Below are 115,343 nucleotides of genomic sequence, written 5' to 3'. Positions count from 1 at the left end.
CTGCGCGGGCTGGCCGACGACGGCACCACCGTGGTGCTGACCACGCACGTCCTCGCCGATCTGCCGCGCGGTGACCAGGTGGTCTTCCTGTCGGCCGACGGCGAGGTGGCGTACACGGGGGAACCGGACGGCCTGTGCAAGGCGTTCGGCGTCGGCAGCGCCGAGGAGGTGTACGGGGCGGTGGCCGACGGCGCGCGGGCGCCGGGCACCGGTGACATCCCCGGGCAGGCCGACGGCCCGGCGCCCGCCGGGCCCGCCGGGCAGGCCGGGACCGCCGGGGCCGCGGCGCGGGCCCGGACCGCCGTGGCCGCCGGGAAGGCGTCGCGCGTCGGCGCCGTGCGCCAGTGGATGCTGCTCACCCGGCGCGGCACCGCCCTGCTGGTGCACAACCGGCTCTCCGTCGCCGTTCTCGCGGGCTCCCCCGTCATGATCGTGGCGATGTTCGCGGTGCTCTTCCGCGCCGACGCGTTCGACCCGGCGTCCCCGGACCCCGGCTCCACCGCGATGATCATGTTCTGGATCGCCTTCGGCGCCTTCTTCTTCGGGCTGACGTACGGCCTGCTCCAGATCTGCACCGAACTGCCCGTCCTGCGCCGCGAATGGCTCGCCGGGCTGCGGATCGGCCCGTACGTCGCCTCCAAACTCACCACCATGCTCCCCGTGCTGACCCTCGCCGTCGCGCTGCTGCTGGCCGTGCTGCGCGCGCTGGACCGGCTGCCCCCGGCGGGCTGGGACACGTACGCCTCGCTCTTCGCCACCGGCGTGCTGGCCTCCGCCGCCGCCCTCGCGCTCGGGCTGCTCGCCTCGGCGGCGGTGTCGGAGCCGGGGCAGGCGACGCTGATGCTGCCGCTGCTGTGCTTCCCGCAGGTGCTGTTCTCGGGGGCGTTCGTGCCGGTGCCGCGGATGACCGCGGGCGGCGAGGCGATCAGTTGGGCGATGACCAACCGCTGGGCGTTCGAGGCGCTGGGCAGCGGGGTGGGCCTGGAGTCGCTGTGGCGTACGGGCGCCTCGCCGCTGGGGCCGCCGCTGCTGGCGTCGTACGGGAAGTCGTTCGGGCATCCGGCGGCCCGCGGGTGGGTGATCCTGGCGGGCTTCGCGGTGCTGTTCCTGGGGCTGACGTGGTGGGTCTTGGTGCGCAAGTGCCGGGACGGCGCGGTGCGGAGCCGGCAGGGGCGCTAGCGCGGGCCGGGGTCCGGGGCCCGCGGGGCGTCAGCAGCCGTGCCGCGGCGCGAGGCCCGCCACGTCGGGCACCCGGTCCCGGTAGGTCTGCGCCACGTACGACAGAAACGTTTCGACATCCCCGGGCTGCGACGCCACGCCCAGCGAGATGCGCACCGCGCCCGCCGAGGGCAGGTGGAGCATTTTCAGATAGTCCTCCAGCGACCCGAGCCGACGGCGGGCCGCCCGGTGCAGCCGGCGCAGCGGCAGTTCGAAGGCCGCCTCGCCGGCTCCCGGGTTGCAGAAGCAGCCGGTGCGCAGCGAGATGCCGTACGCGGCGCTGTCGCGGATGATGACGCGCTCGTCGACGACGCCGCCGTCGGCGCCGAGAACGTTCAGCGCGACCGTGCCGCCGCGCGGCGTGCCGGTACGGTCCGGCCCGTACACCCGGACCAGCGGCGAGCCGTTGCTGTGCCGCAGCGTCCGCAGCCCGGCCAGCAGTTGGCCCGTCAGCGCCTCCACGTGGTCGTGGACGCGGTCGATGCCGATGCGCTCGATCCAGGCGAGCCCGGCGGTGACGTCCGGTATGGCGAGGAAGTTGACGGTCCCGTCCTCGAACGCGGCCTCGTCGTCGGCGAGGACGTGCCACTGCGCCTGCGCGCTGACCGCGTAGATCGTGCCGCCGGCGAACCAGGGGCGCCGCAGCCTGGCGAGCGCGGCGCGGCGGGCGACGAGGGCGCCGATGCCGGTGGGGTGGCCGAAGACCTTGTACCAGCTCACGACGGTGAAGTCCGGGTGGTGGCGGCCGAGGTCCAGGGCGTTGGTCGGGACGTAGGCCGCCGCGTCGAGCACGACGTCGTAGCCCTGCGCCTGGGCGGTGGCGATCCAGTCCAGCGAGTGCTGTACGCCGGTGAAGTTGCTCTGCGCCGGATACGCCAGCAGCCCGCGGGAGCCGTCGCGGTCGTGGCCGCGCCCTCGCCCGAGCCCGTGCATGTGCACGTGCGCGCGGCCGCCGGGCCGCCGGGCGCGTACGGACAGCGCGTCGTGCATCCGGTCCTCGTCGATCGCCAGGTCCGGGGTGCGCAGCGGGACGTACTCGACGGCCGCGCCGCGCGCCCGGGCGTACTCCCGCAGGCCGTTGACCGAGTTGTGGTTGTCGAGCGAGAGGACGAGCCTGCTGCCGCGCCCGAGCGGGTACGCCTCGCCGATCAGGCGCAGCGCGCCCGTCGCGTTGGGCGTGAAGATCACGGCGTACTCGGCGGGATCGGCGTTGAAGTACCGCAGCACCGCCTCGCGGGCCTCGGCGAGCCGGTCGCCGGAGGCGCGGGACGCGGGGCTCTCGGAGTGCGGGTTGCCGTACAGGCCGCCGGTGATGCGCCGCGCACTGCCCGCGACCAGGGAGCGCGGCGGGAGGCCGGCTCCGGTGTGGTCGAGATAGGTGTGTCCGCCCTCGTCCAGATAGCCGAACTCGCGTTCTCGCAGCTCGGCGAAGAGGTCGGGAGCTTCCGCCGCTCGCTCGCGTACGTGCCCGGTGGTGTGTGCCCTTCCCATGGGACCCCTCCGCATGAAATCCGCCAAAGGTAGCCATACCAGGATGACACCGACCGCCCCCGAGGACCCCCGTCAACGCGGCCGAGGATCCGTACCACATCCGTTCATGGGCGTTCACTCACCCCGAACCCGCGCCTCCCGGCCCCTAATCCGGTGGCGCCGCGCCCGTGCGGCTCACTAGCGTCGCGGCCGTGATGCACCAAGATCCGCTGGCCTACGTGGTGGGCCTGGAGGGCGTTGCCCTGCTGCGGTCGTTCACCGGCGAGCACGACCGCGCGTTCGTCGCCGCGCGGCTCGGCGAGATCCGGCGGCTGCTCGACGACGAGTCGCTGGCGGGGGCCGGCGTCGACGTCGCCCGGGTGTCCACGGTCGAGGGCTACCGGATCTGGTCGGAGTCGTACGACGGGCCCAACTCGGCGTTCGACATCGACGAACCGCTCGTCCGGGAGATCCTCGGCCCGCTGCCCGCGGGCGTCGCCCTGGACGCCGCCTGCGGCACCGGGCGGATGACGGCGCTGCTGGCGGAGCACGGCCACCGCACCATCGGCGTCGACAGCTCGCCGGACATGCTCGCGCGGGCCCGGAAGCGGGTCCCGGCGGGCGAGTTCCGCCCCGGCGCGCTGGACCGGCTGCCGGTGGCGGACGACGCCGTGGACGTGGTGGTCTGCTCGCTCGCCCTGACGCACGTACCCGATCTGGGTCCGGCGCTGGCGGAGTTCGCCCGCGTGCTGCGCCCGGGCGGCCACCTCGTGACGTCGGACCTCCACCCGGAGCGGGTGGCGCTCGGGTCGGTACCGGCGGTGCGCCTCGCGGACGGCAGCCCGGCGCGGGTGGAGACGTACCGGCACACGGTCGGGGACTACGTACGCGCCGCGCTGGCGGCGGGGTTCGAGGTGCTGCGCTGCGAGGAGCCGGGGATGCCGGCCGCCGCGGACGACCCGGCGCCGGCTCCGGCGGCGGATCCCGCCGGGGCGCCTGCGACCGGACCGGGGCCGTGGGAGGCGTGGCCGTGGTCCCTGATGGAGCTGGTCCCCCGCGCCGCGGCGGCGGCCGGCGCGGGTCTGCCGGCGGAGGTCGTCTGGCACTTCCGCCTGACCGGGCCGGGCCGGGCCACCGCGTAGACGCGGGCCGCCCGTTGAGCGGTCCGCGGCGGAACCGTCCGGGGACGGCGGCGAGTTCCGGCGTACGGGACGGGGTTCCCGCCCGCGCGGCCGGCGGAGCCGGTCGTACCCGATGCCTATCGCACGAGTCACCCGCCCGACCCGCCGCCGCCCGGGCGGGAGCCGCGCCGGCCGTGCCGTGGCGCGCATAGGGTGGCGAACATGGATCCAGCAGACTTCTACACCGGAATCGTCGCGGAGCTGTACGGACCGCTGAAGTCCGTCACCCAGGACCCCGAGCCGTACGCCGCGTTCATCGAGCAGGCCGGCACCCCCGCGCTGGAGCTGGGCTGCGGCGACGGCGAGCCGCTGCTCGAACTGCGCCGCCGGGGGCTGGACGTGGACGGCGTCGACTCCTCCTCGGACATGCTGGACCGGCTGCGCCGGCGGGCCGCCGAGGAGGGGCTGCCCGTCGCCGTGTTCCACCAGCGCATGGAGGCGCTGGACCTGCCCCGGCGGTACGCGGCCGTCTACCTCGCCGGGCCGACGTTCAACCTGCTGCCCGACGACGCCACCGCGCTGGCCGCGCTGCGCGCCATCCGCGCCCACCTCGCCGAGGGCGCCACCGTCCTGATCCCGCTGCACCTGCCCTCCCCCACGCCGGCCGCGGACGTCGGCCGGGCCCGTACCGCCACCGCACCGGACGGCGCCGAACTGCGGGTCCGCGTCGTCGCCGAGAACCGCGACGAGCACACCCGCACCCAGACGACGCTGCTGCGCTACGAGCGCTACCACCCCTCGGGCAGCAGCATCACCGAACGCCCGTGGGTGCTGCACTGGTACACCCGCGACGGCTTCGAGACCCTCGCGGCCGTCGCCGGGCTGGACGTCGCCGAGGTCACCGACCCCGCGGGCCGGCCCGCGCCGCGCGACGCCGGCCACCTGCACGTACGGCTGCGCCCCGGCCGCTGACCCCGCGCCCGTCCGCGACGACGCCGCCGGTAGGGGTCGGGGCTAGGCTTCGGCCGACCGACAGGGAGGGCGCGATGGCCGAGACGACGACGCTGGCCGACATACTGGCCGAGCTGGACACGCTGGCGGACCCGAAGACGCGCGCGGTGAACGAGAAGCACGGCGACGACCACGGCGTGAACCTCGGCAGGCTGCGCGCGCTCGCCAAGCGGCTGAAGACGCAGCAGCCGCTCGCCGGCGAGCTGTGGCGGACCGGCGACTCCGCGGCGCGGCTGCTCGCGCTGCTGGTCTGCCGCCCCAGGGCGTACGAGCGGGACGAGCTGGACGCCATGCTGCGCGAGGCGCGTACGCCCAAGGTGCACGACTGGCTCGTGAACTACGTGGTGAAGAAGAGCCCGCACGTCGAGGAGCTGCGGGTGGCCTGGACCGCCGACGCCGACCCGGTGGTGGCGAGCGCCGGCTGGGCGCTGACGGCCGACCGCGTGGTGAAGAAGCCCGAGGGCCTGGACCTGGCGGGGCTGCTCGACACGGTCGAGGCAAAGATGGCGGACGCCCCGGACCGGCTCCAGTGGGCGATGAACACCTGCCTCGCCCACATCGGCATCGAGCACCCGGAGCACCGCGCCCGCGCCCTCGCCATCGGGGAGCGCCTTCAGGTGCTGAAGGACTATCCGACGCCCCCGGGCTGTACGTCCCCGTTCGCGCCCGTCTGGATCGCCGAGATGGTCCGCCGCCGGGGCGGCGATCGGGCGGTCTGAGCGGCGGGTACGCGCCATGCACCCAAACGGGCGTATCGTGTGAAAGGGGGATGCTTCGGACTCTTCCAGGAGAGGAGGCAGCAACCATGTCGTATCCGCAACGCACCACGGACATGACTTCGCACCCCGACGCGGGCGAGATGCGAGAGCGATTCGATCGCACGGCGGCCGGGGGTGGTGTGGTTGCCCTCGAAGGACTGATCCTGCTCGCCGGCTTGTTTGCCGCGATTTCGCCCTGGGTCGTGCACTTCACGGGGAACACCAACCTTGCCGTCAGCAACCTGATCGTCGGCATCACCATCGGCCTGATCGGCCTCGGACTGGCGCTCGCCCCGGAGCGGACGTCGGGCCTGGCCTGGCTGGCCGTGCCCCTCGGCGCCTGGCTGGTGATCTCCCCATGGGTGGTCACCACCGCGAACACCGCACCCAACGGCGCCATCTGGAGCAACTGCATTGTCGGCGGCGCCACGGCCCTGCTGGGGTTGCTCGCCATGGGGATGACCGTGGCTTTCCGGCAGAAGAAGGCAAAAGCAAGGAAGTAGGACCGGACACGGTCAGGCCTACGGCACGGTCCGGTGCCGGGTCGGCCCGGGGTGAACCCGGGCGCGGCCCGGCATCAGGCGCGTGCCGTGCGCCGCCGGGTGGGGGCAACCCCCGGTCCGGTACGCCCACCAGCCCCATCGTCCCCCGCCGCGGCCTGCCGCAGGCTCGTCCCGTACGGGAACGGGCGAGACGAGAGCGCGGGTGGACCGGGTGAGGCGTGTACGGCAGGTGCTGGTGACGGCGGCGACGGCCCTGGCGGTGGTGGCCGGGTCGGCCGCGGCCGTTCCGGCGGGGGGCGGCGGCGGGGCGACCGGGCCCGACCGGCTCCAGGAGCGGCTGGACGACATCGTGGCCGAGGGCGCGGTGGGCGCCCTCATCGAGGTGCGCGACGGGCGGCGCGTGTGGCGGGGCACCAGCGGCGTCGCCCAGCGGGACACGCAGCGGGCGGTCCCGGCCCGCGGGCGGCGCTTCCGGGTCGGCAGCATCACGAAGACGTTCGTCGCCACCGTCGTCCTCCAACTCGCCGACGAGGGCCGGCTGCGGCTGGACGACCCGGTCGAGGCGTGGCTGCCGGGCGCCGTCCCGGACGGCGGGCGCATCACCGTACGGCACCTGCTGGGCCACACCAGCGGCCTCTACGACTACAAGCGCACGCTGACCGTGCCGCCGGACCCGGCGTTCCTCGACTACCGCGCGCGGACCTGGACCCCCGAGGAGCAGATCGCGCGCGCCCTCGCCCACCCGCCGACCTCGACGCCGCCGGGCACGGCCTACGCCTACTCCAACACCGGCTACCTGCTGCTCGGCCAGATCATCGAGGAGGCCACGGGGCGCCCGTACGCCAAGGAGATCAAGCGCCGGATCATCCGGCCGCTGCACCTGCACGCCACCTCGCTGCCGGGCACGTACCCGCGCATCCGCGGGGCGCATCCGCGCGGCTACGTCCCGATCGAGCGGGACGGCGGCGGGACCCGGCTGGTCGACTTCACGGAGACGAACCCGACGCTCTTCGGCGCGGGCGGCGAGATGGTCTCCACGGCCCGCGACCTCGACCGGTTCTTCGCCGCGCTGCTCGGCGGGCGGCTGCTCCCGGACCGGCTGCTGGCGGAGATGCGGACGCCGTCGGCCGAGGGGCGGCAGTACGGGCTGGGGCTGGCCTGGAAGGACACCGACTGCGGGACCAGGATCTACGGCAACGACGGTGACGCCATGACGTACCAGAGCTGGTCGTTCACCACGGCGGACCTGCGCCGCCACGTCACCGTCGCGATCACCCCCGACCACAGCGCCGACCTCGACGACTCCGTGGACGACCTGCTGGACGAGGCCGTCTGCGGCTGACGCACCCCGGCGGCGGCCGGCGCCAGCGCGCTCAGGCGCGCGGGGGCCGGTCGCCGTCGGTCGCCGTCATCAGCGCGCGCAGCCCGTTGCGCAGCATCTCGCTGTCGGCGTCCTTGAACAGCGCGCGCTGCACGATGAACCCCTGGGCGAGCGCCATGAGCGTACGCACCACGTGGTCGGTGGGGACGTCCGCGCGCAGCAGGCCGGCCTCCTGGTACGTCACCACGACGCCGCCCCACGTCTCGCGCATCCGCTCGTAGCCGGTGTTCAGCGTGACGGCCAGTGCCTCGCTGCGCAGCGTCTCGCTCCAGACCTGCACGATCAGCTCGGCGAACGCACCCGGCCGCTCGGCGCCCGCGCGGCGCGCCTGCTCGTCGAGCGCGCGGCTCAGCACGCCGGCGACCACCTCGTCGAGAGGGCGCAGCGGCGCGTCCCGGGTGGCGGATTCGAAAGCCTCCCGCATCCACTCGAACGCCTCCTCCGCGACGGCCGTGATCAGCTCGTCCTTGCCGCGGAAGTAGCGGTAGACGGCGCCGGAGGACAGGCCGGTCTCCTGGAAGACGTCCTGCATGGACGTGGCGTGGAACCCGTTGCGGGTGAAGCAGCGCCGGGCGCCGTCCAGGATCTGCCGGCGCCGGGCGTCCAGGTGGGCCTGGGATACGCGAGCCATGCCCGCAACCGTAAAACGAACGTTCCTTCCTTGACAAGCCCGAGCGCCGGGCGCAGAGTGAGTCTCGTAAAACGAACGATCCTTCTCTTTACGATCGAGGCTCCCGATGTCCTCCACCCGCAGCATGCTCGCGGTCGTCGTCCTGGTCCCGGCCCTGATCGCCCTCGCCCTCTGGGCCTTCGTCTGGCCCAACGCCCGGCTCGCACCGCGCGACCTGCCCCTCGGCGTCGCCGGCCCCGCCCAGGCCACCGCCCCGCTCAAGGCGCAGCTCGCCGAGCGCGACGGCGCCTTCGAGGTGCACGCGTACCCGGACGCGGCCGCCGCGCGCACCGCCGTCCGGGAGCGCGAGGTCTACGGTGCCGTCGTCGCCACCCCGCGCGGCCCCGAGCTGCTGGTCGCCTCCGCGGCCGGGCCCAGCGTGGCGCAACTGCTCACCGAGGCCGTCGGCGAGCAGGCGGGCGGGGCGGGGCGGCCCGTGCCCACCGAGGACGTGGTCCCGCTGCCGGCCGCGGATCCGCGCGGCGCGGCGCTCAACTCCAGCATCCTGCCGCTGGCGCTGGCCGGCATCGTGGTCGGCGCCCTGGTCACCATGCTGGGCCTGCGCGGCGGTCGCGCGGTCCTCGCCGTGGCCGGCGCGTCCGCGGCGGTCGGTCTGGTCGGCGCCGCGGTCGCGGACACCTGGCTCGACGCGCTGGCCGGCGGCTGGTGGGCGGAGGCCGGCGCGCTCGGGCTGACGGTGCTGGCGGGCGGCGCGGCGGTCGCGGGTCTCGCCGCGGTGCTCGGGCGGGCCGGGATGGGGCTGGGCAGCCTGCTGGTGATGCTGCTCGGCAACCCGTTCTCCGGCGTCCCCTCGGCCCCCGAGATGCTGCCGGAGCCGGTGGGGGCGCTCGGCCAGTGGCTGCCGCCGGGCGCGGGCGGGTCGCTGATCCGCTCCGTCGCCTACTTCGACGGCAACGGCGGCGCGGGGCCGCTGGCGGTCCTCGCCGGCTGGGCCCTCGTCGGCCTGACGCTGCTGGCGCTCGGCCCGCTGCTCGAACGCCGCCGCCCGGCCGCCGCGGCGGCCGAACCGCGGACGCAGGAGCGCGTCGCGGTCTAGCGCCGCCCCCGCTCGGTCCGCGCGGTTCCGCCGAGTCCGCGCTGCTCCCCGCGCGAGCCCGCGCGGTCCCGCCCGACAGGCGGACCGCGCGGGCTCGTTGACGTGTACGCGATGTGTTCATACGCTCCACGCGTCGGCCCGGGCCGCGCCCGCGACATGTGCTTTTCCCGGGCGCGCACCCGTCCGCCGCCCCCCACAACTCCGTACCGTCACCCCGGGAGTTGCATGTGAAGAGACGCCACGCGGCCGCCTGGGCCGCCTCCGTACTCGCCGCCACCCTCGCGGCCACCGGCGCGCTCACCGGCCCCGCCACCGCGGCGCCGGACGCCACCGCGACCGCCCCCCAGGCCCGTACCGCCACCGCCACGGCCACCGACCCCGTCACCCACGAGGAGAACGACCGCGTCCCCGAGGGCGCGGTCTGGACCCAGCACTACTTCCCCTCCGCCGACGACTCCGGCACCGAGCTGCACGCCGACGTGCTCCTGCCCGAAGGGCTGGAGAAGGGCGAAGAGGTGCCCGTCATCCTGTCCGTCGGGCCGTACTTCGCCCACGCCGGCGCGACGGGCGACGAGGGCTGGTCGCACACCGGGCCCTCCGCCCGCTTCCAGGACTTCACCGAAGGCGCCGACGTCTTCGCCGAGGGCTACGCCTTCGTCATGGTCGACCTGCGCGGCTTCGGCGGCTCCACCGGCTGCCTCGACTGGGCCGGGCCGGGCGAGCAGGCCGACGTCGAGGCCGCGATCGACTGGGCCGCGAGCCGGTCGTGGTCGACGGGCGCGGTGGGCCTGTACGGCAAGTCGTACGACGCCGTGACCGGGCTGATCGGCAACAACCTGGACCAGCGGGCCCTGAAGGCCGTCGTGGCCCAGGAGCCGGTCTGGGACATGTACCAGTACATCTACTCCAACGGCGTCCCCCGCCCCAACGTGACCGGCACCGCGGGCGCGTACAACTCCATCGCCACCATCCCCCCGATGGCCGACGACGACCCCCGCTACGCGGCCAACGCCCGCTGGGAGGAGACCCATCCGGAGTGCCTGACGGAGAACTCCGCCGGCTACCGGATCTCCGACCAGCGCAGCAGGCACTGGAAGGCCCGCGACCTGGCGCGGCAGGCCAAGGGCAGCGACACGCCCCTCTTCGTCACGCAGGGCTTCATCGAGCCCAACACCAAACCGGAGGAGATGGAGGAGTACCTGCGCAACCACCGCGGCCCCGAGCGCGGTTGGCTCGGCCAGTGGGACCACGTCCGCGGCGGCGACCGCGTGCCGGACGGCCGGCTGGCGATGGGCCGGGAGGGCTGGTACGACGAGACGCTCTCGTTCTTCGACCAGTACCTGAAGGGCGAGAAGCCGACCGTCCGCTACCCGAAGTACGCCATGGAGGACAACAGCGGCGACTGGCGCGCGCAGAGCACCTGGCCGGTCGTCGAGCGGCGCGCGGACATCCCGCTGGGCGGCGGCTCCTACGTCGACGACGGCGGCGCCTCGGCCCGCGCCGGCCTCGCGGCCCCGGGCCGCGCCGCGCCCGGCGGGCCCGCGCAGCCGTCGGGCAAGTGGGACATGGAGAACGCGCCCGCCCTGGAGCCGGCGGCCCCCGGGGGACTGGCGGCCGAGGCCGCCGAGCGGCAGCGGGCCGGCGAGGTCACGTCGAGCTTCTTCGTCTGGTCCGAGCCGCTCAAGCGCGACGTGCGCGTCACCGGCACGCCGCGGGTCTCGCTCTCCGCGAAGGGCGCGGGCAACGTCATGCTCAAGCTGTACGACGTCGCCCCCGACGGCAGCGCCGTGATGTTCGACGAGCAGGTCTCGCTGCTCCAGCGGGGCCGGTTCACCGTCGATCTGAAGGCGACCGACTGGCGGCTGGCGGCCGGGCACGTGCTGGCCGCGGAGATCGGCACCATCCAGACCGGCTCCTGGCGGGACACCCCGTCCGGCGAGACGATCGAGGTCCGTGGCGCCACGCTGAACCTCGCCCTGGACGGCCCCGCCGACGACGTGCCGACGGGCGGCGAGCGCTCGCCGTACCTGGACGCGTACCTCGGCCAGTACACGGTGGACCTGCCCGCGGGCCCGCCGTCGTTCACCGTCCCCGGCGTCAAGCGCCGCTGACCGAACGCCGATCAGGCACCGATTCGCACGTCCCGCCGCCCGGGAGCCGCAGCCGGCTCCCGGGCGGCGCACGTGGTCAGGGGCGCGTACGGGCACGTGGGGGGCGCGTTCGACCGCGGGGCCCGGGCCCGGCCGAGGAGACCGTTTCTGACGGACTATCGTGTACGCCATGTCCGTGCCCGAGCTCATCCGCATCGTCTCGCGCGACTCCCCCATGGCCCTCGCCCAGGTCGGGCGCGTCCGCGCCGAGCTGGCCGCGCTGCACCCCGGCATCCGCACCGAGGTCGTCCCCGTGAAGACCACCGGCGACAAGTGGCTGGGCGACCTGTCGCAGGTCGACGGCAAGGGCGCGTTCACCAAGGAGGTCGACGCGGCGCTGGTCACCGGCCGGGCGGACCTCGCGGTGCACTGCGTCAAGGACGTGCCCGCGGACCGGCCGCTGCCGGCCGGGACGACGTTCGCCGCGTTCCTGCGGCGCGACGACATCCGCGACGCGCTGATCCACCCCGGCGGGCTGGGCCTCGACGACCTGCCCGCGGGCACCCGCGTCGGCACGTCCTCGGTACGCCGCATCGCGCAGCTCTCCGCCTCGCACCCGCAACTGGAGTGCGTGCCGTTCCGCGGCAACGCGAACCGCCGGCTGGCCAAGCTGTACGCCGGCGAGGTCGACGCGCTGCTGCTGGCGGTGGCCGGTCTGGAGCGCATCGACCGCACCGACGTCATCACCGAGGTGCTGCCGGTGGAGACGATGTGCCCGCCGCTGGGCGCCGGGATCCTCGCGCTCCAGTGCCGCGAGGACGACACGGCGACCATCGACGTCGTCAGCGACCTGAACCACCCGGAGACGTACCGCGAGGCCATGGCGGAGCGGATGTTCCTGCACGTGCTCCAGGGGCACTGCAACAGCCCCATCGCCGGCTTCGCCACCGCCGCGCCCGACGAACTGTGGTTGCGCGGCCGGGTGTTCAGCCCGGACGGCAAGACCGTGCTCGACGCCCGCGAGTCGGCCGGCCGGCTCACCCCGCCGGACCTCGGCACGTCGGTCGCGCTGGCGCTGCTGCGGCAGGGCGCGCGCGAGCTGATCGACGGCATCGCGCACTGACCCGGGCGGGGGTCTCGTAGGCCGAGGTCTCACAGGCGGGGCTCGCGGGCAGGGGGCTCACGGGCGGGGCTCACAGGGCGGGGGCTCACAGGCCGACGTCCGGCGCCCGGTACTCCGGCGGCCTGCGTACGCCGGTCGCCCGCTCGTAGGCGTACGCCAGCCGCAGCAGCGTCGGTTCGCTCCACGCCGTCCCCATGAACGTCAGCCCGACCGGCAGTCCGAACGCGAACCCCGCCGGCACGCTCACCGCCGGGTATCCGGCGAGCGCCGCGGGCGTGGAGGAGCCGCCGCCGTAGCTGTCCCCGCGGATCAGGTCGATCTTGGCCGGCGGCCCGCTGGTCGGCATCACGAGCGCGTCCAGGCGGTGCCGGCGCAGCACCGCGTCGATCCCCTCCGCACGCGACAGCCGGTGGTTGACCGCCAGCGCCTCCCGGTACTCGGCCTCGCCGTACTCCAGCCGGTGCACGGTCTCCAGCCCGTCCTGGCGGACGTAGCGCAGCTCGCGGTCGGCGTGCTCGCGGTTGAACGCGATCAGCTCGGCGAGACCGCGCGGGTGGTCGCCGGCGGACGCGGCCAGATAGGCGTTGATCTCGCGCTTGAACTCGTAGACCTGCACGACGACCTGGCCCGGCAGGTCCTCAAGCTGCCCGGCGGTGGGGATGTCGGCCGGGTCGACCACCGTGGCGCCGGCCGCGCGCAGCACCTCCAGGGCCTTCTCCGCGATCTCGTCGGCGTGGTGGCTGTAGCCGAAGTAGACCTCGCGCGCCACGCCGATCCGCGCGCCGCGCAGCCCGTCGGGGTCCAGGAAGCGGGTGTAGTCGCGGTGGTGGTGGCCGCGGCCTGCCTCGGTCGCGGGGTCGCGCGCATCGACGCCGGCGAGGGTGCCGAGCATGATCGCGGCATCCCGTACGGTACGCGCCATCGGACCGACGCTGTCCTGGCTCGGCACCCCGGGGATCATGCCGCCGCGGCCGACGAGCCCCACGGTCGGCTTGACGCCGACGAGGCAGTTGGCCGACGACGGGTCGAGGATCGAGCCGTTCGTCTCGGTGCCGATGCCGGCGACGCACAGGTTCGCCGCCACGGCGGCGCCCGTGCCGGAGCTGGACTCGTTGGGCGAGCGGTCCAGCTTGTACGGGTTGGCGGTCTGCCCGCCGCGGGCGCTCCAGCCGGCGTGGTGGGTCAGCGACATGCCGCCGGCCCACTCGCTGAGGTTGGTCTTGCCCAGGACGACGGCGCCGGCGGCGCGCAGCCGGGCCGCGACGGTGGAGTCCGCCCGGGCCCGCAGGCTCTCCAGGGCGAGCGACCCGGCGGTGGTGTGCATCCGGTCGGCGGTCTCCAGCAGGTCCTTCAGCAGCACCGGCATGCCGTGCAGCGGCCCGCGGGGCCGCCGTTCTGCGTCCAGCTTCCGCGCCTCGCGCAGCGCGTCGGGGTTGACCTCGATGACCGAGCGGAGGAGGGGGTCGACGCGCTCGATCCGCGCCAGGTAGTGGCGGGTGAGCCGGACGGCGTCGAGCCTGCCTTCGGCCATGCGGCGGCGCAGCCCGGCGATGTCCAGCTCGTCGAACTCGTCCGGCGCGTCGGGGACTTCGGCGCGGGTACGGGCGCGGGCGGCCGGGGCCGCGCCGAGGACGGGCGCGGCGGCAGCGGCGGGGCCGAGGGCGAGCAGGGAGCGGCGCGAGGGGCGCGGCGCGGGAGTTCTCATGTGCCGGAACGCTAGGCGCGCGGCGCCGCCGGCTCCCTCCGGCTGCCACCCCGGTGGCCCCGGGCGCCAACCCCCGTCCGTACCGGGGGGTAGCCGCAGTCGGGGGGCCGGCACGTACGCGAGGCGAGGCGCGCGTGGGGCGGAAGTCGGCCACGATACAGGGCTGTTTTCGCCACAAGCGGGCCCTTCCGGCCGGGCGGGCCGCGCCGTCACGCCCGTTCAGGGCGCGGGCGGTCGCCGTGGAAACGGGCCGAACCGGGCACGATCCGCCGTGTGCCACGCGCCTGCCCCGCCCCCGTACGGCGGTAGCTTGCGAAGGGACCAGTCGGGTTGACTGCGCGACCGTTTCCGTATCAGTGAGGTGAGTTCGCGTGCTTTCCATTGGGATCGTAACGACTGACCGCCGGCACCTGTCGCACGTGCTCGGGCTCGCGCTCGACAGATTCCATATCGACATCGTGCTCAGCAGCACCGTGGTGGCGGACGCCGCCTCGCGGCCCGAGGCCGGCCGGGTGGACGTCTGGCTGGCGCGCCCGGCCGCGGCCACCGGCGAGTCCGTACGGGAGTTCCGGCGGCTGCTGCCGCCGCGGGGGGCCGCCGACCACGGGGCGGGCTCCGACGGCGGCGCCGGGGGTGGGGACGGCGCCGGGGGCGTCGGGCGGCCCCGGCCGCTGGCCGTCGTCTGCGGCGGCGAGGAGAGCCAGGTGGCGCAGGCGCTGGCGCTGGGCGCGTCGGCGGTGATGCTGCCGGACGACTCGGTGTTCGACACGGCGGCCGGCCTGTACGCGGCGGCCTCCCGGGACCTGTTCGTCTCGCCGCGGCTGCTGCGCCGGGTGTCGCGGCGGCTGAGCGACGTGCTCAGCGGGCCGCTGACCGTCGGCGTGGACGTGCTGACCGAGCGGGAGCAGCGGGTGCTGAGCCTGATGTCCGCGGGCATGTCCAACGGGGCCATCGCCCGCTCGCTGTGCATCAGCCCCGCGACGGTGTCCACGCACGTGGGGCACATCCTGCGCAAGCTCGGCGCGGGGAACCGTACCCAGGCCGTGATCGCCGCCCTCCAGCAGTCGCTGATCGCGCACCCGGCGCACCGCGCCTGAGACGGGGCGCGGTACGCCGGGTGCGAAGGCGGTCCCGTACGGCCGTCAGGTACCGCCGGTCACGTACGACCGCCCGCGGCCGTCACGTGCGGCGCTCCGGTGGCAGGGCGTGGAAGTCGGAGGCGAAGAGCGTGCGCGGCTCCTCCTCCTCGTCGAAGCCGCCGGAGGACACCACGAGGAACTGCACCTGCCGGGAGCCCGGCGGGTGCGGGCAGTGGTGCGTGACGAAGGTGAGCAGCGCCAGGTAGGGGATGGTCAGCTGGAGTACTTCGATGCGCTTCTCGTCCAGCGCGAGCTGCGTCAGCTCCGAGACGGTGTCGGGCAGCAGCTTCTCCACCCGCCGCCCGGGGTGCCAGAGCATGTGCCGGAGCGTGCGCCGCTCCAGCATCGGGTACTCGGACCACTCCGTGGTGCCGCCGTCCGCCAGCCGCTCGCGCTTGAGGACGTGGATGTCGGAGCGGCCGGGGTTGGGCGCGAAGAACGTGGTGACGGGGATCGCCGTGTTGATGGGGTCGATGCGGGTGAGGAACTTCGGGGTCTTGCGGAACTGCTTGGCCGCGGTGAGCCCCAGCCAGGAGGCGAGGACCCCGTAGAGCCCGTAGCGGGCGGCGGTGTGCGGGAGGGCGGTGGAGGCGGTCATGTGCGGTCTCCTCGGGCGCTGTCGGCGGCCGGCTTCTTCGTTTCGGTCTGCGCCGTCCCGGCCTTCGTCGCGGGCTTCGGGGGTACGTCGCGGGCGGCGCCCTGCGCCGCGCGGGTACGCGCCCACTCCACGGCCCGTACGACGTGCGCCGCGTGCGCCTCGTCCAGCACCAGCGATTCGTGCCCGGCCTCCTCGACGACGTCGTGCCGCGACACCGTCGACAGCAGCGCCAACTCCCGCTGGAACTCGGCGTGCAGCGGGTCGCTGCGCACCGTCTCGCCCGCGGTCACGACCGCGACCGGCGTGTCCGTCGCGGGCAGCGGCTGCCGCGCGTCCGGGCACCAGGTGCGCTGCGACTCGGCGAGTTCCTCGCGCGCCGTACGCCACAGCCGCGGCCGGCGCACGATCCGCGCCGTGGCCTCCCCCAGCGGCGCCGGGAGCCCGCTCATCTGCTGCGGGCGGGAGGAGTAGCGCAGCAGGCCGAACGCCGCCTGGAGCCCGGTCGTCGTCATGCGCTGCCGGATCCAGGGCAGTGCCTCGCGCTGCCGCGGGGAGCGGACGAACTGCTCGGGGTGGGTGGCGTCGACGAACACCAGGCCGCCGACGAGTTCGGGGTGGCGGCGGGCGAAGGTGCGGATCAGCAGGCCGCCGATGGAGTGGCCGACGAGGACGTACGGGGGCCCCAGCCCGAGCGTGCGCAGGGTCTCCGCGAGGACGTCGGCGGCCTCGTCGGGGCGCTGCGGGCGGTCGGCGGCGTCGCTCCAGCCGATGCCGGGCCGGTCGTACGCGGCGCTGGGCGTCCGCGGGTCCAGGCCGCGCTGCACCCAGCCCCACTGGGTGGCGGGGGCGGCGAGGCCGTTCTCGAAGACGACGGAGGGGCCGTCGGCGGCGGAGTTGCGGGGCATCACGTGGACGGTCCGGCCGGCGACGGTGAGGAGTTCGCCGGGTGCGTCGCGGCGCAGCCGGGCGTCGCGGACCCGGTTCGCCTGCCGTACGGCGGCGCCGGCCAGCAGCGCCGCCCCGGTGCCCGCGGCGGCGACGGCGGCGCCGCGGGGGGTGGCGGCGGCGCGGAGCAGCCGGCGGGCGGTGGCGGCGGTGGCCGCGTACGACGTCGGGGAGGCGGCGTTGGCGGCGGGGACGTTGGCGGCGGTGCGGGCGCGCGGGCCGAGGGAGCGGGAGACGTGGGCGAGTGCCGGGTAGGTGGAGCAGTAGGACCACACGAAGCGGTTGAGCCCCATGAAGCGCGCGTTGCCGAGGTGGAACGCCGTGCCCGCGGCCAGGATCCCGCGCGCCACCGGCCGCGGCGCCACCAGCACCAGCGGGAACGCCATCTCGCCGAGGATCGTCGCCCACGCCACCGACTTCGCCAGCCACGGCCGGTCGCGTACGGCCCGGAAGAACAGCGGGTCGCCGAAGGTGCTCGTACGGAAGATCTCCGGGATCGCCGTGCCGTCGCGCCACACCGGGGAGATCAGCTTGGCCGCGCCCGAGGTGAAGTACGCCATGCAGACCTGCGCGGCGAGGAAGCGCACCAGCATCTCGCGGGCCCGCGGGTCGTGGCCGAACGCCTTCTCGGCGGCGGAGACCGCGTAGTTGAGGAACGTCAGGTGGTCCGAGCCGTCGAGGCCGAAGCCGCCCATCCGGGTGTGCAGGCCGTGCGCGGTGCCGCACATGGTCGCGGCCAGCACCCCGCGCTGTGCGCGGGTGGCGCCGGGCAGCACCAGGCCGAGGCCGGTCAGGGCGCGGGTCTGCACCAGGCCGACGATGCCGGGGTAGCCGAAGACCTTCTCCAGCCGCTCCTCGCCGACGCGGCGCCACCACATCGGGGCGCGCAGCCGCATCACGGGCCAGGCGAACAGCCCGTCGTCGGCGAGGGTGTCGGCGGTGGCGAGCTGCTCGACGGCGCCGATGGTGGCGCCGACCGAGGTCAGCAGCTCCAGCTTGCGGAACACGGTGTCGATGTCGTCCCGGCCGCCGTAGAACCGGTCGGCGAACCGGCCCGCCGGGAGGCGGGCGGACGCGGCGGAGGACGGGACCGGGAACGGCGCGGGGGGTGGGGGGCCGGCGGGTGTCATGGGGCGGGGTCTCCCTTCGGACGGGGCGGCAGTGCGCTCCCGGGCGGCGGCGAGGTGCCGTCCGCCCGGGAGCGCCGTGGCCGGCCGGACGCCGGGTGGTACCGAGGTGCGGGCGGTGCCGGACGTCAGGCCGTGCGGCGGCGGAGGTGCGGGCCGGCCGTCAGACCATGCCCGGGTGGCCGCCGGTGAGCTGGTCGACCGAACGGCCCCGCAGCGCGGCGCCGTCGGGGGCGTCGGGCGAGGTGCCGTCGTGGAAGCCGAACGCCGTGGCGAAGGCCGTGGCCGGGCCGAGCGCGCAGCCGACCGCCCCGGCGACCGTCAGCGCGATCAGCGGGGTGAAGAGCACCGGGACGACGCGGTCGGTCGGGGCGACGAAGTGCTCGTCGTGGGCCGCCGCGTTCTTCTGTGCCCACACGGCGATGCGCGAGTCCTCCGTCGTGGGGGGCTGAAGGGCCATGGTCATGACCTCATCCTTTCGTCGGGAGGTTCCGAAGCTAGGTCCGCCGGCGGGGCGCGGCATCCGGCCAATGCACCGTCTTGGCGGCGGGTACGGAGGAGTTCTGAGGATTGACGCCGCGCGCGTCTTCGGTTACGGGCGGGGGTTTCGCGCGCCGGGCGGCGTTTGTCAATCCCCCGTAGCCCGCTTGTGTGCGGGGGTCCCTCCGGCGAACTGCGGATGTGCGGACGCGGCGGGCGGTTCTACGTTCCGGGACACGAGGACGCCGAGCGGAAGGGCCGGAACATGAGCGAGGCGACGCACGACGGGGGCGGGGAGCGTACGCGCGAGCAGGAGGGGCAGCGGCCGGCCGGGGCCGACCGCGGCGACGCGGGACCGGAGGCCGGGGAGAGCGGCGGACAGGGGGCTGGGCAGGGAGCCGGACAGGGGGCTGGGCAGGAGGCCGAGGAGGCTGCCGCCGTGCGGGCCGCGACCGGCACCCTCGTCTACGGCTTCGCGCTCTCCCGGATCACCGGCGCCTTCGTCCGCCTCGGCATCCCCGACGCGCTCGCCGGCACCGCGCTGCCGGCCGACCGCCTGGCACACGCCACCGGCGCCCACGAGCCGTCCCTGCGTCGCCTGCTGCGCGCCGCGGCGGCACTGGGCCTGCTGACCGTACGGCCCGGCGGACGCTACGAACTGACGCTGCTCGGCGAGCTGTTCCGCGACGACCCCCGGCTGCGCCGGCTGGCGGAGCTGTACGGCGACCCGGCCGTGTGGCGGGCGTACGGTGCGCTGGAGGACGCGGTACGCGACGGCGGCTCGGCGTTCGAGCACGCGCACGGCGTCGGGCTCTTCGCGGCGCTGGAGACGGACCCGCCGCTGGCGGGGCGGTTCAACGAGGCGATGGGCTCGGTGACGGCGGCGCAGACCGAGCCGGTGGTGTCGGGCTTCGACTTCGGCGGTGTCGGCCACCTCGTGGACGTCGGCGGCGGCGACGGCACGCTGCTGGCCGCGCTGCTGCGCGCGTACCCGCGGATGCGCGGCACCCTGCTGGAGCGTCCCGCGGCCCTGGCCGCCGCGCCCCGCGTGCTGCGGGCGGCGGGGGTGGCGCAGCGGTGCGCGCTGGTGGAGGGCGACTTCTTCACCGCGGTCCCGGCGGGCGCCGGCGGCCCTGCCGACGTCTGTCTGCTGAAGAACATCCTGCACAACTTCGGCGACGACGACTGCGTGCGCGTGCTCCGCGCCTGCCGTGCGGCGCTGCGCCCCGGCGGTCGGGTGCTGGTGCCCGCGCTGGTCCTGCCGGAGGCGGGGGGCGGGGCCGGTACCCGGGCGGACGCGGAGGTGGCGATGGCGCTCAGCGACGTGGAGATGATGGTGCTGACGGCCGGGCGGGAGCGCACCCTCGCCGAGTACCGCGCGCTCTTCGCCCACGCGGGGCTGGCGCTGCCGCCGGAGCTGCCCCCGGTTTTGCCCGGGCTGCCCCATCACCACATGCTGGAGGGGACGAGCGTGTACGCGGACGACACGGAGGAGGCGCGGGATGCTGCTGCTGTACGACGGTGACTGCGGCTTCTGCTCCGGGTGGGCCGACTTCGGGCGGCGGCGCTTCGCGCCGGAGGTGCGATTCGTGCCGTGGCAGTCGGTGGACGTCGCGGCGTACGGGGTGCCGGAGGAGCGGCTGCTGCGCGAGGTGGTGCTGGTCGGGGAGGCGGACACGGGGACGGGGGCGGGGCCCGGGGCCGGTGGCCAGGCCCCGCCCGCCGGCCCTCCGCCCCCCGGCAGCCCGCCCCCCGGCGGGCCCATGGCCATCGCCGGCGCCCTCCGCACCGGCAACCGCGCCGGCCGGCTCGTCGGCCGCGCCCTCGCCGCCGGGCCCGTACGCGGCCCCGCGGCCGCCGTCTACCGCCTCGTCTCCCGCAACCGCTACCGCCTGCGCTTCCCGCTCCTGCCCGCCCGCTCCGGCGCGAGCTGCGGCACCACGCCGCCGTAACCGAGGGCCTACCCCAGGGCCGCACCCAGGCTATTCAACCGAACGGTTGACGAGAGCCGGAACCCACGCTAGCGTTTATTCAACCAAACAGTTGAGAACGCGAGGTGACCAACGGTGCCCGAGCCCGACGAGCGGCTGTCGCTGGTGTTCTCCGCGCTGGCGGACCCGACCCGGCGCGACATCGTGGCCCGTCTCACCGCCGGCGACGCCACCGTCAACGAGCTGGCCGAGCCGTACGACGTCAGCGTGCAGGCCGTCTCCAAGCACATCCGCGTCCTTGAGGACGCGGGGCTGGTCAGCCGCAGCCGGGACGCCCAGCGGCGGCCCTGCCATCTGGAAGCGGAGGTCTTCGACCTCATGACCAAGTGGATCGAGCGCTACCGGCGCGCGGCGGAGGACCGCTACCGCCGCCTGGACGCCGTCCTGGAGCGGATGGACGCCCAGGACGGCCCGCCGGTGACGAACACCAGAACAGAGGAAGCATCATGAGCACCACGCACACCGGCCACCGCAACGAGACCGGGATCACCGTCGACCCGGCGCTCCCCACCATCGTGATCACCCGGGAGTTCGAGGCCCCGCCCGAGCGCGTGTTCCGCGCGCACACCGACCCCGACCTGGTCTCCCAGTGGCTCGGCCCGCGCGGGCTGACCATGAAGATCGAGCGGTACGACGCCCGCACCGACGGCTCGTACCGCTACGTCCACAGCGACGACGCGGGCAACGAGTACGGCTTCCACGGCGTGTTCCACGAGGTGCGTCCCACCGAGCGCATCGTCCAGACCTTCACCTACGAGGGCATGCCCGACAGCGTGAGCCTGGAGACCGCCGTCTTCGAGGACCTCGGCGGGCGCACCCGGCTGACGAGCACGTCGCTGCTGGACTCCCTCGAATCCCGCGACGGGATGATCGCCAGCGGCGCGGAGACCGGCATCCGCGAGGGCTACGAGCGGCTCGACGACCTGCTCGACGGCACGCAGGCGGCGGCCGAACACCGCCGGATCGCCGCCGACTTCACCGAGCGGGTACGCGGCGTCCCCGCCGGCGCGTGGGACAACCCGGCGCCGTGCGAGGGGTGGGTCGCGCGCGACGTCGTACGGCACCTCGTCGAGTGGTTCCCGGAGTTCCTGAAGGCGGGCACCGGCATCGAGCTGCCGAAGGGCCCGTCGGCCGACGACGACCCGGTGGCCGCCTGGCAGGTCCACAACGACGCCGTGCAGTCCATGCTGGACGACCCGGCCACGGCGGGGAAGACGCTGTCGCACCCGCAGATCGGCGACCTGCCGCTGGCCCTGGCCGTCGACCGCTTCTACACCGGCGACGTCTTCATGCACACGTGGGACCTGGCCCGGGCCACCGGCCAGGACGAGCATCTGGATCCGGCCAAGTGCTCCGCCCTGCTGGCGGGGATGCTGCCGATGGACGAGGTGCTGCGCGGCAGCGGCCACTACGGGCCGCGCGTGGAGGTCTCGGAGAGCGCCGACGTGCAGACCCAACTGCTGGCGTTCATCGGCCGCACGCCCTGAACCGGGCGCCCCGCCACCGGCTCCGCTCCTGTCCCTGCCGCGCCGCCCGTGACAGGGACAGGACCGTGTGCGGAGCGTAGGCGCTGGTGAGCCGCCCGAGGAGGATCGTGCCACAGATTTGGCCGACGCTTGACGGTCGCTTGGCCCTACGCCCGCCGCCCCCGGCTGTGGTCGCGGTGACGCTCCCCGCGGCGGGCCCGGTGGCGGCGGCCCCGCGGCGCCGTGATCGGATGGCGCCATGCCCCCCGAATCCCGCGCCCGGCTCGCCGCCTTCGGCGACGAGCTGGTCGCCATCCACCGCGGGCTCCGCGCCGAACTGGCCCGGCTGCGCGCGGAAACCGACGACTACCTGGCCGGCGGCGCCCGGCCCCGCGCGCTCAAGGCCCACTGCCTCGCCTTCTGCGCCGCGCTGACCCGGCACCACACCGGCGAGGACCGCGGCGCCTTCCCCGCGCTCGCCGCGCGCTACCCCGACCTGCGGCCGCTGATCGCGAAGATGGAGGAGGACCACGCCCTGGTGAGCGGACTCCTCCAGAGCCTGGAGGGGGTCCTCGACGGCGTGCCCGCCGACCCGGACGAGCGGGACGCGGCGCGCGTACGGGGCGAGTTGGAGGGGCTGAGCGCGATCGTGGAGTCGCACTTCGGCTTCGAGGAGCGGACGATCGTCGCGGCCCTCAACGCGCTCCCGGCGGAGGCCGGGAGCACAGAAGACCTGCTGGGCCTGCCCGGCACGGAGACGGCGGGCCCGTAGCGGTGGGGGCGGGGCCGGGGCCCGGGAGGCCCGGGGCTGGACCCGGGGCGGGGAGCCCGGGGCCGATGCACCGGGGCCGGGGGCCGGGAGGTCCGGCGGCAGGGGTCAAGCTGCGCGGAAGGCCGCGGCGGCGTCCATCGACTCGATGCCGTACGTGACCGTCCCGACCGGTGTGCCGCCGGCGACCTCGTGGATACGGGCCGCCGCATCGGCGCCGAAGCCGCCGAACAGCTCGATGAGTCCCACCTTCTCCTCCTGCACCACCCGCTCCGCCGCCGCCAGGTCCGGCACGGCCACCCCGCGGAAGCTGAAACCGCCGGGCCGCCGGATCACCAGCCGGTCCCGCCGCGGGTCCGCACCCGGCAGCAGCATCAGGAACAGCTCCGACTGGTCCTGGCCCGCGAGGAACGTCAGGTGGAAGCGGGAGATGGCGGCCAGCGACTCGCTGCCGTAGCCGATCGCCCCGACCGGCGCCCGGTCCCCGACCTCGGCGATCACCTTCGCCGCCCCCAGCGGGCCGAACCCGCCGCACAGCTCGACCAGACCGGCCCCCTCCGCCACCAGGTTCGCGACGACGGGCGCCGCCTCGTGCTCGTCCGGCACGGCGACCAGCGTCACGCGCCGCCCGCCGGACTCGAAGACGGTCCGGGTCCCCTGGGGGTCGGCGTCCGGCTGGGGGAAGATCACGACCGACTCGGACATGGTGTCGCTCCTTGGTGTCTGCGGGCGGGGCGCGGTCCGCGCCCCCGTTTCCGGTACGACGACGACGCTACGGAGCCGCGCTGACGGTCCACTGACCGTCCGCTTACGATCGCCGGATGCGCTTCGGTGTGCTGGGACCACTCGCCGTCTGGACCGACACGGGGCAGGACGTCGCCGTGCCGGGCGCCAAGGTGCGCACGCTGCTGGCGGACCTGCTGGTGCACCACGGGCGGGCGGTGTCCGCGCGGACGCTCATCGAGGACCTGTGGGAGGGCGCCCCGCCCGCGGGGGCCACGGGGGCGCTCCAGTCGAAGGTCGCCCAGTTGCGCCGGGCGCTGGAACAGGCCGAGCCGGGCGGCCGGGCCCTGGTGGAGCGGGCGCCGCACGGCTACCGCCTGCGGGCGGAGCCGGCGGACGTGGACGCGGCGCGGTTCGCGGAGCTGGCGGCGGCGGGGCGGCACGGGGAGGCGCTGGCGCTGTGGCGGGGGCCGGCATTTGCGGGGTTCGCGGAGGCGCCGTTCGCGCGGGCGGCGGCGGAAGGGCTGGAGGAGCGGCGGGTCACGGCGTTCGAGGGGCTGGCGGAGGAGCGCGTCGGGCGCGGGGAGCACGCGGCGCTGGCGGACGAGCTGTCGGCGATGCTGGCGGCGCACCCGCTGCGCGAGCGGCTGCACGCGGTACGGATCCGGGGGCTGTACCTCGACGGCCGGCAGGCGGAGGCGTTGGCGGCGTACCGGGAGATCAGGGACCGGCTGGCGGCGGAGCTGGGGGTGGACCCGGGGCGGGAGCTGGCCGCGGTGCACGAGGCGGTGCTGCGGCAGGACCCGGCGCTGGAGGGGGACGGCGGGGAGGGGTCCGCCGGAGGGCGGAAGGAGTCCGCCGGGCTCGCCGCGCCTGCCGGCCCCGTGCCCTACGGCGACCCTGTCCCGTACGCCGGACTGACCGCCCTCGTCGGGCGGGACGACGCAGTCGCGGAGGTCCGCACGCTGCTCCGCTCCCACCGGCTCGTCACGCTGACCGGCCCCGCCGGGGTCGGCAAGACGCGGCTGGCGCTGGAGGTGGCGGCAGCCGCGGAGGGCGGCGCGCGGGTGGTGGAGCTGGCGGGTGTCGACGCCGCCGGGGCCCGGCGGGACCCCGCGCTGCTGGCGGAGCGGATCGCGGCGGCCCTCGGCGTACGGGGCGACCTCGGCCGGGCGCTCGGCACCCGGCGCCTGCTGCTCGTCCTCGACACCGTCGAGCACCTGGCCGTGCCGGCGGCCCGGCTGGTCGTGGCGCTGCTGGGCGCGGCCCCCGGGCTACGGGTCCTGGCCACCGGCCGCGAGCCGCTGGCCGTACCCGGCGAGCGGCAGTGGCCCGTCGCGCCGCTGCCGGCGGAGGCGGCGGTACGGCTCTTCCGCGAGCGGGTCGCGGACGCGGTGCCCGGGTTCGTGGGCGACGACGCGGAGATCGCGGCCGTCTGCGAGCGCCTCGACGGGCTGCCGCTGGCGATCGAGCTGGCGGCGGCGCGGGTGCGCACGCTGGGTCTGCGCGAGGTCGCCGCCCGGCTCGACGACCGCTTCCGCCTCCTGGGCGCGGGCGCGCGGACGCTGCGCGCGGCGTTCGACTGGAGCTGGGAGCTGCTGGCCGACGACGAACGGGCGGTGCTGCGGCGACTGTCGGTGTGCGCGGGCGGGTTCGACCTCTCGGCGGCGGAGGCGGTGGTCGCGGGGCCGGTGACCGCCGGGCCAAAGGTCGCGCGGCCGGAGGTCGCGCGGCCGGTCGCGCGCGGGGACGTGGCGGGGACGGTGGCGGCGCTGGCGGACCGTTCGCTGATCACGGTGGACGCCGCGACGGGCCGGTTCGGGCTGCTGGAGAGCGTGGCGGCGTACGCGCGCGAGCGGCTGGCGGAGGCCGACGAGTCGGCGACGTACGCGGCCCGCCACGCCCGGCACTTCACGCACCTCGCGGAGCAGGCGGACGACCGGCTCCGCGGCCCGGAGCAACAGGAGTGGCTACGCCGCCTGGACACGGAGACGGCGAACCTGCGGGCGGCGCTGGCGGGTTGCGTGGAACGGGGCGACGGCGAGGCGGCGCTGCGCCTGTGCGGGGCGCTGGGCTGGTACTGGTTCCTGCGAGGCCGCTACCGGGAGGCCCACCGCGCGTTCGACACCGCGCTGAGTGCGGCGGGCCCGGGTGATCCAGGTGACCAGGCAGCCCGAGGTGCCACGGCGGGCCCGGGCGCTCCGGCGGGCCCGGGCGCTCCGGCGGGTCCGGGTGGCGCCGCGGGTCCGGGTGGCGCCGCGGGTCCGGGTGGCGCCGCGGGTCCGGACACCCGGCGCGCCCACCGTCCCCGACCGGGCGGCGACGACGCGCCGGCAGGGCCGGCCGGGGCGGGGGCCCTCGGCTTCTCGGAGCACCCGGCCGGCCCCGGTCTGGGGGACCGTCCCCACTCGGCGGAGTCGGACGCCGCGGCCGTGGGCGGGGGTCGTCCCGCGTCGGGCGACCGCGCGGGTGCGGGCCGCGTCGGCGGCTCCTCCGACTCCCCCGGCCCTCAGCCCTCGGGCTCCGACCGGGTCGGGGCCCTCGTGTGGAGGGCCGCGCTCGAAGCGTGGGAGCGCATGGCCGGCGGCGGGCACCTCGGTGCGCCGCCCCCGGGGAGTACCCCCCGGCAGCGGTGGCTGCTCGGGTTCGCCCGGGCCGACGGCGGGGATCTGCCCGCCGCCGTGCGCGTCGTGGATGGGGCACTCGCCGACTTCCGGCGGCTCGGGGACCGTTGGGGGACCGCCGCCGCGCTCGGGGTGCTCGGCTGGGAGTCGCTGCGGCTCGGCGACCCCGGCCGCGCCCGCCGCGAGGGCGAGGAAGCGCTGACGCTCTTCCGGGAGGCCGGCGACCGCTGGGGGCAGGCGCACGCGCTGCGGCTGCTCGGCGTGCTCGCGGAGGTCGGCGGCGACTACGACCGGGCCGACCGGCTCCACCGGGAGGGGCTGGCCGCCGCCGAGGCGCTGGAGCTGTGGCCCGTCGTGGTGGAGGAGTTCTCCCAGCTCGGCCGGCTCGCCGCGCTCGCCGGGGCTTACGCCCGCGCCGACGCCCACTACGAGCGCGCCCTGCACGTCGCCCGCGAGCGCGGCTTCCACCACGGCGTCGTCCACGCCCGCGTCGGCCTCGGGGCGTCCGCGCGCCGGCAGGGCCGGCTCGACGCCGCCGAGGAGCATCTGCGCGCCGCCGAGCAGGCCCACCGCGCCGACGGCTACCGCTCCGGCCTCGCCTACGTCCTGGCCGAACTCGGCTTCGTCGCCGAGCAGCGCGGCGACGAAACCCGGGCCCGCGCCCGCCACGGCGAGAGCCTGGAGCTGGCCCGCGCCGCGTCGGACCCGCGGGCCGTAGCGCTGGCGACCGAGGGGCTGGCCGGCGCGGCGTCGCTGGCGGGCGACGCCGGCGAGGCGGCCCGGCTGCTCGCGGAGGCGGCCCGGATCCGCCCGCTGCCGCCCGCGGAGCGGGCCGACGTCGACCGGATCGCCGCCCGCATCGCCGCCACCCCCGGCCCGTAGGACGTCCGTATCCGCCTCGCGGCGCCCGCGCCCCGGCCCGTAGGACACCCGCCTCGCCACCCGCGCCGCCCGCGCCCGGGGCCCACCGCCGACCCGCGTGCCGCGACCGGCGCACAATGGTTCCGTGTCAATCTCCCAGCCGGCGGCCGTCATCCGCCCCGCCGCACCCCAGGACATGGCGGCCATCGCCGAGATATACGCCTACTACGTCACCGACACCGTGATCACCTTCGAGGAGACCCCGCCGCCGCCCGCGTTCTGGCAGCAGCGGCTGCGGGACCTGGCCGACCGCGGCCTGCCGTTCCTCGTCGCCGACGCGGCCGGGAGCGTCGCCGGCTACGCCTACGCCGCGCCCTGGCGGCCCAAGCCGGCCTACCGGCACACCGTCGAGAACTCCATCTACCTCGCGCCCGGCCGGACCGGGCAGGGCATCGGCGGCGCGCTGCTGGCGGCGTTGGTCGACCGGTGCGCGCGGACGGACGTGCGGCAGATCATGGCGGTGATCGCCGACACCGGCGACGACACCTCGCCGGGGCTGCACAGGCGGTACGGGTTCAAGGAGGTGGGCCGGCTGTCGGAGGTGGGGTTCAAGCACGGGAAGTGGCTCGACACGGTCCTGATGCAGCGCACCCTTCCGCCCTCGGCGCCCGCCGGGTAGGACCCGCGCACCGGAACCGGCCGGGCGGGTCCCGGTCGGCCGGTTCCGGCCCCGGCGGCCGGTCGCCTCACACCCGCCCGGGTGCCCCGATCGTCGCCCACACCGCGAACCCCGCCCCCGACGGCTCCGTGCCCCACGCCTCGCTGACCGCCGCGACCAGCCCCAGGCCGCGCCCGCACTCGTCCTCCGGCCCGGCGACGGTAGGGATCGGGACCCCGTACGCCCCGCCCTGGTCCCGTACCTCCAGCCGCACCCCCGGGGGCCGCAGCGCCAGCCGGCAGACGATCCGGCTGCCGCTCGCGTGCAGCACGGCGTTGGTCACCAGCTCGGAGATCACCAACTGCGCCGCCCCGCACACGTCGTCGCACAACCGCCAGCGGCCGAGCAGCCGCCGGACGTGTGCCCGCGCCTCGGCCACCGAGGCGGCCCTGGCCGGGAGTTCGAAGCTCTCGCCGGACGCGGCGACGTCGAAGTCGGCCGCGGCGCCGAGCGCGCTGTGGGATGAGGGGGCCATGGGCCGGGGTGCCTTCCGTACGTCCGTCGAGGGGGGCCACGGCGTCCGAACCGCCCCGGAGCTTGGCACGTGGGCGGATGTCGGCCGTGTGAACGGCGTCACGCGCCAACTATGCGTGGGCCGCGCACAGATCGCAAGCGCTGTTTTGCAGTCTGCAACATCGGGAATGCATAGCGCTGCGAGCGATCCCACCGGCGTGACACACTGCGCTCCGGCAAACCCACCGACAACGCCCCGAGTTGGTCCCGGAGGTAGAGATCCATGGCGCGAGCGGGCGGCGAGGCGGGCCCGACAGCCATATCCGGACAGTCGGCCCCCACGGCCGGCCAGATCGTACTCGGCCGACGCCTCCAGAACCTGCGCGAGAACGCCGGGTTCACGCCGGAGCAGGCCGCCAGGGCGCTGCGCGTCAACGCGACGAGCGTCCGGCGGATGGAAAAGGCCGAGGTCGGCCTGAAGTACGCCTCCGTGGAGAAGCTGCTGCGCACCTACGGGCTGCCACCGCGGGACATCGAGTGCTTTCTCGACCTCGTCGAGGAGGCCAACAAGCCGGGCTGGTGGCACCGGTTCCGCGACGTGCTGCCGGAACAGTTCGGGCTGTACGTGAGCCTGGAGTCGGCCGCCACCCTCATCCGCGCGTACGAGCCCCACTGCGTGCCCGGACTCCTCCAGACCGAGGACTACGCCCGCGCCCTGCTCTCCGCCGGCCACCTGCCGCTGGCCGCCGAGGAGCGCGAGCGCCGCGTCGCCCTGCGCATGCGGCGACAGGGGCTGCTCATACGCGAGCCGAAGCCGCTGCGGCTGTGGGCCGTCGTCGACGAGGCGGCGCTGCGCCGCACCGTGGGCGGGCCGCGGACGATGCGCGCGCAGCTCGACCGGCTGGTGGAGGCCGCCCGGATGCCGAACGTCACCCTTCAGGTGCTCCCGTTCGACACCGGCCCGCACCCGGCCATGTACGGGCCGCTGCACCTGCTCCGCTTCCCCGCCGTCGAGCTGGGCGACTTCGGCTACAGCGAGAGCATGACCGGTCCCGCGTACGTGGAGGACACCGCGCTGGTGTCCCAGTGCCTGGAAGCCCTCAACCGGATATCCACGCAGGCGCCGCCGGCACATCAGACCGAGAACATCATCGCCAACATCCGGAAGGAAGTATGAGGATGACGCACATGGACGGCTCGAACGACTCCCGCCCCACCGGCGTACCGACCGGGGACCAGGTGTACAACGGCATGCCCGCGCGCGACCTCGGCACCGAGGGCTGGGACAAACCGTGGAGCGGCCCCAACGGCGACGCCTGCGTCGAGGCGAAGCGGCTCCCGGACGGCCGCGTCGCGCTGCGCCAGAGCACCGCGGACGAGGGCCCCGCGCTGGTCTACACCGCGGAGGAGATGCGGGCGTTCATCGCCGGCATCAAGAACGGGGACGCGGACTTCCTGCTCTCCTGAGCATGCGCCCCGGCCGCCGCCCCACGCGCGTCCCCTACACCGGCGCCCCCCGCCGCCGAGCGCCGGCACGACCGAAACGGACAGACCACGTGACCGACGAGACCCACGGCCCGCCCCACGTCGACAAGACCCGGGCCCATCCCGCCCGCATCTACGACTACATCCTGGGCGGGCACGACAACTACGAGGTGGACCACGCCGCCGCCCGGCAGGTGCTCTCCGTCTGGCCCCAGGCCCGTACCGCCGCCCGCGTCAACCGTGCCTTCATGAGCCGCGCGACGCGCTGGCTGGCCGCCGAGGCGGGCATCGACCAGTTCCTCGACATCGGCACCGGAATACCGACGGAGCCGAACCTCCACCAGGTCGCGCAGGAAGCCAACCCGGCCGCGCGGGTCGTCTACACCGACAACGACCCGCTGGTGCTGCGCTACGCCGAGGCCCTGATGACGAGCACGCCGCAGGGCCGCACCGCGTACCTGCACGCGGACGTCACCGCGCCGCACACGATCCTGGAGGCCGCCGAGTTACGCGGCACCCTCGATCTCGACCGGCCGATCGCGCTCTCCTGCAACGCGCTCTTCCACTTCATCCCGGACCGCGAGGCGCCTCACGAGATCATGGAGACGCTGGTCAAGCCGCTGGCGCCGGGCAGTTTCCTGGCCCTGTCGCACGGCACCCCCGACTTCGATCCCGTGCACATCGGGCGGGTGCAGGACATCTACCACGGGCAGGGCATCCCGCTGACCACGCGCGCGAAGGACTCGATAGAACCCTTCTTCGCCGGACTTGAGCTGGTCACGCCGGGTCTGGTCGCGCCGCACCGCTGGAAGCCGCAGGGGGATCCGCCGACCGACGCCGAGGCGGCGGCGCTGGACGCTGAGGTGTCCCAGTACGCGGCGGTGGCCCGCAAGGTGTAGCGCCCCGGGGTACGGGCGTTGCCGGAGGCGGCGGGGGCGGCGGGCTCAGGAGTCCGGCCGCACCTCGTCGTACGGGCCGAGGAAGGCGAACTTCCCGCCGCGCGCCCGGTAGAGGAAGAGGGATCCCGCGGGCTCCAGCCGGTGCGTCCCGTCCTGCGCGAAGCGCAGGGTCTTCGCCACACCGCGGTACGTGTCCCGGGTCAGCTCCCGCGCGAGCGCCCCGCGGTCGGGACCGGCGTCCGCCGCGGCCTTCCGGAGCCGGGCGATCGCGGCGCCGACCAGGCCCACCGCGTCGTACGCCTCGGGCGCCCAGCGCGGCGGCGCCGCGTCGTACGCGCCGCGGTAGGCGGCGGCGAAGTCGCGCGCGGCGGCGGGGTCGCTGAACGGGGCGCCGCACGACCAGCCTTCGGCCGCCGCCGCACCGGCCGCCGCCAGGAACGCCGGTCCCAGCGTGTGCCGCATGCCGCCGCGCGGGCCGGTGAAGTCCGCGGCGGCCAGCGCGCGGGCGCACCGGGCGGCGCGGTCCGGGGAGGTGCCGGCGTAGACGACGGCGCGGGCGCGGGCGGCGAGCGCGGCGTCGACTGCGCCGTCGATGCCGTCGATGCCGTCGTCCGCGTCGTGGACGGTGACGGTGCCGCCGCCCGGCGGGTTGTCGACGAAGGCGCGGGCGAAGTCCCAGGCGGCGCGGCCCTCGTCGCGGACGACGGCGGTGCGGTCGGCGGGGCGGACGTCGGCCAGGTAGTGCAGGAGCGCGGCGGGCAGCAGCTCCTCGGGCGCCCGGGTGACGCACAGGGCACCCGCGTCGGCCTGCGGTACCCCGGCGCCGTCGACGCCGACGAGCACGGCGCCGAGCCGGGCCTCGCGGTAGACGCCCGCGGCGGCCGCGGCGCAGGCGGCGGCGGTGGGTCCGAGGACGGCACGTACGGCTGCGTCGTCCGCGAACCGGCGGGCGACCCGGGCGGCGCGCTCCGCGCTGCCGCCGTCGTCGGCCACGTCCAGGGCGAGGCGGAAGCCGGCGTCGGCGCGGGCGTTGTGCCGGTCGACGGCCAGCCGGGCCGCGCGCTCGTGGGCGCGCCCGGTGTCCTTCCCGGGGCCGCTGAGGTCGGCGTGCAGCCCGAGGGTGTGCACGGGCGGTCCGGAGCCCCCGCCACCGCCGCGGGCGACGGCGTACGCGAGGAGCCCGCCCCCCGTCGCGAGCACCGCGGCGGCGGAGCCGGCGGCCAGGAACCGGCGGCGCGAGGGCGCGGGGAAGGGCGCGGGCGCGGTCCGGGTGGTGACGTCGGGCGGGCCGGACCCGGCGGCGCCGGGGTCGCGGAGGGGGGCGGGGATGTCGAGCGCCCGGGCGGAGCGCTCCGCGACGATCCGCACCACGGCGGAGGGCAGCCACCCCGTGGGGTCCACCACGGTGTCCCCGGCGTGCCCCGCCTCGGGTGGCCCGGCCGGCGCCGCGGCGTCCGCGGGCCGGGCCCCGGCCCCCTTCTCCCCCGGCCCCGGCCCCTCCACCGCCGCCTCCAGCCCTGCCGCCAGTTCCGCCGCGGTCGGCCGCCCCTGGGGGGTCTTGCTCAGGCACCGCTCCACCCACCCGCGCAGCGCCCCCTGCGGCACGGCGGACAGGTCCGGGTCCTCGTGGACCGTGCGGAAGACCACCGCCGCCGGGTTGCCCGTGCCGAAGGGGCGGCGGGCCGAGGCGGCGTAGGCCAGGACGCAGCCGAGGGCGAAGACGTCGGCCGCCGGGCCGACGTCGCCCGCGCCGGTGCGGGCCTGTTCCGGGGCGAGGTAGCCGGGGGTGCCGATGACGACGTCGCTCTCGGTCAGCGCCGTGGCGCCCGCCGTGCGGGCGATGCCGAAGTCGATGAGCCGGGGGCCGTCGAGTGTCAGCAGTACGTTGCCGGGCTTGACGTCCCGGTGGACGAGCCCGGCGTGGTGGACGTCCGCGAGCGTGGCGGCCAGGTACGCGCCGAGCTGCCCGACCGCCGGCTCCGGCAGCGGCCCGTAGCCGTCCACCGTCTCCGTCAGCGTCGGCCCCGGCACGAACTCCGTGGCCAGCCACGGCTCCCGGGCCTCCGCGTCCGCGGCGACGACCGGCACCAGCCAGCGCCCCCGCAGCCGGCCCGCCGCCGCCACCTCGCGGCGGAAGCGGGCCCGGAAGCCCGGGTCGGCGGCGTGCTCCGCGCGGATGACCTTCAGCGCGACCAGCGCACCGCCCGGCGTGCGGGCGAGGTGGACCACGCCCATGCCGCCGGCGCCGAGCCGTGCCAGCAGGCGGTGGCCGCCGATGTCCTCGGGGTCGTCGGGGGTCAGCGCGCGCACGGCGAGGGCCCCCTCACTCGCCCACGTCGGCGGGGCCGGCGTAGCCGAAGCGGCCGTCCGCGACGCGGTAGCGGAACGTCTCGACGCCCTGGAGGTAGCCGTCCTGGAACTCGTAGTCCCTGACCAGCCCGCGGTACGTGTCCTTCGTCAGCAGCTCGAACAGCCGCCCCCGCGCGGGCCGTTCCCCGCCCCGGACCGACTCGGTGAGGCGGTCGAGCACCATCCGCGTCACGTCGTACGCCTCGGCCGCCCAGCGCCCGGGGGCCCGCCCGTAGCGCTTGCGGAACGCGGCGGCGAACTCCGCGACCGGCTTCGCCCCGGGGTCGATGTACGGTGCGTACACCTCCCAGCCGTCCGCCACCGCGCCCGCCCGCGCCGTGAACTCCGGCCCGGCGGCGGGGTAGCCGAGGATCCGTACGCCCGTGAAGCCGCGCGCGGCGAGCGTACGGGCCAGGTCGGCGCCGCGCCGCGGGGAGCCGGCGTAGTAGACGGCGCCGGGCTCGCGGTCCAGCAGGTCGGCGACGACGGCGGCGGGCGAGGCCGCGCTCCGCGGCACCACCCGCGGGTACACCTCGATCTCCACCAGCCCGAGGGTCCGGTACGCCAGATGGCCTTCCTCCCACGCGAACTCGCCCGCCGCCCGGTCGATCACCATGCCGACCCGGCGCACGCCCTCGGCCTGGAGCATCAGCGCGACGGGCAGGCTGGTGGTGCCGTAGGTCGGCACGGTCTGGAGGAGGGAGCGGCGCGAGGCGGTGCCGTACGCGCCCTGCGCGGAGGAGACCGTGAGCTGCGGGACGCGCCGCTCGTCGTAGCCGGTCAGGGCCGCACCGGTGGTCTTGTCGCCGGTGGAGCCGATGACGGCCAGGACGTCGCGGTCGGCCGCCAGCCGCCGCGCGGCGCGCTCGGCGGCGGCGGGGTCGCCGCGGTCGTCGGCCACGGCGAGGTCCAGCTCGAAGGGCCGGCGCGCGCGGGCGTTGAACTGCTCGACGGCCAGCCGCGTGCCGCGCTCCTGCGCCCGCCCGGCCGCGCGCTGCGGCCCGCTCAGGTCGGCCTGTACGCCGAGGGCCCACCGGCGTGCGGCCGGGCCGGATCCCCCGTCGTCCCGCAGGCCGGCCCAGAGCGCCGCGCCGCCGCCCGCCGCGAGCAGCGCCGCGCCGCCGGCGCCGAGGGCGAGGAAGCGGCGCCGGCCGGTGGGCGCCGGGGCCGGCTCGGGTGTTCCGGCCGCGGTGGCGTCGATGTCCGGCAGCGCCAGCATCGCGGCGGAGCGGTCGGCGATCAGCCGTACGACGTCGTCCGGCAGCCACTCCGCGGTGCCTTCGGGCGCGTCCTCGACCAGGGCCTCGTCGAGTTCGGTGGCACTCGGGCGGGCGGCCGGGTCCCTGGCGAGGCAGCGGGCCACCACGTCCCGTACGCCGTCGGGGACGCCGGACAGGTCCGGCTCGTCGTGCACCGTGCGGTACAGCAGTGCGTCCACGGCGCCGGTGCCGAACGGCGGGCGTCCGGTGACGGCGTACGCCAGCACGCAGCCCAGCGCGAACACGTCCGCGGCCGGGCCGACTTCGCGGCCCTGCGCCTGCTCGGGCGCGAGGAACCCGGGGGTGCCGACCACGGCGTCCGGCGAGGTGAGCGCGGTCTCCTCCGGGGAGCGGGCGATGCCGAAGTCGATGAGCCGCGGGCCGTCCACGGCGAGCAGCACGTTGCCGGGCTTGACGTCGCGGTGGACGAGCCCGGCCGCGTGCACGGCGGCGAGCGCCCGCGCGAGGGTCTTGCCGAGGATCCGGGTGCCGCGCTCCGGCAGCGGGCCGCACACGGCGACGGCCTCGGCGAGCGCCGGGCCGGGCACGAACGCCGTGGCCAGCCACGGGGCTTCGGCCTCCGCGTCGGCGCCGGTGACGGGGACGGCCCACGGACTGCGCACCCGCCGGGCGGCGGCGACCTCGCGGCGGAACCGGGCCCGGAAGTCCTCCTCGGCGGCGTACTCCGGCCGGATCACCTTCACCGCGGCCAGCTCGCCGCCGTCGGCGCGGCCGAGGTAGACGACGCCCATGCCGCCGGCGCCGAGCCGCGCCAGGAGGCGGTGGCCGCCGATCCGTACCGGGTCCGAGGGCGTGAGCTGCTCCGTCACCGGCCGTTCCCCTCGGTCCCGTTGCGCTGCGCCCGGTCGCCCTGCGGGTCCTCGTCCGCGCTCTTGCCCTGCGCACCCCCGCCGCCGTCACCGCCGCCGTCGTGCCCGAGGGCTCCCTTCACCCGCTGGAGCATCCGGACGCCCGCCTCCCGCCCGATGTCCTGGGCCTCCGTGCTGTCGTAGCCGCGCCCGGCGCGGACCGAGACCGAGACGGTGACCGGGCCGAGCCGCATCTGCATCCAGGCGTACGGGGTCGCCGCCGTGCCCGCGCCGCGGTACTCGCCGCTCTCGCGCAGCACGTCGTCGGCGTAGAGGTTCTCGGAGTCGCCGTAGTAGGAGGCGGAGGAGATCAGGTCGGTGAGCCGTTCGCCGGTGCCGAGCTGCTGCTCGGGGCAGCGGAGCATCTCCTCCAGCATCCCGGCGTTCTCCCAGTCGGCCTGCTCGGCCGTGCCGTGCACGGTGACGACGGCGACCAGCCGGGCGGTGTCCTTCCCGGCGGCGGGCGGGACCTCGAAGTGCCGGGAGAGCGTGGCGAGTACGTCGTCGGGCAGCGGCTCCTGCCGCCAGACGCAGTCGGTGCCGAGGACCGACCAGCGGGCGGGGTCGCTCTCGTACGGCGTGGCGCGCACCGCGTCCGGGCCGAAGAGCGCGGGGTCGGCGATGACGTCGCCGATCAGCGCCCGCGCGCCGGCGCGGTCCCTGGGCGCCCTGGCGGGGTCGGCGTCGAGCGCGGAGGTCGGCGCCGGGCTCGGGCCGCCCTTCGTGTCCGGTCCGCCCGGCGGGCCGGACACACCGCCGCCGGACGGGCCGTCGTCGCCGCCCGTGCAGCCCGCGAGGGCGAGCACGGCGGCGAGCAGCACGGATCCGGCGTACCCCACAGGCCGTCGTCGCACGAGTCTCCCCACCCCTGACCTGACGCAGCTCTCCCCGTCCCCCGGTAGCGGATCGTACGGGGCCGGTCGACACGGTGTCAGCACAGGTGCGTACGGATCACGTAACACCCCGTGAACGAGGGAGTCGGAGGGAAGACGCGCGGGCGGAAGGCGGGGCGGGCCGCCTTCCGCCGCGGTCGTCAGCCGGTGGCGAGCCGGCGGGTCACCTGGACGCGGGACTGGCAGCCCAGCTTGCGCATCACCTTGCGCAGGTGGTTCACCACGGTCCACTCGGCGATGCCGAGCCGGCGGGCGATGACGCGGTTCGTCAGCCCCTCGGACACCAGCAGCGCGACCTCCAGCTCCCGCTTGGTGAGGATGTCGGCGACGTCCGTGGGCACCTCGGACCCGGCCACCGGCCGGGCGTCCTCGGCCGGCATCAGCCGCATCGCGGCCTCCCACGTCATCTCGGCACCGGAGCGCCACGCCCACATGTAGTCGTCGGCGGTCAGCTCCTGGCTGGCGGTGGCGAGGATCGCGGTGGTCAGCTCGGTCAGCGGGCGCGGGCGCGCGAGGCCCTGGCGCCGGCGCAGCCGGTTGGCCAGGCCCAGGGTCGCCGTGAGCAGCCGCCAGTCGGTGATACGGCGCCACTTGTACAGCGCGATCGCCAGCAGCTCCAGGCACTCGGGCCGCTCCGCGGCGTCCGCCAGCCCGCCGAGCTGCTCCGCGGCGTCCGCGAACAGGGCGCGCGCCTCCGCCGAGTCCTGCTCCAGCAGCCGCACGGAGGCCAGGACGTAGCGGGCGGTGACCGCGCCGCCGAAGTCCTCGCGGCCCAGCTCCGCCGCCAGCGCGGTACGGGCCAGTTCGTCGGCGCGGGCGAGGTTGCCCGCCTCGCGCAGCACCACGGCCAGCCGGCGGGTGAGGTACCGGCCGCCGCCGGCTGCCGGGTCGCCGGTGCCACCGGTGCGGGCGGGCAGGGCCGTGACGGCCAGGCCCTCCTCGAACCGGCGGCGGGCACGTACCAGATCCCCGACGGCGTACGCCTCGTCGCCGAGCAGCCCCAGGCAGCGCACCACGCCGGCGTCGTCGTGGACGGCGCGGTAGGCGTCCCGGGCCTGGGCGAGGAAGCCGCGGGCCGCGCCGGAGCCCAGCCGCATCGCCAGCTCCCCGGCGGCCTCCAGCGTACGGGCGTGCAGCCGCGCGTCCTCGACGCCGGCCCGCAGCGCCTCCTCGGTCAGCCGCAGGCACTGCCGGGTCTGCGCGGTGCCGGTGGACTGTTCGCGCAGCGCGCCCGCGAGCACCGCCATGGAGCGGCCGTCGCCGGCCTCGCGCCAGTAGGCGAACGCCGCGAGCAGGTCCGCCCGGGTCTCCGGTCCGAACGCGGGCCGCCGGCCGGTGCCGGTGGCGCCCGGCTCGGCCGCGGGGCGCGCGGCGGCGAGCGTGCGGAAGTACTCGCCGTGGGCCCGGCGCAGCGTCTCGTGGGCGGGCAGCAGGGCCAGCGAGCGGGCCGCGGCCTGCCGGAAGCAACTGGGGATGCTGAGGCTCAGCTCGCCGTCGGGCCGCTCGTCGGGGATGAGCACGCTGGCGTCGATGAGCCGTTCCATGGTCCGGTAGCCGGTGGCGTCGAAGCCGGCGAGCACGCCGGCGGCGGCGCGGGTGGTGAACGGGCCCTCGAAGACGGCGAGCTGGTCGAGCAGCAGGCGCTCGTCGGCGCGCAGCCGGGCGAAGACCCAGGCGACCATGTCGGAGATGCCGGAGTGCCGGGAGTACGGGTGCCGGTCGATGCGCTGGAGGTCGCCGGTGCCGCGCTCGTAGCGTTCCAGGATCAGGTCCGGCTCGGCCAGCTTGACCTGCGCGGCGGCCAGTTCGATGGCGAACGGCAGGCCGCCGACGAGCCGGCAGAGTGCCAGCACGTGGCGGTAGTTCTCCGCGGTCAGCTTGAACTCGGGCCGTACCGACCGGGCGCACTGTACGAACAGCTCCACGGCCGGAATCCGCGCGACGGCCGGCAGGTCGGCCTCGGCGCTGTGCCCCGTCGGGAGCGGCCGGAGCCGTACGACCCGCTCGCCGTACAGCCCGAGCCGAGCGGTTCCGACGGTGACGATCCGCACCTGCGGGCAGCTCCGCCGGAACTCGGCGAGCAGTGGGGACAGCTCATCGGCGACGTCCTCGTAGTGGTCGAAGAGCACGGTGTGCCGCCCCGGCCCGAGGAGTTCCAGCGCCGAGCGGGCCGGGGTCGCGCCCTCGTGGAACTGCTCCTTGAGCCGGCGCAGCATCAGCGTGCCCGCGGCGGCGTCCGCGACCCGGCCGAAGTCGAACACCTCGACGGTGCCGTCCGGGCCCGACCCGAAGCGGCGGAAGTACTCCATGACGAGCCGGCTCTTGCCCACCCCGGCCGGGCCGGTGACGGTCACCAGACCGGCCTCGGGCGCGGACAGCACGGTGGCGAGGCGGTCGAGGTCGCGGGTGCGGCCGATCAGCGACGTGGGCGTGGCACCCATGTAACCGGCCGGGCTGGCGCCGCGTCCGACTAACAGGTCGTCCTGGCCGGACGCGTCCTCGTGCTCCTTGGCTGCGACTACGGCGCCGGCGCTCATGGCGTCGCTGCGCGGAAGGTGCCGTAAGCGACCGCCGACCGCGTACCCGTCGAGACGACCGCCCGATTGCCATCAGGGCTCACTGCATTCCCTCCGCCGAAAACCTGTCCCGCTCCCCCGTGCCACGGTCGGCTCGTCCCTTACCGGGCGAAGATCAGCGTGGTGGGCGAGGGCGTGGGCTGGAACGTGATCTCCTCGTAGCCGGTCTTGGTGAGCCAGCCGTGGTAGTCGGCCCGCCGCCAGGTGCTGCCGTGCCTGCTCTTCAGGAGCATCTCGGCGGCGAACTGGAGCGCGAACTGCGGGCCGCTGCGGTCGTCGTCGACGACGTAGTCGGAGACGACCAGGGTGCCGCCGGGCTTGAGCGCCTTCCGCACCTTGGCGAAGAGGGCCATGTTGTCCTCGGGGCCCTCCTGGTGCGCGATGTTGGAGTACACCACGTAGTCGTACGCGGCCTCCCCCAGCTCGGTGGTGTGCAGGTCGCCGGCGATGTAGTCGACGCGGTCGCCGACGCCGCGCTCGGCGAGCAGCCGGCGGGCGATGTCGTTGATCGGCGACCAGTCGAGCTGCGTCGAGCGGGCGGCGGGGTTGAGGTCCAGCCAGGTGCCGGAGTAGATGCCGGAGCCGCCGCCGATGTCGAGGATGGAGACCTCCCCGGCGTCGGCGAGCTTCAGCGCGTCGGCGGCGACCTCGGCCACCGCGACGGACTGCGCGGCCAGCGCCTGGACCAGCGCCTCCCAGTGCGGGTTGTCGGCGACCTCGACCACGGAGGTGGTCAGCGGGGCGCCCTCGCGGACCACGTCGGGCAGGGCCGCCACCGAGCCCATGTGGCCCATCTTGACCTTGGCGAAGCCGGTGAGGCTGGTCGCCCGGTGGTCGACGAGGAAGGCCGCGGCCTCCTCGGTGTTGCGGTACTCGCCGGCGTGCAGCTCGATCAGCTCCAGGCTGACGAGCCCGTCGAGCAGGGCCTGCGTGCCGCGGAGCGAGATCCCGGCGCGGTCGGCGAGCTGCTCGGCGGTGCGGGCGCCGTCCTCGATGTGGGTGAACAGGGCGTACGTGGACGCGGTGCCCACCAGGCCCGTGGCCCAGTAGCCCGTGATGAGCCGCATGATCCGATCGGACGTCGGACGGCCGTCGCTCATGCCGCTCCTCCCTTGTCGGCCTGCCGGCCGGTGATGGTTGACGTGGTACGGGGCGCCGCGGTTCCCGCGTAGCGCCGGGACGCGCCGGTGTTGTCGCGCAGCGCGGCCCGCAGCGCGGTCACGACCCGCTCGGCCTGCTCGACGGACAGCTCGGCGTGCATGGGGATGGCGAGCTGGCGCTGCGAGAGGTCCGCCGAGACGGGGCAGCTCTGGTCGGTCTCGTACGCCGGCTGGAGGTGGCTGGCCCAGGTGCCGTGGCCGCAGCCGATGCCCTGGGCGCGCAGGTCGGCGGCGACGCCGGCGCGGTCGACGTCCGGGTCGAGCGTGAGCAGGTACGACTGCCAGGCGTGGGTGCGGTCCGCGGGCACGTGCGGCACGGTGGCCAGCTCCTCGTCCTTGAGGAGTTCGGCGTAGCGGGCCGCCACCAGGTTGCGGCGGTCGAGCAGCTCCTCGATCCGGCCGAGCTGCACCTGGAGGATCGCGGCGGAGATGTCGGACAGTTTGTAGTTGTAGCCGATGTCCGTGAAGATCGGGATCGGCAGGCCCACGATCCGGGCCTTGTCGAAGATGCTCCCGATGCCGAACGACGAGCGCAATCGCACATCCGCGCCAATCGCGGGGTCCTCCGCGAGCAGCGCGCCGCCCTCGCCGCTGGTGATCCCCTTGCGCCCGTGGAAGGACAGGGCCGCGATCGGCGCCAGCGAGCCGGCCGGGCGGCCCTGGTACGTGGCGCCGATGGCGCAGGCCGCGTCCTCGATGAGGAAGAGCCCGTGCCGGTCGGCGAGTTGCCGCAGCTCCGCGTAGTCGGCAGGCAGCCCGACGGTGTCCACGGCGATGATGCCGACGGTCCGCGGGCCGACCAGGTCGGCGACGGCCTGCGGGTCGACGGTGCCGGTGTCGGGGCGTACGTCGGCGAACTTCGGCGTGGCGCCGACGTAGCGCACCGCGTGGGCGGGCGCCGGGAAGGTGTAGTCGGCGACGATCACCTCGGCGCCGGGCTCCACCTTCAGCGCGAGCAGGGCGAGGTGCAGCGCCGCGGCGCAACTGCTCAGGGTGACGGCGTCGGCGACGCTGTAGCGGCGGGCCAGCTCGGCTTCAAGGGCCTTGCCCCGCGGGCCCTGGCCGGCCGTCCAGTCGGAGGCGAACACCTCCTCGACGGCGGCCAGCTCCTGCTTGCCCAAACTCGCGTGAACCAATGGAATGCTGTCCATCGTGCCCTCTCGGGTGGCGCTGGTAGGAGACCGGTTACCCGTAGCGAAGCGGCGTGATCTGGTTGACGTCGTAGCGGTCCCGCAGCAGTTGCACCGCGCCGGGGTCCACGGCCTCGCCGCTGGAGAAGATCTCGCAGATCTCCTCGAAGTAGCGCTCGTGGTCGGGCGGCGGGGAGCTCTGGAAGAGCATGCGCGTCGGGGTGTCGGTGGGGTTGCGGAAGGCGTGCGGGGTGCCGCTGTCCACGAACATGCAGCTTCCGGGCCCGGCCCGCAGCGGCTTGACGCCCTCCGTGGACTCCCAGTTGTGCCAGGTGTCCTCGGTGCGGGTGACGGGCTCGAAGGCGAACAGCTCCAGCTCGCCTTCCAGCACGTAGAAGAACTCCTTGGCGTCCTCGTGCACGTGCGCGCCGACGTCGAAGCCGGGGGGCACGATGACCTCGAAGGTCGAGGCGAAGCCGTTGTCCGCGCCGGTGACCTTGAAGGTCACCTCCTGCGCCTTGGTGATGAGCTTCCGTCCCTGACCGGGCGGGACGACGAGGCTGGTCATACGTTCGAACCCCTTCGTGGTGGGTGACGAGGCGCGGAGGGCGCCGGCTCAGCCGACGGCGGCGGCGACGGGCGTGCCGGCCACCGGCTCCTTCGGCCCGTCGCCGACCCAGCTTCCGACCGACATCTCGGCGGTGATGCCGGGACCGAAGCCGGCGATCATGCCGCTGGCGCCGGGCAGGACGGAGTTCTCCTCGAAGAGGCGGCGCAGCGCCTCCAGCACGACGGCGCTGGCGATGTTCCCGTAGTCGGTCAGGGTCGACCAACTGTGCCGGAACATGTGCCGGTCGGTGTTGAGGAACTTGCTGAGGTCGTCCAGGATCCGCGGCCCGCCGGCGTGGATGATGTAGAAGTCCAGCTTCTCGACGTCCCAGCCGTGGTTCGTGGCCAGTTGGCGCAGCACCGGCGCCAGCGGCTCCATGGTGCCGGGGACCCGGCGGTCGAGCTGGAAGTGGAAGCCGGTGGAGCGGACCGCGTAGGAGATCCACTCCTCGGTGTCCGGGATGAGGTACGAGGCGTTGCGCTCCAGCGCCACGCCGCTGCCCCCGCGGCCGCGTACGACGGCGGCGGCGACGGCGTCGCCGAACAGGCCGTCGGAGAGCAGCGAGCCGATGCCGTCGTCCTCCGGCTGGTAGCACAGCGAGCACAGCTCGCAGGAGACGATCAGGACGTTGCTGTCCGGGTACGCGCGGCAGAAGTCGTGCGCGCGGTTGATGGCGGCCCCGCCCGCGGCGCAGCCGAGCTGCGCGATGGGTATCTGCCGGGTGTCGGACCGGAAGCCCATGGTGTTGATGAGCCAGGCGGTCAGCGACGGCATGAGGAACCCGGTGCAGGACACGTAGATGATCGCGTCGATGTCCTGGGCCGTGAGGTCCGCGTTCGCCAGGGCCTCTTCGATGACCGGCGGGGTCATCTTCTTGGACTCGACCTCGTACACCCGGTTGCGCTCCTCCAGGCCGGGGTGGCCGAGGGTCGCCTCGATCGGCTGGACGATGTGCCTCTTACGAACCCCGGTCTTCTGAATGAGACGGAGCGCCAACGGAAGCTGCGGCTTTCCCGCGTGCACCTTCTTGGCGAATTCCAGGGTCTCTTCCATGGTGATGACGTATTCCGGCACGCTCACCGCTGGTTTGCAAAGAGTCGACATGCCTGGCATCCACCTTCTGTAGGTAGAGATTTCCCCGAAGTTTCCCGTTGCTCCCAACTCGGGGTTACCGCGATTTCGGCCGTGCCACCGCCGCTATCGCACGGTGCACAAGCGATATCTTTGCTCATTTCGCTTGCGATCGGCTTGGTGTCGACTTGGCAACGTGTTTGCAATGCCCGCCGATCATGCGGGGGTGCAGGTCACACCCGCATCGGAACCCAGTAAGCTCACTCCGGGCCCATGGGTGGGAGGACGTGACCAGATGCATGAACACGACTGGCTGGCCGCAAGATTCGAGACCGATCGACCTCGCCTGCGTGCCGTCGCGTACCGGATGCTCGGCTCGACCGACGAGGCGGAGGACGCGGTCCAGGAGGCGTGGATCCGGCTGAGCCGCTCGGACACCAGCCGGGTCGAGAACCTCGGCGGCTGGCTCACCACCATCGTCGCCCGAGTCTCCTTGAACATGCTCCAGTCCCGCAAGTCCCGTCCCGAGGACCTGGTGGACACCGAGGGGACCGGCGGGACACGCGACGAGCACGCGCCGGACGACCCGGAGGAGGAGGCGCTGGTCGCCGACTCCGTCGGCCTCGCGCTCCTCGTCGTGCTGGACGCGCTGTCGCCGGCGGAGCGGCTGGCGTTCGTCCTGCACGACATGTTCGCGGTGCCGTTCGACGAGATCGCGACGATCGTGGACCGGTCGCCGGCGGCGGCGCGGCAGTTGGCCAGCCGCGCCCGGCGGCGGGTGCAGCACGCGACCCCGATCGCCAAGACCACGCCGCTCGGCGTCTACCGGGAGGGCGGTGCGGCGGCGCTGCGCACCGGCAAGACGAGCCTGGCGAGCGCGTTCCTTGCGGCGTCCCGCGAGGGCAACTTCGAAGCCCTGCTGGAGATGCTGGACCCGGACATCGTGCTGCGCTCGGACCCCGCCGCCGCCAACATGGGCGTCGAGTCGGAGCTGCACGGGGCGGACGCGGTCAACCGCGTCTTCGCCGGGCGGACGTGGGCGCCGGTGCTGGCGAACGTCGACGGCACGGAGGGGCTGGTGTGGCTCGTCCGCGGCCGGCCGCACGTGGCGTTCCGGCTCACCGTCAGGGACGGCAGGATCGCGCGCATCGACATCAAGGCCGAGCTGGACGAGATGGAGATCGCGCTCGCCGGCTAGGAAAGGCGCGTACGGCACGAAAGGGCCGGTGCTCCCCGGAAGGGGGGCACCGGCCCTGTGCGGTCGGCGGCGGTCAGCGGGAGCCGACCACCGTGTCCGCGATGTCGCTGCGGCGGCCGGAGACCGCCTCGGTCACCGAGCGGGCGATGTGCTGCCCGGTGAGCCCGGCCTCTTCCAGGATGCTGCCGCGGGTGTTGTGGTCCAGGAACTCCTGCGGCAGGCCGAAGCACGTCACCGGGGTGCTCACACCCGCGTCGCGCAGGTCGCGGGCGACGGCGTCGCCGAAGCCGCCGGAGATGCCGTTGTCCTCGACGGTGACCACGAGCCGTACGTCGCGGGCGGCGGCGGCCAGCGCCGGGTCGACCGGCTTGACCCACCGCGGGTCCACGGCGAGCGCGCCGATGCCCTGGTCGGCGAGGCGGGCCGCGGCGTCCGCGCACACCCCGGCCATCACGCCGGCGCCGACGAGCAGCACGTCGGTGCCGGTGCCCTCCGCGGGACGGGCCACGACGTCCATGCCGCCGAGCTTGCCGAGGCCCGGGACCTCCTCGCCGGCCGGCGCCTTCGGCCAGCGCAGCAGCGTCGGTCCCGTGGAGTCCTCCAGCGCCTCGGTGAGCAGCTCCGAGAGCCGCTTGGCGTCGCGTGGCGCGGCGACGCGCATGCCCGGGATCATCTGGCTGATCGACCCGTCCCACATGCCGTTGTGGCTGGCGCCGTCGGGGCCGGTGACGCCGGCGCGGTCCAGGACGAAGGTGACCGGCAGCTTGTGCAGGGCCACGTCCATCAGCATCTGGTCGAACGCGCGGTTGAGGAACGTCGAGTAGAGCGCCACCACCGGGTGCAGCCCGCCCATCGCGAGGCCGGCCGCCATGGTGACGGCGTGCTGCTCGGCGATGCCGACGTCGAAGACCCGGTCCGGGTGCGCCTTCGCGAACGGCGCGAGCCCGGTGGGGTGCAGCATCGCCGCGGTGATGGCCACCACGTCCTCGCGTTTGCCGCCGATCCTCAGGATCTCGTCGGCGAACACGTGGGACCAGGTCCGCGCGGCCTTCTTCACCGGCGCGCCGGTCCGCGGGTCGGTGTTGGCGCCGACCTGGTGCAGGTGGTCCTCGTCGTTGTCCTCCGCGGGCGCGTAGCCGTGGCCCTTGCGGGTCAGCACGTGCACGATCACCGGGCCGCCGAAGTCCTTGGCGTGCGCCAGCGCCAGTTCCAGGCCCGCCTGGTCGTGGCCGTCGATGGGGCCGACGTACTTCAGGCCCAGGTCCTCGAACATCACCTGCGGCTGGAGGACGTCCTTCAGACCCTTCTTGATGCCGTGCAGCGTCTCGTAGAGGGGTGCGCCGACCAACGGGGTCTTGGGCAGCGTCGACTTGATGGAGGCGAGGACGTTCTCGTACTTCTGCGACGTCCGCACCTGCGCCAGGTGGCTGGCGATGGCGCCGTGCGTCGGCGAGTACGAGCGGCCGTTGTCGTTGACGATGACCACGACGCGGTTCGACTTGGCCGCGGCGATGTTGTTCAGCGCCTCCCAGGCCATGCCGCCGGTCAGCGCGCCGTCGCCGATGACCGCGGCCACGGTCCTGTCGTCCTCGCCGCGGAGCTTGAACGCCTTGCCCAGGCCGTCGGCGTACGACAGCGAGGTCGAGGCGTGCGAGTTCTCCACGTGGTCGTGGGGCGATTCCGCCTGGCAGGGATAGCCGGACATGCCGCCGGGCTGCCGCAGCGTGGCGAACTCCTCCTGCCGGCCCGTCAGCAGCTTGTGCACGTAGGACTGGTGGCCGGTGTCGAAGATAAGCGGATCGCGCGGCGAGTCGAAGACGCGGTGCATGGCGATGGTCAGCTCGACGACTCCGAGGTTCGGACCCAGGTGCCCACTGTTCGCCGACACCGTGGAGATCAATCGGTCCCTGATCTCCGCGGCCAGACCGGTGAGCTCATTCGGCCCAAGGTCCTTGAGATCCTCGGGACCACGGAGCGAATCAAGAAGTGTCATGCATCAACACTCGGCCCGCGGCACGAATTCAGCAAGGAGTCGCGAGGGGTAACATGTTGCCGGTGGCCCGATATGACAGACTCTTGTCATTTGCTCCGGGCGGCTGATCGATCGGACCGGGGCCCGTACGCCACCAAGCCGTCGCCAACTCGCAGCATAGTGCGACCCAAGGACCGTCACCATACTCGTGGTTGTGGAGCGGTAGGACGAGACAATTATTCATGTAACGCGGGAGCGCTCGTCCGCCGCCCCACTATCCGAACTTCCCGTCCGCACCGGCGCCTTGGCCGCATTCTGCGTGACCGCGCCGTGGTAACGGACTTTCTTTGCCGGTACGTTACCGGCGTGTGCCGAAAAGGCATCGCGCCGGTCTCGAATCCGGCCGACTCCCCTGCCCTGACGGCATTTTACCGACGCTTTAGATGTCCGTTGCAGCCATCGGGCACGGAAGGCCATCTCCCACGAAAGCGCAGGTGGGAGGGGCAGGGAGGCGGAGTGACAATATTTTGCACACCCTGATCCTTGACGCTTGTCTTGCTGATTCCGCACCCTATTCCATATGGCTATCGCGGCGGAAAACAGGAAGAAATCGGGCGGCAAGAAGGTCATTCTGGCAGAGCCGCGTGGCTTCTGCGCCGGTGTGGACAGGGCTATCGAGATCGTGGAGCGTGCGCTGGAGATTCACGGCGCGCCGGTGTACGTGCGCAAACAGATCGTGCACAACGAGCACGTGGTGCGTGAGCTGGAGGAGCGTGGTGCGGTCTTCGTGGACTCCGAGTCGGAGGTCCCGGAGGGCGCGGTGTGCATCTTCTCGGCGCACGGGGTGTCACCGCAGGTGCGCACCAACGCGGCGAGCCGGCAGTTGAACGTGATCGACGCGACGTGCCCGCTGGTGTCGAAGGTGCACCAGGAGGCGCGGCGGTTCGCGCGGGACGAGCGGACGCTGCTGCTGATCGGGCACGCGGACCACGAGGAGATCGAGGGCACGTACGGCGAGGCGCCGGACCGTACCCTGATCGTCGAGGACGCCGACGAGGCCCGCCGGATCGAACTCCCGGAAGGCACCAACGCCGCGTTCCTCACCCAGACGACGCTGTCGGTCGACGACACGTCGGAGATCGTGGACATCCTGCGCGAACGCTTCCCCGGCATCGTCGGCGCGGGCAGCGAGGACATCTGCTACGCCAGCCAGAACCGCCAGAACGCCATCAAGGCCATCGCCGGACGCAGCGACTTCGTGCTGGTCATCGGCTCCACGAACTCCAGCAACTCGGTGCGGATGGTCGAGGTCGCCGAAGCCCTCGGCACGCCCGGCAAGCTGCTGCCCTCCGTCGACCTGCTGGATCCCACCTGGCTGGACGGCGTGGAGACGGTCGGCGTCAGCTCCGGCGCCAGCGCCCCGGAGATCCTGGTCCGCCAGGTCATCGAGCGGCTGGCCGAACTCGGCTACACCGACATCGAGTCCGAGGTCACCGCGAAGGAGACCGTCGTGTTCCGTCCCCCCTCGGGGCTCGAACTCCCGCACGAGCGCGGCGAGGACGGCACGCCCGAGGCGAAGCCCGCGGACGTAACGGCGGGCAAGGCGGCCAAGGCCCCGAGCACCGCCGCCCGCAAGGCCGCCGCGGACGCCGACGAACTCCTCGCCCGCTCCGTCGCCCGCATCGAGGACCTGCTGCGCGAGGAGGTCGAGCGCTGGGGCGGCGTGGACGCCCGCGCCGCCGCGCCCATCGAGGCCGTCGCCGAACTCGTCGCCGCCGGCGGCAAGCGGCTGCGCCCCACGTTCTGCATCAGCGGCTACCTCGCAGCCGGCGGCGCGCCCGACGGGTCCGCCGCCGAGGACGCGGTCGTCAACGCCGCCGCGGGCCTGGAGCTGCTGCACGCCTTCGCCCTCATCCACGACGACGTACTCGACAACTCCCCCACCCGGCGCGGCGAGCCGACCACGCACGTCAAGCACGCCAAGCGGCACGCCGAGCACGGCTGGGCCGGCGAGGCCCGCCGGTACGGCGAGGGCGTCGCCATCGTCGCCGGCGACCTCGCCTTCAGCTACGCCAACAAGATCACCAGCACGCTGCCCGGCCCCGCCCGCGACATCTGGACGTACCTCGGCACCGAGATGATCGTCGGCCAGCAGCTCGACATGGCCCTGGCCGCCGAACTGACCCCGGACCCGGACCTGGCCCGCTGGGTCGCCGTCTGCAAGTCCGGCCAGTACACGATCCACCGCCCGCTCGCGCTGGGCGCGGCGATCGCCGGCCGCACGGACCTGCACGAGGCGTTCGAGACGTACGGCGTGGCCGCCGGCGAGGCGTTCCAGCTCCGCGACGACCTCCTCGACGCCTTCGGCGACTCCGCGGCCACGGGCAAGCCCGCCGGCCTCGACGTCAGCGAGCACAAGATGAACCTGCTGCTCGCCCTGGCGGCAACCAAGGACGCCGACGTGGCCCGCCTGGTCGACGACGGCCAGAACTGGGACCCCGAGCGCCTGAGTGCCGCGATGCTCGCCTCGGGCGTGCGCCAGGACGTGGAGGACCGGATCGACCAGCTCGTCCGGACCGCCCGGACGGCGCTGACGGACGCGCCGCTGGCGGACGGCTGGCGGGAGCGGCTGGACCTGATGGCGGAGCGCGTCGCGTACCGCGACCGCTGACCGCCGACCCGCAGACAGAACCGGAGGGGCCGCCTCTTGCGCCGGCCCGGATTGACCGAACAGAGAGGATGATCCACGTGGTGGACCTCGGCATGCCCAAGGTGCCCCAGCAGGTCGCTCCCCGGCGGAAGAGCCGGCAGCTCAGGCTCGGACACGACGACAGAGCCGTGCTGGTGGGCGGCGGCGCGCCGGTGAGCGTGCAGTCGATGTGCACGACGGTGACGGCCGACGTGAACGCGACGCTCCAGCAGATCGCGGAGCTGACCGCGTCGGGTTGCCAGATCGTACGGGTCGCGGTGCCCTCGGCCGACGACGCCGACGCGCTGCCGGAGATCGCGCGCAAGTCGCAGATCCCGGTGATCGCCGACATTCACTTCCAGCCGCGGTACGTCTTCGCGGCGATCGAGGCCGGCTGCGCCGCGGTGCGCGTGAACCCGGGCAACATCAAGGCCTTCGACGACAAGGTCGGCGAGATCGCCAAGGCCGCGGCGGAGGCGCAGGTGCCGATCCGCATCGGCGTCAACGCGGGCTCGCTGGACAAGCGGCTGATGGAGAAGTACGGCAGCGCGACCGCGGACGCGCTGGTGGAGTCGGCGCTGTGGGAGTGCTCGCTCTTCGAGGAGCACGGCTTCCGGGACATCAAGATCTCCGTGAAGCACCACGACCCGGTCGTGATGATCACCGCGTACCGCAAGCTCGCCGCGGCCTGCGACTACCCGCTGCACCTCGGTGTGACCGAGGCCGGCCCCGAGTTCCAGGGCACCGTGAAGTCCGCGGTGGCCTTCGGCGCGCTGCTGTCCGAGGGCATCGGCGACACGATCCGGGTCTCGCTGTCGGCGCCGCCGTCCGAGGAGGTCAAGGTCGGCATGGCGATCCTGGAGTCGCTCGCGCTCAAGGAGCGCAGGCTGGAGATCGTCTCGTGCCCCTCGTGCGGCCGGGCGCAGGTGGACGTCTACAAGCTGGCGAACGAGGTGACCGCCGGGCTCGACGGCATGGAGGTCCCGCTGCGCGTCGCCGTGATGGGCTGCGTCGTCAACGGGCCGGGCGAGGCCCGCGACGCGGACCTCGGCGTGGCGTCGGGCAACGGGAAGGGGCAGATCTTCGTCAAGGGGAAGGTCGTCGCCACCGTTCCGGAGTCCAAGATCGTCGAGACCCTCATCGACGAGGCCATGCGCATCGCCGAGGAGATGACCGAGGACGAGGGCGTGCCCGCCGGCAAGCCCCAGGTCATCACGCCCTGAGGCCGGCACCTTTCCTCTCTGCCAGATTGCCTGATTGCCGGATTCCGACGAATACCAAGTGGACGCCAAGTCGACGGTGAGTGGCGGCCAAGCGGGGTGCCGGATGCTGGGTGGGCGTGGTTTCGGACGGCAGTGCGCGCCCGTCCGCATCCCCCTCGCCCGGCCCCCCGCACCGCCGCCCCCAGACGGGCCGCGTCGAACCGACTCACGGGCTACGGGCGGCGCGTCCGCCGCCTTCTTCCGTTGCCGATCCAGGGAGGCTTGACTCGGTGTTCAGCCGTATTGCGATCATCAACCGGGGTGAGGCCGCGATGCGGCTCATCCAGGCCGTCGGCGAGCTGAACGCCGCCGGCGGGCCGCGGATCGAGACCGTGGCGCTCTACACCGACGCCGACGCCACCGCCACGTTCGTACGCGAGGCGGACCTCGGCTACGACCTCGGCCGGGCCGCCGACCGCCCCTACCTCGACCTCGCCGTGCTGGAGCGCGCCCTAGTCGAGACCGGCGCCGACGCCGCCTGGGTGGGCTGGGGCTTCGTCGCCGAGGACCCGGCGTTCGCGGAGCTGTGCGCGAAGCTGGGCGTGACGTTCATCGGCCCCGACGCCGAGGCGATGCGCCGGCTCGGCGACAAGATCAGCGCCAAGCTGCTCGCCGAGGAGGTCGGCGTCCCGGTCGCGCCGTGGAGCCGCGGCCCCGTGGCGGACCTGGACACGGCGCTGCGCGAGGCCGAGCGGATCGGCTACCCGCTGATGCTGAAGGCGACCGCGGGCGGCGGCGGCCGGGGCGTACGGGCCGTGCACCAGCCCGACGACCTGGCGGAGGCGTTCCAGCGCACCAGCCAGGAGGCGGAACGTGCCTTCGGCAACGGCGCGCTGTTCCTGGAGCGGCTGCTGGTCAACGCCCGGCACGTCGAGGTCCAGGTGATCGCCGACGGCCAGGGCGGGGTGTGGGCGCTGGGCGTACGCGACTGCTCGGTGCAGCGGCGCAACCAGAAGGTCGTGGAGGAGTCGTCCTCGCCGGTGCTCGGTCCCGAGCAGGTGGAGCGGCTGAAGTCGTCGGCCGAGCGGCTGGCGCTGGCCGTCGGCTACCGCGGCGCGGGCACGGTGGAGTTCCTCTTCCAGCCCAAGGACGGCATGTTCGCCTTCCTGGAGGTCAACACCCGGCTCCAGGTGGAGCACCCGGTCACCGAGGCCACCACGGGCATGGACCTGGTCAAGGCGCAGTTGCAGGTCGCCGCGGGCGTCCGGCTGACGGGCCGGCAGCCCGCCGAGCTGGGCCACGCCGTCGAGGCCCGGCTCAACGCCGAGGACCCCGACCGCGACTTCGCGCCCGCCCCGGGCCGTATCGCCCTGCTCAACCTGCCCACGGGCCCGGGCATCCGGGTCGACACCGGCGTCAGCCAGGGCGACTCCATCCCCGCCGACTTCGACTCGATGATCGCCAAGATCATCGCGTACGGCCGGGACCGCGCCGAGGCGCTGTCGCGGCTGCGGCACGCGATGCGCGAGACGACCGTGCTGATCGAGGGCGGCACCACCAACAAGAGCTTCATCCTCGACCTGCTCGACGAGCCCGAGGTGATCGACGCCCGCGCCGACACCGGCTGGATCGACCGGGTACGGGCCGAAGGCGGGCTGGCGTCGCCGCGGCACTCCGGTGTGGCGCTGGCCGCCGCCGCCATCGAGGCGTACGAGGACGAGAAGCGGGCCGAGGTCCAGCGCCTGCTGAGCACCGCGCACGGCGGCCGGCCCCAGGTGCACCACGAGGGCGGCCGGCCCGTCGACCTCACGCTGCGCGGCGCCGGCTACCGGCTGACCGTCGTGGAGACCGGCCCGGGCAGCTACCGCGTCGGCTACGTCACCGGCGACGCCGGCGAGAGCGTGCGCACGGTCGACGCGACGCTGGAGCGCTTCGACGCGCACACCGGCCGGATCCACCTCAACGGCCGCCGCTTCCGCCTGGTCACCGGCGCCCACGGCGCGGTGCACCTGGTCGAGGTCGACGGCGTGACCCACCGGGTCAGCCGCGACGAGGGCGGCGTCGTCCGCTCCCCCGCCCCCGCCCTGGTCGTCGCCACGCCGCTGGCGGCCGGCGACGAGGTGGACGAGGGCGCGCCGGTGCTGGTGCTGGAGAGCATGAAGATGGAGACGGTGCTGCGCGCGCCGTTCCGCGCCACGCTGAAGGAGTCGCTGGTCGCCGTCGGCAGCCAGGTCGAGACCGGCGCGCCGCTGCTGCGGCTGGAGCCGCTGGAGGACATCGACGCGACCGCCACCACCGCCGCCGGCGTCGACCTGGACCTGCCCGCCGAGCCCGCCGGGCGCACCGCGGAGCAGCGCGCCGAGCGCGCGCTCGCGGAGCTGCGCACCAGGCTGCTGGGCTTCGACGCCGACCCGCGGGGCGCCGACACCACCCTCGCCGGCTATCTCGCCGTACGCGCCGGGCTGCCGGAACGTCCGCTGGCCGCCGAGGCCGGGCTGCTGGAGGTCTTCGCCGACCTGACCGAGCTGAGCCGCAACAAGCCGGAGCGCGAGGAGATCCCGGCCGAGACCTGGGTGCGCAGCCCGCGCGAGTACTTCCACACCTACCTCCAGAGCCTGGACGCCGAACGCGCCGGTCTCTCCCCGGTCTTCCAGGAGCGGCTGACCCGGGTGCTGGGCCACTACGGGCTCGACTCGCTGGACCGTACGCCCGCGCTGGAGGAGGCGGTCTTCCGCATCTTCCTGGCCCGGCAGGCCGCCGGCGCCGACGTCGCGGTCGTCACCGGGCTGCTCCAGCGGTGGCTGGACGAGGAGCCGCCGCCGGCGGAGCTGCGCCAGGCCGTGAGCCAGGCGCTTGAGCACCTGCTGCGCGCCACGCAACTGCGCTTCCCCGCGGTCGGCGGGCTGGCGCGGAGCCTGGTCTTCCGCTGGTTCGCCCAGCCGCTGCTGCGCAGCGCCCGCGCCGAGGTCTACACCCGAGTACGGGAGCACCTGGCGCACCTCGACGCGCACCCGGACGCCGCCGACCGCGACGAGCGCATCGCCGACATGGTCGCCAGCCCCGAGTCGCTGATGCAGTTGCTCGGCGAGCGCATCGACCGCGCGGGCACCGACCCGGACCCGCTGCTGGAGGTGCTGTGCCGGCGCGCGTACCGCGACCACGGGCTCTCCGGCGTGCGCTGCGAGTCCATCGGCGGGCGCCCGTTCGTCCTCGGCTCGTACGACCTGGACGGCACCTCGCACCGGCTGCTGGTGACCGTGTCGGACTACGACGACCTGGCCGCCGCCGCGTCGACCGCCGCCGAGGTGGCCGCCGCGGAGCCGGACTCCACCGCCGTCGTCGCCGAGTTCTACCTCAACTGGACCGACCCGCCCGCCGACGCCGACGGGATGGCCGCCGCGCTGCGCACCACGCTGTCCGCCGCGTCCCTGCCCGGCAGCCTGCACCGCATCACCACGACGATCGCCGGCCGCGGCGGCGCCGCGCCGCACCACCACACCTTCCTGCCGACCGCCAACGGCCTGGTCGAGGACAAGCTGATGCGCGGCATGCACCCGCTCATCGGCCAGCGGCTGCTGCTGCGCCGGCTGCGCAACTTCGACCTCACCCGGCTGCCGTCCGCCAACGAGGACGTGTACCTGCTGCGCTGCGTCGCGCCCACCAACCCGTCCGACGAGCGGCTGGTCGCCATGGCGCAGGTGCGCGACCTGACGGCGCTGCGCGACGAGGGCGGCCGGATCCTCGCGCTGCCCGAGGTCGAGGCGGCGCTCGGCGCCTGCCTGGACGCGATCCGCAAGGAGCAGATCCGGCACCCGGCGAGCAAGCGCCAGGACACCAACCGCATCTTCATCAACGTCCGCCCGCCCAGCGACCTGACGCTCGCGGAGCTGAACGCGGTGGCCCGGCGCGTGCTGCCGACGACCTCGGGCATGGGCGTGGAGGAGGTGGTGCTCCTCGGCTGCCGGCGCGACCGGCGCAGCGGCGGGCTGGTGCCCGCGGCGGTGCACGTGTCGTACGACGCGGCCGCGGGCGTCCGCCTCAGCGTCTCCGACCCGCCCACCGACCTGATCCAGCCGCTCGACGACTACGGCCAGAAGGTGCTGCGGGTACGGCGCCGGGGCACGGTCTACCCGTACGAGCTGTTCGGCATGATCGCCGGCGCGGGCGGCACGTTCACCGAGCACGACCTCGACGACGCCGGCACGCTGGCCCCCGTCACGAGACCCAAGGGCCTGAACAAGGCCGGCCTGGTGGCCGGCGTGGCCACCACGCCGACCGACCGCTACCCCGAGGGCGTCACCCGCGTCGTGCTCCTCGGCGACCCGGTGAAGGCGCTGGGCGCGCTCTCCGAGGCGGAGTGCGCGCGGGTGGTCGCGGCGCTGGACCTGGCGGAGCGGCTGCGGGTGCCCGTCGAGTGGTACGCGCTGTCCGCGGGCGCCCGGATCGCGATGGACTCGGGCACCGAGAACATGGACTGGATCGCGCGGGCGCTGCGCCGCATCGTGCACTTCACCCAGGAAGGCGGCGAGATCAACGTCGTGGTCGCGGGCGTCAACGTCGGCGCGCAGCCGTACTGGAACGCCGAGGCCACGATGCTGATGCACACCCGGGGCGTGCTCGTGATGACCCCGGACTCGGCGATGGTGCTCACCGGCAAGCGGTCGCTGGACTTCTCCGGCGGCGTCTCCGCCGAGGACAACTTCGGCATCGGCGGCTACGACCGGGTGATGGGCCCCAACGGGCAGGCGCAGTACTGGGCGCCGGACCTGAAGTCCGCGCGGGACGTGCTGCTGTCGTACTACGACCACAGCTACGTGCTGCCGGGCGAGGCGGGCCCGCGCAGGGCGGTGACCTCCGACCCGGTCGACCGGGACGTCAGCTCCTTCCCGCACGCCGCCGAGGGCAGCGCCTTCACCACGGTCGGGGAGATCTTCTCCGCCGCGACCAACCCGGACCGCAAGAAGCCGTTCGACATCCGCACGGTGATGCGCGCGCTCGCCGACCAGGACCACGCGGTGCTGGAGCGCTGGGCCGACATGGCCGACGCGGAGACCGCGGTGGTGCAGGACGTGCACCTGGGCGGGCGGCCGGTGTGCCTGGTGGGCATCGAGTCGCGGTCGGTGCAGCGGCGCGGCTTCCCGCCCACCGACGGCCCGGACGCGTACACCGCGGGCACGCTGTTCCCGCGGTCGTCGAAGAAGGTGGCGCGGGCCGTGAACGCGGCCAGCGGCAACCGGCCGCTGGTGGTGCTGGCGAACCTGTCCGGGTTCGACGGCTCGCCGGAGTCGATGCGCGAACTCCAGTTGGAGTACGGGGCGGAGATCGGCCGGGCGATCGTCAACTTCCGCGGCCCGATCGTCTTCTGCGTGATCTCCCGCTACCACGGCGGGGCGTTCGTGGTCTTCTCCAAGGCGCTGAACCCGGGCATGACGGTGCTGGCGGTGGACGGTTCGTACGCCTCGGTCCTCGGCGGTGCGCCGGCCGCGGCGGTGGTCTTCGCCGCCGACGTCGACGCCCGTACGGCCGCCGACCCGCGGGTGGCGAAGCGGGAGGCCGGCGTCTCGGCGGCCTCGGGTACGGAGCGGGCGCGGCTGGCCGGCGAGCTGGAGGACGTGCGGGCGGCGGTGCGCGCGGAGAAGCTGGGCGAGGTGGCGGCGGAGTTCGACGGCGTGCACTCGATCCAGCGGGCGCAGCGGGTGGGCTCGGTGGACGCGATCATCCGGCCGCAGGAGCTGCGGCCGCAGATCATCGCGGCCGTGGAGCGCGGGCTCGCGGGCGGCGCGTAGCGCCGCGCAGGCGTGCGGGACCCGGCCGGGCAGGGCGCGCAGCACCGCGCCCTGCCCGGCCGTTCAGGCTGCCGGGCGGCTGTTCGCGCCGAGCCCCGCGACGAAGGTGCGCAGCGCGTCCCACTGGGCGTGCAGGGAGTGGTCGCCGTCGCCCAGCGGGTCCTTGAAGAAGAACGCGAGCGGCGTCAGTTGGCCCGTACGGCCCGCGGCGTGCGCGGCGAGCGAGATCCGGGCCAGGTCGAGGACGAGGGGCGCGGCGAGCGCCGAGTCGCAGCCCTCCCAGGTGAACTGGAGGCGCATCGGGGTGCCGAGGAAGCCGCCGAAGGTGATGAGGTCCCAGGCGGTCTTGAAGTCGCCGATGTCGGCGACGTAGTCGATGCGGGTGTCGCCTTCGGGCGCGTACCCCAGGGTCTCGCGCAGGACGCGCTGCTTGCTGACGGACTTGGCCGCGTTGGCGCCGGGCTCGGCGAGGTTGGCGCCGTCGCCGCCGCCGAGCAGGTTGATGCCCGACCAGGAGCGGACCGCGAGGTTGCGCATGGCGAACATCGGCGCAAGCACCGACTTCAGGAGCGTCTCGCCGGTCTTGCCGTCGTGGCCCGCGTACGGCACGCCGCGTGCGGCGGCCAGTTCGTCGAGCGCGGGCAGCCGCGCGCCGGTGGAGGGCGTGAAGTCGACGTACGAGCAGCCGGCGGTGAACGCCGCGTAGGCGTAGAGCGAGCTGGGCGGCAGCACCCGGCCGGGGGCGGCCAGCGCCGCGTCGAGCGCCGCGAGGCTCGCGTGCGCCGGGTGCGGCTGGGCGACGGGCTCGGTGGAGGCGACGTTGACGACGACGACGCGCGCCAGGTCGTGCCGCTCGGCGAACGCCTCGATGTCGGCGACGACCGCCGCGGCGGTCTCGGCCTGCGTACCGCCGACGGGCGCGGGCCGCAGCTCCGCCTCGACCTCGGCGAGGTCCGCCTCCAGCGCCTGGACGAGCCGGGCGGGCACGACGCCCGCGGCGGCGAGCTGGTCGGCCTTCTTGGCCACCGATCCGGTGCTGACGTCGTGGCCGCCGAAGACCAGGTCGCCGAAGCCCGGCAGGGCGTCGGCGGCCAGCTCGGGGTGGGCGGTCACACAGCCCACGGGATCGGTCAGGCCGGCGCGCAGCGCCAGCCCCCCGACGACGCTGGTGGTGGCGACCGAACCGCGGGCGCCGGTGAACCAGATGCCAACTCGCATAAAGACCCCTCCGTGACGAGCACTGCGGACTGAACTGGTGGTACTGCACCGGACACGGGCAGGGGCCGGGCCGACGGCTTGGCAGCCACGGCCCGGCCCCGGAGAACACCGGGTCGTCGATCAGCCGATCTTGACGACCTCGCCCTTGTCCCAGTCGCCGGTGGTGCCCGGAGGCCACCACAGGCTCTTGTTGGCCACGTAGATCGAGCCGTCGCGGCCCGCGAGGAAGCCGTGCGGGAAGAACAGCTTCCCCTTGCCCAGCTCCGTGCGGGTGCCGTCGCGGCCGATCTGGATCACGCTGCCGCCCTCGTCGTCGGGCGTCGGCAGGAAGCCGGTCGAGGTGAACTGCGTGACGTAGAAGTCGCCCTTCGGGCCGAAGCCGCAGCCCGTGATGGCGCTGAAGCCGCGCTGCCAGACCTCCAGGTCGCCGCTCCACGGCTCGTAGCGGTAGACCTTGGCGGCCGTGGCGCCGGGCTCGCCGGTGTTGCCGTGGCCGGTCAGCTCGCCGACGTAGACCGCGCGGTCCGGGCCCTGGACGACGCAGGTGGGTACGGCGTCGGAACCGGCCTGGCTGGGCGGGAAGCTGGTGAGGATCTCGACGTTGCCCCACCGGTCGATCTCGCCGAGGATGTTCGCCGCGGCGTCCACGTAGAAGAAGCCGCCGCCCTTCCTGGGCGTCAGCGAGTACGGGTTGGTGACGTCGAAGTCGGGCGTCGGGTCCGGGTTGTCGTTGATGTAGTCGAAGTCGGCCTCACCCGGCCGGGCGGCCACCCGGGGCTTCTTGGGGTTGGTGACGTCCAGCAGGGTGCCGACGTACGGCTTGAGCTTGTTCCGCAGGCCGTCGGAGAGCCAGTCGTCGGTCGGGAGCGCCTGCGGCGAGCCCGCCTGGAGCGTGTACAGGCGGCCCTTGCTGTAGGCCAGGCCGTTCGGGCCGATCATGTCCTGGAGGTTCAGCGCCGACGGCAGGTTCTTCACGATCCGCTTCGGCTCGCCGCTCGTGATGTCGGCGATCGACCCGGTGTGGCCGAAGCACTTCATCTCGAAGACGATCTCCTCGGAGACCATGTTGCACTCCGAGGGCGCCGTCAGCGGCGGCGTACCGGTCTCGGAGACCAGCAGCCGGCCCTTCGGGCCCCAGGTCAGCGAGCGCGGCGAGTACAGCCCCTCCGCGATCACCTCGACCTCGGCGTTCTTGCTGAGTGTGCCCGAACCTCTGCCGTGGTCGGCGGCCGTGGCCACCGGACCTGACGATCCGGCCGCCACACCGGCGAGCGTTGTCGCCGCTGCCGCGGCGAGCAGCATCCGACTTCGTGCGAGGCGTCGCATCGAGCTCTCATCTCCTCGTTGAGTGGGGTGAGCTTGTGCTGGTTGACCACGTGCTCGGCCGGGGCCGGCCGCCGCGGCAAGGGAGTCGTCGACCGGCGGGCCGGTCGACGACAGCCTTTCCGCTGCGGTCAGCGGACGGGGTCAGCCGATCTTGACGACCTCGCCCTTGTCCCAGCGGTTGGTGGTGCCGACGGGGTACCAGACGCTGTTGTTGGTGACGTAGATCGAGCCGTCGGGGCCCGCGAGGAAGCCCTGCGGGGCGAACAGCTTGCCCAGGCCCAGGTCCGTGCGGGTGCCGTCCTTGGCGATCTGGACGACGACGCCCTGCGGGTCGCCGGGCGACGGGAAGCCCGTCACGTCGAACTGGGTGACGTAGAAGTCGCCGTTGGCGCCGAAGCCGCAGCCGGAGATGGTGGCGAAGCCGCTCTCCCAGACCTTCAGCTCACCGGTCTTCGGGTCGTACCGGTAGATGTTGGCGGCGTTCTGGCCGGTGTTGCCGAAGCCGGTGAGCTGGCCGGCGTACACCGCACCGTCGGGGCCGACGTCGACACAGGTGGGCACGGCGTCCGCGCCGTTGGGGGTCTTCGGGAACCACTTGAGCACCTTGACCTTGCCCTTGCGGTCCACCTCGCCGAGGATGTTCGCCGCGGCGTCCACGTAGTAGAAGCCGCCGCCCGGCTTCGCGGCCATCGAGGTGGGGTTGGACGTCGGGTCCTCGGTGACGAGGTCCGGGTTGTCCTTCATCCACTGGTAGCCGGTCGCGCCGGGGTTGGCGAACGCCCGCACCTTGCTGCCCTTGATCTGGAGCACCCGGCCGGCCTGGCCCTTGAGCGTGTTGCTCAGGTCCCGGGGCAGCCACTCCGGCAGGCCGATGCTGTGGCCGGCCTGGAGGACGTGCAGCCTGCCGTTGACGTACTCCATCGCGTTCGGGCCGACGACCTCGGCGTTGTTCACGTTCGACGCCAGGCCCTGGACGAACGGCTTCTTCTCGCCGTCGGTGACGTCGGTGATGGCGCCCGTCGTGCTGAAGCACTTCGCCGTCATGAGGTCGGCGCTGTCGCAGAGTTGCTTGATGCCGCCGGCCTCGGAGACGAGCAGTCGCCCGCCGGGCGTCCAGGCCAGGTCGCGGGGCGACTGGAGCCCGTCCGCGATCACCTCGACCGGGGCGTCGCCGGACAGCGTGCCGGAGCCCTTCTCCGCCGCTGCCACCGGACCCGACGGACCGGCTGCCACACCGGCGAGCGCCGTCGCCGCCGCGACGGCCAACGGCATGCGGAACCTCTTCAGACTTCGCATCTTCGCCTGTTCCTCCGTTTCGATGTTTCTGTTGCACTCATGACAAGACGCGTTGAGAGAAGCTCCTCGCCACAGTTGTCCGGCGCATGTGGAAAAGGCCGGACGGTGCCATGAAGAATCGGCTCCACGCCTTGATGGGGGCTTTTGGGGAAATGGCGTGGAGTTGGCGGTCAGCCGCCCCGGAGGACGGTGAGCTGACAACCCGCGGCCGATGGCTCATCCGATGCCCGGAAAGGTGACTTTCGGGAATGTGAGCCCGTATGTGCACCGCCCCCGCCCGCCCGTGGACGAGCCGGGCCTGCCGGCGAAGCTGCGCCGGGGCCGCGGGCGGCGGGGCGGTCGTCTCAGTAGAAGAGGCGGTACGAGCCGACGGACGTCATCAGCTCCGCGGACAGCGGCTCCGCGATCCACTCGTTCTTCAGGCCGTTCATCGTCTCCTGGAAGGCGGGCATGGTCAGGAGCGGGTTCTTCTCGTCGTCCTCAAGGTCCACCACGAGAACGAAGGTCTGCCCGTCGGCAAGCTTGCACCAGGAATAGCGCACGCCCTCCGGACCGGCTTCCTCGATCGCCGCGAACAGCTCCTTCGCGGCCTTCTCCGCGGTCTCGACCTTGTCTTCCTTGATCTTGGCACGGAACATGCGGACGCTCATGGGGAAATCTCTCCTTGGTAAACGTGCGCACCGCCGGAGGTCGGCGGCGTTTATCAAGATTGTTCTTGGAGTCTGTGGTGGAGGATGCGGGACAGCTCGACGCGGCGGGTCTTGAGGGTGGCGGTGCGCGGCAGTTCGGCGAGCGGCAGGTGCACGGGCCCGGCGAGCTGCGGCCAGTCGGTGGTGGCCTGCCGCCAGCGGTCCGGGTCGACGGGCTCGTCATCGCGGGTGCAGACGATCGGCACGGGCTCGCCGGCCGGGCCCTGGACGATGGCCACCTCGACGAGTTCGTCGAGGCGGTCCAGGACGGCGTCCTCGATCTCCAGGCTGGAACCGACGCCGGGGATGGTGTCGATCTCCCGGTCGAGCATGTGCAGGCAGCCGAGCTTCGTGCGGTAGCCGACGTCGCCGGTGCGCCACCAGCCGCCGTTGACGTTCTCGTCGTAGCGGTCCTGCTCGCCGTGGTACGTCTTGGCGATGCCGTCCCAGCGGACCTCGATGAACCCCGGGTTCGTCTCCGAGACCTGCCGGCCGTTCTGCGAGACCACGCGGACCCGGGCGCTGCCGGGGAGGGCGAAGCCGACGCAGCGGCCGTCCATCTCCCGCGCGTGCCTGCGGTAGTACGGCCTGCCCACGGCCGGGCCCACCTCGGACTGGCCGTAGATCTGGAAGAACTGCGGCGAACGCCTGCGGGAGGAGTCCAGCAGGCGGCGGACGGTGCGCGGGTGGATGGCGTCGAAGGTGGAGGAGAAGTACTTGACCGACGCGAACGGCCTGCGCGGGTCGTTGACCAGCCCCTCCCACGCCAGGAAGCTGTTGGGCAGGGCCTCGATGAGGCCGGGGCGGTTCTTGAGGAAGAACTGCGCGACCTGCTCCGGGTCGTGGTTGTTGACCAGGATCGTCGGCATGCCCTTCATCAGCACCAGGGCCATCGCGGCGAACAGCCGGGAGTGGACGAACGGGATGCTGATCGCGGCGGTCTCCCGACGGGGCATGATCCCCAGCATGACCAACTGGGGCCGCAGCCGGGTGCGCATGGTGCGCGCGGTGTGGACCACCAGCTTCGGCAGCCCCGTCGTCCCCGACGTGTGGGTGATCATCGCCGGCTCGTCCAGCCCCGTGAACACCGGCCTGACGGGCGCGGAGCCCTCCAGGTCCGCGAGCGAGACCGCACCCTTCGGCGCCTCCGCCACGGTGATGACGGACTGCGCCAGCTCGTCCAGGTCCTCACCGGACAGCAGGCCGAGCTTGGCGGTGTCGGTGAGCAGGTGGGGCCGGCCCAGGCGCCGCATCAGCGCCGCCACGGTGGGCGCGTCGAGCGCCGGCGACAGCATCACCGGGATCGCGCCGAGGCGGGCCGCCGCGGTGCCCAGGATCCAGGAGTCGAAGTTGGGCCGCTTGTAGACCACCAGGTGCTGCCCCGAGGCGACCCCCGCCGCGGCGAGCCGGCCGGCCAGGTCGGTGACGTAGTGGGCCAGCTCGTTGACGGTGATTCGGCGGCCGGCTTCCGGCAGCACGTCCAGGTCGTGGTCGAGGGTCAGCAGGGTGGAACCGTGCTTCATGGCGGCACGTTGTGCGAGCACGCCGATGTACAGACCGCGTTTGTGCACAGGATTCCGGCTCACAAGCCCTCCACCCCAACGAGCGTCGTTTGTCTCCACAGACCGGCATACGTGCCGTCCCGAAGCCACGCGGATCCAGCATCAGGCACCCCACTTGGCCGCCGCACACCAACGACTTGGCGCCCACTTGGCACGCGCGGCGCGGCCTGCGGACAGGGGTAACCGGCCGGCGCACGGAGGCTGCCGGCCGGTCTTTTCGCCTCGACGGGGGGTCGGAGGGGTGAGCCGGGCGTCAGGAGTGTGCCTTCTCGACGGGGTCCGCGGGCTTGGCGGCGAACGCCGGGGCGGGCAGCGGGCCGGAGCGGATCAGCAGACCGCAGATGACGGCGCCGGCCGCGAACAGGCCCGCGCACCACCAGAACACGGTGACGTAGCTGTCGACCGCGGCCAGTTGGACCAGCTCCTCGGTCGGCGGCCCCTGGGAGTGCTCCGTCAGGTAGTCGGTGATGGCGCTGGCCGCGATGGTGTTGAGCAGCGCGGTGCCGATGGAGCCGCCGAGCTGCTGGCCGACCTGGATGCTCGCCGAGGCGATGCCCGCGTCCTGCGGCCGCACGCCGGTGGTGCCGGTCTGGAGCGCCGCGGCGAAGATGAAGCCCATGCCGAAGCCGAAGATCAGGATCGGGCCGAGGAGCGTGGTCGCGTAGCTGGAGTCGACGTCCACGGTGGTCAGCCACGCGGTGCCGAGGGCGTTGAGCGTCAGGCCCGCGATGACCAGCGGCTTGGGACCGTACTTCGGCATGATCTTGATGTTGCCGACGTTCACGGCCACGGCGGTCAGCACGACCATCGGCAGCAGCGCGACGCCCGAGGTGATCGCCGAGTAGTCCAGCGTGGTCTGCATGTAGTAGATGAGGAACAGGAAGAAGCCGAAGACTCCCGCGCCGACGAGCAGCATCAGCAGATACGCCCCGCCGCGGTTGCGGTCGAGGACGACGCGCGGCGGCAGCAGCGGGTGGGGGGCGCGCGTCTGCCAGCCGGCGAAGCCGAGCAGCAGCACGACGCCGGCGACGAGGAAGCCCCAGGTCTTCGGGGTGCTCCAGTCCTCGTTCGCGGCGTTGGAGAAGCCGTAGACGATGCAGAACATCGCGCCGGAGACCAGGACGACGCCCGGGACGTCGAGCTTGGCGCGCGGGCCCTGGGGCCCGCCCTTGCTGCCGAGCGGCAGCCCCGCGCCGAGCAGCGCGACACCGGCGAAGAGCAGGTTCACGAACATGCACCAGCGCCAGGAGAGGCCGGAGGTGAGCGCGCCGCCGATGATCAGGCCGATGCCCGCGCCGCTGGCCGCGACCGCGCCGAAGGCGCCGAACGCCTTCCCCTTCTCCTTGGGGTCGGTGAAGGTCGTGCTCAGCAGCGTCAGCGTGGCCGGCGCGAGCAGCGCGGCGAAGACGCCCTGGCCGACGCGGGCGCCGACCAGCATCTCGAAGCTGCCCGCGGCGCCGCCGATGGCGGAGGCGGTGGCGAAGCCGACCAGGCCGACGAGGAAGCTGCGCTTCAGGCCGAAGATGAGGACCAGCCGGCCGCAGAACAGCAGGAGGCTGCCGAACGCCAGCGCGTACGCGGTCACGATCCACTGCCGGTTGGCGAGCGAGAACTCCAGGTCTTCCTGGGCCGACGGCAGCGCGAGGTTCATGATGGTCGCGTCCAGGACCACCATGAGCTGGGCGATGCAGATGACGACGAGGATGAGCCACCGCTTGGGGTCGGCCTCCGTCGCTCCCGCCGCTCCCGGGTCGGGCCCGGCAGCAGAGCCTGCGCTCTGTGTTGCCACGATCATCTCCTTGTCGCGTGTCACGGACGTGCGTGCTCAACCCTCATGACAGGGGCGGCGAAGGGAATGTGACCCGACGGCCGTGCCGGACATTCATACGGGCTGCGGGCGCGCGGCGCCGCGACCGCGGGTCGGTCCGGCGGGCGCGCGCGGGGGGCGGCGGCGACCGGAGGGCATCGTTTCCGGAGGCGCCGCCGCCTCCCGTCGTGCTGTGCCGTGCAGTTGTGGTGCGGGTCGTGCGGGTCGTGCCGTGGTGCCGGGTGGTGCGGTCGTGCCGTGCTAGCCGCGCGGGGTGCTCCCGTGGGCGAGGACGCGCGCGAACGCGTCGCCCAGCGCGGCCGCCGGATCGTCTCCGGCGGTCGTGCTCCGCCAGGCCACGTGGTGGTCGGGGCGCACCAGGACGGCGCCCTCGTCGGTGATCTCGCGGACGGCCGCCCACCGGTCGTCGGCGGCGGTGTACTCGGCGCCGGCGCCGACGCGGACCGCGGTGAGGGGCACCGAGAACTTCTCTGCGGCCTCGGCCGCCGCGTCGCACCACGCCTTCCCGTCGGGACCGGCGATGAGCACGAAGCCGCCGGTGCGGCCGACCAGGTCGTGGGTGGACAGCCGCTCGCCGTCCCGCTCGATCCAGGCGTGCGGGAGCATGTGCCCCGGCCGGGTGGTGGGGTGGTAGGTGTTGCCCAGGGGGGCGCGTTCCGGGGGCTCGGTGCCGTCGGGGACGAGCGCGCCGGCCTCGTACGCGAAGCCCACCTCCAGGTCGTGCGCCTGGCACTCGGAGCGGTGGGTGTGGAAGATCTCCGCGGCCCGGGCCCGTACCGCCGTGCCGACCGGCGAGGAGTCGAAGTAGGCGGAGAACACCGTCGGCCGGCGCTCGACCGGGATGTGCGCGCCCAGGCCGATGGCGGCCTCGGTCATCACCTTGTGGTGGAACCAGGTCGACAGGCCCCAGTCGACGTTCCGCTTGCCGACGGGGCGGCGTTCGGTTCCGTACGAGTCGAGGAGGGCGTCGTCGGCGCGGCCGGAGACCACGGCGGCCAGCTTCCACGCCAGGTTGTGCACGTCCTGGACGCCGCCGTTGAGGCCGAGGCCCGTGGTGGGCGGCTGGCGGTGCGCGGCGTCGCCGACGATGAGCACCCGGCCCTGGCGGTAGCGGTCGGCGAGCACGCCCTCGACCGTCCACTGGCTGATCTTGTGCAGGGTCAGCTCCAGGTCGGGTACGCCGAGTACCTCGCGGATCCGGGCGGTCATCGCCTCGGGGTCGTCGCGGTCGGCGTCGCCGGGGTTGAAGTGCAGCCCCCACTCCTCGCAGTGCTTCCCCCAGGTGGGTCCCATCTCCAGCAGCGTGCTGGACAGGTCGGGGCGGTAGGGGTTGACGAACCAGGTGATGATCGTGCCGTCGTGCCACCACCGGGAGAGGTCGGCGGTGAAGTAGGCGGTGGTGACGTTGAGCATGCTGGGCACGCCCTCCATCCGCACGCCCAGTTCGGCGCCGATGCTGCGGCCGCCGTCGGCGGCGATGACGTACTGCGCGGTGACCGTGGTCGTCTCGCCGGTGGCCAGGTCGCGGATCTCGGCGACGACGCGGTCGCCCTTGTCGGCGAAGGTGGTCAGCTCGTGGCCGAACAGCACCCGGCCCGGGTTGTCCCGCTCGGCGCGGCGGCGCAGCACGGGCTCCAGCCGCAGTTGGGGGAGCTTGGCCGGCAGGACCGGGCCGTGCTCCGCGTAGACCTCGGTCAGCGCACCGCCGCCGAAGGCGTCCATCTCGTGGATGACCCGCGCGTCCAGCGGCCCGTCGCCGGTGAGCGAGGTCTGCCAGCGCACCCTGCCGAACATCTCCAGCGGCGCCGACTGCTCGTGGACGGAGTCCACGAGCCCGTGCTGCCGGAAGATGTCCATGGTGCGCTGGTTGAGGTAGTGGGCGCGCGGCAGCCTCGACGTGTCCGTGTGCCGCTCGACCAGCAGGTGCTCCACGCCGTGGTCGGACAAGAAGATGGAGGCTGACAGGCCGCACCCGCCGCCGCCCACGATCAGAACCGGAACTTCGATGGCTTCCATGCTCGGCCTTCCATGAGGTGACGGCTCAGGCAGGGCATCGGGGGATCCCGGGCAGACCCTGCCCGCCGCCGCCGAACCGCAGGAAGCGGCAACCGAGACCGAGCGCTGTCGTCGTCCCCCACGATCTGGAAGCAGGACTTCCGGATGAGCCTCCTCGACACCGTCATGCCGACGTCTCTTTACCGATGCTGCGTGCACTCAGCATCGGCCCGGCGATTTGGCTGGCACTATCGAGCGGGTTGGCGCCGGCTTGGCGGCGTTTGCCGTACGGGCCCGCCGACCTGCCCCGCCGGGTCCCGCGCGAGGCGCCGGACGGCGGCCGGCGGACCGGCCGCGAGGGCGCGCGGAGCCCTTCCGGAAATTCATTCAAGATCGTCGGTCACATTTCGGGGCTGCCGCCTGTCATCAGTTTGAGGTCTGCTGCTTCCTTCGCCGCGAGAGGGGAAAAGATGGACATGTCCAGATGTCTCGTGTCCCGCCCGGCGTCGCGCGCGTACGACCCGCGCCCCCCGAGAACGTCTCCGCCGCAGGCCCGTCGCCCCGCGGCCCGCGCCGGCACCGGCGACCCGGCCACCGCCCGGCGGGCGGCCCTCCGGATCGATTCGCCTTCGTCTTACATGCAAAGGACTGGTCCTCCCGCGGGGCCGGCACAAGCGCCGAGGACCTAATTCAACGCACCAGGAATTGGAGAGGGACGGGAAAACACCCGGCGGCACATAGCACACGCGGGCCGGCTCCGTGGCCCGTGTGACGGCACGGCGAACAAGAGATTATTTCGCCGGGATAATTGCCTGAAGCTGTACCCGGGGAAAGGTGAAGATCAGCATCCGGACAGGCCGCGGCGCAGGCCGGAAGCGGTGCCTCCCCCTTCGCTGCGGACCGGGATGAAATTTCGTTGCCGAATTTGCCGGACTTGCCTCCCGCGGCCTCCCCTCCCGGCCCGCCCTGGCACAGCCCGCGCACCCTGGCAACCGTCACGCTCTGCTACACATACGGAGGCCGGGACGACGCCGGCACGGGGGTTGCCCCCGCGGACTGGCAGACCAAATTCGGAGTAGATCATTCCGGGCTCCCTCCGCCTCGCGCAGCCCGACTCACCTGGGCTTCCGCCCTCGACAGGGCACCTCGACAGACCCCGTAGACGATCTTGCTAAAACGTCTCGGCAGCCCGCCGTGTAGCAAGTTCCTGTCATGTCGTCGGCGGATGGCAGGACTTTGCCCCTCCGCCCCCGGCTGGCACAATCGATCACACCTTCGACGTGCGGGAACGGCGGTTACCGCACCGGGGGGCGGCGGCACCACCGAAACCGTGTTGACAACGCCCGTTTGCGATGTTGGGATCGAATAGCCGGAGAGAAAAGCATCGAAGCCCCCAGATCGATCGTCGCTCTCGGTGTTCGGCAACCGAAGATCCATTGCGTTGTGTATCAGTCGTGTTAAACCCGCAGTTGACATTGCCAGGTCTTGACTGGTTTAGGGTTCGCGGCTACGCTGGCCCCCGGCCAGTCTCGGGGGACTGGACGACAAATACGGGGGCAGCAGAAATGCTCATGATCGACGCAAGGCCGGAACCCGGCCGCCGGCCTGATGGTCAGACGAAGAACTTCTGGCCGCCAAACCCGGCAAAAGTCGAATTTTACGAAACTCTGGTTGATATTGCTGCTTTTCAGCAGCAAATCCTTACGGCGCCTACGCTTTCCGACGCGGCGCACGTCTTCTCCTCTAACCGCCCGACACCTCAGCAGCGCACACCCTTCGCGCCGCATTTCGGGCGGGCCGCTGTCATGCCGCGGTGTGAGAGCGCTCTCCGGAGCGCCATGCAGTACCACTCTCGCACACCGCACGAAGCGTACGGTGACCGGATCCTGCTTGAGGCCGGCAGCCGGCCAGGTCGACACCCGACCCTGGCCAGGTGCCCCGGAAAAGGCGGTGAGATGTTGGGAGTTCATAGATGACGAACGACAGAACCAACGTCGACACGGTGGTTATCGGCGCTGGATCGGGCGGAGCCTGCCAGTCCCACTCGGACGACGGGCAGCGCGCGGGAACCGACAACGGTGACGCGCGGCGCATCGCGGAGCTGGAGCGCGAAGTGCAGGAACTCCGCCGCGCCAACGAGATACTGGAGGTGTACTTCGCAAAGGAGCTCGACCTCGAACTCGATTCCAGCCCGACCCGCCTCGTTGTCGGAACACCCGGCGAAACGGCCACCCCGGAGGCGCCGCCGACCGCGCCCCCGTCCCCTTCGCGCACGATCCGCTGGAGCGCGACACGGCCGTCCATGATCCCAGATCCGCCGCGGCCCATGGCGGAGTTCCGGGCGCTCGGCCCCATCGAGGCCGTCGTCGACGGTCGGCTGTTAGACCTGGGTGCTCCCAAGCAGCGTGCCCTGCTGGCTCTGCTCGTCAGCAAGGTGGGCCAGCCCGTGGCCGTCGACGTCATCGTCGAGGAGCTGTGGACCGGCAACCCGCCGCCGTCGGCGATCACCTCACTCCAGGCGTACGTGGCCAACCTGCGCCGGGTGCTCGAACCCAACCGCGCTCCGCGCACCCCCGCGACCGTGCTCCGCACCTACGGTCGCGGCTATCTGCTGGACACCCATGTCGTCGAGGTCGACGTACAGCGGTTCAGCGAGCGCGCCAGCGCCGGCTGGGAGGCACTCGACCGCGGCAAGCCGCAGCAGGCGCTGCGTGAGCTGGAGGCCGGTCTCATGCTGTGGCGGGGCCAGGCATACGCGGAGGTGGCCGACACCACCTACGTACGGCCCGAGGTCGCCCGGCTGGAGGAGCTGCGGCTCTCGGTCATCGAGGGGCGGTGCGCCGCGCTGCTGGCGGTGGGTGCCCACGAGATGGCGGTGGCCGAACTGGAGGCGTTCACGCAGGCTCATCCGCTGCGTGAATACGGCTGCGAGCTGCTGAGCCTGGCGCTGTACCGGGCCGGCCGGCAGGCCGACGCCCTGGCTGTGCTGCGTACCAACCAGCGCAGGCTGGCGGAGGAGCTGGGCATCAACCCCCGGCCGGCGCTCCAGCATTTGGAGAACGAGATCCTGAACCACGCGCCTGCGCTCGACTGGCGGCCGCATCCGGGCGGTGGTGTGTGAGATCGCCGTATCGCGATCTCTTACGTTGCTTGGGCAACCACACAGCGTCCGAATACCGTTGCGGCCCGGGGTGCTCCCTCGGGCCGCTGCCGTTTCTCCGGGGCCGCCGCCTGCCCCTCGCGTTCACTCCGGGGCCCGCACGAGGCCCGACCGGTAGGCCAGCACGACGAGTTGGGCGCGGTCGCGGGCGGCCAGCTTCATCTTCGCGCGCTGCACGTGGGTGCGTACCGTCAGCGGGCTGACGACCAGCTCCGCGGCGATCTCCGCGTCGGACTTCCCCTCCGCGACCAGCGCCGTCACCTCCCGCTCCCGCGCGGTGAGCACCGCCAGGTCCGCCGGTACGGCGCGGTCTGCGCCGGGCTCGGGGGTGGCGAGGAACCGGGCGATGAGCGCGCGGGTGGCGGCCGGCGACAGCAGCGCGGCACCGGCGGCGACGGTGCGGATGGCGTCGACGAGTTCGTCGGCGGAGGCGTCCTTGCCGAGGAAGCCGGCGGCGCCCACGCGCAGCGCGCGGGCCACGTGCTCGTCCGTCTGGAACGTGGTGAGGACGAGCACCCGCACGTCCGCCAGCTCCGCGTCGGCGCAGATCGCCTCGGTCGCGGCGAGGCCGTCGGTGCCGGGCATGCGGATGTCCATGACCACGACGTCGGGGCGGTGCGCGCGGGCGAGTTCGACGGCTTCGCCGCCCTCGGCGGCCTCGGCGACGACCTCCAGGTCGGGGTAGGAGTCGATGAGCAGCCGGAACGTCGCCCGCAGCAGGGCCTGGTCGTCGGCGAGCAGCACGCGCACGGTCATCGGGGCTCTCCGGGAGGCTCGGGGGTGTGCGGGGCCGGGGTGTGCGGTTCGGGGGGCCGGTGGCGTACGGGCAGGGGCAGCTCCGCGGTCACGGCGAAGCCGCCCTCCGGCCGCGGGCCCGCGCGCAGGCTCCCCCCGGCGCTGCGGGCGCGCTCGCGCATGCCGATGAGCCCGAAGCCGCCGCCCGGCGCCGGCGGCGGTGAGGGCGGCGGCGCCGGCCGGCCCGCGCCGCCGTCGTCGCTGACGGTGAGCGTCAGCCGGTCGTGGGCGTACGCGAGCCGCACCCGCGCCGCGCCCGCGCTCGCGTGCTTGGCGACGTTCGTCAGCGCCTCCTGCACGATCCGGTACGCGGTGAGGTCGAGCCCCGGCGGCAGCGGCCGGGCCTCGCCCTCGGCGGCGACGGTGACCGGCAGCCCGGCGGAGGCGAACGCCGCGACCAGCTCCGGCAGCCGGCCCAGGCCCGGAGCCGGCTCCAACGGCTCCCCGGAGCCGCCGCCGCCCGGTCCCTCCCGCCCTTCGGGCCCTTCCGGGTCGCCGGGCTGGCGCAGCAGGCCGACGGTGGCCTGGAGTTCGCGGAGCGCCGCCGAGGTGGTGCCGGTCAGCTCGCCGAGGATCTCCTCGGCCTGCGCGGGCCGGGTGTGCGCCAGCCGCGCGGCGGTGCCGGCCTGGGCGTGCGCGAGCGCCATGTGGTGGGCGACGACGTCGTGCAGCTCGCGGGCGATGCGTACGCGCTCCTCGGCGACCCGGCGGCGGGCCTCCTCCTCGCGGGTGCGCTCGGCGTACTCGGCGCGCAGGTGCACGGCGTCGACGTACGCGCGCCGCGCCTGCACCGCGACGCCGGCGAGCACCGGCAGCAGCAGCCAGAAGACCGGGCTGACCGACTCCTCGGCCCAGTCCTGCTCCCCGTTGTCGGCGAGGAGCGCCGCGGGGACGACCAGGGCGACGACGAGGGCGTAGTGGGCGTAGACGGTCCGCTGCGGTGCGCGTACGGCCAGCTCGTACAGCGCGATGAGCGTCGGCACCATCAGCAGCGGCGTGAGGGCGTAGCCCAGGCCCGCGGAGGCGGCGGCGCAGACCGCGGTGACCACGACGACGGGCCCGGGCCGGCGGCGGCGCCAGGGCATCGGCAGCAGCGCCCCGGCCACGAAGGGCTGGCCGGCGGCCCAGCCGTGGCCGGCGCCGGCGTACTGCCGGCTGGTGGCGACCAGCACGAGCAGCAGCAGGACCGCCTCGACGAGGCGGGGGTGGCGGTCGGTGAACCGCGACCAGATGGGGAGCACGGTGTTCTCCGCTCGGGTGGACGGGCCCCGTGGTCGTACGGCGCGGGGGCCGGCCGCCGCACCGGAGTGCGGGCAGCCGACCCTACGGGCCGGGGCGTCAGACGCGCGTCAGGTCCTGGTCCGGCTCGTCGTCCGGGACCGGCCGCGGGCCGGGGCGCCCGCGGCCCAGCGCCTCGCCCTCCACGTCCACGCGCGGCAGCAGCCGGTCCAGCGGGCGCGGCAGCCACCAGGCGCGCTTGCCCAGCAGGGCGAGCACCGCGGGCACGAACGCCATGCGGACGACGACGGCGTCGAAGAGGACCGCGACGGCGAGCCCGAAGCCGATCATCCTGATGACCTGCTCGCCGCCGGTCATGAACCCGGCGAACACCGCCATCATGATCACGGCGGCCACCGCCACCACCCGGGCGCTGCGCCTGAAACCGCTCACCACGGCGGCGCGCGCGTCCTCCCCGTGCACGTACGCCTCCCGCATCCGCGAGACGAGGAAGACCTGGTAGTCCATGGCCAGGCCGAAGACGATGCCCACCAGGAAGATCGGCATCATGCTCATCACCGGCCCGGTCTGCTCGACGCCGAAGAGCCCCGCCAGATGCCCCTGCTGGAAGACGGTGACGACGGCGCCGAGTGCGGCGAGCACCGACAGCAGGAACCCGAGCGCCGCCTTCAGCGGCACCAGCACGGAGCGGAAGACCAGCAGGAGGAGCAGGAACGCGAGCCCGATGATGGTCGCCAGATACGGGATCAGCGCGTCCTGGAGCTTCTGCCCGATGTCGATGTTGAGCGCGGTGGTGCCGGTGACCTCGTACGTCGCGCCGGTGGCGGCCTCGGTCGCCGGGCGGCGGTCGCGGATGTCGTGGACGAGGTCCTTGGTGCGTTCGCTGGTGGGCGCGGTGGCGGGGGTGGCGGAGAGCACGGCGGTCTCGCCGGCCTCGTCGAAGCGGGGCGGCGAGACGGAGACGACGCCGTCGGTGGCGCCGAGCGCCGCGGCCACCTCGCCGACGGCGGCGCGCGGGGCGGCGGCGCCGCGGGCGTCGACGACGACGGTGAGGGGGCCGTTGAAGCCGGGGCCGAAGCCGGCGGCGAGGGCGTCGTAGGCGCGGCGCTCGGTGGTGGAGGTGGGCTTGGCCTCGTCGCCGGGCATGCCGAGGCGCAGGTCGGCGGCGGGTACGGCGAGGATGCCGAGGCCGGCGACGGTGGCGAGGAGGACGGGGACGGGGCGGCGCAGCACGAAGCGGGCCCAGCGGACGCCGAGGGTGTCGCGGGAGGGGGGCGCCGTCCGGTCGGGAGGGCTCGTACGGGAGGGGAGGCGCGCGGGGCCCGTGTGGCCCGCACCGTCCGCGGGGCCCGTGCCGCCCGCGGGGCTCGTACCGGCCGCGGGGCTCGTACCGGCCGGGCCCGTGTCGTACGACGTGGCCGTACGCCCCTTCCGCCACCCGCTCCCGCGCCCCCGCCGGTCGCGCCGGTCGCGCCGCGCCAGCACCGCGTCCGGCCAGCACCCCAGCAGCGCCGGCACCAGCGTCAGCGCGACCAGCACCCCCACCAGCACCGCCCCCGCCGCGCCCAGCCCCATCTTCGTCAGCATCGGCACCCCGACCACCGAGAGACCGGCCAGCGCGATGACCACCGTCAGCCCCGCGAACACCACCGCGGACCCGGCCGTGCCAGTCGCCCGCCCGGCGGCCTCGCGCGGTTCGTGGCCCGCGGCCCGCTCCTCGCGGTAGCGGGAGACGACGAACAGCGAGTAGTCGATGCCGACCGCGATCCCGAGCATCATCGCCAGCTCGCCGACCGTCGAGGACAGCCCGAGCGCGCTGCCCAGCGCGAGGATCGAGAACATGCTGACGCCGATCCCGACGACCGCGGTGATCAGCGGCAGCCCGGCGGCGGCCAGCGAGCCGAAGGTGACGAGCAGCACCACCGCGGCGACGGCGAAGCCGACCACCTCGCCCACGCCCGCCGAGACCGACGACTCCAGCGCGCTGCCGCCGGCCTCGACGGTCAGCCCCGCGTCCCGGGCCTCGTCCACGGCGCTTTCGAGGGCAGCCCTGGCGGCGCCGCTGACGTCGTCCTCCGCGACCTCGTAGGTGACGGTGGCGTACGCGGTCGTCCCGTCCTCGCTGATGCCCTGCCCGTCGAACGGGTCCGCCACCCCCGCGACCTGCGGCGCGTCGGCCACGTCCGCGACGAAGGCGGCCACCGCCGCCCGGCCCGGGCCCGCGGTGATCTTCTCGCCGCCGGGCGCGACGAAGACGACGCGGGCGTCCGCCCCGTCCGCCGCGGCGCCGGGGAAGCGCTCGTCGATGAGGTCGAACGCGTGCTGGGCCTCGATGCCGGGCATCGAGGAGGAGTCGTCGGGCGGTTCGCCGGCGCTCATCGCGCCGAGGCCGGCGGCGGCGAGGAGCGCCGCCCACAGCAGCGCCACGGGAAGGCGCCGGCGGAAGGCGAGCCGGCCGAGCCGGTACAGGAAGGTCGCCATGGAAGGAGGTCTCCGCTTCTGGGGTTTCGAAGAACCCCTCCAGCGTTTCCGCGGGGACCCCGTGCCGTCGTCGTCGCCCGTACGGCACTTCGGCGTACTGAAAAGCGAGTACGGCGCCGCGCCCCGTCCGCCGCGGGGATGACGCCCGGCCATGCGAACGGGGTGACGGGCGGCTGCCCGTCACCCCGGTGTGCGCGCGGGTGTCAGCCCATCCGCTCGCCGTAGACGCGGTCCACGGTCATGGTCATGAGCACCCGGCGGTCGGCGACCATCACCGCGCGGTACTCGTCCCAGTCGGGGTGCTCCCCCGCCGCGGCGCGGTAGTAGTCGACCAGCGCGCCGACCTCCGGGCCGTGCGGGTCGGTGCCGGGTCCGGTGAGGGTGGCGGTGCCCTCGGCGGTGGCCCAGGAGCGGCCGTCGCGCGCGGTGACCTCCAGCGTGGCGCGGGCGTCGCGGCGCAGGTTCGCGGTCTTCGCGCGGCCCTCGGTCATCGAGACGTGGATGACGCCGGCGTCCGGGTCGTAGAACGGCATGACGGGCGAGAGCTGCGGGCGTCCGTCCTTCTTGATCGTGGCCAGCACGCCGAGGCGGCTGACCGCCAGCAGCGCGCGCGGGTCGTACGAGGTCGTGGTCATGTCGGTAGCCAAGTCCTGGTCTGTCGGTGGTATTCCGGGGGTGGGGTCACTCCGGCTTCGCCGCCGGGCGGCGGAACTCCTCGATCATCACCGGATAGCCCTCGCCGCCGTGCCCGGCCGCCGCCGCCCGGTCGGCGAAGGACTTGATCAGCGCCGGGAACTCCGCGTTCACGCCGAGAAATTCGCTCTCCTGAACGAGGTGTGCCATCGCCGCCCGGTGGATGTCCAGCGTCGCGTCGTCCGCCGTGAAGGTGCCGGTGTCGATCTGCTCGGCGAAGCCGGGGAGCCAGCCGACGACGGCCGGAACGCCCTTCGACGCGATGGCCGTGAACTCCGCCGCGGACACGCCCGCCGTGCCGACCAGCGCGGCGCCGTGCAGCCAGCCGTTGAGCAGGCTCCACATCAGGCCGACGATCGCCATCTCGTACAGCGACGTCAGGCCGTGGTCGGCGCCGAGGTACGGGATGTCGCCGGCCAGGCTGCGCAGCGCGGGTCCGTGGCGGTCGAAGTCCGCGCGCGGCCCGCTGACGGCGATGGCCGCCTCGCCGGTGCCGATGGCCGGCGGGGAGGCCATGATGGCCCCGTCGAGGTACGTCAGGCCGAGCCCCGCGGCCCACGCGGCGGTGTCGCGGGCCTGCGCCGAGGTGCCGGTGGTGAGGTTGACCAGGGTCCGGCCGTCGAGAACGGCGGGGTCGACGGGGCCGAGGAGGGCGCGCAGGGCGTCGTAGTCCGTGACGCAGGCGACCACCAGCGGGGCGGCGGCGAAGGCCGCGGCGGGGGTGTCGGCGCGTACGGCGCCCTCGGCGACGAGGTCGTCGGCCTTGGCGGCGGTGCGGTTCCAGACGGTGGTGGGGTGCCCGGCGCGCAGCAGGGCGGCGGCGAGGGCGTGGCCCATCAGACCGAGGCCGAGTACGGCGACGGGGGCGGGTGCCTGGGCTTGGGCGGGGGCGTTTTCCGGGTGGTTGTCGGTCGTCATGGAAGAATGGTCAACCTTCATACCGGTGTGAAGGTCAAGGAGGAGCGGGCATGCGGATCGGCGAGCTGAGCCGGCGTACCGGCGTCAACGCGCACCAGTTGCGCTACTACGAGGCCCAGGGCCTGCTGAAGCCCGAGCGCTCCGGCAACGGCTACCGCGAGTACACGGACGACGCCGTGCTCACCGTCACCCAGATCCGGCGCCTGCTCGACGCCGGCCTGTCGACCCCGGACATCGCCTGGCTGCTGCCCTGCGCCACCGGCACCGGACCCGACTTCGAGCCCTGCCCGGAGCTGCTGGACAAGTTCCGCGACCGGCTGGACGGGCTCGACGCGCACATCACCACGCTGTCGCGCTCGCGCCGCGCGCTGAACGAGTACCTGCACGCCGCGGAGCGGCGGGTCGCGCAGTACATCTGAGGGGGCCGCAGGCCCTTCGGCGGGGCCGTACGCCCGGGGGCCGGGCCCGTACGCCGGTGAGCGGGGCCCGTACGACCGCGAGTGGGGCCCGTGCGAACCGAGAGCCGGCCCTCCACGCCCCTGAGCTGGTCCGTTCCGCCCCGCCGACCGTCTCTCTGCCGTCCCGCGGACCTTCACCCGCCCGTCGCGCCCCGGTCATCCCGCCCGGCGAGCATCCTTCCGGATCTTCACAACGCCCGGGAGGCTCAGGTGACTTCACCACCCCATGCGCCGCGTCGGCGCTCGTTCCTCCAGGCGGCGGGCGTCGGTGTCGGCGCGCTGCTCGCCGGGGCCGGGCTCGCCGGGCGGGCCGAGGCCGCCGGCGGCGCGCCCCGGCTGCGCGCAGAACCGTTTCGCCTGGGGGTGGCCAGCGGCGAGCCGGCCGCGGACGGCGCCGTGCTGTGGACCCGGCTGGCGCCGGAGCCGCTCGCCGAGGACGGCCACGGCGGCATGGCGCGCGCCGGCTACGACGTGGGCTGGCAGGTCGCCGAGGACGAGCGCTTCCGGCGCGTCGTACGCGCCGGCTCCGCGGTCGCGCTGCCGGAGCTGGGGCACTCGGTCCACCCGCAGGTCCGCGGGCTGCGCCCGGGCCGGCAGTACTTCTACCGCTTCCGGGCGCAGGGCCGCACCAGCCCCGTCGGCCGGTTCCGCACCGCGCCCGACCCCCGCTCCGCGCGCGGCTCGTTCACCTTCGCCACCGCCTCCTGCCAGGCGTGGTACCACGGCTACTTCTCGGCGTACCGCGACATGGTCGACAAGGACCCCGACGTGGTCTTCTTCCTCGGGGACTACGTCTACGAGTACGGCATCACCGCCGCCAACATGTGGCGCGCCGCCCCGCTGCCCGGCGCGCGCCACGAGATCGAGACCAACACCCTGGCCGACTACCGGCTGCGCTACGCACTGTTCAAGTCGGACCCCGACCTCCAGGCCGTGCACGCGGCGGCGCCCTGGGTCCTCACCCCGGACGACCACGAGGTGCAGAACGACTACTCGGACGAGAACTCGTACTACGGCCTGAGCGAGGAGGACTTCCTGCTCCGCCGGGCCGTGGCGTACCGCGCGTACTACGAGAACTGCCCGCTGCCCCCGCTCTCCCTCGCCCACGGCCCCGACACCCGGCTGCACCGCCGGCTGCGCTACGGCGGCCTGGCCGCCCTGCACGTCCTCGACGCCCGCCAGTACCGCGACCCCAAGCCCGCGGACGCCGCCGAGCAGCACGCGCCGGGGCGCACCATGCTCGGCCGGGACCAGGAGCGCTGGCTCTACCACGGGCTGCGCTCCTCCGACGCCCGCTGGAACCTGCTGCTCCAGCAGGTCGGACTCGTCCGGGTGACGGAGAACCGCGTCGACCAGTGGGACGGCTACCCGGCGGCCCGGCAGCGCCTGCTCGACGTCCTCGGCGAGCCCGGCGTGCGGCCGTCCGTCGTCTTCACCGGCGACTGCCACCGCTCCATCGCCGGCGACCTCCTCGCGGACTTCGCCGACCCCGAATCCCGGATCGTGGGCAGCGAGTTCCTCGGTACGTCCATCGCCTCGGACGGCGACGGCGCGCCCACCGACAACTACACGAAGGACTGGATGCAGCACCCCTGGATGCGGTTCTACGACGGCCGCCGCGGCTACGTCCTCGGGCACGCGGACGCGCACGCGGTCACCGCCGAGTACCGGGCGGTGCCCTACGTACGGGCCGACAACCGGGCGGCCGGGTTCACGCTCGACCGCTTCCGCGTCCAGCACGGCCGCCCCGGCATGCAGAAGGTGAGCTGACGATGACCTCCAGTACCGCGCACACCACCGCCACCAACGCCGCCGCCAACACCACCGCCGGGCGGCCGGGCTCCGGCGCCGCGCCGGGCACCGTCTCGGGCCTGGCCGCCGCCGGCGGGCTCGGCGTGGTCGAGCTGACGTGGCGGCCGTACCGTACGCGCCGCGGACAGCTCGTGGACCACTACGAGGTGTACGAACTCTCCGCCGCCGGCGACACCCTCCTCGCCCGCACCCTCTTCCCGCACCACACCCACCGCGTCGGCCCCGAGCCGGTGACCCGCCGCTACACCGTCGTCGCCGTGGTCGACTCCGGCGCCCGCACCCGGCCCGCGCGCGCCGTCGCGGCGGCGAACGAGCGGTCGATCGCGGCCGGCCGCCCGGTGGCGCAGGTCGGCGAGTTCGACCACCGCGGGCTGGAGTTCGCCCTCTCGCCGAACCTGAGCGCCCGGTACCCCACGGCCTTCCCGCAGGGCGTCGACTTCCGCCACGGCACCTCCGATCCGGCCCGCGACTGGTGTTATCTCCACCCGGGCCCCGGCGACGCCTGGGCCGGCCGCAAGGAGCACACCTTCGCCCTCCGCTTCGACCTGCCCGCCGCCCCCGGGGCCGACCTCGGCTTCGCCCTGTGGCTGATCGACTCCCACGCCACCGCCGCCGGCACCGCCGATCTGGCCCTCAACGGCCGCACGGTACGGACCCTGGAGTTCCGCGGCGGCGCCACCCGCGGCTCGCTGGAGGGCGACGCGGCCCGGCCGGGCAGCACCCTCAAGCCCTCGTCCTACGAACTCCCGCTGCCCGCGGACCTCTTCACGCCCGGCGAGAACGTCCTGACGCTGCGCAAGACGACGGGTTCGTGGATCGCGTACGACGCCCTGGGGGTGTTCGCGCCGGAGTGACGGCGACGGGCGCGCGCAGGCGCCGGCGTCAGAGCCGCCACTCGTCGTCCTCCAGCACCACCACCCGGCCGCCGTCGTGCCTGATGCCCGTGACCGTGACCTCCGGGCCGCCCACCATGAAGTCGGTGTGCACCGCGGAGACGGAAAGGCCCCGTGCGTCGCGCTCCTCGGCGTTCAGGTCCGCCGCGCCCGGCACGGTCTGGGGCAGGCCCGCGCCCCAGGCCAGGTGGCAGGTGGCGTTCTCGTCCAGCAGGGTCTCCAGGAACGTGACGCCCGACCTGCCGATCGGCGACGTCCCGTCCACCAGCGCGACCTCGCCGAGCTGCGCGCCGCCGCGGTCGGCCGCCTGGTGGGCCCGTACGACGTCCGCGCCGCTGCTCGCCCGCACCTCGGCGACCCGGCCGGCGGCGAAGGTCAGCTCCAGGTCGGTGACGACCGTGCCGGCCAGGGCGAGCGGGCGGGTGGCCCGTACGGTGCCCTCGACGCGGCGGTGGTCGGGCGTCGTGTAGACCTCCTCCGAGGGGAGGTTGGCGACGAACCGGCGGCCGTCGGCGCTGTCGAAGCCCACGGCGTCCCAGCGTCCGCCCGGGATCATCCCGATGGTCAGGTCGGTGCCGGGGCCCTCGAAGTGGACGGCGTCCAGGGCGAGTTCGTCGAGCTGGGCCGCCCGGGCCTTCAGCTCGGCCAGCCGGTCCCGCCAGGCGGCGGCCGGGTCGGGGCGGTCGAGCCGCAGGAAGTGCTTGAGGTGCCCCCACAGCCGGGACACGTCGTCCTCGCCGAAGACGTTGCGCGCCCAGGAGCGGGTGGGGTAGCCGATGACGGTCCAGCGGACGAGATCGCCCTGCTGGAGGCGGTAGCGGGAGGCGAGGTTGGGCATGCGGTCGAGCCCCGCCCGCGCCGGGTCGGTGTCGTCCAGCAGGCCGGGGTCGGCCTCGCCGCGGATGTTGACCAGGACGCCGTGGCGGCGGCCGAGTTCACGGTTGCGTGCGTCGAGCCAGTCGGGTACGTCCCCGAGCGTCGCGGCGTCCGCGTGCCGGACGCGGGAGCGCTTGGCGTGCGGGTCGAAGTACCAGATGTCGACGTAGCGGGCGCCGCGCGCGTACGCGCCCTCGGCGAGCGCGCGGGCCAGCGGGGCGTGCTCGATCTCGGCGTTGACGGCCACCAGGTCGCCGGCGGCGACGGGTGCGGCGACGTCGAGGACGAGCGCGGCGTACGCGGCCAGGTCGGCGGCGGGGATGTCGGGGGAAGCGGGCGGGGAGGCGGGCGAGGTGTGCGCGGACGGGGTCATGGGCACTCCTGTGGGCCGGGGATGCGAAACGGGCGTACGGGGCGGAAATCAGCCGCGTTCGCCGTCGAGTTCGAGCAGCATCGCGGTGAAGCTGACGTGGACGCCGTCGCCGGTCCGCGGCGGGCCCGCCTTGTCGTGGACGAGGCGTACCGCGCGGTCCGTCAGCGCGCAGACCTCCGCCCAGGTCTCGCGCGGCAGCCAGACCTCCGCGTCGGCGCTGGTGACCTGCCGGCTCGCGGCGCCGGCGCGGCGGCGCAGGTCGGTGAAGAGCGCCTCCAGCAGCAGGTCGGAGTCGCCCGAGCGGTCCAGGCGCAGCGCGCTGTCCGGGTCGTACTCGTACCGCTTGGGCGGCTGTCCTCGGCGCGCCGCGCCGCCGGGCTCCGCGCCGGGTCCGTCGCCGGCCCGCCGCAGGAAGCCCGCGGCCGTGAGCCGCCGCAGGTGGTAGCTCGCCGAGCCGTGCGCGATCCCCAGCTCCTCCGCCACCTCCGTCGCCGACATCGGCGCGCCCGTGAGCAGCGAAACGATGCGGATACGCAGCGGGTTGGCCAGCGCGCGCAGCGGCACGAGCGGCGAGTCGTTTCCCCAAGACATGTTGGGATAATAGGCCGGGCGGGCGCCGACGGGTAGGCAGCGTGTGCAGCAACCGTTTACTGTGCGGGAGTTCGCCCCCTGCGACATGAAGGACGGTGTATGGCTGCCGAACTGCGAAGCGCCCAGTGGTACGGGGGTACGGACCGGAACGCGTACATACACCGCGCGTGGATGCGCCGCGGCCTGCCGCACGACGCGTTCTCCGGCCGCCCCCACATCGCGATCGCCAACACGGCCTCCGACCTGACCCCCTGCAACTCCCACCTCACCGAGGTCGCCCGCTCCGTACGCGACGGCGTGCACGAGGCCGGCGGCGTCCCGCTGGAGCTGCCGGTGGTCTCGCTCGGCGAGACGCAGGTGCGCCCCACGGCGATGCTGTGGCGCAACATGGCGGCGATGGCGGCGGAGGAGATGTTCCGCGCCAACCCGGTCGACGGCCTGGTGCTCCTCGGCGGCTGCGACAAGACGATCCCCGCGCTGCTCATGGCCGCCGCCTCGGTCGACCTGCCCGCGCTCGTCGTCCCCGGCGGCCCGATGCTCACCGGCACCTTCCGCGGCACGCCGCTCGGCTGCGGCACGGACGTGTGGCGGCTGAGCGAGGAGGTGCGCGCGGGCGCCATGTCCGAGCGGGAGTTCACCCGCTCCGAGTCGTCCATGATCCGCAGCCGCGGCCACTGCAACACCATGGGCACCGCCTCCACGATGGCCGTGCTCGCCGAGGCGCTGGGCATGGTCCTGCCGGGCCTGGCCGGCACGCCGGCGCCGGACAGCCGGCTGCTGGAGGCGGCGCACGAGTCGGGGCGGCTCTCGGTCGAGCTGGTACGGGAAGGGCGTACCCCGTCGAGCGTCGTCACGGCCGCCTCGTTCCGCAACGCGATCGTCGCGCTGGCCGCCACCGGCGGCTCCACCAACGCCGTCGTGCACCTGCTCGCGCTGGCCGGGCGCCTGGGCGTGGAGCTGACCCTCGACGACTTCGACCGCGTCGGCGCGGACGTGCCGCTGCTGGTCGACCTGCTGCCCGCCGGGCGGTTCCTGATGGACGACCTGTACCGCGCGGGCGGCCTCGCGGCCGTGCTGAACGAGGTACGCGACCTCCTCGACCCGGCCGCGCTCACCGTCACCGGCCGCCCGCTGGTCGAGCACCTGGACGACGCGCGCATCTGGGACCCCGAGGTCATCCGCACCCGCGACGCGCCGCTCCAGCCCGCCGCGGGCATCGCCGTGCTCCGCGGCAACCTCGCCCCCTCCGGCGCCCTCGTCAAGCCCGCCGCCGCCTCCCCCGAACTGCTGCGGCACAGCGGGCGGGCGGTCGTCTTCGACAGCATCGAGGACTTCCACGCCCGCATCGACGCCCCGGACCTCGACGTCGACGCCGACTGCGTGCTCGTCCTGCGCGGCTGCGGCCCGCGCGGCTACCCCGGCATGCCGGAGGTGTCGAACATGCCGCTGCCGCGCAAGCTGCTGGAGCAGGGCGTACGCGACATGGTGCGCGTCTGCGACGGGCGGATGAGCGGCACGGCGTACGGGACGGTGGTGCTGCACGTCGCGCCGGAGGCGGCGGCGGGCGGGCCGCTGGCGCTGGTCCGCGACGGCGACGTGATCAGCCTCGACGTCGAGGGCCGCAGCCTCACGCTGGAGGTGCCGGACGCGGAGCTGGCGGCCCGTACGCCGAACGAGGCGACGGTGGCCGGCTACGCGGCGCCGCGGCGCGGCTGGGAACGGCTCTACGTGGACCACGTGTTGCAGGCGGACACCGGTGCGGACCTGGACTTCCTGGTGGGCTCCTCGGGTTCGGAGGTCAGCCGTGAGTCGCACTGAGTGCGCGACGGGCCGGCGCGGCGCGGGTGCGGCGGGCCGTTGAGGGCCTTCGTGCTGCACGCCCCCGGTGCCGCGGGCGTCGTGGACGTCGAGCCGCCGGTGGCCGCGCCCGGCGAGGCGGTGGTGGACGTCGCGCGCGTGGGGGTCTGCGGGACGGACGTGGAGCTGTACTCGGGCGAGTTGCAGTACCTGCGGGACGGCCGGTCGCGGTTCCCCGTACGCCCCGGGCACGAGTGGTCGGGGCGGGTCGCCGCGGTCGGCGCGGGCGCGGACCCGGGCTGGGTGGGGCGGCGGGTGATGGGCGACACGATGCTGGGCTGCCGCGCCTGCCGACGCTGCCGGGGCGGGCGGCAGCACCTGTGCGCGGACCGCCAGGAGGTCGGCATCCTCGGCCGCGCGGGCGCGCTGGCGGCGCAGCTGGCCGTCCCGGCGTGGTCGTTGCACGCGCTGCCGGACTCCGTGGACGACGCCCTCGGCGCGCTGGTCGAGCCGGGCGGCAACGCGCTGCGCGCGGCCCGGGCGGCGGGCGTCGGGGCGGGCGACCGGGTGCTGGTGACGGGGCCGGGGACGATCGGGCTGCTGGTGGCGATGTTCGCCCGGCGGGCGGGCGCGGAGGTGCACGTCCTGGGCCGCGACACCGCGACGCTGGAGTTCGCGGCGTCGCTGGGCTTCGACCGCTGCTGGACGGCCGAGACCCTGCCGCGGCTCCCGTACGAGGCCGTGGTCGACGCCTCCAACGCCGAGTCGCTGCCGGCGCGGGCGGTGGAGCTGGTGGAGCCGGGCGGCCGGGTCGTCTTCATCGGCCTGTCGGGCACCCCGAGCCTGCTCGACACCCGCGCCCTGGCCCTGAAGGACGCCACGGCGGTGGGCATCCTGAGCGCGTCCCCGGGCCTGGCGGCGACGATCGTGGCGTACGCGGAGGGAGCGGTGGACCCGCGCCCGCTGATCGCCGCGACCGTCGGCCTGGACGGGGTGGCGGCGGCTCTGGCGGGCCACCGCCCCGCGGGCGCCGGCGCGGGGCCGAAGGTGCACGTGTCGCCGCGGGACGAGGACGCGGGGTCGACGGGCTGACCCGCCCCGGCACCGGCCGCACCACCCGCACCGGCGTACGGCCGTGCCCTTCCTCCGCACACCCCCGTCGTCTACCGGTTCGGGTGTATCGCGGGCGTATCGGAAAACGCATACGCCGCCGCACCGGCCCTTCGCCTTCAGTGGTCGCCGAACTACCGCACGGCAGCGGTCGGTTCGTCGACCAGGGAGGAACAACGACCATGGACTCGGATTCCGCACGCGGTATCGGCCGGCGGCGCGTGCTGCGGTGGGGCGGGCTGACGGCGGCCGGCGGCGCGGCGGCAGGCGCACAGCTCTGGGACGCCCCGCCCGGCCACAGCGCCCCGGCCCCTGCCGGGGGCGCGGACGGCATCCCGCCGGACACGCGGCCCGGCGGCGCGTACGACCGGTACGTGGCGGAGCTGGCCGCCGAGGACAGGTTCTCCGGCGTGGTGATGCTGTCGTACCGGGGCCGCACCGTGCTGTCGCGCAGCTACGGCATGGCCGACAAGGAGAAGGGGATCCGCAACCACGAGGGCGTCGCGTTCAACCTCTCCTCCGCGGGCAAGCCGTTCGGCGCGGTGGCCGTCCTGCAACTGGCGCAGGAGGGCAGGCTGACGCTCTCGGACACCGTGGGCGCCCACCTGACCGGGTTCGCCACGGAGATCGCCGAGAACGTGACCATCCACCACCTGCTCTCCGGCACCTCCGGGCTGAACACGCCGGAGGAGGACCGCGAGCGCGTCTTCCAGAGCCGGGAGGAGGTGCGCGAGTTCTACGGGCGGTGGGCCCGGCAGGCGAAGGCGGTGGCCCCGCCCGGCACGCCCACCCACCACGCGGGCGCCGAGGTCGGCATCCCCGCGCTGATCGTGGAGGCCGTCACGGGCATGACGTACTGGGACTACGTCGAGGAGAACGTGTTCTGGCGGTGCGGCATGACGGGCACCGGGTTCTTCACCCGGCCGCAGTGGCTCACCGACGAGCACCTGGCGCACTCGTACATGCGGCAGGCGGACGGCAGCCGGGTGGACGCCGTCCGCAACCTCGACAAGGGCAGCCCGGACCCGAACCAGCTCGGCAAGAACCCGGGCCGCAGCTTCATCGACCCGCCCGGTGACGGCGGCTTCGCCACCGCGCCCGACCTGGTCCGGTTCGCGCACGCGCTGGGCGACGGCACGCTCCTCGACCGGCCCTACGCCGAGTTGTTCACCGGCCCCAAGATCCCCCATCCCCCGCAGGGCGGCGGCCTGGCCGGCCGGTCGGCGTCCGCCGACGCCTCGTTCGGGGCGTACATGACGCCGGTCGGCTTCGTGAAGGGGCAGCGGGTGAACGGGCGCGCGGGCGTGAACCCCGGCAGCGTCGCGAGCTGGAACATCCACGCGTACACCGGCTGGGTCGGCGTGGTCCTCGGCAACTACGACGACGTGCCGTTCGTGGAGATCCTCCAGCAGGAGGAGGCGGCGATCATCGGCTGACGGCCGAACCGGCCGGAACAACCGGAACGGCCCGGCCCCGCAGGAACCGCAGGAACAGCCGCAACTGCCGGGACCGCCGCCGGACTGTCAGGCCCCCAGCGCCCCCAGCGCCTCCGCCACCCGCGCCAGGTCCTCCGCCGACGCCAGCCCCCCGTGGTAGAGCCGGAGTTCGTCCGCGCCCAGCTCCGCCGCGTGGGCGGCGTCCTCCGCGAGCGTCGCCGGGGTGCCGCCCATGCCGGAGACCACCGTGAGGTTCGCCGCCAGCGTGGTGTGCGGGCGGCGGTGGGGGACGCAGGGTTCCAGGGCGGCGGTACGGGTCGCGGGGCCGCCCGTGCAGGGGAGCACGAGGCCGTCCGCGAACGTCAGCACCTCCGCCGGGTCCACCCCCGCGTTCGCGCCGCAGGCGTACGGCTCCGGGGTGGCGTGCAGCAGCACGCGGAACGCCGAGTCCTGCGCCCGGCTCCGTACCGCCGCGACCGCCTCGCGCTGGAGCCGGGTCGCCGCCGCGCGCCGCCAGCCCAGCACCGCCGCCGCCCGCCCCTCGCCCAGCAGCCCCACGATCCGGGCCCAGGCCCCCGCCGCCTCCACCGCCTCCGCGGCGGCCGGCGGGGCGGCGGCCACCCCGTCCCAGTACGGCAGCAGCGCCGCGGTGACGGCCGCCCGCAGGTCCTCGGGGTCGGCACCGTACGCCGCGTAGCCGTCGCGGCAGCGGTCGCAGAAGCACAGCGACATGAGCAGTTGCCCGGCGCCGTCCAGCGCCACCCCGGCGATCTTGTCGTGGGCGTGCAGGTGCGCCAGCCCGTACCAGCCGCAGGACTCCAGCTCGCAGCCGCGCGCCCCCGGCCGGGTGGCGGCCTCCGCGGCGAGCCGGACGAGGTAGTCGCGCACCTCGGGGCGTCCTATGCACGGCGCCCAGGGGTAGCGGTCGCCGTGCGCGTTGACCACCGAGGTGTCCGGATGCTCCGCGCCCAGGCGGGAGTTGTGCGCGAGCACGACCCAGCTATGGACTTCGAGACCGGCCCCGGCCAGCGCCTCGGCCGCCGCGCCGAAGGGGTCGGCGGCGTCCACCCAGTCCTGGGGGTACGGGCGCAGCGTCCGGCCGGCCCAGCGGCGTTCGTCCGGCGGGTAGAGCACGGCGGAGTGCCGGGCGGTGACGATGCGGTGGCGCGGGTGGCGGGGGGTCACGGCGCGGGTGGAGTGGTACGCGGCGGCGAGCGTCACCTGCCGTACGCCCAACTCCGCGATGCGGCGCGGCGCGGCGGGGTCGCCGACGACGTCCCAGGGATACAGAAAGACCGAAGCACGAGGTGTCATCATCAGGGTGTACACATTTCTGCCCGGCGTCCATATTGGTGAACAGGCACGCTAGGGGCGCCCCGATGCACCGTCAAGACCGCGTCCCGCCGCCCGACCGACGCGCCGAGCCAACCGAGCCAACCGAGCCACCGAGGAGCCGTCCACGATGTCAGCCCACCGCCCTCCGCGCACCGTCCTGCTCACCGGCGCCGCCGGCGGCATCGGCACCCTGATGCGGGAGCTGCTGCCCGCCCACGGCTACGAGCTGCGCCTGCTCGACCACGCCGCCGTCACCCCCGGCCCCGAGCGCGTGGTCACCGCCGACCTGGCCGACCGCGCCGCGCTGCGCGCGGCGGTCCGCGGCGTCGACGCGGTGCTCCACCTCGCCGGGATCTCGCTGGAGTCGACGTTCGAGAAGGTGCTGCGGGCCAACGTCGAGGGCACGTACCACCTCTACGAGGCCGTGCGCGAAGAGGGCGTCCCGCGCGTCGTCTTCGCCTCCAGCAACCACGCCGTCGGCTACCACCCGCGCCCCCGCCACGCCGGCCGGGTGCCCGCCGGCGAGCTGATCGGGGCCGGTGCCGCGCACCGCCCGGACACCTTCTACGGCCTGTCCAAGTGCTTCGGCGAGGACCTGGCGCAGCTCTACTGGGACAAGCACGGCATCGAGACGGTGTCCGTACGCATCGGCTCCTGCTTCCCCGAGCCGACCAGCGTGCGCATGCTCTCCCTCTGGCTCAGCCCGGCCGACGGCGCCCGGCTGTTCCACGCCGCGCTGAGCGCACCGGACGTCGGCCACACCGTCGTCTACGGCAGCTCCGCCAACACCCGCGCGTGGTGGGACCTGAACACGGCGCGGGCGCTGGGCTACGAGCCACAGGACGACTCCGAGGCGTACGCGGACAAGCTGCTCGCCGAGCTGGGCCCCGACGACCCGGACGCGCCGGAGGGGGCGAACCTGGGCGGCCCGTTCTGCACCGACCCGCCCATCTGGCCGCACTGAGGCCCGCGTTCGGCTCCGCCCGTCCCGGCACGGCGGCCCCGCCTGCCGCGCCCGAAACCGCGCACACCCCCTTGACGGCCGTCGCACCCACCTCTACGTTTCCGGCACCAATTCAGATTCATATCTTTCGTTCAGATAGATGAATCGAGGTTCCGGTGCAGCTCGACGGCATCCTGTTCTTCCCCCTCACCCCCTTCGACGGCGGCGGTGCGGTGCACGAGGACGTGCTCGCCCGCCACGTCGCCGACGGCGTCGCGCACGGCGCGGGCGCGGTGTTCGCCGCCTGCGGCACCGGCGAGTTCCACGCGCTCGACGGCGCCGAGCACCGGCGGGTGGTCCGTACCGCCGTCGCCGCCGCGGCCGGCCGGGTGCCGGTGTTCGCCGGGGCCGGCGGCCCGCTGCCGCACGCCGTCGCGTGCGCCCGGGCCGCCGCGGAGGCCGGCGCGGACGGGGTGCTGCTGATGCCGCCGTACCTGGTGGCCGCGCCGGAGGCGGGGCTCGTCGCGTACGTCCGCGAGGTCGCCGCCGCCACCGGCCTGCCGGTCGTGGTCTACCAGCGCGACAACGCCCGCTTCACCCCCGCGGGCGCCGCGGAACTCGCCCGGATCCCCACGGTCACCGGCTTCAAGGACGGGCTCGGCGACGTCGAGCTGATGCAGCGCATCATCCCCGCCGTGCACGCCGCCCTCGGCGAACGGGACGGGCGCGCCCGGGACTTCACCTTCTTCAACGGCCTGCCCACCGCCGAGGTCTCGGCCGCGGCGTACGCGGCCGTGGGCGCCCGGCTGTACTCCTCCGCCGTCTTCTGCTTCGTCCCCGAGGTCGCCCTCGCCTTCCACCGCGCGCTGGCCGAGGGGGACGGCGAGCGCGTACGGCGGCTGCTGAGCGGCTTCTACATCCCCCTCGTCCAGCTCCGCAACGAGGTCCCCGGCTACGCGGTCTCGCTGGTCAAGGCCGGCGCACGGCTGCGCGGCCTGGACGCCGGCGGCGTCCGGCCACCGCTGGTCGACCCGCATCCGAAGCACCTCGCCGAGCTGGAGCTGATCGTCTCCGCCGGCCTGGAGACCGCCGGAGCCCTCCGGTGAGGCGAATAAGCGAGATCACCGTCACCCCCGTCGCCTTCCGCGACCCGCCGCTGCTCAACGCCGCCGGCGTACACGAGCCGTGGGCCCTGCGCAGCGTCGTGGAGGTCGTCACCGAGGACGGCCTCACCGGCCTCGGTGAGAGCTACGGCGACGCCTCCCACCTGGACCGGCTGCGCGCCGCCGCCCGCGCCCTCGTCGGGGCCGACGCCGGCCACCACCACGCCCTGTACGCCCGCGTGGCGGCCACCGTCGGCACCGGCGTCTTCTCCGACCAGCACGGCCTGACCGGCGCCGGCAGCAACGGCAAGACCGTCGACTCGGTCTTCTCCCCCTTCGAGGTCGCCTGCCTGGACATCGCCGGCAAGGCCACCGGCCTGCGCGTGGCCGACCTGCTCGGCGGGCCGGTGCGCGACGCCGTCCCGTACAGCGCGTACCTCTTCTACAAGTGGGCCGGCCACCCCGACGCGCCCGCGGACCGCTTCGGCGCCGCGCTCGACCCGGACGGCATCGTCGCGCAGGCGCGGCTGCTCATCGGTCAGTACGGCTTCCGCTCGCTGAAGCTGAAGGGCGGCGTCTTCCCGCCCGACGAGGAGATCGCGGCCGTACGCGCCCTGGCCGCCGCCTTCCCCGGGCTGCCGCTGCGCATCGACCCCAACGCCGCCTGGACACCGGAGACCTCCGTGCGCGTCGGCGCCGAGCTGGCCGGGACGGTGGAGTACCTGGAGGATCCGGCGCCCGGCATCGAGGGGATGGCGGAGGTGGCGGCGAAGGTGCCGATGCCGCTGGCCACGAACATGGCCGTGGTCACGCACGCGCACCTGCCGCCGGCGATCGCGCGCGGCGCCGTCGGGGTCCTGCTGATGGACCATCACTACTGGGGCGGGCTGCTGCGGTCCGCGCAGGTCGCCGCGCTCTGCGCGACGTTCGGCATCGGCCTGTCCATGCACTCCAACTCCCACCTCGGCATCAGCCTCGCCGCGATGACGCACCTGGCCGCGGCCACCCCCAACCTCGACCACTCCTGCGACACCCACACGCCGTGGCAGGACGGTCAGGACGTGATCGCCCCCGGAGCGCTCACCTTCGCCGACGGCGCCGTACCGCTGCCGCCGGGGCCCGGCCTCGGCGTCGAACTGGACCGCGACGCGCTGGCCGTGCTGCACGAGCAGTACGAGAGGTGCGGCGTCCGGCGCCGCGACGACACCGCGTACATGCGCCGCTTCCACCCCGGCTTCGCCCCCGCACGGGCCCGTTGGTGAGCGGTTCGCACGCGGCACGTGCACCACCCTCCCCCACGACCCGTCGGAGACACAGGCAGGAGCTCCCGATGTCCATCGCTGACTGGATCATGGTCGGTGCCTATTTCTGCGTGATGGTAGGCATCGGCTGGTGGTCGAAGAACCGCGTCCACACGGTGAAGGACTTCTTCACCACCGGCGGCCGCATACCGTGGTGGCTGTCCGGCATCTCGCACCACATGTCCGGCTACAGCGCGGTGATGTTCGTCGCGTTCGCCGCCGTCGCCTACGACCACGGGCTGACGGTGTACGTGTGGTGGGCGCTGACCATCGGCCTCGGCATCGGCGTCGGCGCGTTCGTCTTCGCGCCCCGCTGGGCGCGGCTGCGTGCGAAGCACGACGTGGCCTCGCCGCTGGAGTACCTGGCGAAGCGGTACAACCTGCCGACCCAGCAGGTGCTGGCGTACAGCGGCGCGCTGCTGAAGGTCGTCGACATCGCGGCCAAGTGGGTGGCGATATCCGTGCTGCTCCAGGGGTTCGCGGACGTGCCGCTGGAGTGGGGCATCGCGTTCACCGGCGTGGCCACCATGGCGTACATGGCGGTCGGCGGGCTGTGGGCGGACGTGCTCACGGACTTCAGCCAGTTCATCATCCAACTGCTCGCCGGCGCGGTGATGTTCATAGCCGTACTGGCGGAGCTGGGCGGCATCGACTCGCTGTGGACCATGTGGGACGACCTGCCGGACAGCCACCACGACCCGGTCACCGGGCCGGTGACGACGACGCTGGTGCTGGCGTTCCTGCTGGTGAAGACCTTCGAGTACAACGGCGGCATGTGGAACCTGGCGCAGCGCTACATGGCCGCCCCGTCCGGCTCCGCGGCCAAGCGCTCGGCGCTGCTGTCCAGCGGGCTGTGGCTGGTGTGGCCGTTCGTCCTGTTCCTGCCGATGTTCGCGGCCCCGCTGATCGTGCCGGGTCTGGAGAACAGCGAGGAGTCGTACGTCGAGCTGGCGAAGGAGCTGATGCCGGCCGGCCTGACGGGGCTGGTGCTGGCCGGGTTCTTCTGCCACACGATGGCGATGGTCGCCTCGGACTCCAACGTCATCTCGGCGGTCATCACCCGGGACATGGCGCCCGTGCTGGTGCCGCGGGTGCGGCAGTTGACGGACCGGGCGCAGCTCACCTTCGCGCGGGTGACGACGGTGTCGTTCGTGTCGGTGAGCATGATCGTGGCGATCGCGACCGGGGGTGAGGGCTTCGTCCTCGACGTGGTCGTGGACCTGGTGGCGGCGACGATGGGGCCGATCTCGATCCCGCTGATGCTGGGCATGCTGCCGTGGTTCCGGCGCTGCGGGCCGACAGCGGCGATCGTGTCCTGGGCCGGCGGGCTCGGGCTGTGGTCGGTGCTGCACTGGGTGCTGGACGACACCTCGCAGGCGGCGCTCGTCGGGCTGCCGCTGCTGACGTCGCTGGTGCTGTACGTGGGCATCGGACTGCTGCGGCCCGAGGGCGGGGCGGAGCAGGACGCGCTGATCGACTCGCTGGGCTCGGATCCGGAGGAGGGCGCGGAAGGCGGTCAGGCCGCGGCGGCGTCGAAGGACACGCAGCCGCCGGAGGCGACGGCGGACCTCACGTCGCGCTGAGCGGTCCGCGGACCGGCAACCCCCGTGTGCGCCGCGGGGGTTGCCGACCCGTTCAGCGCTTTCATGCAGGCGGGTACCGCCACCGCAGTCCGGCCGGGACAGCGGCCGAGCCCTGACCGGCCGGCCGCACCTCCCGCACCGCGGCTGCGGCCCCGCACGTCCGGGCGCCACCTGCGCTCGCGGACGGCAGCGCGGTGGCGCCCCTCCGCCCGCCGCGGCGCTACCGCACGTCCAGGACCAGCTTGCCGCGCGTACGTCCCGACTCGCTGCGCCGGAACGCCTCCGCCGCCTCCGCCAGCGGCAGCGCCGCGTCCACGTGCACCGTCAGCTTCCCCGCCGCCGCGAGCGCCGCCAGGTGCGCCAGCCCTTCGGCGTCCGGGCGTACCCACACGACGTGGCCGCCCAGCTTCTTCACGTCGCCGTCCGCGACCGACGCCGACCGGGTCGCGTCCTTCAGCACCTCGCGCGAGACGTGCACCGCCCCGCCGCCGGCGAAGTCCAGCGCCGCGTCCACCCCGTCCGGCGCGATCTCGCGCACCCGGTCGGCCAGGCCGTCGCCGTAGGTCAGGGGCTCGGCGCCCAGCGAGCGCAGGAACTCGTGGTTCCGCTCGCTCGCGGTGGCGATCACGCGCGCGCCGCGGACGACCGCGAGCTGCACGCCGAGCGAGCCGACCCCGCCCGCGCCGCCGTGGATGAGCACCGTCTCGCCGTCCCCGAGGCCCACCCGGTCCATCGAGCGCAGCGCGGTGAGCCCGGCCAGCGGCAGCGCCGCGGCCTGCTGCCAGCTCAGCGCGGCGGGCTTGTGGGTGAGGGTCCGTACGGGCGCGGCGACGTACTCCGCGTAGGTGCCCTGTCCGACCTCGTCCCGGCGCACGTACCCCAGCACCTCGTCGCCGACGGCGAACTCCGGGGTGTCCGCGCCCAGCTCCTCCACCACACCGGCCGCGTCCCAGCCGGGGATGAGCGGGAAGCGGACGTACATCATGGGGTCGAGCCAGCCCTTCGCGACCTTCCAGTCCACGGGGTTGACCCCCGCCGCCTGCACGCGCACCAGCACCTGGTCGGGGCCGACCTTGGGCTTCGGCACCTCGTCGAGGCGCAGGTTCTCCGGTCCGCCGTATTCGTTCGTGACGATCGCCTTCATGATCCCCTTCCAAGGTCGGGTCCGAGGGGATTATTCCTCCGGCGGGGCCCGTAGAGTCGGTGACATGGCTGGAGAGGACGGGAGCGTACGGGTCGATAGCTGGATCTGGTCCGTACGGCTCACCAAGACCCGCTCCGCGGCGGCCGGCGCCTGCAAGGCGGGGCACGTCCGCGTCAACGGCGACCGGGTGAAGCCGGCCCAGGCGCTGCGGGTCGGCGACGAGGTGCGGGTGCGGCTGGCCGGGCGGGAGCGCATCGTGATCGTCAGGCGGCTGCTGCGCAAACGGGTGGGTGCGCCGGTGGCCGTCGAGTGCTACGCGGACCACAGCCCGCCCCCGCCGCCGCGGGAGATGGCCGCCCCGGTCGCCCGCCGCGACCGCGGCACCGGCCGGCCGACGAAGCGGGACCGGCGGGAGATGGAGCGGCTGCGCGGCAGGGCGGAGGACCGGGGCGGCGAGGGCTGACCGGGCCGTCAGGCCGAGGGCGTCAGACCGGAGCCGTCAGGCCGGGGCCGTCAGACTGGGGCCGTCAGGCCGGGGGCGTCAGAGCTGCACGAACGCCTGCACCGGCAGGTGGTCGCTGGGGAACTGGCCGCCGCGCTCGTAGGTGTTGATCTCCGCGTACCGCGTCCGCACGCCGGGCGTGACGAGGATCCAGTCGATGCGGTCGCCGTCCGGCACCAGCGGCCGGTAGCCGTGGAACGTGGCGTACGCCGCGCTGCGCCGCTCCGCCGTGTCCCAGGTGTCCACCAGGCCGCCGCCCACGAGCATCGCGTCGTAGACGGGGTTGCGGTGGGCGGGGACGTTGAAGTCGCCGGTGACGACCCGCGGCAGCGTGGCGTCGAACTCCGCGAAGCGGCTGGTGATCAGGTCGGCGGAGCGCTCGCGCGCCTGCTGGTTGACGTGGTCGAGGTGGGTGTTGACGTGGTAGAACTCGCGGCCCGTGGCCAGGTCCCGGAAGCGCACCCAGGTGACCATGCGCAGCACGGCGTTGCCCCAGGTGTTGGAGCCGATCAGGTACGGCTCGTCGGAGAGCCAGTAGTGGTCGAACGCGACCGGGGCCAGCCGGCGGATGTCGTAGAACACCGCCATGAACTCGTCCTTGCTGCCGCCCTGCCGGCCGGTGCCGATCCAGGCGTGGTGGCGGCCGAGGTCGCCGGCGATGTCGAGCAGTTGCGCGTACAGCCCTTCCTGGGTGCCGACGAGGTGCGGCTCCTCGGCGCGCAGCAGCGCCCGCATCACGGGGCGGCGCTCGGGCCAGGAGTTGGGCGGGGTGGCGGAGGCGTAGCGGAGGTTGAAGCTCATGACGTGCAGTTCGTCCTCGTGGCCGCCTGCCCGCGCGGGGCCGTCGGCCCGCGCCTCGGACAGTCCGACGACGGTCGGGGCGAGGGCGGCGACGGCCGCGGTGCCGAGGGCGCGGCGGCGGCTGAGGGGGAACTCGGGCATGGGTCACCTCTCCGTTCGGGGGGTGCGACGTGGGGAGAGTCTCAGGTGGGGAGGTGAGAGGGAAGTGACGCGCACACGTCAGCGATACGAAATGAAGATCACCCGGCCGCGGACCGGGCCGGCACCGGGCGGACACCGGGCGGCCACCGGCCCCGTAGCCCTGTGAGCCAGGTCACGTGCGGTTTCTGTCAGCAATCGGGGCGCCGTCCCGCTCAGGTCACAAGAGCAGGCGAACGACAGGAGCCGCACATGAAGCACCGCATCGTCGTCCTCGGCGCCGGCTACGCCGGCGCCTTCACGGCCGGGAACCTGGCCCGCCGGCTGGCCCCGGCGGACACCGAGATCACCGTGGTCAACGCCGAGCCGGACTTCGTCCAGCGGCTGCAACTGCACCGGCTCGCGGCCGGCCAGCGGATCCGGGCCCCGAGGCTCGCCGACGTCTTCGCGGGCACCGGGATCCGGCTGCGCCTGGGCCGTGTCACCGCCGTCGACCCCGAGCACCGGGTCGTCACCGTCGCCGACGCCGAGGGCGGCGGCGAGCTGCGCTACGACACGCTGGTCTACGCGCTCGGCAGCCACGTCGCCGACCACGGCGTGCCCGGCGTCGCCGAGCACACCTTCAACGTCGCCGCCCGGCCCGCGGCGCTGCGTCTGCGCGAGCGGCTGGACCTCCTGGGCGAGCGGGCCGAGCGGGCCGAGCGGGGCGGCGGCGGGAACGTACTGGTCGTCGGCGACGGGCTGACCGGCATCGAGACCGCCACCGAGATCGCCGAGTCCCGGCCCGGCCTGTCGGTGGCGCTCGTCGCCCGCGGCGAGCTGGGCGCCCGGCTCGCCGCCGGAGCCCGCGGTCACCTGCGCCGGGCCTGCGACCGGCTGGGCATCACCGTCCTGGAGCACACCACAGTCGAAGCGGTCGAACCGACGCGGGTGCTGTGCGCCGACGGCACCGCCCTCACGTCCGACGCGACCGTGTGGACGGCCGGGTTCGCGGTCGGTCCCCTCGCCGCGGCGGCCGGTCTTGAGGTCACCGGCAACGGTCAGATCGTGGTCGACCGCCTGATGCGCTCGGTCTCGCACCCGGACGTTTACGCCGTCGGTGACAGTGTCCGCGCCATCGGCGACAACGACCTGCCGCTGCCGATGTCCTGCGGCTCGGCCGGCTACACGAGCAAGCAGGTGATCGAGGCGGTCGTGGGCCGCCTGACCGGCCGCAGGATCGCGCACACCAAACTCGTCTACAGGTACAACAGCATCAGCCTCGGGCGGCGCGACGGGATCTGGCAGAAGGTCGACGACGCGGGGCAGGTGAAGCCGGGGTACGCGGGCGGCGGGACGGCCGCGCGGATCAAGTCGGGCATCGTCAGGGGGTCGCTGTGGGGCACCCTCCACCCGACCTTCGGCGCGCCGAGGCGCAGGCACCGGGCCGCGGCGCCGGACCCGCTCATCGACAACACGAGCCCCTTCTCGCCGGACGGGTCCGACGAGCAGACGGTCCCGTCTGCCTAGGGTGGTGCGCGTGGACTCGACCGCCACCGACCGCTTCGACACCGGGCGATTCGAGGCCGGCCGGAACCGGCTGGCCTCGCTGGCCTACCGGCTGCTGGGCTCCGCCGCCGACGCCGAGGACGTCGTGCAGGACGCCTTCCTCCACTGGCAGGCCGCCGACCGGCGGCGGATCGAGGTGCCGGAAGCCTGGCTGACGAAGGTCGTCACCAACCTGTGCCTGGACCGGCTCCGCTCGGCACGGGTGCGCCGCGAACGCACCGTCGGCGCCTGGCTGCCGGAACCGCTCCTGGACGGCGATCCGATGCTCGGCCCGGCCGACACCTTCGAGCAGCGCGAGTCGGTCTCCCTGGCCGTACTGACCCTCATGGAACGCCTGTCGCCCACCGAGCGCGCCGTCTACGTCCTGCGCGAGGCGTTCTCCTACGGCCACGCGGAGATCGCCCGGATCCTCGACATCACCGAGTCCGCGAGCCAGCAGCACCTCCACCGGGCCCGCCGCCGCGTCACCGCCGCGCGCCGCGGCGGCGCCGAGGTCGACCCCGCGTCCGCGCGCAGGATCGTCGCGGAGTTCCTCACCGCCGCCACCTCGGGCCGTACGGAACGGCTGGTGGCGCTGCTCACCGACGACGCGACCGCGGTCTCCGACGGCGCCGGCCTGACCGAGACCCTGCTGCGGTACGACACCCCGCAGCGCATCGCCGCCATCGCCCGGACCGGCTTCCGGCCCACACCCGCGAAACGGCGGCTCGCCGGCGGCTCGCCCGCCGTCCACTACGCGCTCCTCAACGGCGCCCCCGCGATCCTCTTCGTGGTCGGCGACGACGTCACCGGCGCCGTGACGTTCGACCTCGCCGGCGGCAGGATCGCCACGGTGCGCGGCATCGCCGCCCCCGCCCGCCTCGGCCGGCTCTCCGAAGCCTGGCGGCGGTACGACCCGGGGCACCCGCCGCTCCTCACGAGTTGGTGACCCGGGCCGGCCGCCGCGTGCCCCCGCGACCCGGGTCCGCCGCGTGCCCCCGCGACCCGGGCCGGCCGCGCGCACCGTCCGGGAACAGCCGCCGCGGCCCGGAGGTTCACCCCCCATGACCGACGTGCTGCGCTACACCGCCTTCGCCACCGACCCCGCCGGCGGCAACCGGGCCGGGGTCGTCCTCGACGCCACGGGCCTGTCCGACGAGCGGATGGCCGCCGTCGCGGCCCAGGTGGGCTACTCCGAGACCGCCTTCCTCACCCCCGGCCCCGCGGACGAGGCCGGCGCCGGCCGGTCGTTCACGGCGCGCTACTTCAGCCCCGCCGCGGAGGTCCCCTTCTGCGGCCACGCCACCGTCGCGACCGCCGTCGCGCTCGCCGAGAAGCTGGGCACCGGCGTCTTCGCGCTGCACACGCGGCCCGGCCGGGTGCCGGTGGCGGTCACCGAGGCGGACGGCGTGCTGAAGGCGACGCTCAGCAGCGTCGAGCCGCACGTCCGGCCGGCCGCGGACGCCGACGTCGCCGAGGCGCTGGCCGCGCTGCGCTGGTCCGCCGCCGAGCTGGACCCGGCGCTCCCGCCGCGGATCGCCTTCGCCGGCGCGCACCACCTCGTCCTCGCCGCCGCCACCCGCGCCCGACTGGCCGACCTCGACTACGACTTCGACCGGCTGCGCGCCCTGATGGAGAAGCTGGACCTCACCACCGTCCAGCTCGTCCACCGCGAGTCCGCCGACGTCTTCCACGTCCGCGACCCCTTCCCGGTCGGCGGCGTCGTGGAGGACGCGGCCACCGGCGCGGCGGCGGCTGCCTTCGGCGCGTACGCCCGCGAACTCGGCCTCGCCGCCGAGGCCGCCCTGCTCACCCTCCACCAGGGCCACGACATGGGCAGTCCCTCGCTGCTGGAGGTCGAGCTGCGCGCGGGCGACCCCCGGGTGCACGTCACGGGCGCGGCGGTCCGCCTCTGAAGCACCCCCACCCCATGTGACCCGCGTCACATCCAAACTTTCTTCGGCTCCGGTGTCGAAATCCGTCCCGCCCGCTCGACGCACGGGTGAGAGGCGCCCGAAGGGGGCGCCGGACGGTCGCTTCCGACAAGGAGCACACCCCATGGCTACGCACATCGCGACACGGGCCGGGCGGCGGGAGTGGATCGGGCTCGCGGTGCTCGCGCTGCCCGTCCTGCTGATCTCCATCGACGTCTTCGTCCTGCTGCTCGCCCTGCCGCACCTCAGCGCCGACCTCGGCGCGAACAGCTCCGAGCAGCTCTGGATCATGGACATCTACGGGTTCATGCTCTCCGGCTTCCTCGTCACGATGGGCACCCTCGGCGACCGTATCGGCCGCCGCCGCCTGCTGCTCACCGGCGCGGCGGCGTTCAGCGTCGCCTCCGTGGTCGCGGCGTACTCCACCAGCCCGGAGATGCTGATCGCCTCCCGCGCGCTGCTCGGCATCGCCGGTGCGACGCTGGCGCCGTCGACCCTGGCGCTGATCACCAACATGTTCCGGGACCCCCGGCAGCGGTCGGTGGCCATCGGCATCTGGTTCATGTGCTTCATGGGCGGCGCGGCGATCGGTCCGCTGGTCGGCGGGGCGATGCTGGAGCACTTCTGGTGGGGCTCGGCGTTCCTGCTCGGGGTGCCCGCGATGGTGCTGCTGCTGATCCTGGGCCCGATCGTGCTGCCCGAGTACCGCGACACCAAGGCGGGCCGGCTGGACCTGGCGAGCGTGGCGCTGTCGCTGGCGGCGGTCCTGCCGCTGGTGTACGCGCTGAAGGAGCTGGCGAAGGACGGCTGGGCGCCGGTGTCGCTGGCCGCGCTCGCGGCGGGCGGGGCGTTCGGGACCGTCTTCGTCCGGCGCCAGCAGCGGCTGGAGCACCCGCTGATGGACCTGCGCCTCTTCCGCAACCGGGCCTTCTGCACCGCGCTCGGCGGGATGTTCGCCGGCACGTTCCTGATGGGCGCGCTGATGCTGTTCATCACCCAGTACCTCCAGATGGTGCAGGGGCTGACCCCGCTCAAGGCGGGCCTGTGGATGCTGCCCGCGGTGGCGGCCTCCGGCGTCAGCTTCGGCTTCGCCCCCGTCGCGGCCCGCTACGTCCGCCCGGCCCGGCTGATCGGCGGCGGGCTCTGCATCTCGGTCGTCGGCCTGCTGCTGCTCGTGCTCGCCGACGTCTCCGGCGGACTGCCGTACGTCGTCACCGGGTTCGCGCTGATCAACCTGGGGGCGGGGCCGCTCGTGACGCTCGGCACCGACCTGGTCGTCAGCTCCGCGCCGCCGGAGAAGGCGGGCTCGGCGGCGGCGATGAACGAGACCAGCGGCGAGTTCGGCTACGCGCTGGGCATCGCGACCCTCGGCAGCATCGGCACGATCGTCTACCGCGGGCAGATGGAGGACTCGGTCCCGGCCGGCACCCCGGGCCCGGCGGCGGACGCCGCCCGGGAGGGCATCACCGGCGCGGCCACCGCGGCGGCGGACCTGCCGGCGCGTACGGCGGAGGCGCTGCTGGCGCCGGCGCGGGAGGCGTACGTGAACGGGATGCACGTGGCGGCGATCATCGCAGCGGTGCTGCTCGCGGGGGTGGCGGTCCTGGCCGTACGCCTCCTGAACCACGTCCCGCCCACGGGCACGGCCCCGCAGGAGCCGGCGGACGAGGACGCCGCGGCACACACGGCCGGCGGTGAGACCGGTGCCGAGACCGGGGCCGCGGCCGGACCCGGCGCCGGCGAGGACGAGTCGCTCGCCCCCGAGCCGGTACGCGGCTGACCCAGGCCCGGCGTACGTAACCTGTCGAACCACCCCCGGGGTGGGCGGTGCTCCCGCCCGCCCCGGACCGCTGTCCGCGCCCGGTCCGCCGCCCGCACCTCAGCCGCCGCCCGACAGCCGTGCCGCCTCGCGCAGCGCCATCCGGGCCGCGACCGTGCCGCCGTTCAGCGTCTCCCAGAACGGGTGGATCGATATCTCGATGGACAGCTCGCGGAACCGCTTCCGCAGCACCGTCTCCTGCCGGTCCAGCTCCGGCGTCCACCCGCTGTGGGCCCGGTGCTCGACGCCCGCGCTGTCCGTGTACGGGCGCAGCGGAAACTCCTCCAACCGCTGCGCGACGGCGAACCACTCCCGCTTCGCCCGCAGCAACTCCTCCGGAAACTCGTAGTCGCTCACAACTCGCTATCATACGTGTGTTCGATTTCGAGAAGCGAGCACTCACGCGCGACACGCCTGCATAGGATCGCCGCCATGGCACTGCGACCCGTGCAGGTGAACATCAAGGCCCTCGACCACCCCGCGGTCGGCCGGTTCTGGGCAAAAGCGCTCGGCTGGCACGCCCACGCGGCCGGCGCGACCACCTACGTCGGCCCCGCCGGCGACCTCGTCTGGCCGGACCCGGTCCTCCTCGGCATCGACGTCGTCCCCGTCCCGGAGCCCAAGACGACGGCGAAGAACCGCGTGCACCTCGACCTCGCCACCGCCTCCGCGGCCCACCGGGCGGAGCTGGTCGCCCGCCTCCTGGCGCTCGGGGCGACGCCCGCCGACGTGGGCCAGGGCACGGTGCCGTGGACGGTCCTCGCCGACCCCGAGGGCAACGAGTTCTGCGTGCTGGAGCCCCGGGAGGTCTACCGCGACACCGGACCGGTCGCCGCCGTGGTCGTCGACTGCGCGGACCCCCGGGCCATGGCACGGTTCTGGGACGCGGCGACGGACTGGACACTGCACGAGGCGACCGACGACCAGGCGGTCCTGCGCTCGGCCGCGGGCACCGGCCCGTACCTCGAATTCCTCCGCACCCCCGACCCGAAGACCGCCCCGGACCGCGTCCACCTCGACCTGCTGCCCTACCCCGGCGACGACAAGGAGGCGGAGGTCGCGCGGCTGCGCACCCTCGGCGCCGCCGACCTCGACCTCGGCCAGGGCGACGTCTCCTGGACCTGCCTGACCGACCCGGAGGAGCACGAGTTCTGCGTCCTCGCGCCCCGCCCGGAGGAGGGTGCGTAAGGCGGGGCGTAAGGGGCTTGCACTTGGCGCACTGCCCCTTACCGCGGCCTACGTCCCCGCGCCCTACGGCACCAGCACCAGCCGGCCCCGTACCCCGCCCTCCGCCAGGCGGGCGTGGGCCTTCTCCGCCTCGGCCAGGTCGTAGGTCCCGGCGACCCGGAGTGTCAGGACGCCGTCGTCGACGAGCCGGGCCAGCTCCGCCAGCCGGGCGCCGTCGGCGCGGACGTCGAGCGCGGCGGTGCGGATGCCGCGGACCGGGGGCGGGGCGGTGTGCGGGATGACCGCGGCGAACGCGCCGCCGTCGCGGGTCCAGCGCAGGGCCGTCTCGCCGCCGAGCACCGCCGCGTCGAGCACGGCGTCGTAGCCGGCGTCGGCCGGGGCCGTGGTGAACGCCGCGCCGAGGGAGCGGACCAGTTCCTCGTCGGACTCCCGGGCCAGCCCCGTCACCGTGGCGCCGCGGTGGCCGGCGAGCTGGATCGCGTACGCTCCCAGCGCCCCCGCCGCGCCCGTGACCAGCAGCGAGGCGCCCGGCGCGAGGTCCAGCAGGCCCAGCGCCTGGTCGGCGGCGAGGGCGTTGAGCGGCAGCGTCGCGGCGTGTACGGCGTCGACTGTCGTCGGCGCCGGGGCGACCGCCGCGCCGTCCACGACGACGTACTCGGCGTGGGTGCCCAGCGGCTTCGCCACCCCGTGGACCAGCGCCACGACCGCGTCGCCGACGCCGAAGGCCGCGTCCGCGCCCGCCGCGTCCACGGTCCCCGCGACGTCCCAGCCGAGCCCCGTGTACGCCCCGTCCGCCGCGGCCCCGAAGACGCCGCCGCGCGTCCCGCCGTCCACGGGGTTGAGCGCCGCCGCGGCCACCTTGATCCGCACCTGCCCCGCGCCCGGCTCGGGCACGTCCACCTCGGCGATCGTCACGGCCTCGGGGCCGCCGAACTCCGTCACCACTACAACACGCATGGCCGGTCTCTCCCTGAATCGGTATCGGTTCTGCTGCTGCAACCCTAGGAAGAGCTAGTATCCAGCAGTAAGTAGTTACCTGAGAGTGCCTATGCCACCCGGAGGAGAGCCATGCCGACCACGACGGCGGCCCAGCGGCGCGAGCAGGCCCGCTTCGCGTACGACGCGTTCATGCGGGACTGCCCCACGAACCAGCTCCTCGGCCGCCTCAGCGACAAGTGGGTCAGCCTCGTCGTCGCCGCCCTGACCGGCGGCCCGCGGCGCTACAGCGACCTGCGCCGGAAGATCGCCGGCGTCTCCCCGAAGATGCTCACCCAGACCCTGCGCACCCTGGAGCGCGACGGCATCCTCACCCGCGCCGTCACGCCCTCCGTCCCCGTACGCGTCGACTACGAACTGACGCCCCTCGGCCGCAGCCTCGCCGGGCTCCTCACCGCCGTGAAGGACTGGGCGGAGGAGCACATCGAGGAGGTGCACGCGGCCCGCGAACGCTACGAGGCGGCGGACGCCGAGGCGGGCTGAGGCGCCGGGGGACTACGCGTACGCCTCGGGGTCGCGCACGCACTCCCCCACCGCCGCCAGGAAGTCCGCCACCGGCGGGCTCGTCCGCTCCCGCGGCCAGGCCACCGCGATGCGCAGCGGCTCGATGTCGCGCACCGGCCGCCAGACCAGCTCCGGGTGCGTGTAGTACGTGGTCATGGAGTCGGCCGCGAGGCACACCGCCCGGCCCGCCGCCACGTGCTCCAGCATCTCCTCGACGTTGTCGTTCTCCGGCCCCCACACCGGCTCCGAGCCGTCCGGCCGCGGGTTGACCGCCCACCAGTCGACCCACGCCTTCGGCGCCCTGCGCGTCCACATCAGGTGTTCGTCGGCGAGGTCGGCGATGCCCACGTCCCGCTGCTCGGCCAGCGCGTGCGCGCGCGGGAGCGCGACCCAGCGGCGCTCGGTGGCGACGGTGCGCGCGTGCAGCCCGGTCAGGTCGGCGGGCAGCCACACGAACGCCACGTCGGCCAGGCCCCGGCGCAAACCCGCGGCCTCGCCGCCCCAGTCGAACCGCTTCAGCTCCAGCACCGCCTCGGGCCGCCGCGCGGCGAAGGCCGCCCGCGCGCGCAGGCCCAGCGGTCCCGCGCCGGTGGCGACGAAGCCGAGCCGCAGCACGTTGCGGGCCGCCGCGGCGGCCGTACGTACCTCGCGTACGGCCCGCGCCCAGTCGCCGGTGATCCGGCGCGCCGCGGGCACCAGCGCCTCGCCGGCGGGGGTCAACCGCACCTCGCGCCCGGTGCGTTCGAACAGCTCGGCGCCCAGGTCCTCCTCCAGCCGGCGGATCTGCCGGCTCAGCGAGGGCTGGGTGACGTACAGCTCGCGCGCGGCGGCCGTGAAGCTCAACTGCCCGGCCACGGCGAGGAAGTAGCGCAGCACGCGCGTGTCCACGTCCGTCGCCGGGCCCTCGGTCACCGGCTGCTCGTCCATGCCCGAAGCGTATGGGTGCAGGCATTGGACCCGCCCCGAACTCCGGTGTTTCGGTGGTCCCGACCGGAACACCTGCCGGTACGGGCGGGGCCCCGCGGCCCGCCCCTACCGCGGAGAGGAGCCCACCCATGACCGCACCCGACGGCGGTACCGCCCGGCCCGAGCCGCACCGCCCCACCTCCGACCGCCCCACCTCGGACCGGCCGGACGCCGACCGGCGCGACGCCGACCGGCCCGCGTCCAGACGCGCCCTGCTCCGGACCGGCGCCGCCGGCCTGACCGCCGGGATCGCCGCCGGAGCCGTGGGGGCCGGGACCGCGCGGGCCGCGCCCCCGGCCGCCGGGCGCGGACAGGGCGCCGGGGACGGCGAGTTCGACGGCAAGGTGGTGCTCGTCACCGGTGCCACCTCCGGCATGGGCGAGGCCGCCGCCCGCGCGCTGGCCGGCCGCGGCGCCAAGGTCTTCTTCTGCGGGCGCCGGGCCCGGCTCGGCCGCGAGATCGAGGCGGACATCCGCCGCGCGGGCGGGGAGGCCACGTACATGCGCACCGACGTGCGCCACGAGGACCAGGTACGGGACTTCGTGCGCGGCTGCGTGCGGCGGTACGGGCGCATCGACGTCGCGTACAACAACGCGGGCATCGAGTCGCCGCGCGCGGCGCGGCTGCACGAGCAGACGCTCGCGGACATGGAGGACGTGTGGCGCACCAACGCCGCCGGGACGTTCCTGTGCATGAAGTACGAGATCCCGCAGATGCTGGACCAGGGCGGCGGGGTCGTCGTGAACACCGCGTCGATCTCCGCGGAGGTCGGCTTCGCGACCATCTCGCCGTACAACGCCAGCAAGCACGCGGTGGCGTCGCTGACCAAGGTGGCGGCGCTGGAGTACGCGCCGGAGGGCGTGCGCGTGACGGCGTTCGCGCCGGGGGCGGTGGACACCCCGATGCTGCGGCGGGCGGCGGAGGCGTTCGACCTGACGTACGAGGAGATCGCGCAGGACTACCCGATCCGGCGCATCGTCCGGGCCGAGGAGATGGCCGCGGTGATGATGTGGCTGGGCTCCTCGGCCGCGGCGCCGGTCGTGGGCACGGACGTGGACGTCTCGGGCGGCTGGCTGACGGCCTGAGAGGGCTGGGGCGGCGGCGGGGGCGGGAACGGTTGGGCGGGCCGCGGCGTTGAGGTAGGCAGCCGAGTCGCGGGAGGCGCGGGGATGAACATCGTTGCGGAGTTGTTCGCGCCCAGCCACGCGCACGCGCGGCGGGACCGGGAGCGGATGGAGCTGGTCGTGGACGACGTCGGCTCGGGCGATCCGCACCGCGGGCCGATAGACCTCACGTCGGGCAAGGTCGTCATCGCGCTCGGGGAGCGGGCGGGCCCGGCGGAGGAGCCGGAGGACGCGGTCCCCGCGCACGCGATACGCACCGAAGCCGAACCGGCCGACGCCGTCCCCGCCGACGCCGTCCCCGCCGACCCGATACGGACCGACGCCGAACCGGCCGACGCGATACCGGCCGGCACCGGACCGGCCGACGCCGTCCCGCGGCAGGCCACCGCCGCACCGACCCCCACCCCCGCCGATGCCCCGCGCCCGTAGCTGACCGAGAATCGCAGGCATGACGAAGGTTCTCGTGGTGCAGAACGGCCGTGACGGCGGCGCCCGCCGCTTCGGCGAGTGGCTGGAGCAGGACGGCATCGCCCTCGACGTCGTCCACGCCTACGCGGGCGCGCCCCTGCCCCGCCGCCTCGACCACGCCGCGATCCTGCCGCTCGGCGGCGGCCCCATGCCCGACGACGACGTGGCGATGCCGTGGCTGGCAGCCGTGCGCGAGCTGGTCGCCGAGGCGCTGGAGCGGGAGGTCCCGGTCTTCGGCATCTGCCAGGGCGGCCAGCTCCTCGCCCACGTCGCCGGCGGGCGGGTCACCGCCTCGCACGGCGCACCGGAGCTGGGCAGCACGCCGATCACGCTGCGCCCGGAGGCGGCGGCCGACCCGCTCTTCGCCGGGCTGCCCGAGCGCGTGACGGCCGTCCAGCGGCACGTGGACGCCATCACGGAGCTGCCGCCCGGCGCGGTGTGGCTGGCGGAGAGCGAGCGCTGCCCGCACCAGGCGTTCCGCTACGGCGCCCGGGCGTGGGGTGTGCAGTTCCACCCGGAGGCCGGCGCCGACCGCGTACACGCCTGGAGCAACGAGTCCGTCCGCGCCCGCGGCTTCGACCCGGACCGGCTGCGAACCGAGGCGGACCGCGACGAGCCGGAGTCGGCGAGGACCTGGCAGCAGGTGGCCCACCGCTTCGCCCGGGCGGTCAAGGCGGACGCCTAGGGAACTCCTTCCGGGCGGCCTTCCCCACGGGATGCCCGAACGGCGCCGCGGGCCGACAGTATGGTCGGGACGGCGAGCCGCCCGGCGCGTACAGGACGTGCCGGGCACGGCGGAAGGACGGCGCAGCGTGATCGTGTTTTTCCGGGGACGGGCGGTGCGTATAGCCCTGTGGGGTGCGGTCGGCTGCGGAATCGGCTTCGCCCTGTACGGGTTACGCCAGATCGACAGCGGATACGCGTTCGCGATAGGCGGGAGCCTCCTGGGGATGGCGGTCGCCTTCTTTGTGGACTTCTACCGGCGGACGGCGAGGCTCACCGAAGTGCGCATCACCGTCCCCCAGCTCAGCGAGCTGACCTTCGTGGTCAACAATGACTCCCAGCAGGTCGCGTGGCAGCTTTTCGTGGAATCGGTTACCAGGACCTCTTCCCAACCGCTGCGCGACGACGAAGGACTGCTCAGGGAGGCGCTCACCTCGCTGAACGGGCTGTTCGCCACCACCCGTGAGATCCTCAGGTCCAGCCGCCCCTCGACGAACGCCGGCGGTTTCACGGTCGAGACCCTGGCGGTGACTCTTCTCAACAGGGAGCTGCGTCCCTTTCTCTCCAAATGGCATCCCATTCTGAGCGAGTTCGAGAGTGCGGAGCCGAACCGCCCCGAATCCTCCTGGGAACGCGCGGAGGAGTGCCGCGGCGAGCTGCGCCGGGTCCAGCGGAACACCAGGGAGTACGTCCTGGCCTTCGCCAGGCTGGCCGGAGTCCAGGACGCTCACCTCATGCTGCATTCGGACGAGGAAGGCCGCTAGCCCCGCGCCGTCATACCCAGTTCCCCGAGCAGTTCGTCCAGTTCGAGGCCGATGGCCCGGCTCCTGGCCGTGTCCTGCGGCAGTTGTCGTGCAAGCGCGCGGAGGATCTCCGCCTCCCCCTCCGAGACAACGTCCCGGTAGCCCCGGCTGCGGTAGAACGACCGCAGGGTGCGCAGGTCCCACCAGCGCAGCCGGTCTTCGCGAGGGGTGAACATCTCCAGTCGCCGGTAGATGGCCGCGCGCACCCGCGACCAGTCGCCGCCGCCGTCCACGTACGCATGCAAGTCGGCCTGGACGTCCCCGAAATAGACGAGTTGCACCGAGCGGTTCAGCAGAGCCTCGTCAGGTTGTTCCAGCCTGGCCAGGTAGGCGGACTCGATGGTGGAATCCCCCTGAACGATGGCGCCCAGCGCGGCAGAACGACGGTTCAGGGCGTTCGTCTCGTCCCGGTACGCCTGTCGCAGAATCTCGGGGCACTCGTTCAGCGGTAGCCGGCCGACGTAGTAGAGGATCTGCTCCCGGATGCGTACCGAACGCTCACTCGTGTCCGCTTCGGCGTGCGGCTCCAGCAGTTCCCGGTAGCGCGCGGTCAGGTTTCGGAGAAGGCGATCGGCCGCCGGTACGGCCAGGTCGTTCATGCCGCTGCGTACGAACCTGTTGACGTCGTCGGCGACGGTGAGGCGCAGACCCTTGTCGATCGTGGTGCCACCGTTCCGGAAGGACTCCAGGATGTCCTGGGCGAGGAGGAACTCACCGATCGTCTCGTGCCGGAAGCTGAGCACGCGGGGCCGGCCGTCGAAGTCCTCGCGGAAGGTCAGGAGATCGGCGAACGCGCTGTCCCGGATCAGTTCCTCCCCGGTCCGGGGCGAGGCACCGTCCGGCTCCTGCAAGTCTGCGGGAGAAGCGCCGTGGGAACCACGGTTCTCGTACAGCCACCTGGCGAGCCGCACATGTGCGCTGCGGATCGCGGAGAAGCCGAGCGAGGTGGTTCTGCGCTGTTTCTCCTTCTTGAGCCACTCTTCGTAGAAGAGGCGGTAGAGGATGAAGGGCTCGCGCAGGGCGGTGGCGTCGACTGCCGCGCCCACCGCCAGCAGGTACAGCAGCAGGGTGAGGCGCATGGGGTTGCGCATCATCCGGTCCGCCCCGGGAATGGCGTCCAGCACCTCGCCGAGGGCTCTGGCCACCTGCGGATCCCCCATCCGCTCGGCGTACCTGGCCGCGAAGGAAACGACGTCCGATACGCTCCACGCCTTCATCTCGACGACCTCGTGCAGTTCGAGGTCGTCGGTGCCCGGTTGGGAGAAGTTCCGTTCGAAGAAGTCCTCGCGCGAGGCCACCACGATCGTCGTAGCGGTCCGGCTCAGCCGGGTCAGCACCCCGGCGATGTCCGCGAAGAGGGCGGACCCCGCCTCGTCCAGGCCGTCCACGAGAACCGCGAACCCGTCCCCGCCCGCCTCACGGGAACGGCGTTTGAGGACTTCTTCACGCTCACCGAGATCCCGGGCGTGCACCAGTGTGCGCTGCGCCGGCAGCCGGCTGCCGCCGTTCAGCAGCATGCTCCGCAGCGCGGTCGACTTTCCGGAGCCGGGCTCTCCGAGAATCGCGTACGTACGCCGGGCACCGGCGCGCTCGGCGGCCAGCCAGGCGGACAGCCGGGCTTCCGGGCCCGGGTGCCGGCGCAGGACGACGGGTGGGTCTACGAACATTTCGGGCCAGAGGAAGTCGAAGCTGGGGCCGCTGGGGCCCAGCCATGGAAGTAAGGCAGCATTGAGAACAGACTCTCTCTCGTGCAGGTCGGCCGCCACCCGGAGTTGCCGAACGGCGCCGGACCGAAGAGCGTCCACCGTCTGGCGCAGTCCGGCCTGGAACGTGTCGGGGTCGCGGAAATCCACATACTTGAGACGAGCGAGGGCGGGCGGCAGCGTGACCTCCTTGACCAGCAGGGGGATGAGCCGCTGGGCCACCGCGCCGGGATCGGACCACAGGGAGATCTCGTGCTCCAGCCGCGTCCACTCCGAGGCAAGCCACTCCGGAGTGACGACGGCGAGCATGCAGCGGCTGTCGTTCAGACCTTCGCTGAGGAACCTCGGGATGGACTGCCCCGCCGTGATCGTGTGCGGGGCGTAGAAGAGGCTGACGGCTCGATCGCCCATGCGAAAGCGCCGCAGCCGCCGATAGAGCGTTTCCGCCCAGGCGCTGTCCGCATCGCTGTAACTGATGAAGGCGTCGTACACCGGCCCGCACCCGCTAGTCGGTACCGGCGAGAGTGGCGCTTCTCTGGTAGCCCAGCTCCCAGTAGGGACGATCCCCCAGATACTCCCCCAGCCGTCGCCTCACGACATCCGCCACCGCCTGCGCCGGTTCGATCCCCAATGCGTCGTATTTGGCTGCATCACGCCGGTACTCGGAGATATCACCACGGTTCTCCTTGGCGTAGTACATGGCCGCCGTGATGATCTGCAACTCCTCTGCCGCTTCGACCAGACGCGCTTCGAGCGTCTGCAACTCGTGCATTTCCTGGAGGAGCGGGAGCACACTTTCCGCCACCCCGTGCAGGATGTCACGGGAGGCTGCGGTCTCAGCGGTGCGTTTGAATTCCTTCACATAAGGGCTGGAACGCCGCGGCAGGTCCGACAGCCGGGCCTCGCCGACCTCGTGGAACAACGCCATCGCGAGCACTTTCCCCATGTCCACGGGTTCATCGATCTCCTGGGCAAGGATGTAGGCGATGATCGCCGTCTCGAAGCAGTGGTCGGACACCGATTCAGGATCCGACACACCGGCCAGGACCCAGCCGATCCGGGGAAGTCTGGTCAGCGAATGCATTTCCGCCATGCAGTCGAGCACTCGATCGGTATTCATTACGCACGCTCCTTACGATGATCCCGTTCATGGAATTCCATATCGGGGGCTTTCCGTCTCGGCCAGTGCGTGCGCCACCACCGGGTGGCGGCGCACGGATTCGTCTGTCGACAGCAGTGCGGTGTGTAATTGACGGGCGAGCCGCGCCAGCGCCGGCCGAACGATCTCACCGATCGGCCGACCGGGGTCCGCGTCCTTTCGCAACTCCCGGATCGCGGCGATCGTCGCCCGTGCGTACTGAAGGCGAAACTCCTCCACCGCCGCCTTCAACTCGCGGCCGGCCTCGGACGTGCCGAAGACCCCGGCCTTGCCGAATCTGGTCAGACTCTTCGCCGGGTAATAGACCGGATGGACGCGCTCCGCCCACCGGGTGATATGCCGGGACAGCTCCGTCACCCGGCTGTCCGCGAATCTGTAGGGATAGGAGAGGGTGTCCACGTCCAGCTCACCGGTGATCAATGTGGTCGAGCTTTCCCGCTGGTACCTCAGCAGCATCCGCAGATAGGTGGAAGCCTCCTGGAGGCGCAGCTCGTTGCTCAGCCCGGAGGACACCTGCGCCATGCCGGTCTCCGACATGAACTCCAGGCTCTGGGCCACCTCCTCGATCGTGCACATCGGATCCATCAGGATCACTCCGACTTCCACCTGGATCCCGAGTTCCTGCAAGCGCCGCATGGCCAGGAGCGATTCCTCACGGGTGTGGCCCTTCGCGTAGCGCCTCAACTGGCCGGGCGAGCACGACTCGACGCCGAGGAACACCCGGGTGAGCCCGGCCCCGGCGAGGACTTCGAGCAGCTTGCGGCGCCGCAGGTCCGTCTCGGGGTCGTCTCTGCGGCTGTACACGGAATGAACCGTGCAGCTCGCCCCGAATTCCATGCGAGCGGGTAATCGGCACGTCAGCGCGCGGACGAAGTCCTCGGTCTCCTCAAGGGAGGTCCCAAGGAAATCCTCGTCGGCGAGGGTCACCTCGGAGATACCGAGAGCCGCTAACGTCGCGAGGTCGCGGGCCACCAGCTCCGGGCTGCGCCGGCGATACTCGTGGGACCTTCCCGAGATGTCGGTGAGGCCGCGCAGGCAGAAAGTACACGCCGCCCACGAGCAGCCCCGGCTCGTCTCCACGAATATCTGGCCGCCGACCCGGTGGATGTCGGGGAGATGGTCGCGGTACGGCAGGCCGTGGTCATCGAGGGACACCAGGCGGCGCGGATTGCGCACCTCCTGGCCGGTGGCCCGGTCCAGATACAGGAGATTGGGTACGGAAACCGGGCTCTCCCCGTGCACCCACGCTTCGATCAGCGACGGTACCGCGACTTCCGCCTCGCCCAGTACGACGAAAGCCGTACGCTCCACGTCCTTGAGGATGCGGCTTCCCAGGTAGGTGGGAAGCGAGCCTCCGAAGACCACCAGAGTGTCTTCTTCCGGGAGGGCTTCCCGCAGTTCCGCGAAGTGGTCGGCGAGCAGCCGGTAGGTGCCGTAGGGCACGCCCACCGCCAGCACCCTGACCTCCTTCTCACGAATCATGCGGGCCGCGGGGGCCAGGCTCTCGCTCCCCTGCGCGACCATGTCCAGGACATGGAGGTCGACCCGGATTTCCGAGGAGTCCTCACCGGCGGGCCCGAATCTCTTCCGTAAAGCCCCGGCAACCGCGGAGAGACCGTGGCTCTCGCCAATGGCGGGATACTTTTGCGAAAATAAGTTGAGCAAGAGCACTGACACAGGTGCGAGTCCGCTCATGATCACTCTCCCCTACCAGGCATCAAAATGTTAGCACCCGGCGCAACGCTGTGTGTAGCTTGATACACCGCGCGATACGGCCGCCGGCGCCCGCCTGACCAGGAGAAATCGAATGCAACTCGGCTTCATTTCAGGCGCGGGGGACGGACTCGGGCAACTTCGTGCCAAGCCGGCTCATGTCCGGAAGCATGTGGCGCCATTGGCGGTATGACCCGGCCGTTCCCAGGGAGTCGGAGGTGGCGCCCACCGAAAGGGGCACCCGGCGCGGCACGGCCTCCTTCCCTCGCCCGGCATACCCGGCAAAACGGCCACCGCTTGCTACGTTGCCCGAATGACCACCGCCACCGACCCGGCCGAGGCGCTCCGCCCGCCGGGCCGTGCCCGGCGGCTGGCCACGCCGCCGCCTCCGGTGCCCCGCCCCCGCCGTCGCGGCGCCGAACTCGCGCTCCTGGTCTGCGCCGTCGCCGTCATCGCCTACGGGTACGCCGCCGTCGGCTACGCCACCTCCGGCGCCCTGCCCGCCGACCTGGCCACCCACGTCGGCGGCCTCGCCGCGCTCGCCCTGGTTGCCCACGTCGTGGTCCGCCTCCGCGCGCCCTGCGCGGACCCCGTGCTGCTGCCCGTGGCGCTGCTGCTCAACGGCCTCGGCCTGGTCCTCATCCACCGCCTCGACCAGGGCACCCCCGGCGACCGCGCCGCGCCCGCCCAACTGCTCTGGTCCACCGTGGGCGTCGCCCTCTTCGCCGGCGTCCTCGTCTTCCTGCGCGACCACCGCGACCTGCGCCCGCGCGCCGGGAACTACGCCTTCACCGCCCTGTGCCTGATGGCCGCGCCGATCCTGTTCCCCGCCGTCAACGGCGCCCGGATCTGGATCCGGATCGGCGGTCTGTCGCTCCAGCCCAGCGAGTTCGCCAAGGTGCTGCTCGCGATCTTCTTCGCCGCGTACCTGGCCGCCAACCGGCATGCGCTGACCTTCACCAGCGGCCCGCGGATCCGCCGGCTGCTGCTGCCGCCGCGGCGCGTGCTCGGGCCGATCGTCGCGGTCTGGGGCATCAGCCTGGTGCTGCTGATCCTGGAGCGGGACATCGGCGCCTCGCTGCTGTTCTTCAGCCTGTTCGTGGCGATGCTGTACGTGGCCACGGGGCGGTTCGGCTGGCTGGCGGTCGGGCTGCTGCTGGCCGCGGCGGGGGCGGCGGCGGTCGGGGCGCTGGAGCCGCACGTGCACACGCGGGTGGAGGACTGGCTCTCGCCGTTCCGCGCCATCGAGGAGGGCCACGGGCCGGGGCAGTTGGCGCAGTCGCTGTTCGCGTTCGCGGCGGGCGGGGCGCTGGGGGCAGGGCTGGGGCAGGGGCACTCGCTGCTGATCGGCTTCGCCGGCAAGTCGGACTTCATCCTGGCCACCGCGGGCGAGGAGCTGGGGATCGCGGGGCTGACCGCGCTCTTCCTGCTCTACGCGATCTTCGTGGCCCGCGGCTACCGCACGGCGATCTCGATCGGCGAGCCGTTCGGCGCGCTGCTGGCCGCCGGCCTGGCGGCGATCATCACGCTTCAGGTGGTGGTGATCGCGGGCGGGGTGCTGGGGCTGATCCCGCTGACCGGGATGGTGACGCCGTTCCTGGCGCAGGGCGGATCTTCGGTGGTGACGAACTGGGTGATCGTCGCGCTGCTCGTACGGCTGAGCGACGAAGCCCGTACGCCGAAGGAGGAGCCGCGCCCGGCCACGGCCACCGCCCCGGCACCGTCCGAGCCGCAACCCGAGCCCGGAACCCGCCCCGACAGCGCACCCGCACCCGCCGCCGCCCCCGTGGCGAACGACGCGGCGCGGGCTGCGGCGCCGCCCCCGGCCGCGGACGGCGCCCCGTGATCCGCAACACCCGCGTCGCCGCCGCGTGCAGCCTGCTGCTCTTCCTCGCCCTCCTCCTCGGCGCCGCCCGCGTCCAGGTGCTCAACGCCCCCGAGTACGACGCCAACCCCGCCAACCGCCGCCACGCCCTGGAGCGCTACGCCCAGCCCCGCGGCGACATCTTCGCCGCCGGCCGCCGCCTCACCGGCTCCGCCGACACCCGCCAGGGCCTGCGCTACGAGCGCTCCTACACCGACGGCCGCCTCTACGCCCCCGTCACCGGCTTCGCCTCCCAGCTCTACGGCGCCACCCTGCTGGAGGACACCGAGGACGGCGTCCTCGCCGGCACCGACGGCCGGCTCGCCCCCCTGCCGCTCTGGGGCGACCTCACCCGCAGCCGCCAGCCCGGCGGCCAGGTGCACACCACCGTCGTACCGGCCGTCCAGAAGGCCGCGTTCCGCGCGCTGCGCGGGCGCAAGGGTGCCGTCGTCGCCCTCGAACCCGCCACCGGCCGCGTCCTGGCCCTCGTCAGCAGCCCCGGCTACGACCCCGCGCTGCTCTCCGGCAACTCCCCCGCCACCGCGCTCGCCTGGGACCGCCTCACCGCCGACCCCGCCCAGCCGCTGCTCAACCGCGCGATCCGGCAGACGTACCCGCCGGGCTCCACGTTCAAGGTGATCACGGCGGTGGCGGCGCTGGAGTCCGGCATCGTCACCGACATCGACGCGCCGACCCGCACCCCGAGCCCGTACCGCCTCATCGGCAGCACCACCCTGCTGCGCAACGAATCGAGCGGCTGCGCCGACGCGCCCCTGCGGGAGGCGTTCGCGGAGTCCTGCAACACCGTGTTCGCGAAGCTCGGCGCGACGGTCGGCACGCAGCAGATCGTGGAGACCGCGGAGGCGTTCGGCTTCAACGACGGCGGTCTGTCGCTCCCCTCCCCCGTGCTGCCGAGCCACGTCAACACGGGGATGGACCCGGCGCAGGTCGCGCTGTCGGCCATCGGGCAGTACGACACCCGGGCGACGCCGCTCCAGATGGCGCGGGTCGCGGCGACGGTCGCCAACGGCGGCCGGTCGATGCGCCCGTACCTGGTGGACCGGCTGGCGGACGCCGACGGCGACACGGTGGCGCGGACGCGGCCGACGTACGACGAGTCGCCGATGAACCCGGGGACGGCGGCGCTGCTGCGGCAGATGATGATCGACGCGGTCAGCGACGGCACCGGCGGTCCGGCGGCGATCGACGGGGTGACGGTCGGCGGCAAGACGGGCACGGCGCAGCACGGGGTGGACAACTCGAAGAGCCCGTACGCCTGGTTCATCTCCTGGGCGCAGCGGCCGGGCACGGGGGTGCCGGAGGTGGCGGTGGCGGTCGTCGTGGAGGACGCGGAGGCGGACCGCGCGGACATCAGCGGCGGCGGCAGCGCGGCGCCGGTCGCGCGCGGGGTGATGCGGGCGGCGCTGCGCTGAAGCGGGGCCGGGGACCGCTCCCCGGGTGCGCTTCTACGATGGCCGGCGTGAGGGACATCCTGGTCGGCATCGTCATCGGCCTCATCTTCCTGCTCGTCGGCGGGGCCGTGTTCTGGCTGCTGGCCTCCAGCAGCGAAGCCGACCGGGAGGAGTGCGAGGAGCAGGCCGAGCGCTCCAACGGCAGGATCACCTGCATCGTCACCGTCGAGTGACGCCTTTCCGGCGACGCCTTTCTGCCGACGGACCCGTCCCCAGCACCCGCCGACTGCCTCCTTTCTGCCGTCAGTTGCTCACGTTACCCGCGCGTCAAGTAAACGCGTCCGGGGCATTGACGAGCTTGCTGACAAGCTGTCTCATAAGAGGTGACCGCCGGTAACTCTCCCAGGAGACGCGATGACCACGACGACGGGGCACCTCGCGCTGACGGACGCGCTCGGCCCGCTCAAGGACCGCGAGAAGGTCGCGGAACGGCTCCTCGCGGCGTCGGAGAAGCACTCCTTCGACCCGGACAAGGAACTGGACTGGGACGCCCCCCTCGAAGAGGGCAAGTGGTTCTGGCCGCCCGAGCTGGTCTCCCTCTACGACACCCCCATGTGGCGGCGGATGTCCGAGGAGCAGCGGATGGAGCTGGCCCGGCTGGAGGCGGCGTCGCTGGCCTCGCTGGGCATCTGGTTCGAGATCATCCTCATGCAGTTGCTCGTCCGGCACATCTACGACAAGCCGGTCACCAGCAACCACGTGCGCTACGCGCTCACCGAGATAGCCGACGAGTGCCGGCACTCGATGATGTTCGCCCGGATGATCACCAAGGGCGGCGCGGAGCCGTACCCGGTCGCCCGCTTCCACCACAACCTGGCGCGCATCCTCAAGACCGTCTCCACCACCCCCGGTTCCTTCACCGCCACGCTGCTCGGCGAGGAGATCCTCGACTGGATGCAGCGGCTGGTCTTCCCCGACGAGCGGGTCCAGACGCTGGTGCGCGGCGTGACCCGGATCCACGTCGTGGAGGAGGCGCGGCACGTCCGGTACGCGCGCGAGGAGCTGCGCCGGCAGATGCTCACCGCGCCGCGCTGGGAGCGGAACTTCACCCGGCTCACCTCCGGTGAGGCCGCGCGGGTGTTCTCCGTCTCCTTCGTCAACCCGCAGGTGTACACGGACGCGGGCCTGGACCGGGCGGAGGCGGTGGCACAGGTGAAGGCCAGCCCGCACCGGCGCGAGGTGATGCAGCAGGGGGCGAAGCGGCTGACGGACTTCCTCGACGACATCGGGGTGCTCCAGGGCGTCGGGCGCAGGCTGTGGCGAAGCTCCGGCCTGCTGGCCTGAGCGGGCGGGCGGAGCCGGTCCGGGCGGGCGCGGCCGAGCAGGTCGTACGGGGCCGGGGCGGCCCGGGGCCGCCGATGTCGCCCCGGGCGGCTACGCTGCCGGACATGAGCACCGCGTCCGACCGGGGACCCCGGCCCGCCGCGCCCCGGCCGGCGGTCGCGTACCGCAGGATGAGCGTCTCGCAGCGCCGCAGCCAGTTGCTCGCCGCCGCGCTCGGCCTCTTCGCGCACCGCGCCCCGGAGGACGTCTCGCTCGACGACGTCGCCGCCGCCGCGGAGGTCTCCCGTCCGCTGGTCTACCGCTACTTTCCCGGCGGCAAGCAGCAGCTCTACGAGGCCGCCCTGCGCAGCGCCGCCGACGAGCTGGAGCTGTGCTTCCGCCAGCCCCAGCAGGGCCCGCTCACCGAGCGCCTGACCCGCGCCCTGGACAGCTACCTCGGCTTCGTGGACGAGCACGACGCCGGCTTCAAGGCGCTGCTCCAGGGCGGCAGCGTCGTCCAGACCAGCCGCACCACCGCCATCGTGGACGAGGTCCGCCGCTCCGCCGCCGAGCAGATCCTGCTGCACCTCGCGGTGCCCGAACCCGGCCACCGGCTGCTGACGATGATCCGCACGTGGATCACGGCCGTCGAGGGCGCGTCGCTGATCTGGCTGGACGAGGGCAAGCAGCCGCCGCTGCCCGAGCTGCGCGGCTGGCTCGTGGACCACTTCGTCGCGCTGCTGGTCGCCACGGCCGCGGGCGACGAGGAGTGCGGCAGGGTGCTGCGGCGGGCGCTGGAGCTGGAGACGGCGGACGGCCCCGCGGGCGACCTCGTACGCCGGGTGGCGCCGTTCCTGTCCGGCGCCGGCCACCTGCTCGGCGAGGGCTGAGGCCGTGCGCACGGAGAACACCGCGTTCGTGGGCGGCCCGCTGGCCGGCCGTACGCTCGACGTGCACGTCGGCGCGACGGGCCGGCCGCCGAAGGTGTACGAGGTGCCGGTGCCCGACCCGGACGGCGGCCCGCCGACGGTGCACGTCTACCGGCTGGAGCCGGCGAACCTCAGCCCGCGGCTGAAGCTGCCGCGGGGATGGGTGTACACGTACGACCCGGAAGGGGTGCCCGAGCGGCGCAAGTGGCCGTGGTCGCGCCGACGAGACGTCAATCCTCACGGGTGATGGTATTACTCGGTTTCGCCCAGCGCTGACGGGAATGCGGTGTGCGCGGGTGCAGCCTTGCGTACATGTCGCGCACCCCCCGCTCCGCCCTCTCCGCCGCCTCCGCCGTCCTCCTCGCCGCCGTGCTGGCCCTGCCCGCCGACGCGGCCCCCGTCCCGGACGTACCGGACGCCTCGGCCGACGCGGACGCGGACGCGACCGAGGCGGCCGGGGCCGCCGACCCGGACGACGGCCCGGTCGCGGGCCCGGACGACGCCGACGCCCCCGACGACGACGCCCCGCTCGGCGAACTGCTCACCCGGCTCCAGACCCTCCACGGGCAGGCCGAGCGCGCCACCGAGGCGTACCACGCGACCGCCGAGGAGCTGAAGGAACTGCGCGCCGAGACCACCGAGC

At 73.9% G+C, this 115,343-nt stretch carries 93 protein-coding genes (2 of these 93 only partly in view); 53 read left to right on the top strand and 40 right to left on the bottom strand.

Annotation, left to right across the window (positions count from 1 at the left end; genetic code table 11):
* Positions 1–1,179, top strand: partial view of an ATP-binding cassette domain-containing protein gene (locus tag QBL21_RS07345; RefSeq protein WP_407561184.1) — the 3' portion only. Its footprint begins 600 nt before the window's first position; the window shows 1,179 of its 1,779 coding nt (coding positions 601–1,779); its start codon lies off the left edge, out of view; its stop codon occupies positions 1,177–1,179.
* 30 nt (positions 1,180–1,209) lie between these two features.
* Here the strand turns inward: QBL21_RS07345 and QBL21_RS07340 are convergent, their stop codons facing one another.
* Positions 1,210–2,709: an aminotransferase class V-fold PLP-dependent enzyme gene (locus QBL21_RS07340; RefSeq protein ID WP_407561183.1), complete on the bottom strand. Its 1,500-nt coding sequence runs from the start codon at positions 2,707–2,709 to the stop codon at positions 1,210–1,212.
* Positions 2,710–2,903: 194 nt separating this feature from the next.
* Here QBL21_RS07340 and QBL21_RS07335 point away from each other — a divergent pair, with 194 nt between their 5' ends.
* The 5 genes from QBL21_RS07335 to QBL21_RS07315 all read left to right on the top strand — a co-directional run bounded on the left by QBL21_RS07335 (position 2,904) and on the right by QBL21_RS07315 (position 7,423).
* Entirely contained in the window at positions 2,904–3,830 is a 927-nt protein-coding gene (locus QBL21_RS07335) for a class I SAM-dependent methyltransferase (RefSeq protein ID WP_407566334.1), read from the top strand.
* Between the two features lie 201 nt (positions 3,831–4,031).
* Positions 4,032–4,781, top strand: coding sequence for a class I SAM-dependent methyltransferase (locus QBL21_RS07330; protein ID WP_407561182.1), 750 nt, complete (start codon positions 4,032–4,034; stop codon positions 4,779–4,781).
* Between the two features lie 74 nt (positions 4,782–4,855).
* Positions 4,856–5,539 (top strand): DNA alkylation repair protein, encoded by a 684-nt coding sequence (locus QBL21_RS07325; RefSeq protein WP_407561181.1) that lies wholly within the window; start codon positions 4,856–4,858, stop codon positions 5,537–5,539.
* Positions 5,540–5,625: 86 nt separating this feature from the next.
* Complete coding sequence (locus QBL21_RS07320; RefSeq protein WP_407561180.1) at positions 5,626–6,081, top strand: SPW repeat protein; 456 nt, start codon at positions 5,626–5,628, stop codon at positions 6,079–6,081.
* Positions 6,082–6,292: 211 nt separating this feature from the next.
* Positions 6,293–7,423 (top strand): serine hydrolase domain-containing protein, encoded by a 1,131-nt coding sequence (locus QBL21_RS07315; RefSeq protein ID WP_407561179.1) that lies wholly within the window; start codon positions 6,293–6,295, stop codon positions 7,421–7,423.
* Between the two features lie 31 nt (positions 7,424–7,454).
* Here the strand turns inward: QBL21_RS07315 and QBL21_RS07310 are convergent, their stop codons facing one another.
* The gene (locus QBL21_RS07310; protein ID WP_407561178.1) at positions 7,455–8,093 is read right to left on the bottom strand and encodes a TetR/AcrR family transcriptional regulator; all 639 of its coding nucleotides are present in this window, start codon (positions 8,091–8,093) and stop codon (positions 7,455–7,457) included.
* Positions 8,094–8,199: 106 nt separating this feature from the next.
* Here QBL21_RS07310 and QBL21_RS07305 point away from each other — a divergent pair, with 106 nt between their 5' ends.
* The 3 genes from QBL21_RS07305 (at position 8,200) to hemC (ending at position 12,402) form a co-directional block, all read left to right on the top strand.
* Entirely contained in the window at positions 8,200–9,189 is a 990-nt protein-coding gene (locus QBL21_RS07305) for an ABC transporter permease (RefSeq protein WP_407561177.1), read from the top strand.
* 227 nt (positions 9,190–9,416) lie between these two features.
* The gene (locus tag QBL21_RS07300; protein ID WP_407561176.1) at positions 9,417–11,300 is read left to right on the top strand and encodes a CocE/NonD family hydrolase; all 1,884 of its coding nucleotides are present in this window, start codon (positions 9,417–9,419) and stop codon (positions 11,298–11,300) included.
* Positions 11,301–11,469: 169 nt separating this feature from the next.
* Positions 11,470–12,402 (top strand): hydroxymethylbilane synthase, encoded by a 933-nt coding sequence (hemC, locus tag QBL21_RS07295; protein WP_407561175.1) that lies wholly within the window; start codon positions 11,470–11,472, stop codon positions 12,400–12,402.
* Between the two features lie 85 nt (positions 12,403–12,487).
* Here the strand turns inward: hemC and QBL21_RS07290 are convergent, their stop codons facing one another.
* Positions 12,488–14,107, bottom strand: a complete 1,620-nt coding sequence (locus tag QBL21_RS07290) for an amidase (protein ID WP_407561174.1) — start codon at positions 14,105–14,107, stop codon at positions 12,488–12,490.
* A 371-nt stretch (positions 14,108–14,478) separates the two neighbouring features.
* On the opposite strand from QBL21_RS07290, the gene QBL21_RS07285 reads away from it, so the two are divergent.
* Positions 14,479–15,204: a response regulator transcription factor gene (locus QBL21_RS07285; protein WP_407561173.1), complete on the top strand. Its 726-nt coding sequence runs from the start codon at positions 14,479–14,481 to the stop codon at positions 15,202–15,204.
* Positions 15,205–15,286: 82 nt separating this feature from the next.
* Here the strand turns inward: QBL21_RS07285 and QBL21_RS07280 are convergent, their stop codons facing one another.
* From QBL21_RS07280 to QBL21_RS07270, 3 genes are all read right to left on the bottom strand, one after another.
* Positions 15,287–15,844, bottom strand: a complete 558-nt coding sequence (locus QBL21_RS07280; protein ID WP_407561172.1) for a hypothetical protein — start codon at positions 15,842–15,844, stop codon at positions 15,287–15,289.
* The gene (locus QBL21_RS07275) at positions 15,841–17,919 is read right to left on the bottom strand and encodes an alpha/beta fold hydrolase (RefSeq protein ID WP_407561171.1); all 2,079 of its coding nucleotides are present in this window, start codon (positions 17,917–17,919) and stop codon (positions 15,841–15,843) included. Before QBL21_RS07275 ends, QBL21_RS07280 begins: the two co-directional genes overlap by 4 nt.
* A 160-nt stretch (positions 17,920–18,079) precedes the next feature.
* A complete protein-coding gene (locus QBL21_RS07270) occupies positions 18,080–18,382 on the bottom strand; it encodes a hypothetical protein (protein WP_407561170.1) in 303 nt (100 codons plus the stop codon).
* Between the two features lie 279 nt (positions 18,383–18,661).
* Here QBL21_RS07270 and QBL21_RS07265 point away from each other — a divergent pair, with 279 nt between their 5' ends.
* The 5 genes from QBL21_RS07265 to QBL21_RS07245 all read left to right on the top strand — a co-directional run bounded on the left by QBL21_RS07265 (position 18,662) and on the right by QBL21_RS07245 (position 22,625).
* Entirely contained in the window at positions 18,662–19,921 is a 1,260-nt protein-coding gene (locus QBL21_RS07265; RefSeq protein ID WP_407561169.1) for a methyltransferase, read from the top strand.
* A complete protein-coding gene (locus tag QBL21_RS07260) occupies positions 19,899–20,348 on the top strand; it encodes a thiol-disulfide oxidoreductase DCC family protein (protein ID WP_407561168.1) in 450 nt (149 codons plus the stop codon). Before QBL21_RS07265 ends, QBL21_RS07260 begins: the two co-directional genes overlap by 23 nt.
* Before the next feature lie 114 nt (positions 20,349–20,462).
* Positions 20,463–20,837 (top strand): ArsR/SmtB family transcription factor, encoded by a 375-nt coding sequence (locus QBL21_RS07255; RefSeq protein ID WP_407561167.1) that lies wholly within the window; start codon positions 20,463–20,465, stop codon positions 20,835–20,837.
* The gene (locus QBL21_RS07250) at positions 20,834–21,874 is read left to right on the top strand and encodes a TIGR03086 family metal-binding protein (protein ID WP_407561166.1); all 1,041 of its coding nucleotides are present in this window, start codon (positions 20,834–20,836) and stop codon (positions 21,872–21,874) included. Before QBL21_RS07255 ends, QBL21_RS07250 begins: the two co-directional genes overlap by 4 nt.
* Positions 21,875–22,112: 238 nt before the next feature.
* Complete coding sequence (locus QBL21_RS07245) at positions 22,113–22,625, top strand: hemerythrin domain-containing protein (protein ID WP_407561165.1); 513 nt, start codon at positions 22,113–22,115, stop codon at positions 22,623–22,625.
* Positions 22,626–22,730: 105 nt separating this feature from the next.
* Here QBL21_RS07245 and QBL21_RS07240 read toward each other — a convergent pair whose 3' ends face one another.
* Positions 22,731–23,327: a DUF6506 family protein gene (locus QBL21_RS07240; RefSeq protein WP_407561164.1), complete on the bottom strand. Its 597-nt coding sequence runs from the start codon at positions 23,325–23,327 to the stop codon at positions 22,731–22,733.
* A gap of 116 nt (positions 23,328–23,443) precedes the next feature.
* On the opposite strand from QBL21_RS07240, the gene QBL21_RS07235 reads away from it, so the two are divergent.
* Together QBL21_RS07235 and QBL21_RS07230 are read left to right on the top strand one after the other, a co-directional pair.
* A complete protein-coding gene (locus tag QBL21_RS07235) occupies positions 23,444–26,851 on the top strand; it encodes an AfsR/SARP family transcriptional regulator (RefSeq protein WP_407561163.1) in 3,408 nt (1,135 codons plus the stop codon).
* Positions 26,852–27,026: 175 nt separating this feature from the next.
* A complete protein-coding gene (locus tag QBL21_RS07230) occupies positions 27,027–27,509 on the top strand; it encodes a GNAT family N-acetyltransferase (RefSeq protein WP_407566333.1) in 483 nt (160 codons plus the stop codon).
* Between the two features lie 67 nt (positions 27,510–27,576).
* Here QBL21_RS07230 and QBL21_RS07225 read toward each other — a convergent pair whose 3' ends face one another.
* Complete coding sequence (locus tag QBL21_RS07225) at positions 27,577–28,023, bottom strand: ATP-binding protein (protein ID WP_407561162.1); 447 nt, start codon at positions 28,021–28,023, stop codon at positions 27,577–27,579.
* Positions 28,024–28,284: 261 nt separating this feature from the next.
* On the opposite strand from QBL21_RS07225, the gene QBL21_RS07220 reads away from it, so the two are divergent.
* The 3 genes from QBL21_RS07220 (at position 28,285) to QBL21_RS07210 (ending at position 30,385) form a co-directional block, all read left to right on the top strand.
* Positions 28,285–29,178: a helix-turn-helix domain-containing protein gene (locus QBL21_RS07220; protein WP_407561161.1), complete on the top strand. Its 894-nt coding sequence runs from the start codon at positions 28,285–28,287 to the stop codon at positions 29,176–29,178.
* Entirely contained in the window at positions 29,175–29,468 is a 294-nt protein-coding gene (locus tag QBL21_RS07215; protein ID WP_407561160.1) for a DUF397 domain-containing protein, read from the top strand. The genes QBL21_RS07220 and QBL21_RS07215 overlap by 4 nt, the downstream gene beginning before the upstream one ends.
* A gap of 89 nt (positions 29,469–29,557) precedes the next feature.
* Positions 29,558–30,385: an SAM-dependent methyltransferase gene (locus QBL21_RS07210; RefSeq protein WP_407561159.1), complete on the top strand. Its 828-nt coding sequence runs from the start codon at positions 29,558–29,560 to the stop codon at positions 30,383–30,385.
* Positions 30,386–30,430: 45 nt separating this feature from the next.
* Here QBL21_RS07210 and QBL21_RS07205 read toward each other — a convergent pair whose 3' ends face one another.
* The 8 genes from QBL21_RS07205 to QBL21_RS07170 all read right to left on the bottom strand — a co-directional run bounded on the left by QBL21_RS07205 (position 30,431) and on the right by QBL21_RS07170 (position 42,335).
* A complete protein-coding gene (locus QBL21_RS07205; protein WP_407561158.1) occupies positions 30,431–32,695 on the bottom strand; it encodes a protein kinase domain-containing protein in 2,265 nt (754 codons plus the stop codon).
* Between the two features lie 13 nt (positions 32,696–32,708).
* Positions 32,709–34,823 carry a bifunctional serine/threonine-protein kinase/ABC transporter substrate-binding protein gene (locus QBL21_RS07200; protein ID WP_407561157.1) on the bottom strand — a complete coding sequence of 705 codons (2,115 nt, stop codon included), beginning with the start codon at positions 34,821–34,823 and terminating at the stop codon, positions 32,709–32,711.
* Entirely contained in the window at positions 34,820–35,716 is an 897-nt protein-coding gene (locus QBL21_RS07195; protein ID WP_407561156.1) for a hypothetical protein, read from the bottom strand. The genes QBL21_RS07200 and QBL21_RS07195 overlap by 4 nt, the downstream gene beginning before the upstream one ends.
* Positions 35,717–35,895: 179 nt before the next feature.
* Positions 35,896–38,292 carry a LuxR C-terminal-related transcriptional regulator gene (locus tag QBL21_RS07190; protein ID WP_407561155.1) on the bottom strand — a complete coding sequence of 799 codons (2,397 nt, stop codon included), beginning with the start codon at positions 38,290–38,292 and terminating at the stop codon, positions 35,896–35,898.
* Between the two features lie 140 nt (positions 38,293–38,432).
* On the bottom strand, positions 38,433–39,431 hold the full coding sequence (locus QBL21_RS07185; protein ID WP_407561154.1) for a methyltransferase: 999 nt from the start codon (positions 39,429–39,431) through the stop codon (positions 38,433–38,435).
* Entirely contained in the window at positions 39,428–40,642 is a 1,215-nt protein-coding gene (locus QBL21_RS07180) for a DegT/DnrJ/EryC1/StrS family aminotransferase (protein ID WP_407561153.1), read from the bottom strand. The genes QBL21_RS07185 and QBL21_RS07180 overlap by 4 nt, the downstream gene beginning before the upstream one ends.
* Positions 40,643–40,676: 34 nt before the next feature.
* On the bottom strand, positions 40,677–41,189 hold the full coding sequence (locus QBL21_RS07175; protein WP_407561152.1) for a cupin domain-containing protein: 513 nt from the start codon (positions 41,187–41,189) through the stop codon (positions 40,677–40,679).
* Between the two features lie 48 nt (positions 41,190–41,237).
* On the bottom strand, positions 41,238–42,335 hold the full coding sequence (locus tag QBL21_RS07170) for a type III polyketide synthase (protein WP_407561151.1): 1,098 nt from the start codon (positions 42,333–42,335) through the stop codon (positions 41,238–41,240).
* Positions 42,336–42,597: 262 nt separating this feature from the next.
* Here QBL21_RS07170 and QBL21_RS07165 point away from each other — a divergent pair, with 262 nt between their 5' ends.
* Positions 42,598–43,500 (top strand): sigma-70 family RNA polymerase sigma factor, encoded by a 903-nt coding sequence (locus tag QBL21_RS07165; RefSeq protein ID WP_407561150.1) that lies wholly within the window; start codon positions 42,598–42,600, stop codon positions 43,498–43,500.
* 73 nt (positions 43,501–43,573) lie between these two features.
* On the opposite strand, the gene dxs is transcribed toward QBL21_RS07165, so the two are convergent.
* Positions 43,574–45,493 carry a 1-deoxy-D-xylulose-5-phosphate synthase gene (gene dxs, locus QBL21_RS07160; RefSeq protein ID WP_407561149.1) on the bottom strand — a complete coding sequence of 640 codons (1,920 nt, stop codon included), beginning with the start codon at positions 45,491–45,493 and terminating at the stop codon, positions 43,574–43,576.
* A gap of 559 nt (positions 45,494–46,052) precedes the next feature.
* Here dxs and QBL21_RS07155 point away from each other — a divergent pair.
* The 3 genes from QBL21_RS07155 (at position 46,053) to QBL21_RS07145 (ending at position 55,149) form a co-directional block, all read left to right on the top strand.
* Positions 46,053–48,143 (top strand): 4-hydroxy-3-methylbut-2-enyl diphosphate reductase, encoded by a 2,091-nt coding sequence (locus QBL21_RS07155; RefSeq protein ID WP_407561148.1) that lies wholly within the window; start codon positions 46,053–46,055, stop codon positions 48,141–48,143.
* A 68-nt stretch (positions 48,144–48,211) separates the two neighbouring features.
* Positions 48,212–49,384, top strand: coding sequence for a flavodoxin-dependent (E)-4-hydroxy-3-methylbut-2-enyl-diphosphate synthase (ispG, locus tag QBL21_RS07150; protein WP_407561147.1), 1,173 nt, complete (start codon positions 48,212–48,214; stop codon positions 49,382–49,384).
* 269 nt (positions 49,385–49,653) lie between these two features.
* A complete protein-coding gene (locus tag QBL21_RS07145; protein ID WP_407561146.1) occupies positions 49,654–55,149 on the top strand; it encodes a carboxyl transferase domain-containing protein in 5,496 nt (1,831 codons plus the stop codon).
* Between the two features lie 63 nt (positions 55,150–55,212).
* Here the strand turns inward: QBL21_RS07145 and QBL21_RS07140 are convergent, their stop codons facing one another.
* The 7 genes from QBL21_RS07140 to QBL21_RS07110 form a co-directional block, all read right to left on the bottom strand.
* Positions 55,213–56,367, bottom strand: coding sequence for an inositol-3-phosphate synthase (locus QBL21_RS07140; protein WP_407561145.1), 1,155 nt, complete (start codon positions 56,365–56,367; stop codon positions 55,213–55,215).
* A 120-nt stretch (positions 56,368–56,487) separates the two neighbouring features.
* Positions 56,488–57,693, bottom strand: coding sequence for a ScyD/ScyE family protein (locus QBL21_RS07135; RefSeq protein WP_407561144.1), 1,206 nt, complete (start codon positions 57,691–57,693; stop codon positions 56,488–56,490).
* 141 nt (positions 57,694–57,834) lie between these two features.
* On the bottom strand, positions 57,835–58,989 hold the full coding sequence (locus tag QBL21_RS07130) for a ScyD/ScyE family protein (RefSeq protein WP_407561143.1): 1,155 nt from the start codon (positions 58,987–58,989) through the stop codon (positions 57,835–57,837).
* A gap of 344 nt (positions 58,990–59,333) precedes the next feature.
* Positions 59,334–59,639 (bottom strand): hypothetical protein, encoded by a 306-nt coding sequence (locus QBL21_RS07125; RefSeq protein ID WP_407561142.1) that lies wholly within the window; start codon positions 59,637–59,639, stop codon positions 59,334–59,336.
* Between the two features lie 53 nt (positions 59,640–59,692).
* The gene (locus QBL21_RS07120; RefSeq protein ID WP_407561141.1) at positions 59,693–61,201 is read right to left on the bottom strand and encodes a class I adenylate-forming enzyme family protein; all 1,509 of its coding nucleotides are present in this window, start codon (positions 61,199–61,201) and stop codon (positions 59,693–59,695) included.
* A gap of 292 nt (positions 61,202–61,493) precedes the next feature.
* A complete protein-coding gene (locus tag QBL21_RS07115) occupies positions 61,494–63,035 on the bottom strand; it encodes an MFS transporter (RefSeq protein ID WP_407566332.1) in 1,542 nt (513 codons plus the stop codon).
* Between the two features lie 273 nt (positions 63,036–63,308).
* A complete protein-coding gene (locus tag QBL21_RS07110) occupies positions 63,309–65,084 on the bottom strand; it encodes an FAD-dependent monooxygenase (RefSeq protein WP_407561140.1) in 1,776 nt (591 codons plus the stop codon).
* A gap of 1,951 nt (positions 65,085–67,035) precedes the next feature.
* Here QBL21_RS07110 and QBL21_RS07105 point away from each other — a divergent pair.
* Positions 67,036–68,184 (top strand): BTAD domain-containing putative transcriptional regulator, encoded by a 1,149-nt coding sequence (locus QBL21_RS07105; protein ID WP_407561139.1) that lies wholly within the window; start codon positions 67,036–67,038, stop codon positions 68,182–68,184.
* A gap of 123 nt (positions 68,185–68,307) precedes the next feature.
* Here QBL21_RS07105 and QBL21_RS07100 read toward each other — a convergent pair whose 3' ends face one another.
* From QBL21_RS07100 to QBL21_RS07080, 5 genes are all read right to left on the bottom strand, one after another.
* A complete protein-coding gene (locus QBL21_RS07100; protein WP_407561138.1) occupies positions 68,308–68,979 on the bottom strand; it encodes a response regulator in 672 nt (223 codons plus the stop codon).
* A complete protein-coding gene (locus tag QBL21_RS07095) occupies positions 68,976–70,259 on the bottom strand; it encodes a sensor histidine kinase (protein WP_407561137.1) in 1,284 nt (427 codons plus the stop codon). The genes QBL21_RS07100 and QBL21_RS07095 overlap by 4 nt, the downstream gene beginning before the upstream one ends.
* 97 nt (positions 70,260–70,356) lie before the next feature.
* Positions 70,357–72,738: an MMPL family transporter gene (locus QBL21_RS07090; protein WP_407561136.1), complete on the bottom strand. Its 2,382-nt coding sequence runs from the start codon at positions 72,736–72,738 to the stop codon at positions 70,357–70,359.
* A gap of 203 nt (positions 72,739–72,941) precedes the next feature.
* Entirely contained in the window at positions 72,942–73,373 is a 432-nt protein-coding gene (locus tag QBL21_RS07085; RefSeq protein ID WP_407561135.1) for a PPOX class F420-dependent oxidoreductase, read from the bottom strand.
* Positions 73,374–73,419: 46 nt separating this feature from the next.
* A complete protein-coding gene (locus QBL21_RS07080) occupies positions 73,420–74,349 on the bottom strand; it encodes an NAD(P)-dependent oxidoreductase (protein ID WP_407561134.1) in 930 nt (309 codons plus the stop codon).
* A 50-nt stretch (positions 74,350–74,399) separates the two neighbouring features.
* Here QBL21_RS07080 and QBL21_RS07075 point away from each other — a divergent pair, with 50 nt between their 5' ends.
* From QBL21_RS07075 to QBL21_RS07065, 3 genes are all read left to right on the top strand, one after another.
* Positions 74,400–74,768: a MerR family transcriptional regulator gene (locus QBL21_RS07075; RefSeq protein WP_407561133.1), complete on the top strand. Its 369-nt coding sequence runs from the start codon at positions 74,400–74,402 to the stop codon at positions 74,766–74,768.
* Positions 74,769–75,017: 249 nt separating this feature from the next.
* The gene (locus QBL21_RS07070) at positions 75,018–76,577 is read left to right on the top strand and encodes an alkaline phosphatase D family protein (RefSeq protein WP_407561132.1); all 1,560 of its coding nucleotides are present in this window, start codon (positions 75,018–75,020) and stop codon (positions 76,575–76,577) included.
* Between the two features lie 2 nt (positions 76,578–76,579).
* Entirely contained in the window at positions 76,580–77,473 is an 894-nt protein-coding gene (locus tag QBL21_RS07065) for a polysaccharide lyase family protein (protein WP_407561131.1), read from the top strand.
* Between the two features lie 28 nt (positions 77,474–77,501).
* Here QBL21_RS07065 and QBL21_RS07060 read toward each other — a convergent pair whose 3' ends face one another.
* Together QBL21_RS07060 and QBL21_RS07055 are read right to left on the bottom strand one after the other, a co-directional pair.
* The gene (locus tag QBL21_RS07060; protein ID WP_407561130.1) at positions 77,502–78,761 is read right to left on the bottom strand and encodes an aminopeptidase; all 1,260 of its coding nucleotides are present in this window, start codon (positions 78,759–78,761) and stop codon (positions 77,502–77,504) included.
* Between the two features lie 48 nt (positions 78,762–78,809).
* Positions 78,810–79,352 carry an ArsR/SmtB family transcription factor gene (locus tag QBL21_RS07055; RefSeq protein WP_407561129.1) on the bottom strand — a complete coding sequence of 181 codons (543 nt, stop codon included), beginning with the start codon at positions 79,350–79,352 and terminating at the stop codon, positions 78,810–78,812.
* Between the two features lie 99 nt (positions 79,353–79,451).
* Here QBL21_RS07055 and QBL21_RS07050 point away from each other — a divergent pair, with 99 nt between their 5' ends.
* The 3 genes from QBL21_RS07050 to QBL21_RS07040 all read left to right on the top strand — a co-directional run bounded on the left by QBL21_RS07050 (position 79,452) and on the right by QBL21_RS07040 (position 83,695).
* The gene (locus QBL21_RS07050) at positions 79,452–81,170 is read left to right on the top strand and encodes an IlvD/Edd family dehydratase (protein WP_407561128.1); all 1,719 of its coding nucleotides are present in this window, start codon (positions 79,452–79,454) and stop codon (positions 81,168–81,170) included.
* Positions 81,171–81,209: 39 nt separating this feature from the next.
* The gene (locus tag QBL21_RS07045; protein ID WP_407561127.1) at positions 81,210–82,241 is read left to right on the top strand and encodes a zinc-binding dehydrogenase; all 1,032 of its coding nucleotides are present in this window, start codon (positions 81,210–81,212) and stop codon (positions 82,239–82,241) included.
* Between the two features lie 200 nt (positions 82,242–82,441).
* Positions 82,442–83,695 (top strand): serine hydrolase domain-containing protein, encoded by a 1,254-nt coding sequence (locus tag QBL21_RS07040; protein WP_407561126.1) that lies wholly within the window; start codon positions 82,442–82,444, stop codon positions 83,693–83,695.
* An 87-nt stretch (positions 83,696–83,782) separates the two neighbouring features.
* Here QBL21_RS07040 and QBL21_RS07035 read toward each other — a convergent pair whose 3' ends face one another.
* The gene (locus QBL21_RS07035) at positions 83,783–85,012 is read right to left on the bottom strand and encodes a hypothetical protein (RefSeq protein ID WP_407561125.1); all 1,230 of its coding nucleotides are present in this window, start codon (positions 85,010–85,012) and stop codon (positions 83,783–83,785) included.
* Positions 85,013–85,157: 145 nt separating this feature from the next.
* On the opposite strand from QBL21_RS07035, the gene QBL21_RS07030 reads away from it, so the two are divergent.
* The 4 genes from QBL21_RS07030 (at position 85,158) to QBL21_RS07015 (ending at position 89,960) form a co-directional block, all read left to right on the top strand.
* Positions 85,158–85,994: an NAD-dependent epimerase/dehydratase family protein gene (locus QBL21_RS07030; protein ID WP_407561124.1), complete on the top strand. Its 837-nt coding sequence runs from the start codon at positions 85,158–85,160 to the stop codon at positions 85,992–85,994.
* A 155-nt stretch (positions 85,995–86,149) separates the two neighbouring features.
* Positions 86,150–87,079, top strand: a complete 930-nt coding sequence (locus QBL21_RS07025) for a 5-dehydro-4-deoxyglucarate dehydratase (protein ID WP_407561123.1) — start codon at positions 86,150–86,152, stop codon at positions 87,077–87,079.
* The gene (locus QBL21_RS07020; RefSeq protein WP_407561122.1) at positions 87,076–88,338 is read left to right on the top strand and encodes an enolase C-terminal domain-like protein; all 1,263 of its coding nucleotides are present in this window, start codon (positions 87,076–87,078) and stop codon (positions 88,336–88,338) included. Before QBL21_RS07025 ends, QBL21_RS07020 begins: the two co-directional genes overlap by 4 nt.
* 68 nt (positions 88,339–88,406) lie before the next feature.
* Positions 88,407–89,960, top strand: coding sequence for a sodium:solute symporter family protein (locus QBL21_RS07015; protein WP_407561121.1), 1,554 nt, complete (start codon positions 88,407–88,409; stop codon positions 89,958–89,960).
* 220 nt (positions 89,961–90,180) lie between these two features.
* On the opposite strand, the gene QBL21_RS07010 is transcribed toward QBL21_RS07015, so the two are convergent.
* Positions 90,181–91,104, bottom strand: coding sequence for an NADP-dependent oxidoreductase (locus QBL21_RS07010; protein WP_407561120.1), 924 nt, complete (start codon positions 91,102–91,104; stop codon positions 90,181–90,183).
* Positions 91,105–91,168: 64 nt separating this feature from the next.
* Here QBL21_RS07010 and QBL21_RS07005 point away from each other — a divergent pair, with 64 nt between their 5' ends.
* The gene (locus QBL21_RS07005) at positions 91,169–91,567 is read left to right on the top strand and encodes an RNA-binding S4 domain-containing protein (RefSeq protein WP_407561119.1); all 399 of its coding nucleotides are present in this window, start codon (positions 91,169–91,171) and stop codon (positions 91,565–91,567) included.
* 78 nt (positions 91,568–91,645) lie between these two features.
* On the opposite strand, the gene QBL21_RS07000 is transcribed toward QBL21_RS07005, so the two are convergent.
* The gene (locus QBL21_RS07000) at positions 91,646–92,548 is read right to left on the bottom strand and encodes an endonuclease/exonuclease/phosphatase family protein (RefSeq protein ID WP_407561118.1); all 903 of its coding nucleotides are present in this window, start codon (positions 92,546–92,548) and stop codon (positions 91,646–91,648) included.
* Between the two features lie 249 nt (positions 92,549–92,797).
* On the opposite strand from QBL21_RS07000, the gene QBL21_RS06995 reads away from it, so the two are divergent.
* From QBL21_RS06995 to QBL21_RS06980, 4 genes are all read left to right on the top strand, one after another.
* A complete protein-coding gene (locus tag QBL21_RS06995; RefSeq protein WP_407561117.1) occupies positions 92,798–94,054 on the top strand; it encodes an NAD(P)/FAD-dependent oxidoreductase in 1,257 nt (418 codons plus the stop codon).
* A gap of 10 nt (positions 94,055–94,064) precedes the next feature.
* Positions 94,065–95,021, top strand: a complete 957-nt coding sequence (locus QBL21_RS06990; RefSeq protein ID WP_407561116.1) for a sigma-70 family RNA polymerase sigma factor — start codon at positions 94,065–94,067, stop codon at positions 95,019–95,021.
* Positions 95,022–95,136: 115 nt separating this feature from the next.
* Positions 95,137–95,988, top strand: a complete 852-nt coding sequence (locus QBL21_RS06985; protein WP_407561115.1) for a PhzF family phenazine biosynthesis protein — start codon at positions 95,137–95,139, stop codon at positions 95,986–95,988.
* A gap of 142 nt (positions 95,989–96,130) precedes the next feature.
* On the top strand, positions 96,131–97,786 hold the full coding sequence (locus QBL21_RS06980) for an MFS transporter (protein WP_407561114.1): 1,656 nt from the start codon (positions 96,131–96,133) through the stop codon (positions 97,784–97,786).
* 99 nt (positions 97,787–97,885) lie between these two features.
* Here QBL21_RS06980 and QBL21_RS06975 read toward each other — a convergent pair whose 3' ends face one another.
* A complete protein-coding gene (locus QBL21_RS06975; RefSeq protein ID WP_407561113.1) occupies positions 97,886–98,182 on the bottom strand; it encodes a hypothetical protein in 297 nt (98 codons plus the stop codon).
* A gap of 75 nt (positions 98,183–98,257) precedes the next feature.
* On the opposite strand from QBL21_RS06975, the gene QBL21_RS06970 reads away from it, so the two are divergent.
* Positions 98,258–99,013, top strand: coding sequence for a VOC family protein (locus QBL21_RS06970; RefSeq protein WP_407561112.1), 756 nt, complete (start codon positions 98,258–98,260; stop codon positions 99,011–99,013).
* Between the two features lie 63 nt (positions 99,014–99,076).
* Here QBL21_RS06970 and QBL21_RS06965 read toward each other — a convergent pair whose 3' ends face one another.
* Entirely contained in the window at positions 99,077–99,970 is an 894-nt protein-coding gene (locus QBL21_RS06965; protein WP_407561111.1) for an NADP-dependent oxidoreductase, read from the bottom strand.
* Between the two features lie 111 nt (positions 99,971–100,081).
* On the opposite strand from QBL21_RS06965, the gene QBL21_RS06960 reads away from it, so the two are divergent.
* Positions 100,082–100,492 (top strand): winged helix-turn-helix transcriptional regulator, encoded by a 411-nt coding sequence (locus QBL21_RS06960; RefSeq protein ID WP_407561110.1) that lies wholly within the window; start codon positions 100,082–100,084, stop codon positions 100,490–100,492.
* Positions 100,493–100,504: 12 nt separating this feature from the next.
* Here the strand turns inward: QBL21_RS06960 and QBL21_RS06955 are convergent, their stop codons facing one another.
* Positions 100,505–101,440: a LysR family transcriptional regulator gene (locus QBL21_RS06955; RefSeq protein ID WP_407561109.1), complete on the bottom strand. Its 936-nt coding sequence runs from the start codon at positions 101,438–101,440 to the stop codon at positions 100,505–100,507.
* Positions 101,441–101,568: 128 nt separating this feature from the next.
* Between QBL21_RS06955 and QBL21_RS06950 the strand changes: the two genes are divergently transcribed.
* From QBL21_RS06950 to QBL21_RS06935, 4 genes are all read left to right on the top strand, one after another.
* Entirely contained in the window at positions 101,569–102,564 is a 996-nt protein-coding gene (locus QBL21_RS06950; RefSeq protein ID WP_407561108.1) for an SDR family NAD(P)-dependent oxidoreductase, read from the top strand.
* Positions 102,565–102,648: 84 nt separating this feature from the next.
* Positions 102,649–103,032 carry a DUF6191 domain-containing protein gene (locus QBL21_RS06945; RefSeq protein WP_407561107.1) on the top strand — a complete coding sequence of 128 codons (384 nt, stop codon included), beginning with the start codon at positions 102,649–102,651 and terminating at the stop codon, positions 103,030–103,032.
* Between the two features lie 19 nt (positions 103,033–103,051).
* On the top strand, positions 103,052–103,756 hold the full coding sequence (locus QBL21_RS06940) for a type 1 glutamine amidotransferase (RefSeq protein WP_407561106.1): 705 nt from the start codon (positions 103,052–103,054) through the stop codon (positions 103,754–103,756).
* Between the two features lie 127 nt (positions 103,757–103,883).
* Complete coding sequence (locus QBL21_RS06935) at positions 103,884–104,558, top strand: hypothetical protein (protein ID WP_407561105.1); 675 nt, start codon at positions 103,884–103,886, stop codon at positions 104,556–104,558.
* Here QBL21_RS06935 and QBL21_RS06930 read toward each other — a convergent pair.
* Genes QBL21_RS06930 through QBL21_RS06920 form a run of 3 tightly spaced genes read right to left on the bottom strand, consistent with a single transcriptional unit; the run spans position 104,555 to position 109,154 of the window.
* Positions 104,555–106,792 (bottom strand): toll/interleukin-1 receptor domain-containing protein, encoded by a 2,238-nt coding sequence (locus QBL21_RS06930; protein ID WP_407561104.1) that lies wholly within the window; start codon positions 106,790–106,792, stop codon positions 104,555–104,557. The two genes, QBL21_RS06935 and QBL21_RS06930, sit on opposite strands and share 4 nt — an antisense overlap.
* A gap of 13 nt (positions 106,793–106,805) precedes the next feature.
* Positions 106,806–107,420, bottom strand: coding sequence for an HD family hydrolase (locus tag QBL21_RS06925; protein WP_407561103.1), 615 nt, complete (start codon positions 107,418–107,420; stop codon positions 106,806–106,808).
* Positions 107,421–107,447: 27 nt separating this feature from the next.
* A complete protein-coding gene (locus tag QBL21_RS06920) occupies positions 107,448–109,154 on the bottom strand; it encodes a B12-binding domain-containing radical SAM protein (RefSeq protein WP_407561102.1) in 1,707 nt (568 codons plus the stop codon).
* Positions 109,155–109,485: 331 nt separating this feature from the next.
* Between QBL21_RS06920 and QBL21_RS06915 the strand changes: the two genes are divergently transcribed.
* From QBL21_RS06915 to QBL21_RS06885, 7 genes are all read left to right on the top strand, one after another.
* A complete protein-coding gene (locus QBL21_RS06915) occupies positions 109,486–111,018 on the top strand; it encodes an FtsW/RodA/SpoVE family cell cycle protein (protein ID WP_407561101.1) in 1,533 nt (510 codons plus the stop codon).
* A complete protein-coding gene (locus tag QBL21_RS06910) occupies positions 111,015–112,469 on the top strand; it encodes a penicillin-binding transpeptidase domain-containing protein (protein WP_407561100.1) in 1,455 nt (484 codons plus the stop codon). The genes QBL21_RS06915 and QBL21_RS06910 overlap by 4 nt, the downstream gene beginning before the upstream one ends.
* Positions 112,470–112,516: 47 nt before the next feature.
* Positions 112,517–112,681 carry a hypothetical protein gene (locus QBL21_RS06905; RefSeq protein ID WP_407566678.1) on the top strand — a complete coding sequence of 55 codons (165 nt, stop codon included), beginning with the start codon at positions 112,517–112,519 and terminating at the stop codon, positions 112,679–112,681.
* A gap of 181 nt (positions 112,682–112,862) precedes the next feature.
* The gene (locus QBL21_RS06900) at positions 112,863–113,792 is read left to right on the top strand and encodes an AurF N-oxygenase family protein (protein ID WP_407561099.1); all 930 of its coding nucleotides are present in this window, start codon (positions 112,863–112,865) and stop codon (positions 113,790–113,792) included.
* Between the two features lie 104 nt (positions 113,793–113,896).
* A complete protein-coding gene (locus QBL21_RS06895) occupies positions 113,897–114,661 on the top strand; it encodes a TetR/AcrR family transcriptional regulator (RefSeq protein ID WP_407561098.1) in 765 nt (254 codons plus the stop codon).
* A gap of 4 nt (positions 114,662–114,665) precedes the next feature.
* Positions 114,666–114,947, top strand: a complete 282-nt coding sequence (locus tag QBL21_RS06890) for a hypothetical protein (protein WP_407561097.1) — start codon at positions 114,666–114,668, stop codon at positions 114,945–114,947.
* 65 nt (positions 114,948–115,012) lie between these two features.
* Positions 115,013–115,343 carry the beginning of an NlpC/P60 family protein gene (locus tag QBL21_RS06885; protein ID WP_407561096.1) on the top strand. The gene runs 956 nt beyond the window's last position, so only the first 331 of its 1,287 coding nucleotides appear in the window; its start codon is at positions 115,013–115,015; its stop codon lies beyond the right edge, outside the window.

The sequence above is a fragment of the Streptomyces sp. 184 genome (genome assembly GCF_045781775.1).
Lineage (GTDB): Bacteria > Actinomycetota > Actinomycetes > Streptomycetales > Streptomycetaceae > Streptomyces.
This window is presented reverse-complemented; position numbering and strand designations above follow the sequence as displayed.

Bases quoted from the DNA above. Each gene is read 5' to 3' on its own strand.
- QBL21_RS06955 (WP_407561109.1), bottom strand. From the start codon at position 101,440: ATGGACGAGCAGCCGGTGACCGAGGGCCCGGCGACGGACGTGGACACG.
- QBL21_RS07010 (WP_407561120.1), bottom strand. From the start codon at position 91,104: ATGAAGGCGATCGTCACGAACGAATACGGCGGACCGGAGAACCTGCGC.
- QBL21_RS06980 (WP_407561114.1), top strand. From the start codon at position 96,131: ATGGCTACGCACATCGCGACACGGGCCGGGCGGCGGGAGTGGATCGGG.
- QBL21_RS07035 (WP_407561125.1), bottom strand. From the start codon at position 85,012: ATGATGACACCTCGTGCTTCGGTCTTTCTGTATCCCTGGGACGTCGTC.
- QBL21_RS07065 (WP_407561131.1), top strand. From the start codon at position 76,580: ATGACCTCCAGTACCGCGCACACCACCGCCACCAACGCCGCCGCCAAC.
- QBL21_RS07265 (WP_407561169.1), top strand. From the start codon at position 18,662: ATGAGCGAGGCGACGCACGACGGGGGCGGGGAGCGTACGCGCGAGCAG.
- QBL21_RS06985 (WP_407561115.1), top strand. From the start codon at position 95,137: ATGACCGACGTGCTGCGCTACACCGCCTTCGCCACCGACCCCGCCGGC.
- QBL21_RS06960 (WP_407561110.1), top strand. From the start codon at position 100,082: ATGCCGACCACGACGGCGGCCCAGCGGCGCGAGCAGGCCCGCTTCGCG.
- hemC (WP_407561175.1), top strand. From the start codon at position 11,470: ATGTCCGTGCCCGAGCTCATCCGCATCGTCTCGCGCGACTCCCCCATG.
- QBL21_RS07155 (WP_407561148.1), top strand. From the start codon at position 46,053: ATGGCTATCGCGGCGGAAAACAGGAAGAAATCGGGCGGCAAGAAGGTC.
- QBL21_RS07050 (WP_407561128.1), top strand. From the start codon at position 79,452: ATGGCTGCCGAACTGCGAAGCGCCCAGTGGTACGGGGGTACGGACCGG.
- QBL21_RS07250 (WP_407561166.1), top strand. From the start codon at position 20,834: ATGAGCACCACGCACACCGGCCACCGCAACGAGACCGGGATCACCGTC.
- QBL21_RS07005 (WP_407561119.1), top strand. From the start codon at position 91,169: ATGGCTGGAGAGGACGGGAGCGTACGGGTCGATAGCTGGATCTGGTCC.
- QBL21_RS07170 (WP_407561151.1), bottom strand. From the start codon at position 42,335: ATGTCGACTCTTTGCAAACCAGCGGTGAGCGTGCCGGAATACGTCATC.
- QBL21_RS07000 (WP_407561118.1), bottom strand. From the start codon at position 92,548: ATGCCCGAGTTCCCCCTCAGCCGCCGCCGCGCCCTCGGCACCGCGGCC.
- QBL21_RS07275 (WP_407561171.1), bottom strand. From the start codon at position 17,919: ATGACACCCGCCGGCCCCCCACCCCCCGCGCCGTTCCCGGTCCCGTCC.
- QBL21_RS06965 (WP_407561111.1), bottom strand. From the start codon at position 99,970: ATGCGTGTTGTAGTGGTGACGGAGTTCGGCGGCCCCGAGGCCGTGACG.
- QBL21_RS07080 (WP_407561134.1), bottom strand. From the start codon at position 74,349: ATGACGACCGACAACCACCCGGAAAACGCCCCCGCCCAAGCCCAGGCA.
- QBL21_RS07055 (WP_407561129.1), bottom strand. From the start codon at position 79,352: ATGTCTTGGGGAAACGACTCGCCGCTCGTGCCGCTGCGCGCGCTGGCC.
- QBL21_RS07090 (WP_407561136.1), bottom strand. From the start codon at position 72,738: ATGGCGACCTTCCTGTACCGGCTCGGCCGGCTCGCCTTCCGCCGGCGC.
- QBL21_RS07175 (WP_407561152.1), bottom strand. From the start codon at position 41,189: ATGACCAGCCTCGTCGTCCCGCCCGGTCAGGGACGGAAGCTCATCACC.
- QBL21_RS06970 (WP_407561112.1), top strand. From the start codon at position 98,258: ATGGCACTGCGACCCGTGCAGGTGAACATCAAGGCCCTCGACCACCCC.
- QBL21_RS07340 (WP_407561183.1), bottom strand. From the start codon at position 2,709: ATGGGAAGGGCACACACCACCGGGCACGTACGCGAGCGAGCGGCGGAA.
- QBL21_RS07060 (WP_407561130.1), bottom strand. From the start codon at position 78,761: ATGACCCCGTCCGCGCACACCTCGCCCGCCTCCCCGCCCGCTTCCCCC.
- QBL21_RS07015 (WP_407561121.1), top strand. From the start codon at position 88,407: ATGTCCATCGCTGACTGGATCATGGTCGGTGCCTATTTCTGCGTGATG.
- QBL21_RS06925 (WP_407561103.1), bottom strand. From the start codon at position 107,420: ATGAATACCGATCGAGTGCTCGACTGCATGGCGGAAATGCATTCGCTG.
- QBL21_RS07235 (WP_407561163.1), top strand. From the start codon at position 23,444: ATGCGCTTCGGTGTGCTGGGACCACTCGCCGTCTGGACCGACACGGGG.
- QBL21_RS07085 (WP_407561135.1), bottom strand. From the start codon at position 73,373: ATGACCACGACCTCGTACGACCCGCGCGCGCTGCTGGCGGTCAGCCGC.
- QBL21_RS07135 (WP_407561144.1), bottom strand. From the start codon at position 57,693: ATGCGACGCCTCGCACGAAGTCGGATGCTGCTCGCCGCGGCAGCGGCG.
- dxs (WP_407561149.1), bottom strand. From the start codon at position 45,493: ATGACACTTCTTGATTCGCTCCGTGGTCCCGAGGATCTCAAGGACCTT.
- QBL21_RS07105 (WP_407561139.1), top strand. From the start codon at position 67,036: ATGACGAACGACAGAACCAACGTCGACACGGTGGTTATCGGCGCTGGA.
- QBL21_RS07230 (WP_407566333.1), top strand. From the start codon at position 27,027: ATGGCGGCCATCGCCGAGATATACGCCTACTACGTCACCGACACCGTG.
- QBL21_RS07240 (WP_407561164.1), bottom strand. From the start codon at position 23,327: ATGTCCGAGTCGGTCGTGATCTTCCCCCAGCCGGACGCCGACCCCCAG.
- QBL21_RS07110 (WP_407561140.1), bottom strand. From the start codon at position 65,084: ATGGAAGCCATCGAAGTTCCGGTTCTGATCGTGGGCGGCGGCGGGTGC.
- ispG (WP_407561147.1), top strand. From the start codon at position 48,212: ATGATCCACGTGGTGGACCTCGGCATGCCCAAGGTGCCCCAGCAGGTC.
- QBL21_RS07220 (WP_407561161.1), top strand. From the start codon at position 28,285: ATGGCGCGAGCGGGCGGCGAGGCGGGCCCGACAGCCATATCCGGACAG.
- QBL21_RS07190 (WP_407561155.1), bottom strand. From the start codon at position 38,292: ATGAGCGCCGGCGCCGTAGTCGCAGCCAAGGAGCACGAGGACGCGTCC.
- QBL21_RS07075 (WP_407561133.1), top strand. From the start codon at position 74,400: ATGCGGATCGGCGAGCTGAGCCGGCGTACCGGCGTCAACGCGCACCAG.
- QBL21_RS07130 (WP_407561143.1), bottom strand. From the start codon at position 58,989: ATGCGAAGTCTGAAGAGGTTCCGCATGCCGTTGGCCGTCGCGGCGGCG.
- QBL21_RS07180 (WP_407561153.1), bottom strand. From the start codon at position 40,642: ATGGACAGCATTCCATTGGTTCACGCGAGTTTGGGCAAGCAGGAGCTG.
- QBL21_RS07280 (WP_407561172.1), bottom strand. From the start codon at position 15,844: ATGACCGCCTCCACCGCCCTCCCGCACACCGCCGCCCGCTACGGGCTC.
- QBL21_RS07140 (WP_407561145.1), bottom strand. From the start codon at position 56,367: ATGCGAGTTGGCATCTGGTTCACCGGCGCCCGCGGTTCGGTCGCCACC.
- QBL21_RS07185 (WP_407561154.1), bottom strand. From the start codon at position 39,431: ATGAGCGACGGCCGTCCGACGTCCGATCGGATCATGCGGCTCATCACG.
- QBL21_RS07215 (WP_407561160.1), top strand. From the start codon at position 29,175: ATGAGGATGACGCACATGGACGGCTCGAACGACTCCCGCCCCACCGGC.
- QBL21_RS07305 (WP_407561177.1), top strand. From the start codon at position 8,200: ATGTCCTCCACCCGCAGCATGCTCGCGGTCGTCGTCCTGGTCCCGGCC.
- QBL21_RS06995 (WP_407561117.1), top strand. From the start codon at position 92,798: ATGAAGCACCGCATCGTCGTCCTCGGCGCCGGCTACGCCGGCGCCTTC.
- QBL21_RS07115 (WP_407566332.1), bottom strand. From the start codon at position 63,035: ATGATCGTGGCAACACAGAGCGCAGGCTCTGCTGCCGGGCCCGACCCG.
- QBL21_RS06900 (WP_407561099.1), top strand. From the start codon at position 112,863: ATGACCACGACGACGGGGCACCTCGCGCTGACGGACGCGCTCGGCCCG.
- QBL21_RS07290 (WP_407561174.1), bottom strand. From the start codon at position 14,107: ATGAGAACTCCCGCGCCGCGCCCCTCGCGCCGCTCCCTGCTCGCCCTC.
- QBL21_RS07325 (WP_407561181.1), top strand. From the start codon at position 4,856: ATGGCCGAGACGACGACGCTGGCCGACATACTGGCCGAGCTGGACACG.
- QBL21_RS06920 (WP_407561102.1), bottom strand. From the start codon at position 109,154: ATGAGCGGACTCGCACCTGTGTCAGTGCTCTTGCTCAACTTATTTTCG.
- QBL21_RS06945 (WP_407561107.1), top strand. From the start codon at position 102,649: ATGAACATCGTTGCGGAGTTGTTCGCGCCCAGCCACGCGCACGCGCGG.
- QBL21_RS07320 (WP_407561180.1), top strand. From the start codon at position 5,626: ATGTCGTATCCGCAACGCACCACGGACATGACTTCGCACCCCGACGCG.
- QBL21_RS07260 (WP_407561168.1), top strand. From the start codon at position 19,899: ATGCTGCTGCTGTACGACGGTGACTGCGGCTTCTGCTCCGGGTGGGCC.
- QBL21_RS07335 (WP_407566334.1), top strand. From the start codon at position 2,904: ATGCACCAAGATCCGCTGGCCTACGTGGTGGGCCTGGAGGGCGTTGCC.
- QBL21_RS06895 (WP_407561098.1), top strand. From the start codon at position 113,897: ATGAGCACCGCGTCCGACCGGGGACCCCGGCCCGCCGCGCCCCGGCCG.
- QBL21_RS07120 (WP_407561141.1), bottom strand. From the start codon at position 61,201: ATGAAGCACGGTTCCACCCTGCTGACCCTCGACCACGACCTGGACGTG.
- QBL21_RS07310 (WP_407561178.1), bottom strand. From the start codon at position 8,093: ATGGCTCGCGTATCCCAGGCCCACCTGGACGCCCGGCGCCGGCAGATC.
- QBL21_RS07030 (WP_407561124.1), top strand. From the start codon at position 85,158: ATGTCAGCCCACCGCCCTCCGCGCACCGTCCTGCTCACCGGCGCCGCC.
- QBL21_RS07100 (WP_407561138.1), bottom strand. From the start codon at position 68,979: ATGACCGTGCGCGTGCTGCTCGCCGACGACCAGGCCCTGCTGCGGGCG.
- QBL21_RS07270 (WP_407561170.1), bottom strand. From the start codon at position 18,382: ATGACCATGGCCCTTCAGCCCCCCACGACGGAGGACTCGCGCATCGCC.
- QBL21_RS07330 (WP_407561182.1), top strand. From the start codon at position 4,032: ATGGATCCAGCAGACTTCTACACCGGAATCGTCGCGGAGCTGTACGGA.
- QBL21_RS07040 (WP_407561126.1), top strand. From the start codon at position 82,442: ATGGACTCGGATTCCGCACGCGGTATCGGCCGGCGGCGCGTGCTGCGG.
- QBL21_RS07225 (WP_407561162.1), bottom strand. From the start codon at position 28,023: ATGGCCCCCTCATCCCACAGCGCGCTCGGCGCCGCGGCCGACTTCGAC.
- QBL21_RS06940 (WP_407561106.1), top strand. From the start codon at position 103,052: ATGACGAAGGTTCTCGTGGTGCAGAACGGCCGTGACGGCGGCGCCCGC.
- QBL21_RS07245 (WP_407561165.1), top strand. From the start codon at position 22,113: ATGCCCCCCGAATCCCGCGCCCGGCTCGCCGCCTTCGGCGACGAGCTG.
- QBL21_RS07165 (WP_407561150.1), top strand. From the start codon at position 42,598: ATGCATGAACACGACTGGCTGGCCGCAAGATTCGAGACCGATCGACCT.
- QBL21_RS06950 (WP_407561108.1), top strand. From the start codon at position 101,569: ATGACCGCACCCGACGGCGGTACCGCCCGGCCCGAGCCGCACCGCCCC.
- QBL21_RS07125 (WP_407561142.1), bottom strand. From the start codon at position 59,639: ATGAGCGTCCGCATGTTCCGTGCCAAGATCAAGGAAGACAAGGTCGAG.
- QBL21_RS06915 (WP_407561101.1), top strand. From the start codon at position 109,486: ATGACCACCGCCACCGACCCGGCCGAGGCGCTCCGCCCGCCGGGCCGT.